The organism is Delftia deserti, assembly GCF_042653485.1.
GTDB classification, from domain to species: Bacteria; Pseudomonadota; Gammaproteobacteria; order Burkholderiales; family Burkholderiaceae_C; genus Comamonas; species Comamonas acidovorans.
In genome coordinates this window covers 6,750,801-6,866,143 of sequence record NZ_JBHSIH010000001.1, presented here as the reverse complement: position 1 = coordinate 6,866,143, position 115,343 = coordinate 6,750,801, and the positions used below count along the sequence as shown (strand labels likewise).

The 115,343-nt window shown below is 61.5% G+C and carries 103 protein-coding genes, 1 tRNA gene and 5 pseudogenes (2 of these 109 cut by a window edge); 75 read left to right on the top strand and 34 right to left on the bottom strand.

What is annotated here, in order from left to right; genetic code table 11:
* Nucleotides 1-219: the start of an ABC transporter substrate-binding protein gene (locus ACFPFG_RS32320; protein WP_183021925.1), read on the bottom strand. It extends 864 nt beyond the left edge of the window; 219 of the gene's 1,083 nt are visible here — the first part of the coding sequence; it begins with the start codon at nt 217-219; its stop codon lies beyond the left edge, outside the window.
* A gap of 98 nt (nt 220-317) precedes the next feature.
* Complete coding sequence (gene alaS / locus ACFPFG_RS32315) at nt 318-2,942, bottom strand: alanine--tRNA ligase (RefSeq protein ID WP_197956078.1); 2,625 nt, start codon at nt 2,940-2,942, stop codon at nt 318-320.
* Nucleotides 2,943-3,110: 168 nt separating this feature from the next.
* Between alaS and ACFPFG_RS32310 the strand changes: the two genes are divergently transcribed.
* Both ACFPFG_RS32310 and ACFPFG_RS32305 read left to right on the top strand, forming a co-directional pair.
* Nucleotides 3,111-3,260, top strand: a complete 150-nt coding sequence (locus ACFPFG_RS32310) for a hypothetical protein (protein WP_197956077.1) — start codon at nt 3,111-3,113, stop codon at nt 3,258-3,260.
* 174 nt (nt 3,261-3,434) lie between these two features.
* Nucleotides 3,435-3,668, top strand: coding sequence for a hypothetical protein (locus ACFPFG_RS32305; RefSeq protein ID WP_017403895.1), 234 nt, complete (start codon nt 3,435-3,437; stop codon nt 3,666-3,668).
* 57 nt (nt 3,669-3,725) lie between these two features.
* Here ACFPFG_RS32305 and ACFPFG_RS32300 read toward each other — a convergent pair whose 3' ends face one another.
* Nucleotides 3,726-5,063 carry an MFS transporter gene (locus tag ACFPFG_RS32300; RefSeq protein WP_380109982.1) on the bottom strand — a complete coding sequence of 446 codons (1,338 nt, stop codon included), beginning with the start codon at nt 5,061-5,063 and terminating at the stop codon, nt 3,726-3,728.
* Between the two features lie 298 nt (nt 5,064-5,361).
* Between ACFPFG_RS32300 and cyoA the strand changes: the two genes are divergently transcribed.
* From cyoA to ACFPFG_RS32265, 7 genes are all read left to right on the top strand, one after another.
* The gene (cyoA, locus tag ACFPFG_RS32295) at nt 5,362-6,408 is read left to right on the top strand and encodes a ubiquinol oxidase subunit II (protein WP_183021920.1); all 1,047 of its coding nucleotides are present in this window, start codon (nt 5,362-5,364) and stop codon (nt 6,406-6,408) included.
* Nucleotides 6,409-6,474: 66 nt separating this feature from the next.
* Complete coding sequence (gene cyoB / locus ACFPFG_RS32290) at nt 6,475-8,481, top strand: cytochrome o ubiquinol oxidase subunit I (RefSeq protein WP_013802159.1); 2,007 nt, start codon at nt 6,475-6,477, stop codon at nt 8,479-8,481.
* Complete coding sequence (cyoC, locus tag ACFPFG_RS32285; protein ID WP_012205884.1) at nt 8,474-9,106, top strand: cytochrome o ubiquinol oxidase subunit III; 633 nt, start codon at nt 8,474-8,476, stop codon at nt 9,104-9,106. Before cyoB ends, cyoC begins: the two co-directional genes overlap by 8 nt.
* On the top strand, nt 9,107-9,547 hold the full coding sequence (gene cyoD, locus ACFPFG_RS32280) for a cytochrome o ubiquinol oxidase subunit IV (protein WP_012205885.1): 441 nt from the start codon (nt 9,107-9,109) through the stop codon (nt 9,545-9,547). It begins immediately after the preceding gene.
* Between the two features lie 71 nt (nt 9,548-9,618).
* Nucleotides 9,619-10,332, top strand: a complete 714-nt coding sequence (locus tag ACFPFG_RS32275; RefSeq protein ID WP_380109979.1) for an SURF1 family protein — start codon at nt 9,619-9,621, stop codon at nt 10,330-10,332.
* Nucleotides 10,333-10,462: 130 nt separating this feature from the next.
* On the top strand, nt 10,463-11,764 hold the full coding sequence (locus tag ACFPFG_RS32270) for an ATP-binding protein (protein WP_183021918.1): 1,302 nt from the start codon (nt 10,463-10,465) through the stop codon (nt 11,762-11,764).
* A 29-nt stretch (nt 11,765-11,793) separates the two neighbouring features.
* Nucleotides 11,794-12,330 carry a response regulator transcription factor gene (locus tag ACFPFG_RS32265; protein ID WP_183021917.1) on the top strand — a complete coding sequence of 179 codons (537 nt, stop codon included), beginning with the start codon at nt 11,794-11,796 and terminating at the stop codon, nt 12,328-12,330.
* Between the two features lie 81 nt (nt 12,331-12,411).
* On the opposite strand, the gene cyoE is transcribed toward ACFPFG_RS32265, so the two are convergent.
* Together cyoE and ACFPFG_RS32255 are read right to left on the bottom strand one after the other, a co-directional pair.
* On the bottom strand, nt 12,412-13,317 hold the full coding sequence (gene cyoE / locus ACFPFG_RS32260; protein ID WP_183021916.1) for a heme o synthase: 906 nt from the start codon (nt 13,315-13,317) through the stop codon (nt 12,412-12,414).
* A complete protein-coding gene (locus ACFPFG_RS32255) occupies nt 13,314-14,513 on the bottom strand; it encodes a COX15/CtaA family protein (protein WP_183021915.1) in 1,200 nt (399 codons plus the stop codon). Before ACFPFG_RS32255 ends, cyoE begins: the two co-directional genes overlap by 4 nt.
* An 820-nt stretch (nt 14,514-15,333) precedes the next feature.
* On the opposite strand from ACFPFG_RS32255, the gene ACFPFG_RS32250 reads away from it, so the two are divergent.
* The 4 genes from ACFPFG_RS32250 (at nt 15,334) to ACFPFG_RS32235 (ending at nt 16,785) form a co-directional block, all read left to right on the top strand.
* The gene (locus ACFPFG_RS32250; protein ID WP_380109977.1) at nt 15,334-15,744 is read left to right on the top strand and encodes a hypothetical protein; all 411 of its coding nucleotides are present in this window, start codon (nt 15,334-15,336) and stop codon (nt 15,742-15,744) included.
* A 161-nt stretch (nt 15,745-15,905) separates the two neighbouring features.
* Nucleotides 15,906-16,088, top strand: a complete 183-nt coding sequence (locus ACFPFG_RS32245; RefSeq protein ID WP_183021914.1) for a hypothetical protein — start codon at nt 15,906-15,908, stop codon at nt 16,086-16,088.
* Nucleotides 16,085-16,351, top strand: a complete 267-nt coding sequence (locus ACFPFG_RS32240; protein WP_380109974.1) for a hypothetical protein — start codon at nt 16,085-16,087, stop codon at nt 16,349-16,351. The genes ACFPFG_RS32245 and ACFPFG_RS32240 overlap by 4 nt, the downstream gene beginning before the upstream one ends.
* Nucleotides 16,352-16,503: 152 nt before the next feature.
* Entirely contained in the window at nt 16,504-16,785 is a 282-nt protein-coding gene (locus ACFPFG_RS32235) for a hypothetical protein (RefSeq protein WP_183021912.1), read from the top strand.
* 38 nt (nt 16,786-16,823) lie between these two features.
* On the opposite strand, the gene ACFPFG_RS32230 is transcribed toward ACFPFG_RS32235, so the two are convergent.
* The 3 genes from ACFPFG_RS32230 to ACFPFG_RS32220 form a co-directional block, all read right to left on the bottom strand.
* Nucleotides 16,824-17,612 (bottom strand): class I SAM-dependent methyltransferase, encoded by a 789-nt coding sequence (locus ACFPFG_RS32230; RefSeq protein WP_380109972.1) that lies wholly within the window; start codon nt 17,610-17,612, stop codon nt 16,824-16,826.
* Nucleotides 17,613-18,314: 702 nt separating this feature from the next.
* Nucleotides 18,315-18,452, bottom strand: a complete 138-nt coding sequence (locus ACFPFG_RS32225) for a hypothetical protein (RefSeq protein WP_183022068.1) — start codon at nt 18,450-18,452, stop codon at nt 18,315-18,317.
* Nucleotides 18,453-18,629: 177 nt separating this feature from the next.
* A complete protein-coding gene (locus ACFPFG_RS32220; RefSeq protein ID WP_013802147.1) occupies nt 18,630-18,917 on the bottom strand; it encodes an H-NS histone family protein in 288 nt (95 codons plus the stop codon).
* A gap of 136 nt (nt 18,918-19,053) precedes the next feature.
* Here ACFPFG_RS32220 and ACFPFG_RS32215 point away from each other — a divergent pair, with 136 nt between their 5' ends.
* The 54 genes and pseudogenes from ACFPFG_RS32215 (at nt 19,054) to ACFPFG_RS31950 (ending at nt 67,870) form a co-directional block, all read left to right on the top strand.
* Nucleotides 19,054-19,296, top strand: a complete 243-nt coding sequence (locus tag ACFPFG_RS32215; RefSeq protein WP_183021910.1) for a putative hemolysin — start codon at nt 19,054-19,056, stop codon at nt 19,294-19,296.
* 1,275 nt (nt 19,297-20,571) lie between these two features.
* Nucleotides 20,572-20,829 carry an IPTL-CTERM sorting domain-containing protein gene (locus ACFPFG_RS32210; RefSeq protein WP_380110376.1) on the top strand — a complete coding sequence of 86 codons (258 nt, stop codon included), beginning with the start codon at nt 20,572-20,574 and terminating at the stop codon, nt 20,827-20,829.
* Nucleotides 20,830-20,930: 101 nt separating this feature from the next.
* Nucleotides 20,931-21,494: pseudogene (locus ACFPFG_RS32205) on the top strand (ISL3 family transposase); the annotation flags it as partial.
* A 37-nt stretch (nt 21,495-21,531) separates the two neighbouring features.
* Nucleotides 21,532-21,605 (top strand) — tRNA-Gly (locus ACFPFG_RS32200).
* 241 nt (nt 21,606-21,846) lie between these two features.
* On the top strand, nt 21,847-23,775 hold the full coding sequence (locus ACFPFG_RS32195) for a tyrosine-type recombinase/integrase (protein ID WP_380109970.1): 1,929 nt from the start codon (nt 21,847-21,849) through the stop codon (nt 23,773-23,775).
* Nucleotides 23,776-24,344: 569 nt separating this feature from the next.
* Complete coding sequence (locus ACFPFG_RS32190) at nt 24,345-25,100, top strand: hypothetical protein (protein WP_034027966.1); 756 nt, start codon at nt 24,345-24,347, stop codon at nt 25,098-25,100.
* A 118-nt stretch (nt 25,101-25,218) separates the two neighbouring features.
* A complete protein-coding gene (locus tag ACFPFG_RS32185) occupies nt 25,219-25,431 on the top strand; it encodes an AlpA family transcriptional regulator (protein ID WP_014603611.1) in 213 nt (70 codons plus the stop codon).
* A 42-nt stretch (nt 25,432-25,473) separates the two neighbouring features.
* Nucleotides 25,474-26,349 carry a ParA family protein gene (locus tag ACFPFG_RS32180; protein ID WP_022579827.1) on the top strand — a complete coding sequence of 292 codons (876 nt, stop codon included), beginning with the start codon at nt 25,474-25,476 and terminating at the stop codon, nt 26,347-26,349.
* A complete protein-coding gene (locus ACFPFG_RS32175; protein ID WP_022579828.1) occupies nt 26,333-26,581 on the top strand; it encodes a hypothetical protein in 249 nt (82 codons plus the stop codon). Before ACFPFG_RS32180 ends, ACFPFG_RS32175 begins: the two co-directional genes overlap by 17 nt.
* Nucleotides 26,574-28,202, top strand: coding sequence for a ParB family protein (locus tag ACFPFG_RS32170; protein WP_380109966.1), 1,629 nt, complete (start codon nt 26,574-26,576; stop codon nt 28,200-28,202). Before ACFPFG_RS32175 ends, ACFPFG_RS32170 begins: the two co-directional genes overlap by 8 nt.
* 15 nt (nt 28,203-28,217) lie before the next feature.
* A complete protein-coding gene (locus ACFPFG_RS32165) occupies nt 28,218-28,778 on the top strand; it encodes a DUF2857 domain-containing protein (protein ID WP_008267477.1) in 561 nt (186 codons plus the stop codon).
* A gap of 3 nt (nt 28,779-28,781) precedes the next feature.
* Complete coding sequence (locus tag ACFPFG_RS32160) at nt 28,782-30,026, top strand: STY4528 family pathogenicity island replication protein (RefSeq protein ID WP_380109964.1); 1,245 nt, start codon at nt 28,782-28,784, stop codon at nt 30,024-30,026.
* Between the two features lie 317 nt (nt 30,027-30,343).
* Nucleotides 30,344-31,144: a PFL_4669 family integrating conjugative element protein gene (locus tag ACFPFG_RS32155; protein ID WP_012205957.1), complete on the top strand. Its 801-nt coding sequence runs from the start codon at nt 30,344-30,346 to the stop codon at nt 31,142-31,144.
* Nucleotides 31,141-31,668, top strand: coding sequence for a DUF3158 family protein (locus tag ACFPFG_RS32150; protein ID WP_012205958.1), 528 nt, complete (start codon nt 31,141-31,143; stop codon nt 31,666-31,668). The genes ACFPFG_RS32155 and ACFPFG_RS32150 overlap by 4 nt, the downstream gene beginning before the upstream one ends.
* 73 nt (nt 31,669-31,741) lie before the next feature.
* Nucleotides 31,742-32,182 (top strand): single-stranded DNA-binding protein, encoded by a 441-nt coding sequence (locus tag ACFPFG_RS32145; RefSeq protein WP_380109960.1) that lies wholly within the window; start codon nt 31,742-31,744, stop codon nt 32,180-32,182.
* Between the two features lie 269 nt (nt 32,183-32,451).
* The gene (locus tag ACFPFG_RS32140) at nt 32,452-34,464 is read left to right on the top strand and encodes a DNA topoisomerase III (RefSeq protein WP_012205960.1); all 2,013 of its coding nucleotides are present in this window, start codon (nt 32,452-32,454) and stop codon (nt 34,462-34,464) included.
* 538 nt (nt 34,465-35,002) lie between these two features.
* Nucleotides 35,003-35,233: pseudogene (locus ACFPFG_RS32135) on the top strand (hypothetical protein); the annotation flags it as partial.
* Nucleotides 35,234-35,562: 329 nt separating this feature from the next.
* Entirely contained in the window at nt 35,563-35,775 is a 213-nt protein-coding gene (locus ACFPFG_RS32130; protein WP_003158617.1) for a hypothetical protein, read from the top strand.
* A 21-nt stretch (nt 35,776-35,796) separates the two neighbouring features.
* Nucleotides 35,797-36,189, top strand: coding sequence for a hypothetical protein (locus ACFPFG_RS32125; protein WP_012205962.1), 393 nt, complete (start codon nt 35,797-35,799; stop codon nt 36,187-36,189).
* A gap of 212 nt (nt 36,190-36,401) precedes the next feature.
* A complete protein-coding gene (locus ACFPFG_RS32120) occupies nt 36,402-37,139 on the top strand; it encodes a DUF5983 family protein (protein ID WP_012205963.1) in 738 nt (245 codons plus the stop codon).
* Between the two features lie 94 nt (nt 37,140-37,233).
* Entirely contained in the window at nt 37,234-37,512 is a 279-nt protein-coding gene (locus ACFPFG_RS32115; protein ID WP_012205964.1) for a hypothetical protein, read from the top strand.
* A gap of 280 nt (nt 37,513-37,792) precedes the next feature.
* Nucleotides 37,793-38,605, top strand: coding sequence for a hypothetical protein (locus ACFPFG_RS32110; RefSeq protein WP_012205965.1), 813 nt, complete (start codon nt 37,793-37,795; stop codon nt 38,603-38,605).
* Between the two features lie 378 nt (nt 38,606-38,983).
* Nucleotides 38,984-39,898 carry a DUF3577 domain-containing protein gene (locus ACFPFG_RS32105; protein ID WP_026383897.1) on the top strand — a complete coding sequence of 305 codons (915 nt, stop codon included), beginning with the start codon at nt 38,984-38,986 and terminating at the stop codon, nt 39,896-39,898.
* A 150-nt stretch (nt 39,899-40,048) separates the two neighbouring features.
* Entirely contained in the window at nt 40,049-40,876 is an 828-nt protein-coding gene (locus ACFPFG_RS32100; RefSeq protein WP_012205967.1) for a DUF932 domain-containing protein, read from the top strand.
* Nucleotides 40,877-40,971: 95 nt separating this feature from the next.
* Nucleotides 40,972-41,670, top strand: a complete 699-nt coding sequence (locus tag ACFPFG_RS32095; protein WP_012205968.1) for a DUF3275 family protein — start codon at nt 40,972-40,974, stop codon at nt 41,668-41,670.
* A 142-nt stretch (nt 41,671-41,812) separates the two neighbouring features.
* Complete coding sequence (locus ACFPFG_RS32090) at nt 41,813-42,172, top strand: hypothetical protein (RefSeq protein ID WP_449757697.1); 360 nt, start codon at nt 41,813-41,815, stop codon at nt 42,170-42,172.
* Between the two features lie 84 nt (nt 42,173-42,256).
* Nucleotides 42,257-42,868: pseudogene (locus ACFPFG_RS32085) on the top strand (hypothetical protein); the annotation flags it as partial.
* Between the two features lie 103 nt (nt 42,869-42,971).
* Entirely contained in the window at nt 42,972-44,093 is a 1,122-nt protein-coding gene (locus ACFPFG_RS32080) for a DUF6094 domain-containing protein (RefSeq protein WP_014596104.1), read from the top strand.
* 102 nt (nt 44,094-44,195) lie between these two features.
* Nucleotides 44,196-44,507 (top strand): hypothetical protein, encoded by a 312-nt coding sequence (locus ACFPFG_RS32075; RefSeq protein WP_012251142.1) that lies wholly within the window; start codon nt 44,196-44,198, stop codon nt 44,505-44,507.
* A gap of 69 nt (nt 44,508-44,576) precedes the next feature.
* On the top strand, nt 44,577-44,882 hold the full coding sequence (locus ACFPFG_RS32070) for a hypothetical protein (protein WP_380109955.1): 306 nt from the start codon (nt 44,577-44,579) through the stop codon (nt 44,880-44,882).
* 135 nt (nt 44,883-45,017) lie between these two features.
* Entirely contained in the window at nt 45,018-47,297 is a 2,280-nt protein-coding gene (locus ACFPFG_RS32065; RefSeq protein ID WP_380109953.1) for a helicase-related protein, read from the top strand.
* Between the two features lie 359 nt (nt 47,298-47,656).
* Nucleotides 47,657-48,235: a PFGI-1 class ICE element type IV pilus protein PilL2 gene (gene pilL2, locus ACFPFG_RS32060; RefSeq protein ID WP_380109951.1), complete on the top strand. Its 579-nt coding sequence runs from the start codon at nt 47,657-47,659 to the stop codon at nt 48,233-48,235.
* The gene (locus ACFPFG_RS32055) at nt 48,232-48,873 is read left to right on the top strand and encodes a hypothetical protein (RefSeq protein WP_012205974.1); all 642 of its coding nucleotides are present in this window, start codon (nt 48,232-48,234) and stop codon (nt 48,871-48,873) included. The genes pilL2 and ACFPFG_RS32055 overlap by 4 nt, the downstream gene beginning before the upstream one ends.
* 14 nt (nt 48,874-48,887) lie before the next feature.
* The gene (locus tag ACFPFG_RS32050; RefSeq protein ID WP_012205975.1) at nt 48,888-49,625 is read left to right on the top strand and encodes a TIGR03759 family integrating conjugative element protein; all 738 of its coding nucleotides are present in this window, start codon (nt 48,888-48,890) and stop codon (nt 49,623-49,625) included.
* Nucleotides 49,607-50,212 carry a transglycosylase SLT domain-containing protein gene (locus ACFPFG_RS32045; RefSeq protein WP_380109949.1) on the top strand — a complete coding sequence of 202 codons (606 nt, stop codon included), beginning with the start codon at nt 49,607-49,609 and terminating at the stop codon, nt 50,210-50,212. The genes ACFPFG_RS32050 and ACFPFG_RS32045 overlap by 19 nt, the downstream gene beginning before the upstream one ends.
* Nucleotides 50,209-50,757: an integrating conjugative element protein gene (locus ACFPFG_RS32040; RefSeq protein WP_014596100.1), complete on the top strand. Its 549-nt coding sequence runs from the start codon at nt 50,209-50,211 to the stop codon at nt 50,755-50,757. The genes ACFPFG_RS32045 and ACFPFG_RS32040 overlap by 4 nt, the downstream gene beginning before the upstream one ends.
* Before the next feature lie 4 nt (nt 50,758-50,761).
* Nucleotides 50,762-52,945 (top strand): type IV conjugative transfer system coupling protein TraD, encoded by a 2,184-nt coding sequence (gene traD, locus ACFPFG_RS32035; RefSeq protein WP_380109947.1) that lies wholly within the window; start codon nt 50,762-50,764, stop codon nt 52,943-52,945.
* Nucleotides 52,942-53,703 (top strand): TIGR03747 family integrating conjugative element membrane protein, encoded by a 762-nt coding sequence (locus ACFPFG_RS32030; protein ID WP_012205979.1) that lies wholly within the window; start codon nt 52,942-52,944, stop codon nt 53,701-53,703. Before traD ends, ACFPFG_RS32030 begins: the two co-directional genes overlap by 4 nt.
* Before the next feature lie 98 nt (nt 53,704-53,801).
* On the top strand, nt 53,802-54,185 hold the full coding sequence (locus ACFPFG_RS32025) for an integrative conjugative element protein, RAQPRD family (RefSeq protein ID WP_012251136.1): 384 nt from the start codon (nt 53,802-53,804) through the stop codon (nt 54,183-54,185).
* Nucleotides 54,182-54,415 (top strand): TIGR03758 family integrating conjugative element protein, encoded by a 234-nt coding sequence (locus ACFPFG_RS32020; protein WP_012205981.1) that lies wholly within the window; start codon nt 54,182-54,184, stop codon nt 54,413-54,415. Before ACFPFG_RS32025 ends, ACFPFG_RS32020 begins: the two co-directional genes overlap by 4 nt.
* Before the next feature lie 16 nt (nt 54,416-54,431).
* Nucleotides 54,432-54,791 (top strand): TIGR03745 family integrating conjugative element membrane protein, encoded by a 360-nt coding sequence (locus ACFPFG_RS32015; RefSeq protein WP_012205982.1) that lies wholly within the window; start codon nt 54,432-54,434, stop codon nt 54,789-54,791.
* A 13-nt stretch (nt 54,792-54,804) separates the two neighbouring features.
* Nucleotides 54,805-55,215, top strand: a complete 411-nt coding sequence (locus ACFPFG_RS32010) for a TIGR03750 family conjugal transfer protein (protein ID WP_023124764.1) — start codon at nt 54,805-54,807, stop codon at nt 55,213-55,215.
* Nucleotides 55,212-55,904: a PFL_4703 family integrating conjugative element protein gene (locus ACFPFG_RS32005; RefSeq protein ID WP_012205984.1), complete on the top strand. Its 693-nt coding sequence runs from the start codon at nt 55,212-55,214 to the stop codon at nt 55,902-55,904. Before ACFPFG_RS32010 ends, ACFPFG_RS32005 begins: the two co-directional genes overlap by 4 nt.
* Nucleotides 55,901-56,845, top strand: a complete 945-nt coding sequence (locus tag ACFPFG_RS32000) for a TIGR03749 family integrating conjugative element protein (RefSeq protein WP_465251926.1) — start codon at nt 55,901-55,903, stop codon at nt 56,843-56,845. Before ACFPFG_RS32005 ends, ACFPFG_RS32000 begins: the two co-directional genes overlap by 4 nt.
* On the top strand, nt 56,835-58,244 hold the full coding sequence (locus ACFPFG_RS31995; RefSeq protein ID WP_223919873.1) for a TIGR03752 family integrating conjugative element protein: 1,410 nt from the start codon (nt 56,835-56,837) through the stop codon (nt 58,242-58,244). The genes ACFPFG_RS32000 and ACFPFG_RS31995 overlap by 11 nt, the downstream gene beginning before the upstream one ends.
* Nucleotides 58,225-58,674: a TIGR03751 family conjugal transfer lipoprotein gene (locus tag ACFPFG_RS31990; RefSeq protein WP_223919874.1), complete on the top strand. Its 450-nt coding sequence runs from the start codon at nt 58,225-58,227 to the stop codon at nt 58,672-58,674. Before ACFPFG_RS31995 ends, ACFPFG_RS31990 begins: the two co-directional genes overlap by 20 nt.
* Nucleotides 58,674-61,568, top strand: coding sequence for a conjugative transfer ATPase (locus ACFPFG_RS31985; protein ID WP_223919875.1), 2,895 nt, complete (start codon nt 58,674-58,676; stop codon nt 61,566-61,568). Before ACFPFG_RS31990 ends, ACFPFG_RS31985 begins: the two co-directional genes overlap by 1 nt.
* A 15-nt stretch (nt 61,569-61,583) precedes the next feature.
* A complete protein-coding gene (locus ACFPFG_RS31980) occupies nt 61,584-62,348 on the top strand; it encodes a DsbA family protein (protein WP_034027938.1) in 765 nt (254 codons plus the stop codon).
* A gap of 186 nt (nt 62,349-62,534) precedes the next feature.
* Nucleotides 62,535-63,029 carry a RadC family protein gene (radC, locus tag ACFPFG_RS31975; protein ID WP_380109943.1) on the top strand — a complete coding sequence of 165 codons (495 nt, stop codon included), beginning with the start codon at nt 62,535-62,537 and terminating at the stop codon, nt 63,027-63,029.
* Nucleotides 63,030-63,173: 144 nt separating this feature from the next.
* Nucleotides 63,174-63,620 (top strand): TIGR03757 family integrating conjugative element protein, encoded by a 447-nt coding sequence (locus ACFPFG_RS31970; protein WP_034027937.1) that lies wholly within the window; start codon nt 63,174-63,176, stop codon nt 63,618-63,620.
* Nucleotides 63,617-64,564, top strand: coding sequence for a TIGR03756 family integrating conjugative element protein (locus ACFPFG_RS31965; protein WP_034027936.1), 948 nt, complete (start codon nt 63,617-63,619; stop codon nt 64,562-64,564). The genes ACFPFG_RS31970 and ACFPFG_RS31965 overlap by 4 nt, the downstream gene beginning before the upstream one ends.
* A 10-nt stretch (nt 64,565-64,574) precedes the next feature.
* A complete protein-coding gene (locus ACFPFG_RS31960; RefSeq protein ID WP_121738012.1) occupies nt 64,575-65,981 on the top strand; it encodes an integrating conjugative element protein in 1,407 nt (468 codons plus the stop codon).
* Nucleotides 65,978-66,349: a hypothetical protein gene (locus tag ACFPFG_RS31955; protein ID WP_034027934.1), complete on the top strand. Its 372-nt coding sequence runs from the start codon at nt 65,978-65,980 to the stop codon at nt 66,347-66,349. Before ACFPFG_RS31960 ends, ACFPFG_RS31955 begins: the two co-directional genes overlap by 4 nt.
* Nucleotides 66,350-66,361: 12 nt before the next feature.
* Nucleotides 66,362-67,870, top strand: a complete 1,509-nt coding sequence (locus ACFPFG_RS31950; RefSeq protein ID WP_121738013.1) for a conjugal transfer protein TraG N-terminal domain-containing protein — start codon at nt 66,362-66,364, stop codon at nt 67,868-67,870.
* A gap of 128 nt (nt 67,871-67,998) precedes the next feature.
* Here the strand turns inward: ACFPFG_RS31950 and ACFPFG_RS31945 are convergent, their stop codons facing one another.
* From ACFPFG_RS31945 to ACFPFG_RS31890, 12 genes are all read right to left on the bottom strand, one after another.
* Nucleotides 67,999-70,086, bottom strand: coding sequence for a capsular polysaccharide synthesis protein (locus ACFPFG_RS31945; protein WP_380109940.1), 2,088 nt, complete (start codon nt 70,084-70,086; stop codon nt 67,999-68,001).
* A gap of 770 nt (nt 70,087-70,856) precedes the next feature.
* Nucleotides 70,857-71,987, bottom strand: a complete 1,131-nt coding sequence (locus tag ACFPFG_RS31940) for a hypothetical protein (RefSeq protein ID WP_380109938.1) — start codon at nt 71,985-71,987, stop codon at nt 70,857-70,859.
* Nucleotides 71,984-72,850, bottom strand: coding sequence for a histidinol-phosphatase (locus tag ACFPFG_RS31935; RefSeq protein WP_380109936.1), 867 nt, complete (start codon nt 72,848-72,850; stop codon nt 71,984-71,986). Before ACFPFG_RS31935 ends, ACFPFG_RS31940 begins: the two co-directional genes overlap by 4 nt.
* The gene (locus ACFPFG_RS31930; protein ID WP_380109934.1) at nt 72,847-73,992 is read right to left on the bottom strand and encodes a hypothetical protein; all 1,146 of its coding nucleotides are present in this window, start codon (nt 73,990-73,992) and stop codon (nt 72,847-72,849) included. The genes ACFPFG_RS31935 and ACFPFG_RS31930 overlap by 4 nt, the downstream gene beginning before the upstream one ends.
* Nucleotides 73,993-74,562, bottom strand: coding sequence for a 4Fe-4S single cluster domain-containing protein (locus ACFPFG_RS31925; protein ID WP_380110374.1), 570 nt, complete (start codon nt 74,560-74,562; stop codon nt 73,993-73,995). It abuts the gene before it with no gap.
* Nucleotides 74,563-74,582: 20 nt separating this feature from the next.
* On the bottom strand, nt 74,583-76,445 hold the full coding sequence (locus ACFPFG_RS31920) for an AAA family ATPase (RefSeq protein ID WP_121738018.1): 1,863 nt from the start codon (nt 76,443-76,445) through the stop codon (nt 74,583-74,585).
* Nucleotides 76,442-77,683, bottom strand: coding sequence for a GumC domain-containing protein (locus tag ACFPFG_RS31915; RefSeq protein WP_380109932.1), 1,242 nt, complete (start codon nt 77,681-77,683; stop codon nt 76,442-76,444). The genes ACFPFG_RS31920 and ACFPFG_RS31915 overlap by 4 nt, the downstream gene beginning before the upstream one ends.
* The gene (locus ACFPFG_RS31910) at nt 77,592-80,000 is read right to left on the bottom strand and encodes a PIN domain-containing protein (RefSeq protein WP_380109930.1); all 2,409 of its coding nucleotides are present in this window, start codon (nt 79,998-80,000) and stop codon (nt 77,592-77,594) included. Before ACFPFG_RS31910 ends, ACFPFG_RS31915 begins: the two co-directional genes overlap by 92 nt.
* Nucleotides 79,997-83,959 (bottom strand): DEAD/DEAH box helicase, encoded by a 3,963-nt coding sequence (locus ACFPFG_RS31905; RefSeq protein WP_380109928.1) that lies wholly within the window; start codon nt 83,957-83,959, stop codon nt 79,997-79,999. Before ACFPFG_RS31905 ends, ACFPFG_RS31910 begins: the two co-directional genes overlap by 4 nt.
* A gap of 17 nt (nt 83,960-83,976) precedes the next feature.
* Nucleotides 83,977-84,348 (bottom strand): DUF3742 family protein, encoded by a 372-nt coding sequence (locus tag ACFPFG_RS31900; RefSeq protein ID WP_380109926.1) that lies wholly within the window; start codon nt 84,346-84,348, stop codon nt 83,977-83,979.
* Nucleotides 84,349-84,365: 17 nt separating this feature from the next.
* A complete protein-coding gene (locus ACFPFG_RS31895; RefSeq protein WP_058195259.1) occupies nt 84,366-84,998 on the bottom strand; it encodes an RES family NAD+ phosphorylase in 633 nt (210 codons plus the stop codon).
* A 12-nt stretch (nt 84,999-85,010) separates the two neighbouring features.
* Complete coding sequence (locus ACFPFG_RS31890; protein ID WP_380109923.1) at nt 85,011-85,637, bottom strand: integrase; 627 nt, start codon at nt 85,635-85,637, stop codon at nt 85,011-85,013.
* Between the two features lie 319 nt (nt 85,638-85,956).
* Here ACFPFG_RS31890 and mobH point away from each other — a divergent pair, with 319 nt between their 5' ends.
* Nucleotides 85,957-87,813 carry a MobH family relaxase gene (gene mobH / locus ACFPFG_RS31885; protein ID WP_203328788.1) on the top strand — a complete coding sequence of 619 codons (1,857 nt, stop codon included), beginning with the start codon at nt 85,957-85,959 and terminating at the stop codon, nt 87,811-87,813.
* A 27-nt stretch (nt 87,814-87,840) separates the two neighbouring features.
* On the opposite strand, the gene brxL is transcribed toward mobH, so the two are convergent.
* The 11 genes from brxL to ACFPFG_RS31830 all read right to left on the bottom strand — a co-directional run bounded on the left by brxL (nt 87,841) and on the right by ACFPFG_RS31830 (nt 106,451).
* Nucleotides 87,841-89,934: a BREX system Lon protease-like protein BrxL gene (gene brxL, locus ACFPFG_RS31880; RefSeq protein WP_077575554.1), complete on the bottom strand. Its 2,094-nt coding sequence runs from the start codon at nt 89,932-89,934 to the stop codon at nt 87,841-87,843.
* A gap of 4 nt (nt 89,935-89,938) precedes the next feature.
* A complete protein-coding gene (locus ACFPFG_RS31875; RefSeq protein ID WP_380109920.1) occupies nt 89,939-92,467 on the bottom strand; it encodes a PglZ domain-containing protein in 2,529 nt (842 codons plus the stop codon).
* Entirely contained in the window at nt 92,464-94,272 is a 1,809-nt protein-coding gene (locus ACFPFG_RS31870) for a DUF262 domain-containing protein (protein WP_380109918.1), read from the bottom strand. The genes ACFPFG_RS31875 and ACFPFG_RS31870 overlap by 4 nt, the downstream gene beginning before the upstream one ends.
* The gene (pglX, locus tag ACFPFG_RS31865; RefSeq protein ID WP_380109916.1) at nt 94,269-98,159 is read right to left on the bottom strand and encodes a BREX-1 system adenine-specific DNA-methyltransferase PglX; all 3,891 of its coding nucleotides are present in this window, start codon (nt 98,157-98,159) and stop codon (nt 94,269-94,271) included. The genes ACFPFG_RS31870 and pglX overlap by 4 nt, the downstream gene beginning before the upstream one ends.
* 3 nt (nt 98,160-98,162) lie before the next feature.
* A complete protein-coding gene (locus tag ACFPFG_RS31860) occupies nt 98,163-98,648 on the bottom strand; it encodes a hypothetical protein (protein WP_380109914.1) in 486 nt (161 codons plus the stop codon).
* The gene (locus tag ACFPFG_RS31855; RefSeq protein WP_380109912.1) at nt 98,641-99,972 is read right to left on the bottom strand and encodes an AAA family ATPase; all 1,332 of its coding nucleotides are present in this window, start codon (nt 99,970-99,972) and stop codon (nt 98,641-98,643) included. The genes ACFPFG_RS31860 and ACFPFG_RS31855 overlap by 8 nt, the downstream gene beginning before the upstream one ends.
* 2 nt (nt 99,973-99,974) lie before the next feature.
* Complete coding sequence (gene brxC / locus ACFPFG_RS31850) at nt 99,975-103,598, bottom strand: BREX system P-loop protein BrxC (RefSeq protein ID WP_380109910.1); 3,624 nt, start codon at nt 103,596-103,598, stop codon at nt 99,975-99,977.
* Nucleotides 103,599-103,626: 28 nt separating this feature from the next.
* Nucleotides 103,627-104,202 carry a BREX protein BrxB domain-containing protein gene (locus ACFPFG_RS31845; RefSeq protein ID WP_380109908.1) on the bottom strand — a complete coding sequence of 192 codons (576 nt, stop codon included), beginning with the start codon at nt 104,200-104,202 and terminating at the stop codon, nt 103,627-103,629.
* Entirely contained in the window at nt 104,183-104,971 is a 789-nt protein-coding gene (locus ACFPFG_RS31840; RefSeq protein ID WP_077575501.1) for a DUF1819 family protein, read from the bottom strand. Before ACFPFG_RS31840 ends, ACFPFG_RS31845 begins: the two co-directional genes overlap by 20 nt.
* Before the next feature lie 2 nt (nt 104,972-104,973).
* Nucleotides 104,974-105,474: a BrxE family protein gene (locus ACFPFG_RS31835; protein WP_201789296.1), complete on the bottom strand. Its 501-nt coding sequence runs from the start codon at nt 105,472-105,474 to the stop codon at nt 104,974-104,976.
* A gap of 62 nt (nt 105,475-105,536) precedes the next feature.
* A complete protein-coding gene (locus ACFPFG_RS31830) occupies nt 105,537-106,451 on the bottom strand; it encodes a WYL domain-containing transcriptional regulator (protein WP_380109905.1) in 915 nt (304 codons plus the stop codon).
* 401 nt (nt 106,452-106,852) lie between these two features.
* On the opposite strand from ACFPFG_RS31830, the gene ACFPFG_RS31825 reads away from it, so the two are divergent.
* Nucleotides 106,853-107,755, top strand: coding sequence for a LysR family transcriptional regulator (locus ACFPFG_RS31825; RefSeq protein WP_380109903.1), 903 nt, complete (start codon nt 106,853-106,855; stop codon nt 107,753-107,755).
* 520 nt (nt 107,756-108,275) lie between these two features.
* On the opposite strand, the pseudogene ACFPFG_RS31820 reads toward ACFPFG_RS31825, so the two are convergent.
* Nucleotides 108,276-109,190 (bottom strand): annotated as a pseudogene (locus ACFPFG_RS31820) (IS3 family transposase); the annotation flags it as partial.
* 98 nt (nt 109,191-109,288) lie between these two features.
* Here ACFPFG_RS31820 and ACFPFG_RS31815 point away from each other — a divergent pair.
* A complete protein-coding gene (locus ACFPFG_RS31815; RefSeq protein ID WP_197956682.1) occupies nt 109,289-110,338 on the top strand; it encodes an IS110 family RNA-guided transposase in 1,050 nt (349 codons plus the stop codon).
* A 203-nt stretch (nt 110,339-110,541) separates the two neighbouring features.
* Here the strand turns inward: ACFPFG_RS31815 and ACFPFG_RS31810 are convergent.
* A pseudogene (locus ACFPFG_RS31810) lies at nt 110,542-110,964 on the bottom strand (transposase); the annotation flags it as partial.
* Nucleotides 110,965-111,200: 236 nt separating this feature from the next.
* Nucleotides 111,201-112,055 carry a hypothetical protein gene (locus ACFPFG_RS31805; protein ID WP_380109900.1) on the bottom strand — a complete coding sequence of 285 codons (855 nt, stop codon included), beginning with the start codon at nt 112,053-112,055 and terminating at the stop codon, nt 111,201-111,203.
* Between the two features lie 468 nt (nt 112,056-112,523).
* Between ACFPFG_RS31805 and ACFPFG_RS31800 the strand changes: the two genes are divergently transcribed.
* The 5 genes in view from ACFPFG_RS31800 to ACFPFG_RS31780 are tightly spaced (at most 48 nt apart) and all read left to right on the top strand, a layout consistent with a single transcriptional unit that may run on beyond the window.
* The gene (locus tag ACFPFG_RS31800; RefSeq protein WP_312372099.1) at nt 112,524-112,787 is read left to right on the top strand and encodes a hypothetical protein; all 264 of its coding nucleotides are present in this window, start codon (nt 112,524-112,526) and stop codon (nt 112,785-112,787) included.
* Nucleotides 112,788-112,829: 42 nt separating this feature from the next.
* A complete protein-coding gene (locus ACFPFG_RS31795) occupies nt 112,830-113,444 on the top strand; it encodes an RNA polymerase sigma factor (protein WP_380109897.1) in 615 nt (204 codons plus the stop codon).
* Nucleotides 113,441-113,968 (top strand): hypothetical protein, encoded by a 528-nt coding sequence (locus ACFPFG_RS31790; RefSeq protein ID WP_183018179.1) that lies wholly within the window; start codon nt 113,441-113,443, stop codon nt 113,966-113,968. Before ACFPFG_RS31795 ends, ACFPFG_RS31790 begins: the two co-directional genes overlap by 4 nt.
* Before the next feature lie 2 nt (nt 113,969-113,970).
* Nucleotides 113,971-114,531, top strand: coding sequence for a periplasmic heavy metal sensor (locus tag ACFPFG_RS31785; protein ID WP_380109894.1), 561 nt, complete (start codon nt 113,971-113,973; stop codon nt 114,529-114,531).
* 48 nt (nt 114,532-114,579) lie between these two features.
* Nucleotides 114,580-115,343, top strand: the 5' portion of a protein-coding gene (locus ACFPFG_RS31780; protein ID WP_380109891.1) for a DUF1800 domain-containing protein. 607 nt of this gene lie beyond the right edge of the window; the window shows 764 of its 1,371 coding nt (coding positions 1-764); it begins with the start codon at nt 114,580-114,582; its stop codon lies beyond the right edge, outside the window.

The window sequence follows — 115,343 nt, the reverse complement described above, 5'->3', positions numbered from 1 at the left end:
GGGCAGGGCGGCAATCTGGCGCGCAATCTCGATGGGACGCAGGTGGTCGCGCTGGGCGTAGCGGACCTGCAGCTGCATGCCCAGGCTGCTGGCCGCATCCTGCATGACCTCGCTGACCGTGGTCCAGTAGCGCTCGTCGGAGCGGCCCGGGTTGATGAAGACCACGCTTTGCGCGGCGGCAGCGGTCGATTGCGCCAGCACGCCCATCACCCAGGCCATGCAGGTCAAGCGCCAGGCCCACGGCAAGACGCCCCGGTGGATTCCACCGGGGCGTCCCGAAGAAGGGGCAGCAGGAATCATCTGCCGCGCTTGCAGGATCAGGCGCGCTCTGCCACCCAGGCCTGCACACCGGCCAGCGCCGCGGGCAGGCCCGAAGCGTCCGTGCCGCCGGCCATGGCCATGTCGGGCTTGCCGCCGCCCTTGCCACCGACCTGGCTGGCAACGAAGTTCACCAGATCGCCGGCCTTGATGCGTGAGGTCTCGGCCTTGGTCACGCCTGCGGCCAGCTGCACCTTGTCGCCATCGACGGCGGCCAGCACGATGGCTGCGGCGCCCAGCTTGTCCTTGAGCTTGTCCATGGTCTCGCGCAGGGTCTTGGCGTCGGCGCCTTCGAGCCTGGCGGCCAGCACCTTGATGCCCTTGACGTCCACGGCCTGGCCGGCCAGTTCGTCGCCCTGGCTGGAAGCCAGCTTGCCCTTGAGGGCAGCCACTTCCTTCTCCAGCGCGCGGATCTGCTCCAGCGCACCACCGATGCGGGTGTTCAGCTCGGCCGTCGGCGCCTTCAGCGCGGCGGCGGCCTGGTCCACCGTGGATTCCAGCGATTGCAGGTAGGCCAGCGCGTTCTCGCCGGTCACCGCCTCGATGCGGCGCACACCAGCGGCCACGCCGCCTTCGCCCACCACCTTGAACAGGCCGATATCGCCCGTGCGCTGCACGTGGGTGCCGCCGCACAGCTCGCGGCTGCTGCCGATGTCCAGCACGCGCACGGAGTCGCCGTACTTCTCGCCGAACAGCATCATGGCGCCCGTGGCCTTGGCCGACTCGATGTCCATCACGCGCGCATCGGTGGGCGTGTTGGCCAGGATCTCGGCGTTCACGCGGCGTTCGATCTCGCGGATCTCTTCAGCGCTCACGGGCTGGTTGTGGGCAAAGTCGAAGCGCGTGCGCTCGGCGTTGACCAGCGAGCCCTTTTGCTGCACGTGGTCGCCCAGCACTTCGCGCAGGGCCTTGTGCATGATGTGCGTGACCGAGTGGTTGCGCATGGTGGCGGCACGCAATTGCGTGTCCACCTCGGCCTGCACGGCATCGCCCACCTTGAGGCTGCCGGACTCCAGCACGCCGTGGTGGCCGAACACATCGGCCTTGATCTTGAGCGTGTCCTCGACCGCGAAGCGTGCGCCCGTGGTGCTGATCACACCCTGGTCGCCCACCTGGCCGCCGGACTCGGCATAGAAAGGCGTGGTGTCGAGCACGACCACGCCGCTCTGGCCGGCCTTGAGTTCCTGCACGGCGCTGCCTTCGGCATACAGCGCCACCACCTTGGCGGCCTCGGCCAGCTTCTGGTAGCCCGTGAAGGCATTGGCATCGCCCGTGTACTCCAGGGCGCGGTCCATCTTGAACTTGCCTGCTGCGCGGGCCTTGTTCTTCTGCTCTTCCATGGCGGTCTGAAAGCCCGCCTCGTCCACGCTCAGGCCGCGCTCGCGGCAGACGTCGTTGGTCAGGTCCAGGGGGAAGCCGTAGGTGTCGTGCAGCTTGAAAGCCACGTCGCCGGGCAGCACCTTGGCGCCACCGGCCAGCGCCGCGTCCAGGATTTCCATGCCGTTGGCCAGGGTCTCGAAGAAGCGCTCTTCCTCGACCCGCAGCACTTCGGTGATGCGCGCTTCCTGCTCGCGGATCTTGGGATAGGCATCGCCCATCACGGCCACCAGGTCCTTGACCAGCTTGTGGAAGAACGGGGTCTTCTGGCCCAGCTTGTAGCCGTGGCGGATGGCGCGGCGCACGATGCGGCGCTGCACGTAGCCGCGGCCTTCGTTGGAGGGAATCACGCCGTCGGCCACCAGGAAGGCGGTGGCGCGGATGTGGTCGGCGATCACCTTCAGCGACGGGGTCTCGATGTCGGCGATGTGCGTCTCGCGCGCAGCGGCCTTGATCAGCGCCTGGAACAGGTCGATCTCGTAGTTGCTGTGCACATGTTGCAAGATGGCGGCCAGGCGCTCCAGGCCCATGCCGGTGTCCACGCAGGGCGCCGGCAGTGGCTTGACGTTGCCCTGCTCGTCCATGTCGAACTGCATGAACACGTTGTTCCAGATCTCGATGAAGCGGTCGCCGTCTTCGTCAGGGCTGCCGGGGGGGCCGCCGGCCACGTGCGCGCCGTGGTCGTAGAAGATTTCCGAGCAGGGGCCGCAGGGGCCGGTGTCGGCCATCATCCAGAAGTTGTCGCTCTTGTAGCGGCCGCCCTTGTTGTCGCCGATGCGGATCACGCGCTCGGGCGGCAGGCCGATTTCCTTGGTCCAGATGTCGTAGGCCTCGTCGTCCTCGGCATAGACCGTGGCCAGCAGGCGTTCCTTGGGCAGCTTGTAGACCTCGGTCAGCAGCTCCCAGGCCCACTTGAGCGACTCGCGCTTGAAGTAGTCGCCGAAGGACCAGTTGCCCAGCATCTCGAAGAAGGTGTGGTGGCGGGCCGTGTAGCCCACGTTTTCCAGATCGTTGTGCTTGCCGCCTGCGCGCAGGCAGGTCTGCACCGAGGTGGCGCGCTTGTAGGGGCGCTTGTCGGTGCCCAGGAACACGTCCTTGAACTGGACCATGCCCGAGTTGGTGAACATCAGCGTCGGATCGTTGCCGGGCACCAGGGGGCTCGACTCCACGATGGTATGGCCCTTGGATGCGAAAAAGTCCAGAAAGCTCTTGCGAATGTCGGCAACGGTGAAAGTGGGTGTGCTCATGGTGTCTAGGAGTTCGGAGCGCGCACGCGGGGCGCTGTCCCTGGCGGGAGGGTGTCCCGTCGGGACCAACGCGCATTATAGGTTTGCCCCATGGTTGCGGCAGCGAGCCCTGCCCAGCCTCCATCACGCACCTGGCCGAAGAAGGCCTATCCTCCCATCTGCCCGCCCTTGAGCACGATCTCCAAGCAGTCGCTGGCCGGATCGCCGCCATGCGCGGGCCTGCGCCTGGCCGAAGGGCTGGGCGCGGCCAAGGTGCCGCGGATGCGCGAGCAGGAGATGGGCGAGATGGATAGCACAGGCGATCTCGCCGTTCACTGATCCAGCTCAGGCTGCGCGCGATTTGCGCCCTTGATAATCGCCAGCCGGAACCACAGCAAGCACACCATGGCGCAACCACAGACACCCGAGCCTCATTCCAGCGAACCGCCCCCCGCTTCCAGCGCCAACGGATCCGATCCGGCCAAACCGCTCCAGCCGCCAAAAAGCCGCATCGTGCCCTGGCTCATCGGCCTGCCCGTGGCCTTCTTCGCTGTGCTCATGCTGGCTGGCCAGTTGCTGTCAACGCCCGAAGGCGAGGCGCGCTGGGTGGAGCGCGAAACCATCAAGATCTGCCGCAAGGAAACCGCGCGGCCAGAGGCCGAGCGCAAGACGCAGCAGTTTGAATCGGTGCAGGACTGCGACAGGCTCGAATTCGACTTCAAGCAGCGCTACGGTGAAAACCCCTGAGGCGAAGTCACAACGAAAAAGGCCGGCAGAGCCGGCCTTTGGCTTGCTGGAGCCTGTTCAGTCACGCGTCTCGATGGCGCGGTTGATACCCAGCGCCGCCAGCGTGCACAGCGCACCCGACAGCAGATAGATGCCCAGCGCCACCAGTCCGAAGCGCGAGGACACGCCCAGGGCCACCAAGGGAGCGAATGCCGCGCCCACCAGCCAGGCCATGTCCGAGGACAACGCGGCCCCCGTGTAGCGATAGCGTGAGGGGAAGTTGGACGTCACCGTGCCTGCGGCCTGGCCATAGGACAGGCCCAGCAGGATGAAGCCGACGATGATGAACACGTTGTTGCCCGTGGTTCCGCTGCCCAGCAGCCAGGGCGCCAGGAAGCTGAAGATGCCGATCAGGCAGGCCATGGTGCCCAGCGTGTTGCGCCGCCCCACACGGTCGGCCAGCCAGCCCGAGACCATGATGGCGGCAGCCGCACAGAAGGCGCCCACGATCTGCACCCCGAGCACATGGGTGACCGACTGGTCCGAGTACAGCGAGATCCAGGACAGAGGGAAGATGGTCACCAGGTGGAACAGCGCAAAGCTGGCCAGGGCGGCAAACGCGCCGATCACCACGTTGCGGCCTTCGTCGCGCATCAGCGGCAGCACGCCCATGGGCTCCAGCTCACGCTGCTGCAGCAGTTCGGTGTAGGACTGGCCCACGACCAGGCGCAGCCGGGCGAACAGTGCCACGACGTTGATGGCAAAGGCCACGCAGAAGGGATAGCGCCAGCCCCAGCTGAGGAACTCGTCGGCTCCCACATGGGCGTAGATGAAGGCAAACAGCCCTGCCGCGAGCACGAAGCCCAGGGGCGCGCCCAACTGGCCCATCATCGAATACCAGCCCCGCCGGTTCTTGGGGGCCGACATGGCCAGCAGCGAAGGCAGCCCGTCCCACGAGCCGCCCAGCGCAATGCCCTGCCCTATGCGCAGCAGCGCCAGCACGATGATGGCGTTCACCCCCGCCTGCTGGTAGCCGGGCAGGAAGGCCATGCCCACGGTGCACACGCCCAGCAGGAACAGCGCCAGCGTCAGCTTGGTCGCCCGCCCCCAGCGCCGCTGCACGGCCATGGACAGCGCCGTGCCCAGCGGCCGTGCCACGAAGGCCAGCGAGAAGATGGCGAACGACATCAGCGTGCCGTCGAGCTTGGAAAGGTAGGGGAACAACAGTGCCGGGAAGACCAGCACGCAGGCGATGCCGAACACGAAGAAGTCGAAGTACTCCGAGGATCGCCCGATGATCACGCCGACGGCGATTTCGTTGGGCGTGACATCTTCGTGGGTGTCGGCGCGGGACAGAGATTCTTTGCTCTCATAGCTTCCGTGGGGGAAGCTTGCAGTTGTGTCGAGGCCGCTCATAGATGGATGCTCCTTGTCTCGTCTCACTGACAGCTCTGTTCTACGCCCTCGCTTGATCTGGCGCAAGGCGGTTTCCACCTCAACCGGCCTCGGTGTTTGTCCTGCTGCGCGCGACGCGAAATTGCGGCCTCCGGACCACCAGGCACCTGCCGCGCACCCGCCCAGGTAGCAGAAAGTTCCCGGCTTCTCCTTGACGTTGGACAAAATGTCCAATGGACAAATTTATACTTCGTAATACATTTGCCCGGATCTTGTAATCCGCGTTTCTATGTAAACGCGCTCTTGTTGCGCCCCTAGCATGCTAAAAATCAAGGAACTCCGTGGGCCTGCGTGGCTCACCGCGGCCGCTTTGACAGCCAGTCTCACTGGCTGCAGCAAAGCCGTCGTGCTCAACCCCGCCGGCGACATCGCCGCGCAGCAAGGCAACCTGGTGGTCACGGCCACCTTGCTGATGCTGATCATCATCATCCCGGTGATCATCCTCACGCTGCTTTTCGCCTGGAAATACCGCCAGTCGAACACCGAGGCCCACTACGACCCCGAATGGCACCACTCCACCACGCTGGAGCTGGTGATCTGGTCCGTGCCGCTGATGATCATCATCGCGCTGGGCGCCATCACCTGGATCAGCACCCACAAGCTGGACCCCTACCGTCCGCTGGACCGCGTCTCGGCCACCAAGCCGCTGAGCACCGATGTCAAGCCGCTGGAGGTGCAGGTCGTGGCCATGGACTGGAAGTGGCTGTTCTTCATCCCCGAAAAAGGCATCGCCACCGTCAACGAGCTGGCCGCTCCCGTGGATCGTCCCATCCACTTCAAGCTGACCGCCACCTCGACGATGAACTCCTTCTACGTGCCTGACCTGGCCGGCATGATCTATGCCATGCCAGGCATGCAGACCGAGCTGAACGCCGTGATCAACAAGCCCGGCGTGTTCCACGGCCTGGCATCGCACTACAGCGGCGCCGGCTTCTCGGGCATGACGTTCAAGTTCCATGGCCTGAGCAACGAAGAGTTCGAGCAGTGGGTTGCCAAGGCCAAGTCCGAAGGCAAGGCCCTGACGCGCGATACCTACCTGAACCTGGTCAAGCCCAGCGAGCGCAACCCGGTCGAGCGCTTCGCCACGGTGGACGAAGGCCTGTACGACAAGGTGCTCAACCGCTGTGTCGAAGAAGGCAAGATGTGCATGCATCACATGATGGCCATCGACGCTGCCGGCGGCGAAGCCTATCTCAAGGCCGTGGGCATGAACCTGCCCCAGGATGTGTGCACGGTGCAAAACGCCGACCGCGTCGTGGCCTTCCTGGACCAGCGCGACGGCTCCGCAGCCGCTGCGCAGCAATAAGCAGTTAGCGGACGCGGACGACGGCCAGACCGCCGCCCGCTCCCATCACGACCTAAGAGACTCGATATGTCTGAACATACCTCCCCGGCACAGGCCCACTGGCTGCTGGGACGCATCACTTGGGACTCCATCCCGATGGCGCATGAGCCCATCGTGCTGGCGACCTTCATCGCCGTGGTGCTCGGCGGCCTTGCCGTGCTGGGCCTGCTCACCAAGTTCCGCCTGTGGGGCCCGCTGTGGCGCGACTGGCTGTGCAGCATCGACCACAAGAAGATCGGCATCATGTACATGATCCTCGGTCTGGTCATGCTGCTGCGCGGCTTTGCCGACGCGCTGATGATGCGCCTGCAGCAGGCCATGGCCTTCGGCGACAACCTGGGCTATCTGCCTCCGCACCACTACGACCAGATCTTCACGGCCCACGGCGTGATCATGATCTTCTTCGTGGCCATGCCTTTCGTGACCGGCCTGATGAACTATCTGGTGCCGCTGCAGATCGGCGCCCGCGACGTGTCCTTCCCGTTCCTGAACAACTTCAGCTTCTGGATGACCACGGGCGGCGCCGTGCTGGTGATGATCTCGCTGTTCCTGGGCGAGTTCTCCACCTCCGGCTGGCTGGCACTGTCCAACCTGGGGGCGCAGAACCCCGGGGTCGGGCTTGACTACTACATCTGGGGATTGCAGGTGGCCGGCGTCGGCACCACGCTGTCAGGCATCAACCTGATCGTGACCATCATCAAGATGCGCGCACCCGGCATGAACCTGATGAAGATGCCCGTCTTCACCTGGACCGCCCTGTGCACCAACGCGCTGATCGTGGCCTCGTTCCCCATCCTGACCGCAGCCCTGGTGCTGATGTCGCTGGACCGCTACGTCGGCACGAACTTCTTCACGAACGAGCTGGGCGGAAACCCCATGCTGTACGTGAACCTGATCTGGATCTGGGGCCACCCCGAGGTCTACATCCTGATCCTGCCCTGCTTCGGCATCTTCTCGGAGATCGTCTCGACCTTCAGCCGCAAGCGCCTGTTCGGCTACACCTCCATGGTGTACGCGACGGTGTGTATCACCATCCTGTCCTACCTGGTCTGGCTGCACCACTTCTTCACCATGGGCTCCGGCGCCAGCGTGAACACCTTCTTCGGCATCACGACGATGATCATCTCGATCCCGACGGGCGCCAAGATCTTCAACTGGCTGTTCACCATGTACCGCGGCCGCATCCGCTTCACGGTGCCGATGCTGTGGACCGTGGGCTTCATGTGCACCTTCGCCATCGGCGGCATGACCGGCGTGCTGCTGGCCGTTCCCCCGGCCGACTTCGTGCTGCACAACAGCCTGTTCCTGATCGCCCACTTCCACAACGTGATCATCGGCGGCGTGGTGTTCGGCGTGTTCGCCGGCATCAACTTCTGGTTCCCCAAGGCCTTCGGCTACAAGCTCGACGAGTTCTGGGGCAAGTGCTCGTTCTGGTTCTGGCTGGTCGGCTTCTGGGTCGCCTTCACACCGCTGTACGTGCTGGGCCTTATGGGCGTGACACGCCGTGCCAACCACTTCGAGGACCCCTCGCTGCAGATCTGGTTCGTGATCGCCGCCCTGGGCGCCGGCCTGGTGGCACTGGGCATCGGCAGCTTCCTGATCCAGCTGGTGGTCAGCTACTTCAAGCGCGACCAGCTGCGCGACGTGACCGGCGACCCATGGGAAGGCCGCACGCTGGAGTGGGCCACCTCCTCGCCCCCTCCCCAGTACAACTTCGCCTTCACGCCCGTGGTGCATGAGATCGATGCCTGGTGGGACATGAAGAAGCATGGCTACCAGCGTCCGCTGACCGGCTTCAAGCCCGTCCACATGCCGTCCAACACCGGCGCCGGCGTCGTGATCGCAGCGCTGTCCACGGTCTTCGGCTTCGCGATGATCTGGCACATGTGGCCCCTGGCCATCGCGTCGTTCGCCGCCACCGTGCTGGCATCGATCATCCACACGTTCAACTACAAGCGCGACTACTACATCCCCGCCGCAGAAGTCGCGGCCACGGAAGAACTGCGCACACAACAGCTGGCACGTCATGTCTGATACCCGTTACACCGCAGGCGGCGCTGCCGCCCTGGCCCCGCGCGAGTACCACCTCGCCGAGGAGCCCCATCCCGAAAACGGCACCGCTCTGGGCTTCTGGCTCTACCTGATGAGCGACTGCCTGATCTTTGCAGCGCTGTTCGCCACCTATGGCGTGCTGGGCCGCAACTACGCTGCGGGCCCCACGGGCGCCCAGCTGTTCGACCTGCCCCTGGTGGCGATGAACACGGCCTTCCTGCTGCTGTCGTCCATCACCTTCGGCTTCGCCATGCTGCAAAAGCAGCAGGGCAAGCTGGGCGGCACCCAGCTGTGGCTGGCCATCACCGGCCTGTTCGGCCTGTGCTTCCTGGGCCTGGAACTCTATGAGTTCTCCCACTTGCTGCACGAGGGCGCGGGCCCGCAGCGCAGCGCCTTCCTGTCCTCGTTCTTCACGCTGGTGGGCACCCACGGCCTGCACGTGAGCTTCGGCCTGATCTGGCTGGTCACGCTGATGATCCAGATCAACAAGCACGGCCTGACGCACGAGAACAACCGCCGCCTGATGTGCCTGTCGATGTTCTGGCACTTCTTGGACGTGGTCTGGATCGGCGTCTTCACTTTTGTTTACCTGATGGGGGTGCTGTAAATGGCTGCACACGACATCCACGCCGGCCATGGCCACGGTCACCACGACCATCACGGCCATGACGATCACCACCACGACGCAGGCCCGCACAGCACGTTCTCGGGCTATATGTGGGGCTTCGTGCTCTCGATCATCCTGACGGCCATCCCGTTCTGGCTGGTGATGAGCAATGTCATCTCGGACCGTGCAACGGCCGTGATGGTGCTCGGCGGCTTCGCCGTGGTGCAGATCCTGGTCCACATGGTCTTCTTCCTGCACATGAACGGCAAGATCGAAGGCGGCTGGACCCTGCTGTCCACCATCTTCACCGTGGTCTTCGTGGCCATCGGCATTGCGGGCACCCTGTGGGTCATGTTCCACATGAACACCAACATGATGCCCCAGCACACCATGCCGGCCGACCCTGCCGCGCAGACGGCTCCGGCCTCGGTCACGCCTTGACCGCATCCGGAAACTCCGGGCCCTCCAGCCACGCCGGCGCATCGCGCCGGCGTGGCCCACTCGCTCAGGCGATGCTCATCTCGGTGGGCATCGCCTTGTTTTTGGGCTTCATCTTCCTGGGCAGCTGGCAGGTCCAGCGCCGTGCCTGGAAGCTGGACTTGATAGAGCGCGTGGACCAGCGCGTGCACGCCGCGCCTGCCGCCCTGCCCCCGCCCGCCGAATGGCCGCAGATCACGGCCGCCGAGCACGAGTACCGCGCCGTGCAGGCCAGCGGCCACTGGCTGGCCGGCAAGACCGTGCTGACCCAGGCCGTGACCGAATTGGGCGCCGGCTTCTGGGTGCTGACGCCGCTGCAGATGGACGACGGCAACCAGGTGCTGGTGAACCGGGGCTTCATTCCCACAGCGCAGCGCGCGCGCTGGCAGGATGAGCCCGCACAGGCGCCCCAGGACCAGGTGACGGTGGCCGGCTTGCTGCGCATCAGCGAGCCGCGCGGCGGCTTCCTGCGCGAGAACGATCCCGCGCAGCAGCGCTGGTTCTCGCGCGATGTGGCGGCCATTGCGCAGGCCCAGGGCCTGGACCATGCAGCCCCCTACTTCATCGACGCAGGCCTGCCGGGACAGCCCGTGGCAGACGGCACCTGGCCGCGCCCGGGCATGACCGTGATCCGCTTCCCCAACAGCCACCTGGTCTATGCGCTGACCTGGTACGGGCTGGCGCTGATGGTGGTCGGTGCGGCCTGGCTGGTCAGGCGCAATGACCGGCAGGCAAGCAGCAAGCCGTAAAGCCGTAAGGCCGCAAAGCTGTCGCTGCAGGCAACAGGGCCACCGATGACATCGGTGGCCCTTTTTCCGCCAGTCTTCTGCAAGACCCTGCCGCACCACGGCCACCGCCCGGTAGCGCACAATCGCCCGCGTGAATTCGCCTTCAGAGTCCCTGTTCCGCGTCGAGCGCACCACCGAACGCCAGAACATGCAGCTGCTGATACAGCTGCGCTGGTTTGCCGTGGTCGGGCAGGTGATCACCATCTCCCTGGTGCACTACGGCTTCGGCATCACCCTGCCGCTGCCGGCCATGGCCCTGGTGCTGCTGGCCAGCGTCTTCACCAATCTCGGCTACATCTACTGGTACCGCAGCCACCGCCGCCAGATCTCGGCACGCAACCTGTTCCTGGCCCTGCTGGCCGACGTGCTCGCCCTGGCCATACAGCTGTATCTGAGCGGCGGCGCCAGCAATCCCTTCATCTATCTGTTTTTGCTGCAGGGCATTCTGGGCGCCGTGCTGCTCAGGCCCGTGCACGCCTGGATCATCGTTGCCAGCACCTCGCTGTGCACCCTGGTGCTGGCCATCGTGCACTGGCCCCTGCCCATTGGCGCTGCAGGCCCTGACGGGCTGCCCGGCCTGTACGTGAGCGGCATCCTGATCAGCTTCGGGCTGACCACGGTGCTGCTGGTGGTTTTCCTGCGCCGCATCGTCTCCAACCTGCGCCGGCGTGACGCACGGCTGGCCAACATGCGCCAGCGTGCCAGCGAAGAGGAGCACATCGTGCGCATGGGCCTGCTGGCCACGGGCGCGGCGCATGAGCTGGGCACGCCACTGTCCACCATGTCCGTCATCCTGGGCGACTGGCAGCGCATGCCGGCCATCACGCAAGACCCCGACCTGCTGGCCGACCTGCAGGAAATGCAGCAGCAGCTGCTGCGCTGCAAGTCCATCGTCTCCAGCGTGCTCATGTCGGCCGGCGAGACCCGCGCCGATGCGCCCCAGGCCACCACGCTGCGCGCCTTCATGGACGGCGTGGTCGCGCACTGGCAGTCACGCCACGCCGTGGAGCGTTTCGACTACGTCCAGGCCGACGAGGACTTCCCCATTCTTTCCGATACCGCGTTGCAGCAAATGGTTTGCAATGTGCTCGACAATGCGGCCGAAGCCTCCCCCCGCCATGTGGCGCTGCACCTGGCCGTGCGCACCGGCATGCTGTGCATCACCGTGCGCGACAAGGGACCGGGCTTTGCTCCCGCCGTGCTGGAACAGCTGGGCCAGCGCCATATCTCCACCAAGACGGAGCGCCCGGGCCGGGGGCTGGGCCTGTTCCTGGTGCTCAACGTGGCGCGCTCGCTGGGCGGACGCGTTCAGGTGAGGAACACCCCGCCGCGGGGCAGTGAGGTGGAGATCCGCCTGCCCCTGTCATCGATTGCCATTGAACCCGGCGCCTGAAGCGGCGCCCACAGGAACCCGAATCGCCCATGGACAGCTCCCGCCTCCTGCTGCTGGTTGAAGACGATGCGACCTTTGCGCGCACGCTGACGCGCTCGTTCGAGCGGCGCGGCTACCGCGTGCTGCAGGCCGCCAGTGCCGAGGAAGTGCGCGAGCTGCTGCAGACGCACACGCCGCAGTACGCCGTCATGGACCTCAAGCTGGCGGGCAACGCGTCGGGCCTGAGCTGCGTGCAGATGCTGCACCAGCACAGCCCCGAGGCCGTGATCGTCGTGCTCACCGGCTATGCCAGCATTGCCACCGCCGTGGAGGCCGTCAAGCTCGGCGCATGCCACTACCTGGCCAAGCCCTCCAACACCGACGATATCGAGGCCGCCTTCGGCCGCCTCGAAGGCCGCACCGACGTGGAGCTGTCACGCAACCCCACCTCCATCAAGACGCTGGAGTGGGAACACATCCACGAAACCCTGGCCGAGAGCGATTTCAACATCTCCGAAGCCGCCCGCCGCCTGGGCATGCACCGGCGCACGCTGGCGCGCAAGCTGGAAAAGCGGCAGATCAAGTAAGGCGGCAGGCACCAAGGCAAACCGGGCCTCAAGGGCCCGGTTTGTCATTGCGCGGCCATGGCCCTCAGGCCATCAGCCCCATCAGCCCAGCCAGAGGTAGTGATCGATCAGCAGCGCCAGGAACAGCACGCTCAGGTGGATCAGAGAGAAGCGGAAGGTCTTGCGCGACAGCTGGTCCGAGTAATTGCGCCACAGCGCAAAGGCATAGCCGCAGAAGCCCACGCTCAGCACCACGGCCACCACCAGGTACAGCCAGGAACTCATGCCGTACATGAAGGGCAGCATGCAGGCCGCAAACAGGATCACCGTGTACAGCAGGATCTGCAGCCGCGTGTACTCGCTGCCATGCGTCACGGGCAGCATGGGCAGGCCGGACTGGCGGTAATCTTCCACGCGGTACAGCGCCAGCGCCCAGAAATGGGGCGGCGTCCACAGGAAGATGATGAGGAACAGGATCAGCGCCTCGGGACCGACCTGGCCCGTCATCGCGGCCCAGCCCAGTACGGGCGGCATGGCACCGGAGGCGCCGCCGATCACGATGTTCTGCGGCGTGGCGGGCTTGAGGATCACCGTGTAGATCACGGCATAGCCCACGAAGGTGGCCAGCGTCAGCCACATGGTCAGCGGGTTGGTGCACAGCAGCAGCACCAGTGCGCCCAGCGTGCACAGGATGGCCGAGAAGGCCAGCGCCTGCTGGCTGCTCAACTCGCCCCGCGCCGTGGGCCGCCAGGAGGTGCGCTTCATGCGCGCATCGATGTGGCGCTCCACCAGGCAGTTGAAGGCGGCCGCCGCGCCCGCCACCAGCCAGATGCCCAGGCAGGCCAGCGCCATGTGCAGCCACTGGTCGGCATTGGGCCAGCCGGGTACGGCCAGCACCATGCCGATCAGTGCGCAGAACACGATCAGCTGCACCACACGCGGCTTGGTCAGGGCATAGAACTGTGTCCAGCGCGAGGGCTCGACACTCAGGGAAGCTTGTTTACTCATGCAATCTCTCCACGGGCAACGGGCAGACCGTCCCGCAGTGCGCCCGGGCGGCTGGCCGCCAGGCACCAAACAATCACGGTCACCAGCGCAGCTGCGCCGCCCGTATGCAGCACCGCGGCCACCAGCGGCCAATCGAGCACCACGTTCGACAGGCCTGTCAGCACCTGCAGCACCAAAAACGCACCCAGCACGCGGCGCTGCGACGCCAGTGCGGGCACTTCACCCAAACGCCACCACAGCCCGGCCAGCGCAGCCACCACCACATAGGCCGCCAGGCGGTGCAGATAGTGGATGGCCGTGAGGCCCGCAAAGCTGATGTTGCTGCCGTCCTGCAGCAGGCCCAGCGGCCGCCAGATCTGCAGCGCCTGCGAAAAATCCATGGCTGGCCACCAGCTGCCCTGGCAGGTCGGGAAACTGCTGCAGGCCAGCACCGCATAGTTGGTGCTGACCCAGCCGCCCAGCGCCACCTGCAGCACCAGCAGCGCAAGGCCCAGCCACAGCCCCGCGCGCAGCGCGGGTGCAATCACGGTCGCCCTTTGCTGGCGCGCAGCACGGCTCAAGCCCACGGCGGGCACGCACAGCAAGGCCAGCAGCCCCGTGCCGCCCAGCAGGTGCAGGGTCACGATGGCCGGGAAAAGCTTCATGGTCACGGTCCAGGCGCCAAAGGCGCCCTGCAGGCAGACCCAGAACAGCGCCAGCGTGGGCCACCACGGACTCAGGGCACCGCCTGTGCCCTCCGCCCCTGTACGCTCGGCCCCTGCGCCACCCGCCCTGCCCAGGCGCCGCGCGCGCCGCCAGGCCATGATGGTCATGGCGATGATGAGCACGCCCACGGTGGTTGCCAGATAGCGGTGGACCATCTCTATCCATGCCTTGCCATGCGTCACCGGCCCGGTGGGCATGGCGGCCTGGGCCTCGGCAATCTGCGCGCGGGCACCCATGGGGCTGGCGCTGCCATAGCAGCCCGGCCAATCGGGGCAGCCCAGGCCGGAATCGGTCAGGCGGGTGAAGGCGCCGAACAGCACCAGATCGAAGGTCAGGAACAGCGTGAGCACCGACAGCGCCTGCAGCCGCTTGAGCGAGCCGCCGCTGCGATTGCGCAGCCACACCCAGGCCAGGGGACCCAGCGCCAGCAACAGGCCCAGCAGCATCAGCTCCAGAACGGGGGCCAGATCGTACAGCGCCTGTTCGCTCACGCCCGCCCTCCGCAGCGCGGCATGCACCACACGGCATGGCCCACGGGCAAGCCGAAAGGCAATGCCGCAGGCGCATCCGGTTGGCGACAGCAGATCTTCATAAATGAGAGCAATTTGACGAGAAGGCTCAGCCCCATGCGCGAGATTGGATCGCAGGCCGGGCCTACAGAGAATCAGGACATGCACCCAGATACAGGCAGCGGGAGGCGCACCTCATGCACAAGGCCCGCAAGCGGGCCTGGTCGCTGCAACTTTCAGAGCAGCATGTCTTTGATATGAAACAATTCTACTTGGCTGCGAACCGCTCAATCGCCCACGCATGCAGTGCCCCTAGATCGCAGCCAGCTTCTTTTGGCCGGTGCGATGCGGGTTGGGCCTGGCGCACACGAATTTCCACAGGACCCTGCCCAAGGCGTCGGCGGCCCAGCTTTACACGACTGCTCAGATTCGCTCAGATTCAGACACCTCGCGTTCCTTAGATTGGTGGTTTCACTTGGGAACCGGCAACTGCCGGGTGAGGCCATGATTGCAGGAGGCTCGTGGACTGTGCTTGATGGGCACGGAAACGAAATCGGGCGTGTCGAAGGCGATGAATTCGTCCGGTGCGGGACCAGGCCCATCTACCGCATCGATGGACCGGCGCTGTACTCCATGGACGGTCCGGCCAGACTGATGGGCTTTATCGAAGGGACCGAGGTCAGAACGCGGCAAGGCCGGATCTTCCTCAAATTTCTCGCACATTGAGCGGCACTGCTCAGATTTGCTCATCTTCGGCCAGTCGAAGCCAGGGAGACTCCAGTTCCAAGAAAACCTCCAGGCAATGGACCTCTTTTTCGTGCGCTTGCTCTCCAACAACGATTTCAATGCCTTCTGGGACGGCATCGCCCAGGACAAGCCCCTGAAGACGCCCGACAAGGGACGCACCGCGTCCTTCACTGTCATCCGCCGCAGCGACAGCGGCCTGGAAGTCAGAACGCACAAGGGCAACACGGTGCGCATAAGGCGGGAAGCCTTCGGCGCCGTGCTGCGCCATCTGGCCCAGGAGCATCACGGCGCCGAGCGGCCCTGCATCGTGGCCTCCAGCCAGCACCGGCCCGGCTTTCTGGGCTTTGCGGCCAAACAGGCCAACGACAACGCAGCCGTGGTGATCACCTACATCCTGCCCATACTGCAGGACGCAGGACTTGTGGAAATCGACGGCAACCGGCCCAACAGGACCTGGCTGCTTTGAACAACTGCACAGTCTTCGGCCTTCTGCGTCGGCCGATGACAATCTATGTCAATTCATTCATAGCCAATCACTAAGGCGCACAGATAATTCCTGGCATTCGTGTGAATTGTGAAAGGGGAGCCGGCCGCGCGCCGCCCCTTCGTGTGCTGGAGGATTGGCAGATGAGCGCCCCTGAAATCGAGGCCATGCAGGAGCGACTGAAGAAGCTGCGGGCCGACGAGGTGCTGGTCGCCGAGCAGTTGGACAGGCTGCAGGCCCAGAAAGCTGCGCTGGAGCACAGACAGGCCATGATCCAGGGGGCCATCCAGGTGCTCGAGGAAATGTGGCAGGAGCTGGAGCCATGAAACGTGGCAAGCCCGTGCCACCGCCCGCAACGCCCACGCCCACGCCCACGCCCACGCCCACTTCCACCATGCCCACGGCCGAAGACTGGCTGGCAAGAATTGCGGCCCTGGATGCCACGCAGCCCCCTGCCGCCCCGCCCTGTCTGCGCAACACCCGCAAGGCAAAGCGCCGCAAGGCGTTCACCGTCATGGCAATGCTCGTGCTGCTGGCGCTGCTGGCCATCGCCCTGGCCGTGGCGGTACAGTTGATGTGGGTCAGGTAGCAGTCACACGGCAACACCGGAAAGAGCCCTTCAAGCGTGAAGCCAACCGAGCCGGTGCTGCTGTATACCCTCACATCCTGGCGAAGTCCCCATATTGTTTGCATGCTCACTTACGCCTAGCATGTGCCCACACTCAACGCAGTGGAGGTGCCATGACCGATCCCGAAGAACCACTGGAAGTACGCTCAGAACGCTGGCAGTCGCTGAAGGGGCTGGACATCGCCTCCGTGGATCTGGGCCCCATCTGCGTGGTGCTCATGGTGACGCTGATCTGCATGGCCGTGATGATGCTGCTGGCCAAATCCGGCGCAGAGCAAGTGCGGCAGGCCCAGCCATCGTCCCAGGCCAAAGGCCCGGCTCCCCGACCGAAGCCGGCGCAGCCCGTGACCGAACCCGCCCAGCAACAGACCTGGACGCCGGCCTTGCGCACCTGAGGGCGTCCTGAGGGCGGCAAGGCCAGACCGCAGCACCTTCAGACCTTCACCGAACGTGTCGCGATGAAGGTCGGAACGAACTTCTCGATCACAAAACGGGCATGAGGCTGCCAGTCTTCATGAAAGCCCGTCAGCACCAGCCCCGCATCCAGCTGGCCGCCGATCTGATCGGCCAGCGTATGACCGAACACCAGCGCCTCATTGCGCTCCCGCTTGGCATCGATCGCTGCGGGCGGCAAATCCACCACATCGGAATACGGCAGGCGCCACGCAGGCCGCACAAGCCCTTGCTTGCGCAATGCGGGATCGCGATCCTCCACGAAGACCACCGGATTCCAGAAGCTGGACAGAAGGCGCCCACCCTTTGCGAGCACCCGCGCGCATTCACGCCATACGGGCCGCACATCAGGCACGTAGAGGTTGGAGATGGGGTGAAAAATCACATCGAAGCTGGCATCTGCAAAAGCGCCCAGATCGCGCATGTCGCCCTGCACGCAGGTCAGCGCAAGGCCTTCGCGCTGCGCTACATGTCGGTCCTGTGCAAGCTGGCCGGCAGAGGCGTCGAACACGGTGACCTGGGCACCCGCCGCCGCAAGAATGGGTCCCTGCTGGCCGCCGCCGCCGGCAAGGCAGAGGATGCGCAGGCCGCGCGCATCATCCAGCCAGCCCGCCGGCAAGGGGCCGGGCGTGAGCCGCGCCTGCCAGCTTCCGGCACGGGCCCGGGCTATTTCAGCGCTGTCGACCGGACGCGACCAGTCGCAGTCTTTCGCTGCCTGCAGATTCCAGGCGGCGCAGTTGTGGGCAAGGATGTCGATGGGTTCTGTCATGGGCACTCTTTCAAAAAGAGGCCGCACGGCGACGCGAGGTTGCGTTCAAAAAACGCGGAGCAGTCAACGGGCATGCAGATGGTGACGCGGGCGTCCGCCGTGGGCCGTGAACGGGCTTAAGGGGATCGGGCGGACAAGGGTCCGAAGGCGTCACAGGTTCATGTCAGGCTCGCAACGGTCGCAGGATGGAAAGGGCAAATTCTAGGACTGCGCAAATTGCACTGTCAAATCACTGCGGCGCGTTCCCAACACGGTCACGCGGAAGTCACAACGGTGAGACGGCCAGGCTGTAAGTTGAACACGCACCCTCGATGGCGCTGGCTTCTGCTGCGCCATGGCGCGCCCGCTGACGACCGGCCTTCCCCAACCCGGCGCCCAATGGATACCGAGGAGCAACACTTTGAAGGAGAGCTATGCGTAGTCCCAAGAAAGGCCGAGAGCCGATCCGGCTCATGGACCTGGCCCCCGCCGTCTTCTGCATCCAGTGCGAACAGGAAAAACCCGCCACAGGAGCCCGCCAATTCCACGCGTGGCATGTGTGCAGCGACTGCTCGCAGAAGCTGGCCCAACTCCCCCCGGCGCAAGCACCCACGGCGCATCACACGCACTGAGGCAAGCGATTCCCCAAAACGACAGCCCGCCAGATGGCGGGCTTTCTCATGCCCTCGCGGACATGATCGGGAGCGCGACGGCGAGGAGCGCCTACCAGGGCGCAAACATGATCACCAGCACCACAGCCACAATAGCTGCGGCGATGTACATGGTTCGCTTGGTGGCGAACCGGTTGCGGGACGACGAGGTGGGCACTTGGCCAGGGGTGTTGGGCGGAGGTGTGTTCATGGCCTCAAGCATGGTCGCCGCCCAGGACCGGCTCTGTCGGACAAGCACAGCTGAGGCAATCAGCGCAAAGCAGGACAAGGGCGTCGGCCTTGGCGCATGGTGCCGTTTCCAGACTGCCGCGGGTCCACTGAGCGCGCATGGCCAAAAAAGACAAAGCCCGCGACTGCGGGCTGTTGATCAGATCTCGAAGGCAGTCCGGTCCACTGCATCCTTGATCCATGCAGGAGGCTTGCCCCGGCCGGTCCACGTTGCGCCGGTGGACGGATCACGGTACTTGGCCACGCCTGCACCGACGGGCGACTTGCGCTTGCCCGTGCTGAACACATCTTCCTGGGTCAATTGGAATTGCTGGACGAGCTCGCGAACCTTGGCGATGGCCCCGCCTTTTTCGGCTTTCAGGACTTCGGCAATGCGTGCCTCGATCTCTGCCTTTTGCTGCAGGAGCGTCTTGTAATCAGGTGTCATGGACTTTTCTTGGGTTGTATGCTAGCGAGTCTACATTCTATGCACAAAATGCTGCTCTGACATGCCTTTGCATCGCAAACCGAAGGTTGCGGACCCAACAACACTCCCCACCCCCCCAGAGGTATAGAGTGACGCAATGAACAAAGCACTGGAACTTTCAGGAATCGCGCTGGTGGCCCTGGCGGTCAGCGCATGCGCCCAGCAGAAGCTGGCACCGTCCGTGGGCATGGCCAATCCCGCGTCGGTCTATTGCGGAGAGATCGGCGGACAAGTTCGGATGGAGAGGACGCCCCAGGGCCAGGAAGGCATCTGCGTACTGCCGAACGGTACGGAAATGGAAGAGTGGACGCTGTACCGCAAGGACCATCCGGCCAAGTAGTGAGACAGCGCCCTGCACGCAACAGAAGCAAGCCGTTAACGCCTCGCCGTCACTGCGCAGAGCACAGCCATACGCTCGGCTCACTGCCGTGCAGGCAACGGTGCCCGCCAGCAAGCCTTTTTCTTGCGCGGACTCAGAAGGCGGGCGCCATCTCGCAATGCTCGTCATGAGCTGAGGCGGCAACCCATCGCCAGCCGTCGTACCCTGCACAAGCAGGAGCGAACCTGGCTGAAGCTGCTTTGCAGACCGCGAACCGAATGGCAATAGCAAGCGCTTGGCAAAGAGATTCGCGATTTGACAATGACTTAGCCAAAGCGGGCGCCGTTCAATGGCAGGACCTGAGCTTCCCAGGCCGATATGAGAATCCAGGATTCATGCGGGTTTGAGCAGGATTTCCGCTCCGCAGCACTGAGTATTTAAACAGCATCCAAAGCCGCTTGTCTTCGTGCGCGCCCGCAGACTGCGCAGCGCCCACCAGGTGTTTTCCCCAGCTGAAACGCAAAAAGCCCCCTCGGCGCCCTCGCGGCAGCCGAGGGGGCTTTTTGCGTTCTGGGGCACCTACATCCGCCCTTGACCAAGCAAGCACGCGGCCTGTTCGTGCAGGCTTTGCCCAGGAAAAGTTCGATGTTCCAGCAGTCGTCCGCCGCTCAGATTTGCTCAGATTCAATATGTTTCAAGACGTTAGGATTTATCAATAGATTTATCTAGGAGGATTGATCAATGAAATGCAAGATTGCTGCGGCACTGATCGCCTGTTCAGCTGTCTCGGCCCACGCAGCAAACGTGGCTTTCTTCAACAACCCAGCGTTTGTGGATGTGGCACAAGAGGGACTGAACCTGCGCACCACGCTGGTATCGGGAGGCCATACGGTAAGCGACATCACCGGGTCAACACTCGCAGATTTCAACACCGGCTTGGCGGGCAAAACAATTTTAGTGATTCCCGAGCTTCAGAATGGAGACTTGGCTGCAGCAATTGATGCTCCCACGCGCGCAGCCATCGCTAACTTTGTCAGCGCTGGCGGCACCGTGCAAGTACATGGCGGAACCACACCAAACGATGTGAATTTCCTGAATGGAGTTTTCGGATACACCATCACTACCAACAGCAACGCATCTAGCTCATCTACCAAAACTGCGGCTGCCGCAGGTACTCCGTTCGCAAGCGGACCCGCTTTACTAACGAGCAATAGCGCAACAACACAGGTTGCAGCAGCGGCACTCCCCGCTGGAGCGAAAAGCATATACAGCCCGGACGGTGGTACCAACAGCGTGATGTTCACGGTCGCAAATGGCACCGGCCAAGTGATCTTCATGGGTTGGGATTGGTTCAACGCGCCTCCTCAAGGGGCCGCCGACGGTGGGTGGTTGACTTTGGCTAGCTTGGTTAGCACAGCGTCTGCCACGCCTGGCGGAGTAACCCCCGTCGCCTCAGCAGCCAGCATCCCCACGCTGAACGAGTGGGGCCTGATCTTCACGTCTTCGATCCTGGCCATGCTTGGCATCTCGAGAATGCGCCGCCGCCAGCGCTGAAGCACAAGCCACCGTCGAGTGGCTTTTTCAGGCTCTTCGTGGAATGCAGGCAAGCGCTTGAGTACCCTGATGCCTGAGGCAACGGCAATCAGGGGGCTCCACTGCTAGACCACGAGACACCTCAGGCACTGGGCTGCTGGTCAGACTATCGGCTTGAGTCAGTGCAATGGCCGCAAGGCGGCAGACGCACGCTGTCACTTCATCTCAAAGCTGTTGGCAGTGTCATGCACTGCCAGCACATCCATGAGACAACGGTCCGCCGATGTTCGAGTACCGGGTGGTTTTAGATGCGCCTGCAGGCCAGCCTGCCAGAGCCCGGCTGGCCATGGACGAGTTCGCGTTGCACAAGGGCCGCCGCTATGCCAACCATGGTGGTCGATCCGCTTGGTCGCCAAGTGCCGTGGATTGGCCAGGGGCACCCACGGGAGACGGCGCGCGCCTTCCTCCAGCAGCTTTCTGCTGGCGTGGCCGAGCGTATCAAGGCCGTGGCAATTGACATGACCACCGCCTATGGGCTGGAGATCAAGACCCATTGCCCGCAGGCTGAGATCGTCTACGACCTGTTGCACGTGGTGGCCAAGTACGGGCGCGAGGTGATCGACCGGGTGCGCGTCGGCATGAAGAACAGGAAACTGAAGATGCGGAGCGCTACGCATTTGGTCAAATGCCGGCATCGCGTAAGATGCTGATCCATCAGTAGAAGCGGGCGTCGTTCAATGGCAGGACCTGAGCTTCCCAAGCTCATGATGAGGGTTCGATTCCCTTCGCCCGCTCCACTTCGACTTTCCAGGGACTTCCACCGGAGTCCATAGAACGTCGTAAGTCATTGTCAGGATTGATGATTTTCACCCAACCTCGATCCACTGACATCCAGCGAAATCCACTCCCAGCCGCATCGAAACGGTACGTTGAGTGGTACATTGGCAATGCGGAGGTTCCCAAAACCGTATTGTTGCTGGAGGAGCAGACGTTCCGTCGGGAACATGGCATCCAACTCGCTTCGCAGGAGTTGGGCTCATGCTTTCAGACCTCCAGGTTCGACAGGCCAAGGTGACCGGCAAGGCGTATTCGCTTGTCGATTTCGACGGTCTCTACTTCCACATCTCCGCCACCGGCTTCAAGGCGTGGCACTTCCGCTTCACTTGGGGCGGCAAGCGCGAGCGCATGTCCTTCGGCGGCTATCCCGCGCTTTCCCTGAAAGACGCCCGTCATCTGCGCGACGAGGCCCGGGCAATGCTGGCCAAGGGCATCAACCCGCATTCGGAGCGCAAGCGCAAGCGCCACGCCATCGTCCTGGCTGGCGAGCACACCTTCCAGGCCATCTACGACCAATGGCTGGCCCACCGCAGCCTCTCTCTGGAAAATGAGGGCCGCCAGAGCACGCCCAAGCAGATCGGGCGCATCTTCGCGAAGGATGTGTTTCCCGTATTGCGCCACCTGACCATCTATGACGTCACCCGCGCCCATCTGCTGGACATCATCGGCAGAGTCGAAAAGCGTGGCTCGCTGTCGGTCGCCGAGAAGCTGCGCACCTGGTTCAGCCAGCTATTCACCTACGCCTCGGTGGTGGTGCCCAACATGGGCGACAACCCGGCCAAGGATTTGGATGTGGTGGCGATGCCGCTGCCGCCGGTGGAGAACAATCCCTTTTTGCGCATGCCCGAGCTGCCGGCAATGCTGCAGACGTTGCGCAAGTACAGAGGTCGCCTGAATACGCAACTGGGTCTACGTCTGCTGCTGCTCACGGGCGTGCGCACCGGTGAATTGCGCTACGCCACGCCCGATCAGTTCGATTTAGAGCGCGGTCTGTGGATCATCCCGGTTGTCAGGCTCAAGCAACGCAAGCAGCTCACCAAGAAGAAGCGTCCGCGTTTCGCCGATATTCCGCCATACATCGTGCCACTGTCGTTGCAGGCACAAGAAGTCGTTCGTCATCTGCTGGGAAATCTGAAGCCAGCGCAGGTCTATCTCATTCCCGGTGATTGGTGCCTGAAAAACCCTCTCAGCGAGAACACGCTCAATGGCGCGCTCAAGCGTATGGGATATGAAGACCAGCTCACTGGGCATGGCGTTCGCGCCACCATCTCGACTGCGCTCAATGAATTGGGGTATCCACCCAAATGGGTAGACGCTCAACTTTCGCATGCCGATCCGGATCGGATCAGCGCGACCTACAACCACGCCGAGTACGTCGAGCAACGCCGCGTCATGATGCAGGACTGGGCCGACCGCCTGGACTTGTTCGAGCAGAATCAGGTCGAAGTTGCCAGCACGCACCTGACCATCACGCTGCAGGGCCTGCCCACGATTGCCGGGCAGGCGGTCGCGCACCCGCCAGCCCTGAATCCAAATGCCCCTCAGTTGATCGTTGCGCCTGCACCGGATGCGCCAGCGGTTCCAGCTTCCGTATATCGACTTTCGGCGGTGCATCTGCCCGAGTACGCGCGCCCCACGCTGTCAGAGGTGCAGCGCGAGCGTTTGCAATTGCTGGAGATGTTCGAGGCGCCTCACAACCTATCGGTCGCCGATTACGCCAAACTGGTTGGCAAGTCCCGCCGCTGGATCACTTACGAGATTCAGGCCGGCAATCTCCTGTCGATCCATATGGGTCACCGTGGGCAGCGCGTCCCGGACTGGCAACTCGACCCCATCAAACGCAAGCTGATTCAGGCTGTCCTGAAGCTGGTGCCGCGCGGCATCGACACTTGGCACATCTATCACGCACTGCTGCGGCCATACGATGCCCTGGGCAAGTGTCCAGTCATCGAGGCAGTCGATCCGACCAACCTGCATCTTGCAGCTCGACTGGTCGCCGCACATGCCATAGAAACCGATGAGCTTGCAGAGCAATCGGAGGCGTCTCCGGTGCTGGCCAGGCAGACTGTAGAGCGCCTGGTAAAAACGGCAATGTTGGTTGATACGCCCGAAGATCTAGTCGCCCGTTGAGCTGAGGCCGGACGGCAGCACCGTCCGGTCAAGGTCAAAGCAGGGCACAAATAGGTCGATCGCTTCGCATGACCACCCATCCGTCTTCTGCGCGGCCAACTCGCAATTTCCAAGTGTCGGCAGGCAGCGTCTAGCGTCGAATCTGCGCCTGGCAGTCACCACGGGCGATTTCTCTGTGATGCTATCTCGCTATATCAGTATCCCGATCGGATATGACGCCAGCGGATTTCCGTTGCCAATCCCAAGCCCCGAGCAATAGATTCCGACGCTCCCAGATTTTTGAAACCGCTGGCGTATCAGACCATACCGATACGGTTTTGCGGGAGCCGCAACTTCTCACGATCCTGATAGTGCAAGCGTCACTGTCGAGCCGCGACGGACGCTCGATTTTCTTGTGCTCGATGGATTTTTGCACATCGAGCACACAACGCCTACTCGTTGCGCGAACTGATCAGAAGTAATCAAAAGCGGGCGTCATCACTCGCGTCTTGCGCGGACAACAGGCCGACCATGAGGACGGCTGCAAAAGCAGTCGGCCCTGTAGTTCTTCTCCTGGAAGGAGACGGAGCATGCACGAGAACAAAAATGATGCACCAACATCAAAGGTGTTCTACCGCCCGCTCGAAGCGTCCATCCGCTGGGCCGGACTGCTGCGATACGAGCAGGTGATCCTGGCTTCGGTCTCGTCGCCTATGAATCTGCCGCAGTCGCTGGACTGCCCACGTTTGGGCGAACTGCGGCTGTACACCGACCGCATCTATGACGGCATCCTCAACGGGGAACTGCCCTTCGGGCAGCACGGCATCACGACGCGCGACACCGCGTTGATCGAATCGCCTGATCTGACGGTACGCCATGTCGATCTGAAGTGCTGGATGCGCCAGCACTACCCCGAGCAGCGGCCCGGCTTTCTCTTCTCCCGCGGCGAGCGCATCACCCATCCCTTCATCTCTCTGGAAACAGGGCAAGCCATGCTGGTCGAACGCCAGGCTTTGAAATCCGCCCTGGAACAGACCAAACGTCAGCTCCGCGATTTGCAGGACAAGCATGACGCGCTGCTCAAGCAGCCCACGGTGATTCCGGCATGCGCGCAGTGTCCGATCAGTGATCGGGCCGAGGCCACCTACCTGAACATCGTTGGCGGTCTGTTGGAGCTGATGCTCGGCCAGTCGCCATCGGGCACGCCGTACTCCAGCTTCAAGACGCAGGAGGCCGTGGTCAGCGCGCTGGTTGCCCATCACAGCGGCGCCATGGGCATCGCGGAGCGGACATTGAACGGCAAGTTCGCCACCGCCAGGCGCCGACTGCGTAGCGCCTCCCTCTGAGATTTGCCAGCTTGTATGTGCAGTCGCGGGGATTGCATTTGCAATGTCTTTTCGCAGCCGTGTCTATTGAATAGAGGTCACGCCAACAAACGCCACTGAGCGTTCAGGAGTGACCGCCATGTCGCAAACACCTGTACTGCAGCCAAACGAACGCCGCATCCTGCGCCTGGAAGAAGTCGAAGCGAAATCCGGTTTCAAGCGCGCCCACATCTACAACCTGATGAAGAAACGCCAGTTCCCGCAGGCGCTGCGTCTGGGCGTGCGCGCCGTGGGCTGGGATTCCATCGAAATCGATCAGTGGATCGACGAGCGCGTCAACAACCGGGCCTGACCCGTTCTCTCGCGGACTTTCCATCCTGACCCGGAGAACGCCATGCAGGTCGTATCCATCATTTCAACCAAAGGTGGGGTCGGCAAGACCACCACGGCCGCAAACCTTGGCGGTCTCGCTGCGGACGCCGGGCTGCGCGTGCTGCTGCTCGATCTCGATGTGCAGCCCACCTTGTCCTCCTACTACGAGCTGGCCCATCGTGCGCCGGGCGGTATCTATGAATTGCTGGCCTTCAACGAGCGCGACCTCGGCCAGCTTGTGTCCCGCACGATCATCGCGGGCCTGGACTTGGTGCTCTCCAACGACCACCGAGGCGAACTGAACACCTTGCTGCTGCACGCGCCAGACGGGCGACTGCGGCTGCGACACCTACTGCCGATACTGAACCCCCTCTACGACCTGGTGCTGATCGACACCCAGGGCGCGCGCTCGGTGCTGCTGGAGATGGCGGTGCTGGCCTCCGACCTCGCGCTGTCGCCCGTGACCCCGGAAATCCTCGCCGCCCGCGAACTGCGGCGCGGCACCATGCAGTTGCTGGCGGACATTGCGCCGTACCGGCACCTGGGCATCGAGCCGCCGCCGTTGCACCTGCTCATCAACCGCGTCCATCCGGTGTCCGCCAACGCACGGCTGATCCAGCAGGCGCTGCGCGATCTGTTCCAGGGCCACACCGGCATTCGGGTTCTGGCTACCGACGTGCCGGCCATTGAGGCTTATCCGCGGGCCGCGACGCGCGGCCTGCCGGTGCATCGGGTCGAGTACCGCCAGCCAGTGGGCAGAGTCGCTCCCGCCGCGCTCACCACCATGCGCGATCTTGCCGACGAGTTGTTCCCGCAGTGGCAGGATCGATTGGCCGCAGTGTCCGGCCGTCCGCCACAGCCTCTTGATATCAGGAGGCCCCATGGCGAACGCACATGAACTGGCCCGAGGCCACAATCGGCTGCGCGCCCTGATCGAGTTCGCCGTCGGCGAAGGCTGGCACGTCAAGCGCACGGCGGGCGGTCACCTCAAGTTCACCAAGGCAGGCTGCGCCGCGATCTACACCAGTTCGACGGCCAGCGATCACCGGGCAGCCCTCAACGCCCGTGCGCAGATCCGTCGTGCCGAGCGCGAGACCCGATCCCAAGCGCAGGGGGGCGGCCATGACTGAGATCACCTCCCAGCAGATGGCCGGCAAACTGCTTGCGTCCGGGTTCGAGCGCAGCGGCCCGTCAGCAACGACCTTGAGCGACCCGATCGCCGACACGCCCATGGTCGTGACGCTCGACCAGTTGCGCCCCTACGACCACGACCCGCGCAAGAAGCGCAATCCGGTGTACGAGGAAATCAAGGCATCCATCCGCGAGCGTGGCCTGGACGCGGCTCCGGCCATCACCCGGCGGCCCGGCGACGATCACTACATCATCCGCAATGGCGGCAACACGCGACTGGCAATCCTGCGCGAACTCTGGTCGGAGACCCGGGACGAACGTTTTTTTCGGGTCTCATGCCTGTTCCGCCCATGGCCCGAGCGTGGCGAGATCGTCGCGCTCACCGGACATCTTGCGGAAAACGAACTGCGCGGTGGCCTCACCTTCATCGAGCGCGCTTTGGGCGTCGAGAAAGCGCGCGAGTTCTACGAACTGGAAATCCGCTCCACCCTGAGCCAGTCCGAGCTGGCCCGCCGCCTGGCCGCGGACGGATACCCCGTGCAGCAGTCGCACATCAGCCGGATGGCCGACGCCGTACGCTACCTGCTGCCCGCAATCCCGACCGTGCTCTACGCCGGCCTGGGGCGTCACCAGGTCGAGCGGTTGTCGGTCATGCGCAAGGCCTGCGAGCGCACCTGGGAGCACTACGCCAAAGGCCGCTCACTGGTTCAGGACTTCGACGAGTTCTTTCAGGATGTGCTGTCGCAATTCGATGTCCAGGCCGACGAGTTCTCTGCGCAGCGCGTACAGGACGAGCTGATCGGCCAGATGACCGAATTGCTGGACGTCGATTACGACGTGCTCGCTTTGGACATGACCGAATCCGAGAGCCGCCAGCAGGCCTTGGTCAGCGAGCCGACGCCGCCCTCGACGCCGCCTGCCTTGCCAGAGCCAGAAGCCATCGCGCGCCCACCGGCCGATACTGCGCCACCTGCTGCGAGGCCGACGGCAACGCCCTCGACGGGCGAGAGCGACGCGGACGCCAGTCATTCTGGCGCAGCCAGTCCGGCGGTAGATGACGACGTGCTTCGGGAGCACATCGTCTCGCCAGCGCCGACGACCGAACGGCTTGAGTCCATCCAGCGCATGGTCGCCGACCAGTTGGGCGATCCACTGCCGCACGACTTCTCGGCGAATGTCTTGCAGTCCATCCCGGTGCAGGCCGGCGGGCTCTATCCGATCTCGGATGTCTGGTACATCGCCCCCGGCCTGGACACACCCGAGCACCTGCGCATCCACGTCGCGCAGTTTGCCCGCGAGATTGCGGTCGAGGCAGACCTGGGCGAGTGCATCGATGACCGCCCAGACGGCATCGGCTTCGCCTGCCGTGCTCGCACCACAAACCCAGCGCCGCTGGGCCGTGCCGTCCATACGCTGTTGGCTTGCCTGGCCGGTCAGCAGCCCGCCGATGTCGGTCTGGACAACGGGCAACTCGTCATCGACCTGCCGGCGCTGCTGCACGGCCAGGGCGACGTAACCCGACGATTGAGCGACACCGCGCTGGTCAAGCTGTTCCGCCTGCTGCGACTGGCCCGCCGCCTGCTCGATCTCGAAGCCGGCGCTGCGGACTCTGGAACCTAAGCGAGGGAGGCCAGCATGTCCACAGCACACCCACTCAACCAGGCTGTCATCGCCCAGGCCCTCTATGACCTGCGCAATGGGCAACTGCGCCGCTGCAAGCTGATGGGGTTTGGCGAGGCAGAGCTGGACGCCCTCAAGCATCCCGCGCTGATCAGCGTGCTGGCCAACGCCAACGTCTCCTGGTGCTCAGTGACGGTCAACCGCGAAGTGCTGCGGCGGCTGCTCCAGCAGGCGCAGGACGTGGAGAAGGAAATCGCCACAGTCGATCGCATGCTCAGGCTGGGCGCGAGCACGGAGATGGTCAGCAAGTTCTATGGCTTGACGCATCAGGAAGTGGCTCTTCGCCGTGAAATCCTTGGTCTGCCCAAACGGAAGGGTCGGCACCCCGTGCTGGACGAGGAGCAGGACACGGAGCTGTGGCGGCAATGGAAGGCCGTGACCAACAGCAGGACCGTCGATCTCGAAGACGAAACTTCCATCCTCGATGCCGCCATGGACTTGGCCGAAGGCATGTCGCTGCCTCTGTCGGTGGTCTGGGCCTCGATCAAGAGCTGGGTCGATCAGGGACTGGCTTGAGTCATGGCCGTGGACGACACCGCACCACGAGCCCTACGCCAAGGCCCCATCGCACTCGCAGAGCTGTTCGATGCTGCGCTAAAAGGCCTTGTGCCCAAGCCCGCCCCCAGCGCACCTGCGTCTACACCGGCACAGTCGCCCACGCCCACCTCCGGCGATGCTTTCCTGTTCAGTGGCAACCGGCACGAGACGGTGCCACGCAAGTTGTTCCTCGACCGTCGCTTGACGCCGCTGGAACGAAACGCCTGGCAAGTGTTCCGGCTGATGCTCAACGACGATGGCGTAACCGCATTTCCCACCTACGAGCAGTTGCGGCCCTGGCTGGCGTCCATGCCCTGCGCAGGCCAGGCCTCGCATGAAACCGTGGCACGGGCGCTGACACTGATGCGCCTGACTCGCTGGCTGAGCCTGGTTCGGCGACGGCGTGACCCCAAAACCGGCCGCATCCTCGGCAATCTGTACGTGCTGCACGACGAACCCTTGACACCGTTCGAGGCCATGCAGCTCGACCCGGACTACCTGCAACTCGTCAGCCAGGCGCTCGGCCATTCTGCCAAGGCCGTGCAGATCGTGGGCCTGCACACGCTCAAGGAAATCGGTGAAGACCCATTACTGGCCGGACGCACCCTCCCGTCACGGTTGCAGGTGATGGCCGAACGTCTCGCCAAGCAGGACCTCACGGCCAGCGATAGTTATCCACAGGAAGACGCCATTCACGACTCCGAAGAAGGGGCTCCGAGCCTTCTTCGGAATGGCGAACGCCCCTCTACGGATTCCGAAGCAGGGTCGAAACCCGCGCCAGACGTCTCTCTTCGGAATCCGAAGCAGGCCCGTACAGTACGTAGTAGTTGTATTAATGAAATACGTACTACTGCGCAGGCGCGCGCGCTGGGCGATCTGCAATGGCCCAAGCGCTTTGCGCAACTGAAGGCGGAACAGCAGGCGGGTGCCAAGGTGGCATTGCAGCAGGTTGATGCCTCGCTGAGGCAGGACGTGCTGGACGAATGGGCCGCGCGTTGTAGCAACCACGGCATCCGCAATCCCGCAGGGTATCTGTTCGGCATCATCCAGCGGGCCATCCACGGTGAGTTCAATGCCTGGGCAAAGAAAGACCCGCCACCGGCACCCACTCAACCAAACGAACGGCCACCACCTGCACCGCCGGCCCAAACGCAGGGTAAGCCGGTGCCACCAGAAGTCGCCAGGCAGCACATCGAGCGGCTTCGAGATCTGCTCGCCAGCAAGTGAGCAGGCTGGCAAGGCGGTGAAGTGGACACCCATGGATGCCAATAGAGCTATCCCCTGGGGATAGTTCCACCGTTGGGGCGGATGCTGTGCAGTCGCAGACCTGACATCGAACATCTGCCGCAGCAGCGGCGTTGCCCGTCCTGATCCCGACGTGCAGCGTTCGTTGGCGCTCCATGGAGCTATCCCCTGGGGATAGCTCGCGCCGCATGCGGCCACCACGCGCTGAACCGGGGTCTGGCTGGTTTCGGTTTGTTGACTGACTGCCTTCCGCTTCCTGCCGAAGCTGACCGCTCCTTTTCCCACAACGAGCGGACACCATGGCAACCAATGAACCTCTGCAACTGAATCTCGGCTCCCTGCGCAGCGCGATGTCGCTGACGCTTCACACGCACCACGCCTCGCGCATCTGGCATGGCCGTGCCGCCGCCGAGGGGCGACCGGGCATCGTCGGCCTGAACGGCTACATCGCCCAAATGAACAAGATGCGGCGCGGTTCGGAGCAGGACGACCCGTACTCGGATTGGTGGATGCTGCGCATCGAGGCCAAGCTCGACCAGACCAAGACCACGCTGCAATCGCTGCGCGAGCAGGTGGATCAGGCACTGGCGAGCGTGCCGCCGGCACTCAGCCTGGGCGAGAACCTTAACGTGCAGCCCGTCAAGTTGCCGCTGTTCGTCAATGCGCAGCTCGGCTTTGCCGCCGTCTATCTGCTGGCCGACTACGACGACATCGCCCGCAAACTGATCCTCGCCCACCACACAGCGCTCATCGACCGCAGCACCTTGGAGCGCTGGCTTAACGAGGGCGCCCATGCACTGCGCAGCCTGTTTTCGCTGGCCCAGCAATACCGCTATTCGGGCTGCACGCGCGACGATTTCGTGTCAAAGAACGCCGCAGCACGGGCGGCGTTGGAGAAGTTCGGCGAACTGCCCCAGGACGTGCTGGAAGGCACGCGCCGCTCGAAGTTCGCGCCGCCCATCGTGCGCCGTGGCCTGCAACAGCGTGCTCAGAGTCCTGCTGCAGCGCCTGCCCCCAACGACGCGGCCACCACCGACGAGCCCGCCACTGACGCAGCACCCGAAGTCAGCGCCGGCGAGGTCGAGGACGAGCAGGCATGAGCGATCCGAACCGCGAACCCCGCTACTTCCAGGGCCTGCAACAGGCTGCCTTCATGAAGCTGGAACACGCTGCCTCTCTAAAAGGCCTTTTAAAGCCTTTTAAGGGTAAGGGGGATCTTGAGACCTGGGCCAGTCAGTGTTTCGCCATGCGCGACGAGTTGATTGACATGGCGCAGCGGCAGGTGCTGCAACAGGCAGTCGGGCATCCCTTCCACCTACTGCCCGTGGAGTTGGCCCAGCAGACCACGGGCGCAGGCACGGCGTTTTTGCGCTGGCGCAAGCACGACCGCTCAGCCATGGGCGTAGCCCTGTGGCAGGAATTGATGGCGAGCACCGGCACGCCGGTCAACCTGCTGGCCGAGCTGCACGCGATCGAGCTTCAACGCATCACGCTGAACATGCAGATCAGCCTGTTGCACACCTTGGGCAGGCAGGCCCAGGAGTGCGCCAGCAAGGCCGCCAAGGCGGAGGACGCCTACCTGCGACGGCTCAAGTCCATCCCACCTGGAGTGCGTGATCGGTGATGGCATCGGACACCCCAGTACGCGCCCGACGCCGACGCGGCACGGGTATTTCAACCACCATGGAGATTGCAACATGAGCACGCATTTTTGGGGTGAAGGCAACATTGGCTCACCGCCCGAGTACCGGGAGTTCCCCAACGGCAACGACGAGCCGCGGCGCTTGCTGCGGCTGAACGTGTACTTCGACAACCCCGTTCCCACCAAAGGCGGCGACTTCGAGGATCGCGGCGGTTTCTGGGCACCGGTGGAAATCTGGCACCGTGACGTCGCACACTGGAAGGATCTGTACCAGAAAGGCATGCGCGTGCTGGTCGTCGGATGCATGGAGCGCGAACCCTGGACGGACAACGAGGATCAGCCGCGCGAAACCTGGCAGATCAACGCGCGCAGCGTCGGCATCCTGCCGTTTCGCATCGAGTCCGTGACCCTCAGCCCGAAGCCGCAGGATGCGGAGGCAAAGTCCCAGGCCGCCCAGGAACCAGCTGCGCCAAAAGAGCCGCGGCGTAGGAAGTGACCCGGTATGAGCCGGCCACTGTTCGCCGCTCCATGCACCCGCGAGCTATCCCCAGGGGATAGCTCCATCAACGTCCACCGGCTTCCACGCGCTCCCGAAAATCGCGGCTCCCGGCCCGCCCCCCCCGGCTGCACGCCATCTCCACCCCAGCCATTCCATCCCGTGAAAGAGGTCGCCACCGCTCGCGACTTGTTTGCTGCTGCCCTTGGCGGTGCTCGGCATCCTCGATTCCAGCAACTCAATGAACCACGGAAATCGGATGGACGGACATGCGGCTGTTCTTGTGCGAGAAGCCCTCCCAGGGCAAGGATATTGGCCGGATTCTCGGCGCGACGCAGCGCGGTGAAGGCTGCCTCAGCGGCTCCGGCGTCACGATTACCTGGTGCATCGGCCATCTCGTAGAAGCGGCAGCACCCGAAGTCTATGACGCGGCGCTCAAGCGCTGGTCACTGGAGCAGTTGCCCATCATTCCCCAGCAGTGGCGGGTCGAGGTCAAACCCAAGACCGCCACACAATTCAAGGTCGTCAAGGCGCTTCTAGCGAAGGCGACCCATCTCGTCATCGCCACCGATGCCGACCGCGAGGGCGAGCTGATCGCCCGCGAGATCATCGACCTGTGCGGCTACCGTGGTCCCATCGAGCGCTTGTGGCTGTCGGCGCTCAACGATGCGTCGATCCGCACCGCGCTCGGCAAGCTGCGACCGTCGTCCGATACGCTGCCGATGTATTACTCGGCGCTGGCGCGTTCGCGGGCAGACTGGCTCGTGGGCATGAACCTCAGCCGTCTTTTCACGCTGCTCGGGCGGCAGGCGGGCTACGACGGCGTGCTGTCGGTCGGACGTGTCCAGACCCCGACCCTGAAGCTGGTCGTTGATCGCGACCGCGAAATCGCGGCTTTCAAGTCGGCGCCGTTCTGGGCCATCGACGTGTCTCTGTCCACAGAGGGTCAGGCTTTCTCCGCGCAGTGGGTTGCGCCCGACGGCTGCACCGACGACGCCGGTCGTTGCCTGCAACAGCCGGTCGCCCAGCAGGCGGCGCTGCAGATTCGCGTCGCGGACAACACCCAGGTGGTGTCGGTCGAGACCGAGCGCGTGCGCGAAGGCCCGCCACTGTTGTTCGACCTGAGCACCTTGCAGGAGGTCTGTTCCAAGCAGCTCGGGCTGGACGTGCAGGAGACATTGCAGATCGCCCAGGCCCTGTACGAGACGCACAAGGCCACGACCTACCCGCGCTCGGACTCCGGCTATCTGCCCGAAAGCATGTTCGCCGAGGTGCCCGCCGTCCTGGACAGCCTGCTCAAGACCGATCCGTCGCTGCGCCCGATCATGAGCCAGCTCGACCGCTCCCAGCGTTCGCGTGCATGGAACGACGGCAAGGTCACCGCGCACCACGGCATCATTCCGACGCTCGAACCCGCGAACCTCTCTCCTCTGAGCGAGAAGGAACTGGCGGTGTACCGGCTGATCCGGGCGCATTACCTGGCGCAGTTCCTCCCGCACCACGAGTTCGACCGTACCGTGGCTGAGTTTTCCTGCGGCCAGCAGATGCTGGTGGCCACCGGTAAACAGGTGGTCGTCAAAGGCTGGCGTCTGGTGCTGGCCGAACCGCAAGCGGATGAGGACGGCGACGACGCGGCGCGCAGCCAGGTGCTGCCCCCGCTGCGTGGGGGCCTGGCGTGCCAGGTGGCTGAGGTCGAGATCAAGGCGCTCAAGACGATGCCGCCCAAGCCCTACACCCAGGGCGAACTGGTCAAGTCGATGAAGGGCATTGCGCGCTTCGTGACCGACCCGCGCCTGAAGCAGAAGCTCAAAGACACGACGGGCATCGGCACCGAGGCGACGCGGGCCAACATCATCAGCGTGCTGATCGCCCGTGGCTACATCGTGAAGAAGGGGCGCTCCATTCGCGCATCGGATGCGGCGTTCACGCTGATCGACGCCGTGCCCGCAGCGATTGCAGACCCCGGCACGACGGCAGTGTGGGAGCAGGCGCTCGACATGATCGAGGCGGGACAGCTCACCCTGGACGTATTCCTCAGCAAGCAGGCCGCCTGGATTTCGCAGTTGATCGCGCAGTACGGCAGCATGTCCCTGTCCATCAAGCTTCCCCATGGGCCAGCATGTCCGCAGTGCGGCGCAGCGACGCGCCAGCGCACCGGCAAGAGCGGCCCATTCTGGTCGTGCAGTCGCTACCCCGACTGCAAAGGCACGCTGCCGGTCGAATCCGGTACGCCCAAGCGTGGCGCTTCGCGCTCGCGTAGCAGCGGCCGCAAAGGCGCCTGACTGACTCCGTTTCCCGTGGGCCGCGCCCTGTTTCAAAGGCGTGGCCCGTGTCCCGCACGCCCCTGCGGGTCGCCCAGCGCGCAACACCTTCTTGTCCGTGTGCGCGTCCCGCCCAGCCGTCCCCGGCTGCGGGACCTGAAGGTAGCTTTTCCGCGAACCGTCTCCCGCGTGTTCTGCTGGTCTGTGTTTCTCCCGCCCACTGCGAAGGGTCCCCCGATGGCTTACCAGGCAGCGCGAGCCACCCGGAGACCCTTTGTGGTCAGCGGTATTCGGTGCCGGTGCCCACCGGCGCAAAAACGGGCTCCCTTTGTGCGCGGATGTGCGCCAGACGATGCCGGCCCCAGCCACGACATGGGCCGGGTGTGATTGCTGATGAGCAGACGGTTCTAGCGACGACCGCGCCTGCAACAGCCCACGGGTGGTTATTTCCTCCCGAGCCGAAGGTCAGCGAGCCTTCGGCATCTTCATCTCGCCGATCAACGTTCCGAGCCAACGGCCGGCCACAGCAACAGGAAACCGACGCATGCAACAACCGGAGAAAGTACGAGCCGCGTTCGAGCGCGACCTTGGCAACAAGGTGCTGTTCATCAAGGGCGGCAAACTGCTGTTCATCGATGGCATCAATCTCAAGGCCATCGCCGACCGTAAGGCGTATTTCGCTTCGCTGCGTGCGCGGCAGGCGCAACCCATTGTGGTCCTGGCCGAACTGGGACAGGACGAGGCATTCGCCCTGTGGAAGCAGCATGTCCTGGGCGACACGACCGAGTGAGCCAACGCACCCACGCCCCCCCTGACAGCCCGCACTCGATGCGGGTTTTCTGTCTCTGCGCCCATCAATCCGGGCTGGGCCGAATGTCATTTTCCAACTGACGCAGCGCGGCCCCCGGACGAAGCTGCCCGCATGTTCGCTGATTCGTCAGCACATGCCAGCAGCCATGGGTTCCAGGCTGCCGTGGGTTCTTCCCGCGTAACCCGCCAGTCCGTATCGCATCAAGTCTGCGGACACGCGTCCCCGTGACGCCGATGCTTTTTATCCACCGCGTGCGGGAGCTGCCATCCCGTGAGGGACAAGGCCCCGCTTTTCCAAGGAGCCTACCCATGTCCCACAAAGCCTCTTTCGGCCAGTTGGCCTTGACCTATTGCGGCAAGTTCCTGCCGCTCGAAGTCCTGCAAAGCGCCGCCGGCCACTACATCGGCACGCGCGATACCGAAGGTCCCGTTTCGCGGGAATCGCACGAGTACTTCCGCAGCCATGCGGCGGCTCAACGTGCCCTCGAAAGAGGCGGCTGGTCCCAGCTCGCCATTCCCTGATCCAACTGGAGGAATCACGCCATGAATCAACTGCTGCCGCAGGAAGTCGTCGATCAGATCATGCGGGAAGAGCAGCATTTCGCTGCCGCGCCCCAAGCCTTCTTCGAGGCATGGAAGCGTGGTGCCGAGATCGCTGGCCCCGAATGGTTCGGCGACGGCACCCGTGACGGCCTGAACCAGGCCAAAAGCAAGTGGGATCTGCGTCCCAACATGCTGCGGCTCAACGATGCCCTCGGTGTCCTGAGCAGCGGGCAACGCATGTTTCTGTCCGCCATGGTCAGCTTCTACAACGCGCACGAGGGCGGTGCCATGCTCAAACGCTGCCATTTCCACGGGCTGTCGGACTTCGACGGTCTCGACTTGGAACGCCGCAAGGTCATTGCCGACTTGATGCTGAACTACAGCGGCTGGTGAGCCCGTTTCCGGCACACCCCCGTCTTTTCGTTCCCCACGAGGGACATGCGCCCACACAGCCATGTCCCTCGATTTCCTTTCCGTTGCCCAGCGTAAAGCGGCTGAATCAAAGCCAACGATCAGCGCCGACTGACGCATTTTCCCCTTTCAACCCACCGGGTCCAATTCCCGGTGGCGGGAATTGGCTCCATTATTCAATCTGGAGAGTTCCCATGTCCCAGAATCCCAATCCCTTTCTCCGTGGCTACTGGAATTTGAAGATCGTCCGCACGCTGTCCATCAGCTACGAGGACGGAATTCCGCATGTCTGGCGAAACATCCACCCGAGCCAACAACATCTTTCCGACGAGGAATTGATTTCATCGTCCTGCATCGTCACCAGCGATTTTGCGGTGGTCACGAACGGCTCTGAACCTGTGAGTGCCGAAGCACTGGCCGAATGCGATGCCGATGAAGGCGTTAACGGCGAAGGCGTGATCGGTGCCGTGGTCTATGCCATTCATGGCGAGGACTTCGACGGCCGCCTGATCCACGTCGGTGACAGCTATTCGGTCGAAGCCGCGCGGGAAGTTGTGCAGCGCCTGAGTTTCGAGACCGGCTACTACAGCCGATGCTGGGAGATCAGCAGCGCGCACATCAGCCAGGAAACCGGCCAGTACCTCGCCAACCTGGCGGACCTTGCCACGCCGGAGGCCTTTTTGTTCATCGCCTTTCGGGTTCCGTACAGCCCGGCGATCGGCGTCAAGCTGATCTCCACGCCCTGGACGGACAAGAACCTGGAGCACGCCGAGGGCATCACCGCCGAGCAGCTTCGGCAGGAGCACCGCAGCAAGGGCATGCCCGCCGACCTGGCGAACATCCTGGAGCTGGCTGGCCAGGCCGATGTGCGCATCCTCATCCTCGACGCTGACGCGCCCGTGTTGCTGGGCCTGCCGCTGGCCGAGCCCTAGCAAACACACCACGCGCCCACCTTCCTCTTTGCCCTCCATGCCAGCCCGTCTCCTTTCTGGGAGCCGGGCTGGTCCAATTCCATAGGAGCACTTTATGTTCCCCGACCTCATCTCGCCCGCACGCGACTTCGAGCATCAGCTTGGAGCCTGCGTCAACGCCATGGGCCAGGACGACGCCATCGGCCAGATCCTGGTATTCGAGCGCTTGAGCGGCATGCTGCACATGCGCCATATCGCCAGCGCCGATCTGGCAGACACCGACATTGATGCCTACGAAATGGTCGTCTTCGACGGCGGCAATACCGGCGGCGACTCGTGGAAGCACGTGTTCTTTCCACGTCAGCGCGAACACTACTTCGTGTACCAAGTCTGACCACCCAGCCGCTTTCGAGGGGCCTTTTCTTGTCGCGGCGCAGGAAAGCGGGTGCGGCGCGGTGCGGTTTCCTGAGCGCAGGCCGCTCACTCAAGGGCCATCTTTACCCCATGTTCGTCGGCGTTGCCGACACATGCCCAGGCAGCCAAGACCTTCAAGGCTGCAAGCGCGGGAAACCGTGCTGGTTGTTTCTTTCTACGGACGCATCGCGCCCATCCACCCACAAGGGACCTCTCCCTTGCGGGCGGGGAATCCCTTGTTCTTCCTCAAGGAGATTCACATGGATCGCTCTCTTATCAAGACCCTGATGCCTTCGCTGGTCGCAGGCCATGTGCCCCGCAACGTGCGGTCGTTCAAGTACCGCGTGTTCGATGATCAGCCACAGTCCTCGACACTGGGCTTTGTCATTGATCCCCAGCCCTTCGACGGCAAGGTGGTCGCAGCCAGTGAAGACGCCATCGTCGTCAAGCTCAAGCCCAGCGAGTTCGCGGTACTCGATCCCAACCTGGTGACCACCGTTCCCAGCGAGGGCACCAAGGTGCATGTCCAACCCTATGCCCGTCGTCGTTTCGACGGTCTGCGTGCGGACACGCCAGAAGAGCGCACCGAGATGATGTCCGACGGCACGCCCTACACCGTCAAGACACACATCCTCGGCTCCGCGCCGGCCAAGTTGCCCATTCCCGAGCCGCAGTGCATGGAACTGGGTCAGCTCATCGAGCAGTTGGAGGAAATGCCGGCGCCCGACGGGTTCCGGCGCATCACCCACATGCTGGTCGATGCGGGCGCCCACGACTTCACCTGGGTCGATCCGACGCCGTCCAGGATCATCGAAACGCCTCCGGCGATCAGTTTCACGGTTTCGACCGCGAAGTTCGCCGGCCAGGTGACGATCCTCTACCAGCCCGGCAGCGATACCTATGCGGTGGAGCTGCGCCGCGACGGCGAGTTGGTCGATCGGCACGACGAGGTGTATTTCGACATGCTCGGCGAAGTGCTGGAGCGACTCATAGACGACGGGCGCTGGCGCCTGATCGACGTGAGCGTGATCGGCGCGGAGACGTCCCGACGGCGCCGCGCTGTACCGGCGTGACACCACGAAAAGTACCAGGCGACATGCCCCCACAGGCTCTCCCTCCATTCGGAAGGAGGGCCTTTTTTCTGCCGTGGGAGATTTCATCAAAGGGAATCGATCGGATACCGATTGATGGCTGCCTCGCGCGCGAGGCCTGGCCATGCTGAGCCCATGCCTGCTGACGTTGTCAGCGACATGCCAGGCAACCATCGGTCTTCGAGGTTGCGGCGCAGTTCCCACTGCGTGACCGAGCCAGCTCGCACCGCATCCATCCGCGAGCGGCCACCAGTCTCTGGTGGTGGATGCTTTCGCCTTATCAACCCATCGCGGGGTTACGCACCTTTCCCCGCTGCGTGGGGCCGGTGTGTCTCCGCTTCATCCCTATGGAGATTCACCATGAGCACCACGTCCAACGAGAAATCGTATTTCGACCTCCACACCTCGGGCATCGGTTACATCCAGCGTGCCCGTGAAGTGCCTGTTCGGGGCGGCCGCCGTGCGCAGCCTTTCCTGGCATGCACCATCGCCGCGCTGGTCGGTTCCGCAAAGGATCCCAGCTATCGCTATTTCGACGTCAAGGTCTCGGGTGCCGAGGCCAAGAAGCTGGTCGAGCGCTACATCGGCGTTGACGATCCCAAGCAGCGCCCACTGGTGCGCTTTCGCCTCGGCGACCTGTGGGGCGATGCGTATATCCGCGACAAGGGTGAGCAGAAAGGCCAAGCCGCCGCGTCCCTCAAGGCGCGACTGCTCAAGGCCGAGCCGCTTGACCGGGCCGAACTGGCTTCGATCAGGCAGCACGAGCTGGTCACCCGCGGCATCGGCTACCTCAGCCGTCCGAAGGACGTCACACCCAAAGATGGCGACCCGTTCCTCTCTTGCACCGTCGCCGCTCTGGCCGGGCCTGTCGATGAACCGGAGTATCGGTACTTCGACACCATCGTCACCACCCCTGAAGCCGAGCATCTGGTTCGCCGGTGCGTGCAGGCCATCGAAGGGGACTGCAAGGTGCTGATCGCTTTCCGTCTCAACGACATGAAGATCGATCCGTACATCCGCACCAAGGGTGAGCGCGCTGGGGAACCGGCCGCAAGCCTGGATTCGACACTGATCCACATCGGCCTGATCAAGATCGACGGCACCAAGGTCTATCCGACGAGCCCCGCGCAAGCAGATTCGCCGCCGGCCCAGGACGCTCCCGCGCCCGAAGCCGAGGACGCCGCCCCCGCTGCAGATCAGCCTGCCGAGCCCGCCGAGTGCGAGCCCGAAGGTGAAGTCGAGGAGCAGGAGCCGGCATTGGCTGCTTCGTTCTGATCCGGCATGGCCCCTCATGGGGCCTTGCCGCTTCTCCTTGCTGCATCTGCAGCGTCCTCCATCCGCATAGCGCGCTCGCGCATTTCTTCCCCCGAGTTCCGCGTGGTCAGACGGCCGCGCGGTTGTCGCATTTTTAACAGGAGAACAGCCATGTCTCTGGCATCCCGTTTTGCTCCGCAGTCCCCGATCCTGCGCTCAGATCGCCCGCTCTCGGACGACCGCATTCGCGCCATTGCTCCATCAATCTTCGCCGACGCTCCGCATGGGAGCCGATCCGAGCGGTATGCCTACATACCGACCTCGACCGTGCTCGCCAAGCTGCGCCAGGAGGGTTTCGAGCCCTTCATGGTGTGCCAGACGCGCGTGCGCAACGAGGATCGGCGCGAGCACACCAAGCATCTCATCCGACTTCGCCATGCCAGCCAGATCAACGGCGACGAGGCGAACGAGATCATCCTGCTCAACAGCCACGACGGCACGAGCAGTTACCAGATGCTGGCAGGCATGTTCAGATTCGTCTGCCACAACGGCCTGGTCTGCGGCGATACCACCGCCGACATCCGTGTCCCGCACAAGGGGGATGTGGCCAGCCAGGTGATCGAAGGCGCCTACGAAGTCCTTGAAGGCTTCGAGCGCGTGAAGGACTCGCGCGATGCGATGCGCACCATCACCCTCGATGAGGGCGAAGCAGAAATCTTCGCGCACTCAGCGCTGGCACTCAAGTACGACGATCCTGCCAAGCCGACGCCTGTCACGGAGCGTCAACTGCTCGCGCCCAGGCGCTGGGACGACCGCAGGGATGACCTGTGGGCCGTCTTCAACCGTGTCCAAGAGAACCTCGTCAAGGGGGGCCTGAATGGACGCTCGGCCAATGGCCGCAATCAGCGCACCCGCCCGGTGCAAGGCATCGACCAGAACCTGCGCCTGAACCGGGCGTTGTGGCTCCTGGCCGAAGGCATGCGCCAGCTCAAGGCGTGATGCCAAGTGGACCTTGCCCACCTCGGGCGAGGTTCATCTCCTCTCATCCACCGGCTGCCACCAGCCGTCTGTCATTCATCATCAGGAGTACCACCATGACAGCCAAATCGGCACCCGAGCAATCGGTTTCGCCCATCATCGTCCCCGGCCAGCTCACGCTGCGTACCATCCGCGGCAAGAACGGCCCCTTCACGGTCGGACGCCTCGCCACGCACCTTGGTACGTTCGAGGTCAAGGACCCGGAGCTGGAGCAATACCCCGAAGGCAAGTACGACGGGGAGTTCATCATCAGGTACATCTTCCCGAAGTCCTACCCGGTCGGTGGCGGCATGCGCTTCGAGATCCGCGCCAGCCTGGACGGAATGACGCTCTACGACATCGACAAACTGAGCCGTGACGAAGCACGCAGCTTCGCCACCCAGGACCTCGATCCACTTGATGAAGAGCTGGGCGCACAGCCTGCAACAACACCGGCAACACCGGCCAAGCCCAGCAAAACCTCCAGGCCCGCCAAGCCCGCACCCGTACAGGCATCCACAGACCCGCTGGTCGATACCACGCCCTTCGGCGTGGATGCGCCGACGCCCGCTGCGGCAACTGCTCCCTGCAGTACCGAAGATGGCGACGCCGCGCTGTTCAGCTTGCTCTGGCCGCTGGGCGAGTCCGTGAAACTGGATTCGACCATCGACCGCCGCACCCTGCGCGCGCAGATCGTCCGCCTGGGCGAACTGGGCTACGCGCTGGACTTCAAGACGCAGGAGTGGAGCCGCCAGGCCGAACTGCAACCTGCGTAGTACTGGGCACCGCATCTGCAGTGTGCTTCATCCACCCGCCGGGGGTCTTCCCCACCGGGGAGGCTTCTGGCTCAATTTTTCCAGGAGGCCTCTCATGGGCTGGTATTTCTCACCCCAATCGCGGTCTGAACTGATCGCGGAGTTGATCGCACCGCAAGAGACCGAACGCGCCAGCGTGAAGGTCATCGCCCACGCGCTGCGTGGCAACGTCCTCTGGTCTGTTGTGCAAGTGACGGCCAAGGCCGAAGGCGTACACCGTGATCTCGCACCGGGCCAGTCCCTGTGCACCATCCGCTGCGATCTGCTGGAACGCAGCGGCGGCCAGTGGGGCTATAAGCCACTGGACGAATCCATGCACCCGTACTACTACTCGTGCCCGCTGTCCTATCTGAACCTCGCACCGGAGCAATCCGCCGACTGGCGTGCAGGCGTTCGCGCCTACCACGCGCGGCGGCGCACATCCAAGGAAGCCACAGCTCCAGCTACGGCGCTGACGGTCTGAGTCAGGGACGCCTTTTTTCCACCCCAAGGGGCAGTGCTTGCCCCCTGCGGGCGGTGCTGTTCCCGTTCATCCGAGGACACCACCATGCCCGCAAACACTTCTTCCACCACGCTGTACCGCATCGACGAATGCCCGGACGTGATGGCCGACGCTTGCGTCGGCGATGACCAGGGCAACCTGATCTTCCTGTCGATCTGGGCACGGGACACCGCCGTCCAGCAGTTCCTGGCTCGCCTGACCCTCGGGCGCGACGAGCAGGGCCTGGAGCAGTTCCACCTCATCACCGACCAGGGCAGCAGCGTCCCGGTGTTCGTCAGCAACGTCGATCGCCTGGAAAAGCGCATGACCCGCGCCTACCGGCGAACGCTGTTCGGTTCGCTGTCCAACGTGTGGCTGTTCGATCGGCGCTGCGTCAAGCCCGACAAGGCCAACGCCAGCGCACTGGCATTGCTGCCCCGCGATAGCGACCACCGGCTTGACCGCCTGTGGACGTTGGTGCAGGACACCTGCCCACTGCCGTTGCTCGACCACTGGCGCGAAACCGTGCTGGAACTGCTGCAAAGCCGCGAGATGCTGACCCGTCTGCCATTCGCCCTCGGGCCTTTGGTGGGCCATCGGCTCGCCATCGACGTGCCGGCGCTGACCCTGGCGCTCGGCTCGCTGATCCGCAGTGACGTGCTCACCGCCTATCCCTATCCGGCCAAGATTTGGACGCCGGAAACGGTAGCGGCTTGGCCCACCTGCGCAGGCACGCCAAGGCGCGCCTTCGCCAATCATCCCCGCCAACCAGGAGACTTCCATGGCGCTCATGTTCCCGCGGCTCGCCCGCAATTTCGTGAAGAACGGGTACTTCCCGACCGACGAACCAACGCTCGAAAGAGCCCTCAATGCACTGATGCCCAGTGCGCCTGAATCCAATGGGCCGATGTGCATCCTCGATCCCTGCGCCGGCGAAGGCGTGGCGATTGCCGAAGCGGCTCATGCCCTCGGGCGCGAGCATGCCAAGGCGTTCGCCGTCGAGTTCGACGCAGAGCGGGCGCGCCATGCCCGCGGCCTGGTCGATCACTGCCTGCACGCGGACCTGATGGACACGATGATCTCCAAACAGTCCTTTGGGCTGCTCTGGCTCAATCCGCCGTATGGCGACCTGTCCAAGGACGTCAACGGCAACATTGGCTATCAGGGTCAGGGCCGTGCCCGCCTCGAAAAACTGTTCTACCAGCGCACGCTGCCCCTGTTGCAGTACGGCGGCGTGCTGGTCTTCATCGTTCCCGGCTACGTGCTCGACGCCGAGCTGGTCGGCTGGCTGACACGCCACTACACCGATCTGCGGATCTACCGAGCGGTGGAAACGCAGTTCAAGCAGGTGGTGATCTTCGGTCGCCGGGTGCGCCAGCGCGAGCAGACGCCCGATGGCGTCAAGGCCGTGCGCAATCTGCTGCTGCAGGTTGGGCTTGGCGAAGTCGAAGCCGAGGAGCTGCCGAGCGAATGGCCGTTCCTGCCGTACATCGTCCCCACCAGCCCGGCAGAGCCGGGGCATTTCTTCCGCGTGACGATGGAGCCGGAGCAGTTCGCCGATGAGGTTGGCAGGCTGCAAGGCCTCTGGCCGTCGCGGGATACGCAGTTGGGGGCCGCGCAGCAGACGCTGCGTCCACCGGCGCGGGCCTTGTCCCACTGGCATCTCGCCCTGGCTTTGGCCGCAGGCGCGATCTCGGGAGTCGTGCAATCCAAGGCGGGGCGCGTGCTCGTCGTCAAAGGTGACACCCACAAGGACAAGACGCTCCAGCGGGAATTCACCGAACGCGACGACGGCTCCATCGCCGAAACCCGCATCCTCACCGACAAGTTCGTTCCTGTCATCCGTGCATGGGACATGACGCCTGGCTCCGCCACGCGGGGCGAGGTGTTGACCATTCGCTGATCGTTTCTCCACCGCCGGCGGTTCGCCGTCGATTTTTTCCACCCACCGGGGTCCAGTCGCCCCGATGGGGTGCCGTGGCCCCTCCATCTCCAGGAGCCTTCCATGGCAGCCCAAGCACTTTCCATCAGCCAGACCCCGAGCCTGCGCTTCTCGCCCGGCCAGGTGGTCATGACCTGCGGCGTCGATGACCTGATCCAACAGGGCCAATTCAACCCGATTCCGTATCTGCGCCGCCACCTCGGTGGCGACTGGGGCGACCTCGACGACAGCGACAGGCGGCAGAACGATGCCGCGCTGAAGTCCGGTGAGGATCGCCTGTTCTCTTCCTACCAGGTCACACCCGGCCTGAAGCTCTGGATCATCACCGAATGGGATCGCAGCGTCACCACGCTGCTGTTGCCCAGCGAGTACTGATCTTCTCCAACGCGGGGCCACCGACACCCCTCAAGGGTGCTGTAGCCCCTCTACTCAGAAGAAAGCCACATGACATCCAACCAACATGACAAGCATCGCCGCAAACGGCTGTTCGAGATCGGTGCACTGGAGTTCAGCGAAAGCGTCGAACGCCTGATGAACGAAGGCTGGCTCGATCCCATGCCGTTTTTCGAACGCCACATGCGTGGCGACTGGGGCGACGTCGCCGACTACCAATGGCAACAGAACAACGCTGCGTTGGAGTCTGGTGAACGCCTCGATTCGTTTTACGTCGTCACCCGTGACCTGAGCATCCGCATCTTCACCGAAGCAGATCGCAGCGCGACCCGCATCGTGCTGCCGTCCGAGTACTGACCGCGAGTTGTCACCGCAGGCCACGAGCGCCTGCACTGTCCAACCACTGACGGTTCGCCGTCTCTCTACCCACCACGGGGCATGCCATCGCCCCGCTGGGGTGGTGCATGTCCCATTTTTCTTTGGAGCATCACCATGTCCGTTGATCTCGACACCACCGCTAACGATGCAGAGCCCGTACAGGGCGAACTGCTCGAAGCGGAATCCAACCCTCTCACCCTGAGCCTTCAGGATTTTGTCGGCGAGTTCGGCGACGAACTGCTCGACTCTCTCAACCGCGCCAACCCGCCGGTCTATACCGGCCAAGCGCAAGCACAGCGGCAACTCGTCGTCGCCAGCCTCAAGCGCAAGTTGTTCCAGGCCCAGGCCGAAGTTGTCCATGCCGCCGCCGAGCTGTTGGTCGATCAAGGCGAGCGCGCTGCGATCGTCAATGGCGAAATGGGTTGCGGCAAGACGACCGTCGGCATCGCCACGGCCGCCGTGCTCAACGCCGAAGGCTACCGCCGCACCCTGGTGCTTTCGCCTCCCCACTTGGTCTACAAGTGGCGGCGCGAGATCCAGGAGACGGTGGCTGGTGCCAAGGTCTGGGTGCTCAATGGCCCGGACACGCTAGTCAAGCTCATCAAGCTGCGCGAGCAGTTGGGTGTGCAGCCCACGGGCCAGGAGTTTTTCATCCTGGGCCGCGTCAGGATGCGGATGGGGTTCCATTGGAAGCCGGTCTTCACCCAGCGGCGCACCCGCCACGGCGACGTGGCGGCCTGCCCGGACTGCGGCACGCTCATCACCGACCTCGACGGCGAGCCGGTCAACCCGATCGGGCTCGAAGCCGAGGAGTCCCGCAGGAAGTGCAGCCACTGCGCCGCGCCCCTGTGGACGCTGATCCGCCCGCGCAGCCTGTCCGGCAGCGACCAGTCCTCGGTCGTCCTCAAAGCCTTGAAGCGCATCCCGACCATCGGGGAAGTCACCGCGCAGAAGTTGATGCAGAAGTTCGGTGACGGCTTCCTGGCCTCGATGCTGGGTGACAACATCCATGAGTTCATCAACCTCATGGATGGCAACGGCGAGCTGGTGTTTTCCGACCGTCAGGCCACGCGCATGGAACGTGCGATGGCCAACATGGAGTTTGGCTTTGGCGAGGGCGGCTACCAACCGTCCGAATTCATCAAACGCTACCTGCCGCAAGGCACGTTCGACCTGCTCATCGCCGACGAGGCGCACGAGTACAAGAACGGTGGCAGTGCCCAGGGCCAGGCCATGGGCGTGCTGGCGGCGAAGGCTCGCAAGACCTTGCTGCTGACCGGCACGCTAATGGGCGGCTACGGCGATGATCTGTTCTACCTGCTGTTCCGGGCACTGCCAGGACGGATGATCGAAGACGGCTACCGCCCGACCACGAGCGGCAGCATGACCTCGGCTGCGATGGCGTTCATGCGCGATCACGGCGTCCTCAAGGACATCTACTCCGAGAGCGCCGGCACGGCGCACAAGACGGCCAAGGGCACCAAGGTATCGGTGCGCACCGTCAAGGCTCCCGGCTTCGGCCCGAAAGGCGTCATGCGCTGCATCCTGCCGTTCACGATCTTTCTCAAGCTCAAGGACATCGGTGGCAACGTCCTGCCGCCGTATGACGAGGAGTTTCGTGAAGTCCAGATGGACGTGGCGCAAGCTGCGGCCTACCGCGATTTGGCGGGTCGGCTGACCGCAGAGCTGAAACAGGCTCTGGCGCGACGCGATACGACCTTGCTGGGGGTGGTGCTCAACGTGCTGCTGGCCTGGCCGGATTGCTGCTTCCGGTCGGAGACCGTGGTGCATCCGCGCACGCGCAACACCTTGGCGTTTGTCCCGGCTCAGTTCAATGAGTTCGAGATCAGCCCCAAGGAGCGTGAGCTGATCGATATCTGCAAAGCGGAGAAGGAACAGGGCCGCAACGTTCTGGCCTACACGGTCTATACCGGCACGCGCGACACCACGTCGCGCCTGAAGGGGCTGCTGGAGCAGGAAGGCTTCAAGGTGGCGGTACTGCGCGCAAGCGTGGATGCCAGCCGCCGAGAAGACTGGATCGCCGAGCAACTGGACCGTGGCATCGACGTGCTCGTCACCAATCCCGAGCTGGTCAAGACGGGACTGGATTTGTTGGAGTTCCCGACGATTGTGTTCATGCAAAGTGGCTACAACGTGTACTCGCTCCAACAGGCAGCACGCCGCTCCTGGCGCATCGGGCAGAAACAGCCCGTGCGCGTGATCTACCTCGGCTATGCCGGTTCCTCGCAGATGACCTGCCTGGAACTGATGGCCAAGAAGATCATGGTCTCGCAGTCCACCTCGGGCGACGTGCCCGAATCGGGGCTGGATGTTCTGAATCAGGACGGTGATTCCGTCGAGGTCGCACTGGCCCGGCAATTGGTCACCGCCTGATTTCCACGCCATCGCCGGCCTAGCGCCGCCGGCTTTCTATTGTTCACAACTTGCAGCCCCACTCGCGTTCTTCGTGGGCGGGGCTGCGTTTTTTCTTTGGCGTGCTACGGCAGCCACCCTGCAATTGATTCGCGAAGTACACCGTTTTTCGTCCCATATTGCGGCTTAACTGCAAATCCGCCTATTGATCCATGAGCTACTGGTTGTGCGCAACAACGGGTGCGTCTGTACCGCCTGGACGATACGCAGTAGGCATCCGGGTCGCCCCTGAAACCGGGCACTACCCAGTTCGCATTCCTGGCTGACCGCACGGCACCGTGCCGCCAAGGTATCGGCATCGCAACAGAAGAGCCGATGCCATGCCCGCAACCCATGTATCCCGGCGTCTGGTCGGCGCTGGTCTCCTGGCCGCAGCGCTGGCCAGCGGCTGCGCCACCACGACCGCGCCGCTGGTGCCAGACGCCATAGAAGGCGTCTCCTCCGCTCCCGAACCCGAGGCCCCCGAGTTCATTCCCGTCGTGCGCTATGGCCGCTACACGCTGGTCGAGCTGACACCCACGGCGGCGCAGCGTGACTTGCTGTTGCAGACCATCGACGTGTCCATGCCCGAGGATGCCCGCGCCACGGTGGGCGATGGGCTGCGGCATGTGCTCAAACGCAGTGGCTACCAGCTTTGCGAGACGCCCAGCGCCGTGACCGAGTTGTATGCGCTGTCGCTGCCGGCGGCGCACCGGCATCTTGGCCCCATGACCTTGCGCGATGCGCTGCTCACCCTGGCCGGCCCGGCCTGGGAACTGCATGCGGATGAACGGGCACGGCAGATTTGCTTTGAGCAGCCTGGAGGCAGTGCGACCGCCGAGCACGCACACGAGCCGCCTGTTGCCGAGGCGGTGCAGACGTTTCCGCTGATGCCTTCGGTTTCGGGAGGCCAGCCATGAATACCGCGCAGGCTCCCCGGCGCCCGATCTCCGCCGTGGTGTTGCAGAGCCTAATGTGGCTCTGGCTGATCAGCCTCAGCGTTTTCGCTGCCCTGAGCTACCAGACCATGAACGACCAGGCCGACCAGACGCTGCTTGATTCCCGCCTGCAACGTCTCGAAGCGCAGGCGGTGGGCCTGGCCGAGACCATTGAGGCCATCCAGCAGCGTCCAGTCGTCGCAACAGCGGCAGACCTCAAAGATACCCGCGAACGCCTGGAAGCACGCGCCGCCCAGGTCGAGACAACGCTGAGCGGCTATGCCGCTGCCGAAGACCTTCAGGCGCTTCGTGCGGAAGTCGAGCAGATCAAGGCACGCCCAAGCGCCCTGCGTGCCGCAGCGCCCGCCCAGCCGCGCTCACCGAGCAGGCCCACCGCCAAACCAGAACCGCCGCCACTGCCGTTCCGCATCGTCGGCGCCGAACTTCGCGCCGGCCAGCGCAGCCTGTCCGTCACACCGAATAACGGGAACTTCACGCCCGACCAGCTTCAAGTGCTGCTTCCCGGCGATGCCGTCGGCCCGTGGCGCCTGCAGGCAGTCGAGGGCAACACTGCGGTGTTCCAGGCCGGCGACCAGACCCGTCGCATGGCGATTCCTTGAGCGGAGCGCACGACATGAAACCGTCGATCATCCTTTCCGCGCTCCTGCTCGCGTCTGCCCAGTTGCCCGCCTGGGCGCAGCAGCCGGCCACGGCTCCCGCCGGCAGTGCGCACAGCCAGGAGCGCCCGCTGGTTACTCGCTCCCTGGACGACCGAGTGGCAGGCGACTGGGGCCTGCAACCGCAGGAGTGGGCTCGCTATCGCGAGCTGATGGACGGGCCGTTGGGCATCTACTCGCCCAACCTGGACCCACTGTCCGCCCTGGGCATCGAGGCGCGCACCGACGAGGAACGGCGCCGCTACGCAGAGCTGCAGGTGCAGGTCGAGGCGCGCCGTATCGAGAAGCTGCTCGCCTACCAGCGTGCCTACGACCAGGCCTGGCAGCGCCTGAGTCCCGGCATGCAGCGGGTGAACCTGCCTGACGAAAAACCCGGCGCCGGCACAAGCGCCAATCCCTTGCGCGGTTCAGGCCGCACGGCCGTGTTCGTCAAGGACGGCTGCGCGGCCTGCGGGCAACTCGTGCAGCGCCTGCAATCCTCCGGCACCGAGTTCGACCTGTACATGGTCGGCAGCCGCCAAGACGACACGCGCATCCGCGACTGGGCCAAGCGTGCGAACGTCGATCCGGCGCGCGTGCGCAGCGGTGGCATCACGCTCAACCATGATGGCGGGCGGTGGCTGTCGCTGAGCTTGCCCGGAGACCTTCCTGCGGTCGTGCGCGAGGTGAACGGTCAATGGCAGCGCCAGCCATAGCGGCCACCACCGTTTCGCAGTGCTTGCGCGCACTGGTGATCGCGGCGGGCCTGTGCGCCTGCGCCGCCCATGCCCAGGAGCTTCCGCCACCGGCTTACCAGCTTGCCGCACAGCGCGCGGGCATCCCCTCGACGGTGCTCTACGCCGTGGCTTTGCAGGAAAGCGGCATCCGCCGCAACGGGCGCATCGTCCCGTGGCCGTGGTCCCTCAACGTCGCCGGTCAGTCGCGCCGCTTCACCACCCGTGCCGACGCCTGCGCTGGTTTGCAGCAGGCAATGCGCGCCACGCCGCACACACGCATCGACGCGGGCCTGGGCCAGATCAACCTCGGCTACCACCAGCAGCGCTACGCCAGCCCGTGCGACCTGCTCGACCCATACAGCAACCTCGCCATCGCCGCTGAAATCCTGAAAGAGCAGCACACCTCGGGCGAGGACTGGTTGCCGGCGATCGGTCGCTACCACCGTCCTGCGGGCGGAGAACCTGCGGCTCGTTACCGGCGCAGCGTGTCGCGCCACCTTGCCCGTGTGCAGGGCACACACCCAACCGCCGCGGCCATCGCCGTGCACCAGGAGAGCACCCCATGAAAACATCCCATTTGACCCATCTCACACTGAAGGGCCTGCTCGTGCTGCTGGCGGCTCTGCCACTGGCCTCGCGCGCCGGAGAGCCCCTGATCGTCGTCGAAGACCGTGGCGGCACGTCGGCGCTGCCGTACTACGAGGCTCTGAACCTTCAGCCGCGCGCCAATGCTCCGGCCGGGCCGCCCATCCCGATGCTCCCGGTGCCCGCCACGCCCATGGATGAGGCCGCGATGTTGCCGGTGCGCAGTGCCAAGCTCACGCCTGGCACCGTCGCGCGGCGCGTGATCGAGGCACCGGGCCTGCGGCCTTTCGTAGTCGTCGGCGACGACGAAGCTTCCCACGCCTGGCTGCTTCGCCAGGCGGGCTCGCTGCGCGAGCGCGGCGCGGTGGGCCTGGTGGTTAACGTCGAGACCATGCAGGGCCTGGCACGGCTGCGCGCCCTGGTGCCCGGCGTGCCCCTTGCGCCTGTGGCCGGTGACGACCTGGCCGAGCGCCTGGGTCTGCGGCATTACCCGGTGCTGATCACAGCCACCGGCATCGAGCAATGAAGCCATGTCGGGGAAACAGCCGGTCGAGGTTCTGCTGCGCCCAGCGGTGGAGTTCTATACCGTCGCGGCGTGTGCAGGCGCCGCGTTTCTGTCCCTGGTGGCCCCGTGGTCGCTCGCGCTGAGCCCCGCCATGGGCGTCGGCAGTGCGCTGGCGTTCTGCATCTACGGTGCCATCCGCTACCGCGATGCCCGCGTCATCCTGCGCTACCGACGCAACATTCGCCGCTTGCCGCGCTATGTGATGACCAGCAAGGACGTGCCGGTCAGCCAGCAGCGTCTGTTCGTGGGACGCGGATTTCTGTGGGAGCAGAAACATACCCATCGGCTGATGCAGACATACAGACCGGAATTTCGCCGCTACGTCGAGCTGACGCCGGCCTACCGGCTGGCGCGCAGGCTGGAGGAACGGCTGGAGTTCGCGCCATTCCCGCTGTCCCGGCTACCTGCGCTCACGGGCTGGGATGTGCCTTTCAACCCGGTGCGCCCGCTGCCGCCTGTGGGCGGCCTGCCGCGCCTGCACGGCATCGAACCCGATGACGTGGACGTCAGCCTACCGCTGGGTGAGCGCGTCGGGCATTCGCTGGTGCTGGGCACCACGCGCGTGGGCAAGACGCGGTTGGCCGAGTTGTTCGTGACTCAGGACATCCGGCGCAAGAACGCCGACGGCGAGCACGAGGTCGTCATCGTCATCGACCCCAAGGGCGACGCCGATCTTTTGAAGCGAGTGTACGTCGAGGCCAAGCGCGCGGGGCGCGAGGGCGAGTTCTATGTCTTCCACTTGGGCTGGCCCGACATTTCCGCGCGCTACAACGCTGTGGGCCGCTTTGGGCGCATCAGCGAGGTGGCCACCCGTGTTGCAGGGCAGCTCTCCGGGGAAGGCAACAGCGCGGCATTTCGCGAGTTTGCGTGGCGCTTCGTCAACATCATCGCCCGCGCCCTGGTGGAACTGGGGCAGCGCCCGGACTACATGCTGATCCAGCGCCATGTGATCAACATCGACGCGCTGTTCATCGAGTACGCCCAACACTACTTCGCCAAGACCGAGCCCAAGGCCTGGGAGGTCATCGTCCAGATCGAGGCCAAGCTCAACGAGAAGAACATCCCGCGCAACATGATCGGGCGCGAAAAGCGCGTGGTGGCGCTGGAGCAGTACCTCTCGCAGGCGCGCAACTACGACCCGGTGCTCGACGGCCTGCGCTCGGCAGTGCGCTACGACAAGACCTACTTCGACAAGATCGTCGCATCGCTGCTGCCGCTGCTGGAGAAGCTCACCAGCGGCAAGATCGCCCAGCTTCTGGCCCCGAACTACTCCGACCTGGCCGACCCACGCCCGATCTTCGATTGGATGCAGGTCATCCGAAAGCGCGCCGTGGTCTATGTCGGCCTCGATGCGCTGTCCGACGCCGAGGTCGCCGCCGCAGTCGGCAATTCCATGTTCTCCGACCTGGTTTCGGTCGCCGGCCACATCTACAAGCACGGGATCGACGACGGCCTGCCGGGCGCATCGGCTGGCTCGCGCGTGCCGATCAACGTCCATGCCGATGAGTTCAACGAGTTGATGGGCGACGAGTTCATCCCGCTGATCAACAAGGGCGGCGGCGCTGGCCTGCAAGTCACCGCGTACACACAGACGCTCTCGGACATCGAAGCACGCATTGGCAACCGCGCGAAGGCCGGTCAGGTGATCGGCAACTTCAACAACCTGTTCATGCTGCGCGTGCGCGAGACGGCTACCGCTGAATTGCTGACCCGGCAATTGCCGAAGGTCGAGGTCTATACGACCACCATCGTCAGCGGCGCGACCGACAGCTCCGATATTCGTGGAGCGACAGACTTTACGTCAAACACCCAGGACCGCATCAGCATGTCCAGCGTGCCGATGATCGAGCCATCGCACATCGTCGGCCTGCCCAAAGGCCAGTGCTTCGCGCTGCTGCAGGGCGGTCAGCTTTGGAAGGTGCGTATGCCGTTGCCGGCGCCAGACCCGGATGAAGTGATGCCGGCGGACTTGCAGCAACTGGCCGGGCACATGCGCCAGAGCTACAGCGAGGCCACGCAGTGGTGGGAGTTCACCAGCTCCCCGGTCTTGCAGGACGCGGCCTTGCCGGACGATCTGCTCGATGAGACGGCCATCGCCACACCCATCACCGGCACGGGCGACACGGCCAGCGAAGAGGCCGCGCCATGAGCGATGCCGCCTCGACTGCGCAGCGCGAGCAGAACCGCCGCCAGGGCTTGATCGTCGGCACCATCACCTTGCCGCTCCGGCTGCTCGGGGTGCTGGTCGGCTCGCTGCTGTTCTCGATCCTGATGGAGTGCATCGGCATGCACCTGTTCTGGAAAGACCAGGGCTGGCAGCACTCCCAGCAAATGTTGCAGTACGAGCTGGGGCACCTGTCCAAGCATTTCACGCGCAGCGTGGTCGTGCAGGAGCCGGGGCGAACGGCGCACGAGCTGGTGGACACGGGTTATGAATGGGTGTTCGTGCGATCAGGGCTCCTGGAGCGCATGAGCCAGACCGCCGAGCGCGCCCGCGCGCCCAGCCAGGGGAAAAACCAGGACGGAGGGCGCAACTTCCGCTACTTCATCAGCCAGGTCTATGTCTGGACGGAGAGCTACCTGATCGCCGCAGCCTTCACGACGCTTACTTTCCTCGTGCGCCTGCTGGTCCTGGCGCTCACGCTGCCGCTGATCTTCACGGCCGCTTTCGTAGGCCTGATCGACGGTTTGGTACGGCGGGATGTGCGCCGGTTCGGCGCAGGCCGGGAATCCGGCTTTATCTATCACCGAGCGAAAGCGAGCCTGATGCCGCTGGCCGTGCTGCCCTGGGTCACGTACCTGGCGCTGCCGATCTCGGTGCATCCGCTGCTGATCCTGCTGCCCAGCGCCGGCTTGCTGGGGCTGGCCGTGAGCCTGACTGCAGGGAGCTTCAAGAAGTACCTCTAGGCCATCAATCCGGTCATCCGCAGGTTCTTATTGTTTGCGGCCTGATACGCCTTTGATCGCCACGATCAAGCCATTGCTTATCACACAGGAATGGCGCGATGTTGGCTCCGATCTGGCTGCGCGCCGCGCATCGCGGCGTGCCCACTTTTCTCGTGACGGCCCTGCTGATGGGTCAGTTCCCGGTTGCCTTGGCCGAATCCCCGGCACAGCGCCAGGAACTGGTTGCCGCGCTACGCCAGCTCGACGCGCTGGAGCGCACCATCGCGGATGGCGCTGCACACGCACCCATCCAGCCGGGCGAGCGCTACCACTTCGATTACCCACGACTGCTGGCTGATCTGGCGCGTGTGCGCGCCGGCATCCAGGCCCATCTCACACCGTCGCGCGCCCAGCCACGCGACCTCTCCGAACTGGCTGGTGAGTACCGCACCGAGCGGACCGCCCCGCCATCGCTGCCGACGACTGCGCAGGGCAGACCATGAACGGCGCCCAGGTCTCGGCATTTCAAGCCAACAGCGGTATCGCGCCGTCCGCGATGGCGACCGTTCTGGTCGGCATCGTGTTTGCGGTTCTGCTCGTCTGGGGCGTCTGGGCCATCCGAACGGCCTACGTGGGGTGGGCCGAGAACCGCCTCAACCAACGCCAGTTCCTCGGCGTCTGCATCCGCTTCGTCGCGATGTACCTCGTCATGACGTTCTTCCTCCTCTCCTGACCTGAAGGGATTGACCATGCCAAACCGCATCCTCACTACTCGTTTTGTCCAACGCGCCGCCGTCGCCCTGGGTGCCGCCGCGCTGCCCGCGCTGTCGTTTGCGCAAGGTCTGCCGCAGCTGGAAAACCCGACCCGCGGCGCCGGCAGCGGCATCATGGAAACAATCAGGAACTACGGCTACGACATCATCATGCTCGTGGCCCTCCTGGTGGTGGCGTCGATGTTCATTGGCGTGTGCTACCACGCCTACGGCACCTACGCGGAAATCCACACCGGTCGCAAGACTTGGGGGCAGTTCGGTCTCACGGTCGCCATCGGCGCCGTCCTGCTCGTGATCGGCATCTGGCTGCTCACCGAAGCCACCGGCATCCTGTAAGCGAGGACGGGCTATGTCCGAGCAACAGCATGTCCGTGCCGATGGGACAGTCACGTTCCTTCCACACCGGCTCAACAGGCACCCGGTGGTCGTGCGCGGCCTCACTGCCGATGAGTTGTGGATTTGCTGCGGCCTGTCCGGCGCTGCCGGCCTGGTGGTTGGCGCGCCGCTGTCCTGGGTGTTACGCACCATTGCCATCGCGCCGACCTTCGTTGTCCTGGGCGTGGCGCTGGGCGTTTTCATCGGCGGCGGCATCCTGCGCCGTCTCAAGCGTGGGCGTCCCGACACCTGGCTGTACCGGCAGTTGCAGTGGCGCATTGCCACGCGCCATCCGCTGATGGCCGGTTGGGTGGGCGGCCATGTGCTGATCTCGCGCTCCGGCTTCTGGACCATCCGCAGGGGCATGCACGGGGGCGCGCGATGAGCCGTTTCAAGAACGAGATCACCCACCTGCAGGCGCACATCAAGACGCTGCGCCTCGGCGCGGGTGCGCTGGTCATCGTCGCCCTGGTCATGGGCGGCGGCTGGTGGAGCGCACCGCGCGATCTGACCATCCACGTCCCGCCTGACCTGCGCTCCGGCAGTACCCGCAAGTGGTGGGAAGTGCCGCCCGAGTCGGTCTATGCGTTCACGTTCTACGTGTTCCAGACCCTCAACCGCTGGCCGACGAATGGCGAAGAAGATTACCCGCGCAACCTCCATACGCTCTCGCCGTACCTCACCCCGTCCTGCCAGGCATTCCTCAAGGCGGACTACGACTACCGCCGCAGCACCGGCGAACTGCGCCAGCGGGTGCGCGGCATCTACGAAATCCCCGGTCGCAGCTATGGCGACAACCCCACGGCGCGCGTGCGTGTGATCTCCGACCGCGACTGGGTGGTGACGTTGGACATCAGCGCCGACGAGTACTACGGCGCCGAGCAGGTCAAACGCGCCCTGGTGCGCTACCCCGTAAAGGTCGCGCGGGTGGACGTCGATCCCGCACGCAACCCGTTCGGCCTGGTGATCGACTGCTACGAGGGCACGCCCCAGCGCATCAGCGCACCGGAGCCGACGCGCCCGGTGCCTGGTGGCCTGACGCCGCAAGCGCCTCAAGGAGGTAATTCCCCATGAAGCCCATGAAGCATCCTGTACTCGCGCTGCTGGGGCTGCTGGCCGTGGCCGCCGCAGTGGTCGTGTCCCCCGCTGTCCAGGCGGTGGAGATCCTGCGTTGGGAGCGCATGCCGCTGGCGGTGCCGTTGAAGGTCGGCCAGGAGCGCATCGTGTTCATCGACCGAAACGTCCGCGTGGGCGTTCCCGCAGGCGTCGGTGAGCGCTTGCGCGTGCAGAGCGCGGGCGGCGCGGTGTACCTGCGCGCCAGCGAGCCGATCGAGCCCACTCGGCTGCAATTGCAGGACGCCGACACCGGCGCGCTGATCCTGCTCGACATTGCGGCGGAGCCGCCCAAGGACGGCGAAGCCGAGCTGGAACCGGTGCGAATCGTCGAGGGCAACAACTCAACAGCGCGCTATGGCGATCAGCCTGACGGTGCCGATGCGCCCCATGCACGCGCTCAGGAGCAGGCGGGCACCCGGACGGCGCGGCGCGAAACGCCAATCCCCGTCGTGCTGACACGTTTTGCTGCGCAGAACCTCTACGCACCGCTGCGCACCGTGGAAGCCTTGCCAGGCGTCATGCGGGTCAACCTGCGCCGCGACCTCGACCTCGACCTCGGCACGCTGATGCCGACCTTGCCGGCACGCGCGGTCGCGCTCGCCTCGTGGCGCCTGGAAGACCAGTGGGTCACTGCCGTGCGCCTGACCAACAGTAGCAGCGACTGGATCAGCCTCGACCCGCGCGTGCTGCAAGGGGATTTCCTCACCGCCACCTTCCAGCACGAGGCGCTTGGCCCGCGCGGAACCCCCGAGGACACCACCGTCCTGTACCTGGTGACGCGCGGGCACGGCCTCGCGCAATCGCTGCTGCCGGCGATCCATCGCTTCGACCCCGCTGTGCATCTCCCGCAGCCCAAAGCAGCAGCCAGCGACGACAGGGAGGCCCGCCATGCGCAGTAACGGACTCCTGAAGTGGCTGCTGATCCCCGTGGCCCTGCTGGTGCTGTTTGTCGCCATCCGGCTGTTTTCCGGTGGCGGTGCGTCGGCACCGCCTGTCGCGGATGGCGGCGGCAGGCTTACGCCGGAAGAAATGAAGGCGCTGGGCATCGAGGGTGACACCCCGCGCGACACCGTGGCGACGCTGGTTGCCCAGGTGAAGCAGTTGCGCACCGAGCTTCAGACCGCGCTGTCCGACAACAGGTCGCAGCGTGAGGAGAACCAGCGACTGCGCCAGCGCGAGAACGCCATCGACCAACGCATCAGTTCCGCCCTCGAATCCGAGCGCTCCAACCTGCGCCGCGACCAACAGCAGGCGGCCAGCGCGCGCCAGCAGACCGAGGGGCTGCTCGCTGACCTGCAGCAGCGCCTGGACAGCATCGGCGGGCGTGGCGGCGGCCATGCCGATTTGCCGGTGGGGCTGGGCCTGCGTGACGGCGACGAGGCCGGCATGGAAGGCGGTATGCGCTGGGTGGAGCCGGATGACGCGAAACAAAGCGACGGGCGTGGCAGGTCGAATGGCGGCATAAGCTTCCCCACCAGCTTCGGTTCCGCACAGAGCACGCTGGAAACCACAGCGCAAACCGTGGCGAACGCGGGCGCACGCGCGGCAGGCGTCAAGAGCCCGACGCCCGTCTATACCGTGCCGACCAACTCGACACTGATGGGGTCGGTGGCGATGACGGCGCTGATTGGCCGCGTGCCGATCGACGGCACGGTGAACGATCCATACCCCTTCAAGGTCTTGGTCGGGCCTGACAATTTGACCGCGAACGGCATCGACATTCCCGATGTGGCCGGGGCCGTGTTCTCCGGCACCGCATCGGGCGACTGGACGCTCTCCTGCGTGCGCGGCCAGGTGCGCAGCATCACCTTCGTGTTCCATGACGGGACCATCCGCACCATCCCCGAGGATCGTGAGGGCAACCAGCAGAACAACCAACAACGCGACGGCCTGGGCTGGATCAGCGACTCGCACGGCATTCCCTGTGTCAGCGGCGAGCGGCGCAGCAATGCGCAGCAGTACCTCGGCACCCAGGCGCTGATCACGGCGGCTGGGGCTGGCGTGGCCTCGCTGATCGAATCCGACAGTGGCAGGGCGTCCTATGTCGGCGCCGACGGCTCCATCGGCAGCGTGGGCATCAGCGGCCAGGAAGCCGTGGGCCGGATTCTCGCCAGCGGCGTCCAGGACATGTCGAGCTGGGTCAACAAGCTCTACGGCCAGGCCTTCGCTGCCGTTTATGTGCAGCCCGGCGCCAAGGTCGCCGTCCACCTCGAAAAGCCGCTCGCCATCGACTTCGATCCCGAAGGCCGCAAGGTCGATCACCGCGCAGGAGAAAGCCATGCCCTCGAACTTGAATAGCTGGGCTCAGGGCCTGGCGCTGGCCTTGGCCGTCGCGCTGCTCGGTGGCTGCGCCACCAGCAAGGAAAAGCTGCTGACCCACGGCGACAGCACGATGATGAACATCTGGCAGCAGAACGCCGGCGACGGCGGCGGTGGTGCCGGCAAGGTAGCGCGCAGGCAGTTGCTCGATGCGCGCCAGAGCCTGCGCAGGCCGCTGACCGAGATGGACGTGCAGGCCGCGCCTGCCGAGCAGATGCGCTACACGCGCACGGCGCGCAACGAGGTCTACCGCCAGTTCCAGCGCCTGCCCAACCCCGATCTCGTGATGTACGTGTATCCGCATTTGGCGGGCACCGACCCAGTGCCGATTCCGGGCTATACGACCGTGTTCCCGCTGTACCAGCGCGTGCATTACGCCATGCCAGGCGAGCGCGTGGAGGATTACTGATGCGCTGGAAACTCTCCTGGCCGAAGCTGGCCGCGTCCGGCGCTGCCGATGACGAGCAGCCGGACGGCTGGCAGCGCCACGTCGAGGCACTGCACCAGGCCGGCCTCCCCGAACCCGGCGCGGTGGTGCAAGGTCGCAGGCCGGCGACCATGGCAGACGAGCAGGCGCTGTACGAGGTCGCGACGTCGTTCGTGGAACTGTTGCCCTGGGTGGAGTTCCTGCCGCAGTCGAAAGCCATGTTGCTGGAGGACGGGCAATCGGTGGCGGCCTTCTACGAGCTGGTGCCGCTGGGCACCGAAGGCCGGGAACCCGGCTGGCTCGCACAGGCCCGCGATGCCTTGGAGAACGCGCTGCAGGACAGTTTCGATGAACTGGACGAGAACCCCTGGGTGCTGCAGCTCTACGCTCAGGACGAGCCCAGTTTCGACCAGTACATGCAGACCCTGCGCGACTATGTGCAGCCGCGCGCCCGTGATACGGCGTTCAGCGAGTTCTACCTGCGCTTCTTCGGCCACCACCTGCGCGCGGTGGCCAAGCCGGGCGGCGTGTTCGAGGACACGGTGGTCACACGGCTGCGCTGGCGCGGCCAGACCCGGCGCGTGCGCATGGTGGTCTATCGCCGCGTGACCGGCCAAGGGCAAAACAGCCGCCGCAGCCAGACACCCGAGCAGATGCTCAATATCGTCTGCGACCGCCTGTGTGGCGGACTGGCGAACGCCGGCATTCAGGCCCGGCGCATGGTGGCTGCGGATGTTCACGACTGGCTGCTGCGCTGGTTCAACCCGCGTCCCACGTTGCTTGGGCCTGGGGCCGAAGACAGGGAGCGCTTCTATGCGCTGGCGCGCTACCCCGAAAGTACGGAGGCCGACGAAGACGGCGAGATCGAATTGGCGAGCGGGCGGGATTTCAGCCAACGGCTGTTCTTTGGCCAGCCGCGTTCCGACGTGGCGCACGGCACCTGGCATTTCGACGGCATGCCGCACCGCGTGCTGATCACCGACCGCCTGCGCATGCCGCCGGGCACGGGGCACCTGACCGGCGAAACCCGCAAAGGGGACGCCATCAACACGCTGTTCGACCAGATGCCCGAGGACACCACCCTTTGCCTGACGCTGGTCGCCACGCCGCAGGATGTCCTTGAAGCGGATCTCAATCATCTGGCGAAGAAGGCCGTGGGCGAAACCCTGGCGTCGGAACAGACGCTCAAGGACGTGCATGAGGCCCGCTCCCTGATCGGCAGCGCGCACAAGCTCTATCGCGGCACGCTGGCGTTCTACCTGCGCGGGCGCGACGAGGCGGAACTGGACCGGCGCGGCCTCGACCTGGCGAACGTCATGCTCAACGCCGGCCTGCAGCCGGTGCGTGAGGACGACGAGGTGGCGCCGCTGAACAGCTATTTGCGCTGGCTGCCGTGCTGCTACAACCCCGGCCAGGATCGGCGCAAGTGGTACACCCAACTGATGTTCGCCCAGCACGCGGCGAACCTCTCGCCCGTGTGGGGCCGCGCCCAGGGTACGGGGCACCCCGGCATCACGATGTTCAACCGCGGCGGCGGGCCGATCACCTTTGATCCGCTCAACCGCCTGGATCGGCAGATGAATGCCCATCTGTTCCTGTTCGGCCCGACAGGTTCGGGCAAGTCGGCGACCCTCAATAACCTCTTGAATCAGGTCACGGCGATCTACCGTCCCCGCCTGTTCATTGTCGAGGCCGGCAACAGCTTTGGCTTGTTCAGCGACTTTGCCCGGCGCCTGGGCCTGACCGTGAACCGGGTCAAGCTCGCGCCGGGCTCGGGCGTTACCCTGGCGCCGTTCGCGGATGCGCGCCGGCTGATCGAGACGCCCAGCGACGTGCAGACGCTCGACGCCGATGCGCTGGACGAAGACCTTCCACCCGATGCTGTGGCCATGGAGGCGGATGAGCAGCGCGACGTGCTGGGCGAATTGGAGATCACCGCGAGGCTGATGATCACCGGTGGCGAAGACAAGGAAGAAGCCCGGATGACGCGGGCCGACCGCTCGCTGATCCGTCAGTGCATCCTTGATGCCGCTGAGCACTGCCACAGCAAGGATGGCGAGAAGCGCACCGTGCTCACGCGCGATGTGCGCAATGCGCTGCGCACGCGCAGCCAGGACCCGACGCTGCCGGAAATGCGGCGTGTTCGACTGCTGGAGATGGCCGACGCCATGGACATGTTCTGCCAAGGCACGGACGGTGAAATGTTCGATCGCGACGGTTCGCCGTGGCCCGAAGCCGACATCACCCTGGTCGATCTGGCGACCTATGCTCGCGAGGGCTACAACGCGCAGCTCTCCATTGCCTACATCAGCCTGATCAGCACGGTGAACAACACCGCCGAGCGCGATCAGTACCTGGGCCGCCCGATCATCAACGTCACCGACGAAGGGCACATCATCACCAAGAACCCGCTGCTCGCCCCCTACGTGGTGAAGATCACCAAGATGTGGCGCAAGTTGGGAGCCTGGTTCTGGCTCGCCACACAAAACATCGACGATCTGCCGCGCGCCGCAGAGCCCATGCTCAACATGATCGAGTGGTGGATCTGCCTGTCGATGCCACCCGATGAGGTGGAGAAGATCGCCCGGTTTCGCGAACTGTCACCCGCTCAGAAAGCATTGATGCTTTCGGCGCGCAAGGAAGCCGGGAAGTTCACCGAGGGTGTCATCCTCTCCAAGAGCCTGGAAGTGCTGTTCCGGGCCGTGCCACCGAGCCTGTATCTCGCGCTCGCGCAGACCGAACCCGAGGAGAAAGCCGAGCGTTACCAACTCATGCAGCAGCACGGCATCAGTGAACTCGACGCGGCCTTCAAGGTGGCCGAGAAGATCGACCAGGCGCGCGGCATCGAGTCGCCAGCCTTGGGCCTGCCGCAATAGCCGCCGGAGACTGCCGTGAAACCGAAACGTCCTTTCGTTCCTATGCCGGTGCAGGCGTCCCTCCGTCGGCGCTCGCGCAAGCGCTGGCCCTGGGTCGTGGCCGCTGGATTGATCACGCTGCTGCTGATCTGGCTCGTGTCCCGCGCACCCGGCGAACCCGCGTCGTTGGCTCCCGCGCCGGTCAGTACCGCGCAGGTGGCCGGGCCGCCCTGGCAGATGGGCAACGCGCAGGGCCGATTCACGCTGACGCTCTATGCCGACCTCGAATGTCCGTTCTGCCGAGCGTACTTCCCGAAGCTCAAACGCTGGGTGGGCGCCAACGCGGACGTAGCCCTGCAATGGCACCACCAGCCGCTGGCCGCGCACGAACCGGCCGCCTCCGCCGAAGCACGCCTGGCCGAGTGCGCCGCCGAAAGTGGCGGGCATGCGGCCTTCTGGCAGGCCATCGAATGGGTCTATGCGCACACGCGTAGTGACGGCCTGGGCTTGCCCGAGGGCCTGCGCTATCCCGGCCTCAACCCAGCCGTCGAGCAGTGTTTGGCCAGCGAGCGGCCCGAAAGGGTGATTCGCGCTCAGGCCGAGGAAGCCACCAAGGGCGGCGTGACCGCGACGCCATCGCTTCGGCTGCATGATCGTCAGACCGGCCAGGCGATCCTGCTGCAGGGGCCGATCGAAGGCGATGCACTGCTGTCGGCCATGGACATGCTGGCGGTTGAGGATGCCGCCGCTGCACCTGTCACCGAAATGCCTGCCGACGTCGTCGGCGACATGCCCAGGTAGCCCGCGGTCATTGAGGCTACGGCGCAGCACGCTGCGCTGACCGCTACCCGTTCGCCTCGCATCCTGGCCGCGAACGATCACCGCTGCTGTGGTGATGGATGCACCTTGTTCCCTTGTTCCATTCCCAGGAGGGCCTGCCCTCCTGGGGCATGTGTGCCCTCCGATTTCCCTGCCTGGAGGTTCGCCATGTCTGTCGTCATCAATGACTCCTGCCTGGAGTCGCTTTCCGATATTTCTGTTCGGAACGAGGACTGGATCGTTCAGCAAGCCATCGTGTTGCTGGAGCGACGGGTTTTCAAAGCAGGGCCACGTCTTGAACGGCCCGCTGCGGTCAGGGACTACCTTCGCTTGAAGCTGGTCGCCGAGCCCAATGAGATATTCGTCGTCGTGTTCATGAACAGCATGCACGACGTGCTGGCCGTGGAGCCGATGTTCCATGGAACGATCAATGCGACCTCGGTTTATCCGCGTGTCGTGCTGCAGCGAGCGTTGCAACTGAACGCCGCTGCGGTCATCTTCGCCCATCAGCACCCCTCGGGCACCACCGAGCCATCCAATGCGGATCGCTTGCTGACAGAGCAGTTGAAGACGGCCTTGGCGCTTATCGACGTGCGGGTACTCGACCATTTTGTGATTGGTCAGGGCGCACCGTACTCATTCGCCGAGTCTGGTCTTTTGTAATCACAGCGGGGGCTTCGGCCTCCGCTTTTTTCCATGCGGCAGCACCGAACAGGTATGCGGGGTGCCCGCGATGCGCATTGTTTGTTGGGGCGGCAGCGGGTTCGCGTTCGACTATGGCTCTGATCAACTTCCAGGGCACGCGACATGCCAGCATCTTTATTCCGCTTCGCATCCGGCTGGCGAACCCTTGGCCTGGCCGTTGCACTGCCGGCATCCTTGGCCGTTTTCAGCCCCGCCGCCTTCGCCGCCGATGTGGTGGTCGTCACCGACAGCCGTCACCCGGTCAAGGCCATGGGTGGAGAGCGGTTGATCGAGCTGGATGAAGGCGCGCGCATCGAAGCCGAGCTTTCCGCACAGCTGCCCGCCGATCCTGAGCAGGCCACGGCCATCGTCAAGCGCCGCCTGAACAACGGTGGTGCCGACCTCCAGCGCCGCATCGCTGCCGCATACCAGGGCGTCGCCGACGCATGGAGCCTGGGCGTCACCAGCATCCCGGCGGTCGTGGTGGATCAGCGTTACGTGGTCTATGGCGAGCCGGACGTGGCCCGTGCCGTCGCGCGCATTGCGCAACACCGGAGGCCGCAGCCATGACCCGACCCTTCGAGCGGATGCGTCGCCTGCGTGCTGGCGTGGCCTCAGTGCTGCTGCTCAGCGCCACGGGCAGCTACGCCCTCAACACCGCAACCATCGTTGGTTCAGTGGCCTCGCCAGACTGCCTCGAATACCGCGTCGTCGGCATCTGCTACTGGCTCTACTGCACCTGGACAGGCTGCACGGTGCGCACGTCGATCAAGGTGCGCCACTACATCCCCGATGCGGTCGTCTCCAGCTACAGCAACACCGGCGAGAACCCCTGGGTCGAAGTCCGGGCGATGAGCGCGCCCAACCCGTCCGCCCAAGCGGGCGGAGATGGCACCACCAACGAGGATCACGAGAACAATCTCGCCAAGTTCAAGAATGCAGACGTGATCGGCCATCCCGGCGTCGAGGTGTTCAACCAGTTCGTCTCGTCCTCGGGCTATTTCTGCGAGGGCGCAGGCACAGCGTTCATGCCGTATCTGCTCAGCACCCTGGACACGCTGGCCTGGCGCTACAACGTGCCCGAGATGGCCTACCCGGAGGCGCTGATTCCGGGCAGGCGCGAGGTCGGCGCGCGCACCACGCTGAACCTCTGGGGCAACGTGTATCCGCGCGGCGGCTTCCTGCACCAGGCCGACGACCACAAGGCCGGCGCCGTAGTGGCCCAGCGCGCCGGCGATGTCGTCACGCGCCGTGGGCAAATCCACGTCTATCAGCCGCTGCTCGCCAACTCGCGGCCCGGCTACTGGCCTGCCGGCGCGCTGATGGAAGGCGATGCCTCGACGGGCAAATGGCAGGAACTCACGCCCGTCCTGTCCTCGTCCTGCACGGTTTTCCCGCGCAGCGGCTTTCTGACCCAGGCGCAGCAAGGCGACTACGCCTGGGCGCTGTGGCGGCCCTATGCGTGCTGCGAACGCCGGGGGCAAGTGTTCCTCGGCAGCGTCGATTTCCAATGAGGGTACGGCGATGAAGCGTCCTGAACTGATGAACCTCTCCCCAAAGGCACGCCGCCTGCTGCGCCCAACGGTATTGGCTGGGGTGCTGGCTGGCGCGCTCGTTCTTGGCGGCGGCCTGGCGTGGGCGCAGACCGGTTTTCAAACCGGCGGCTCCGTCATCGGCGACGAGGTGATGTATTCGATTGGCGGCGGCAGCGCAGTGTCCATGGGCCGCGCTGCCGGCATGCGCTCGATCGGCGTCGGCGTGGGCTGGAACAGCAACCTGATCTGCGGCGACATGAGCATCCAGACCACGCTGCGCAACCAGCTCAACGGCGTCACCAACGGCTTTCAGCAGATCATGAGCAACGTGATCCAGAGCGCCACCAGCGCGGTGGCATCGCTGCCGGCGCTGATCATCCAGCGCGCCGATCCCGGCCTGTACAACCTGCTGACCAACGGCGTGCTGCAGGCGCGGCTGGATTTCGACCGCTCCAAGCTGACGTGCCGCGCCATGGCCGAGAAGATGGCCGACACGGCGGGCGGACAGCTCGGCTGGAGCCAGATGGCCGAAGGCATGGCACTGCGCGATGCGGTGTCGAGCACGGATGCCGTGTCGGCGATCGAACAGGCGGAGACGCGCCGGGGCAACGACGGCGTGCCTTGGGTGGGCGGCAGCAATGCGGGGGGAGCAGGTCAGTCCGCGATCCGCGTGGTCGGCGACGTCACCCGCGCGGGCTACAACCTAGTCAACGGTCGCAGCGTGACCGACACGTCGTCCATTGCCCCCGCCAGTTGCGCGAGCCTGTCCTGCCAGACCTGGACGTCGCCACAGCAGGCGACCGAATGGGCCACACGGGTTCTTGGGGAACAGGTGCAGCGTACCTGCGATGCCTGCACCAAGACCGAAACGGTGCCCGGCGTCGGGCTGACGCCGCTGATCCAGGAGGAGTACGAGGCAAAGCTGGAAGCCTTGCAGGAACTGGTCTCGGGAACTCGCAACACCACCTTCGAGAACCTGCGCGCGGCTGGCAGCAACTCGCTGCCCATCACGCGTGGCGTCATCGAGGCGCTGCGCGACGAGCCGGATCAGGACCTGCTGGCGCGGCGCCTGGCCTCGGAGGTCGCGCTGGCGTCGGTGCTGGAGAAGGCATTGCTGCTCCAGCGCACCCTGCTGACCGGCAAGAAGGAGCCCAACGTGGCGGCGAACCAGTTGGCGGTCGAGGCCGTGAACCACGAGAGCGACACGCTCGACCAGGAAATCCGCAACCTCAAGACCGAGCTGGAGCTGCGCCGCGAGCTGGCGAACAACTCGCCCATGGCCATCATCCAACGCCACGGCACGCGCGCGGCTGGCTCACGTGGCATCTACGAAGGCGATCCCATTCCCGACCGCCTCGACCGGCTTCAGAAGGGCAATCCGGGAGGCAACCCATGAACCCGCCGCGTGCCAGTTGGCTGCGCCCGCGCTGGCTGCTGAATCGGCGCGCGGCGAAGGCGTTGCTGTGGACGGTGGTGCTCGTTGCTGCCGCCGTGGGTGCCAACGTCGTCGGCATTTACCTCGTCGGCAGCGTCGCCAGCTGGGAACTGTGGCTGACGGCCACGGCGGGTTACTTCCTTGTGTGGCGTCTGTGCCTGTACGGCGCAACAGCCTATGGCTGGGTCTGGATGCGTCGCCGACTGCTGGCGCGCGAGGCCCAGCGCGGAGCGGATAGGCAGGCGCGACGGCGCCTGCTGCGCAGCGAGATCGCCGGCGTCGCCGCCATTGTGGCGCTGGAAGCCAGCCTGTTGATGCAGGCCGCTTGAGGGGGCGAGGACATGACGCTTTTCACCACCGACTACTTGGAGTACTACCTGACGCTGGTGTCGTGGGTCGTCCACAACGGCATATGGGCCGTGCTGGTGGCGAGCGGTGTATTCGCGCTGCCTTTCGTCGCCATCATCGTGCAGGAATGGCTGAAGGCCCGTGCGGAGGGTGCCGACGAAGGCAACAAGGGCGTGCTTTCGGCTGCGCGCATCGAGAACCGGGTGTTCGTCGCCATCGTGGTGGTGATGTTCGCCGGCATCCCCTTCATCGACGTGGATCTCAACACCATCCGCTACGACAGCGCACGCTCGGCCCAATGCCAGGTCAGCGTGCCGCAACCCACCGATACCGGCTGGTCACAGTCCTTCAGCACCATCAACAACCAATCGGCGAAGGTGCCCGTCTGGTGGGCCTTTATGCACACACTCTCGCGAGCAGTGACCGGTGCCTCGGTGGCGGCGATCCCTTGCGGGACCGATCTGCGGCAGATGCGCATGGAGATCGACGCGACGCGCATCGACGACCCGGTGCTGGCTCAGGAAGTGGCGGATTTCTCGCGCGACTGCTACGGACCGGCGCGCGCCAAGCTCTTCATGCAGCGCCCGAACCTCGATGAGGCGCAGATGCACGACGTGACCTGGATCGGCTCGCGCTTCTTCACGGACACGGGCGGCTACTACGACACCTACCGCTCCAGCACACCACGCGATGACTGGCCTTACGACAGCAACCGTGATGCCGGGCTTGCGCAGGTGGCCAGCGGTGGCGGCTATCCGTCCTGCAGGCAGTGGTGGGCCGATGGCAGCAATGGCCTGCGCGCACGCCTGCTGGGGCAGGTAGACCCAAGCCTGCTGAATCGATTGGCGGGCTGGGCCGGCTTTTTGAGCCGAGCCGATGTGGACGACTCGGTGATCCGCACCATCGCCTCGCCGAGGCAGCAGAAACTGAACCAGGGCAGCGTCTATACGGACTACGGCGGCCAGATCGACAAGACCCTGCCGAACATCGTGACGCGGGCCACGGGCGACGTCGGCATGGCTGTCGGCGCGATTGCCGCGTTTCCCGCCATGGACGTGGTGCGCCAGGCGCTGCCTATGGTGCTCGCCTTGCTCAAGATGGCGCTGGTCATCTGCATCCCGCTGGTGCTGGTCGTGGGCACCTACGACCTGAAGACCGTCGTTACCGTGAGCGTCGTGCAGTTCGCGCTGTTCTTCGTCGATTTCTGGTTCCAGCTCGCGCGCTGGATCGACAGCACCATCCTCGATGCGCTCTACGGCTGGGGCTTCGGCTGGAACCGGCCACACAGCAACTTCGACCCGCTGGTGGGGCTGAACAACGCCTTTGGCGACATGCTTCTGATGTTCGTCATGGGGACGATGTTCCTGGTTTTGCCGACCTTTTGGGTCGCAGCCCTGGGATGGGCAGGCGTTAGAGCCGGTGCGCTTGCACAGAATCTGGCGACGGGATCAAAAGAAGCGAAGGACGGTACCTCATCGGGAGTCAACAAGGTAACGCGGTGACAGCCGAGGATAGAAGCATCTATGCAATGCTCCAGGCTGTCCGGGGTTAGCAGGGTGAAATAGTCCCCCAGCGCCTGCTGCATCGAGACCAGCCCCGGATCAATCGGGTTTGCCCATGTTGTCATAATTCATCGGCCTGTCAATAAACAGGCCTGCTCGGCCTCAGCAGCTAAAAAGCCATAGAATTCGTGGTACAGACTTTTCTTGTTTAAATAGTCGCCTAGACAAGTAAACTCTTGCTCCAATTCCTTTCTCAAATATCCTGGGATTGTCAAAAGCTCTACTTCTTGACAGATTTCAATACGCACATCTAGTGAGGTTGACATACCATCCCATGTATCCATATCCCCCTCAACAAAACATTGCAACATCTTTTTAGATGAAGCCGACTCATAAGAAGTTTTTCCACGGCAGAATATATCGGATATGGCATAAGGGCCATGCGCAAGCGCGGTTTCCTTACCACTTCTATGTATGCTCTGCACTACAACCTCTCCAAGCAATTCTGGTTGCCTGGTAATGATAAGATGGTAGATAGAGTAATGGACATGATACTCATTCAGGAAACTTATTTTACCTAAGCCATGCTCTATAAATGGCGGATAATCCTTGTAGTCTTTATCGGATGTTTTCCACTTCCAGTACTTGTCGATTTCACAGTTAAAAATCCGCAGGATATTAGACTTTTGTTTTGCGTACAAAACGCCTAATTCAATACCATCTTTTGCCTCTTTAAAGTAATTACGCCCTTTTTCATCCTTGCGAGTAAATGTCACGTTTGCATAGCCAGCCAGCGAAGCACTCGTTGAATAAATAAGATTCTTGTACAAGGACACTTCGTCAAAGTTATTCCTGAGAAAAATAGTGCTCGTATCTAGATAAACACCACCATATCTTTCCAAAAGCCTAAGCCTGATAATGTCATTATGATTTCCATGCTGAACGCTAGGATCGCCAGCCTTCTCTATCAGTTGATGAAAGTACGGCGGGAGGGGTATGTAGTTTTCAATGTAATCAGGCGCGCGCTTGTCTAACGTAGTAACGATAACAATCCAATCACTGTTACTTAGCCTAGTCTCTAAATTTCTTATGTTTAAGGCATGGCCGATAGGCATGTCCTCTTTAGAAGAGTGCCAGTACAAGAAAACCACTTTTTTATTTTCCAATCTATCACTGTTCTTAATTCGGTTTAACGCATAATCGACGTCTGCGTTTTCGAATTGATTCATATCCTTAATGCCTCCAAAGTCAACCAGACCTTTGCTCTGAACAACTTCAAAGTTTCGACTTGTTGTCGGTTGCCAAATATTAAAATACCTAGTCTCAGGGTAGATAGCGACAACACCTTTATTTAGTACCTTAGAAACATGGACAAGAGATGTGTCTACTGAGATCAATAGTCCTGATTTGCGAATGATCGGAATAACACTTTCAAAATTTGTTATTCCTTTTACCAGCTCAACATTAGGCAAGCTCAAGTCGTCAACCAACTGTGAGGCTGACAGTAAAGAATTAGGAGAGTGCATAACGCCAAAGCTACTATCACGATGATACGTAGCTAGGTGTCTTATAAGAGACTTAGTTTTTTCGATAGAAAGCGACTTGTCATTCCGACTCCCGTAAGGGTTGATCAGAAAATCATAACTTTTTGAAAAACAGTCGTTCTCTACACAAAATGAAGCTCCAGCCAAAGTATTGTTCCCGCTAATTGCCATATCGACAATCGACTGGTAGATTCCGTAGATATCATTGTTTTTCGACTTATCTATGAATTCCTTACTTGACATCTTTAAGGCGCTATCTGTGCTAAAAATGACTCGAGGGTTCAAGAGAAGAACACACAGAACATCCTTAACTCCAAGCTTGCCAAAGAGTGGGACGATTGCATCACACCTTTTTACATTGAATGCGATATTAACTAGATCAAACCATCCAAAATTCTTCTCAAGTACGTGAACTGAATCTACTTGTATCACCGAGCAATAGAGCGCACGCAGTGGTTCGTTGGTAATTACACTAACTCTTACACCGCAGTGAGAAGTTAGGAATTCGATGATGGGGGCCGAAGCGATAGCGTCACCGTACTTACCATTCCAGTTAACGAAAACAATATGCCTGACGTTGCTATTTTTTTTCGTAAACCGCTTGATGAGTACAAATGACCAATCAAGAAGCCGTATCAGGAGCTCACTAAGCACAGGAAATAGAGTCTTCATTTAGAGCTGGCTCCGGTTGTTTGGACAGTTTTTCCTGACCGATAATTGGACGCCTGCGGGTGGCTGTCCAATCCCGGACGACTCCTTGACCTTGAGGTTTGCCAGAAGATTACCTTTAACAAAATCTCGCGTGCCGTTGCAAGTTTCAGGATGCGGTGATAAATGTGATCATACGGAACTAGACCCCGCCTTTGGCCAGGATCGTCTATCGTCGGCAAGACGCTGGTCAAATTCGGCGTACCGGCAGAAGGATATGAATGCGTTATCGACAGAGGTTCTATTGGACAATCTTCATGAGTTGTTAGCCACAATGCCCGATGCTGAGCGAATCCATTCGCTTAAAGCACGGATAGTGCCCGGCCTAGGCGTGGCGCAGGGAACTCTCGCTCGCCAGTTGCCACTGATCAGCCAAGGCTTCCCCGAGGTCGTAGACTGTTACCCTGGGACCATAAATATGGAGCTCGAATGTCCTCTCGAAGTGACGCAGCCCGATCATCGCACTCCTCCGCTCGCCTGGACTCCGAGCGGACGAACGACTGAAGTATTCGACCTAGTACGTATTGAGCTCGAGTTCGGCCCACTACCGACGCGTGTGCCCGCTTGGTTGTACGTTGCCCACGCATCCCCTCACCGTGGCACCCCGACCGTTCATGAGGTGATAACTCAGCAGTTAAACCTGAGTGAGGTCAGTGAGTGCCAAATTCATCTGCGCGCAAGCGCAGTAACACTGACACCCACACATTCACAAACGAAGCCTCAAGGCTGGCTGCTCACGGGTAAATAGCCCTGCCATTGGTACTTAACAACCCGGCATTTGTCAGGTACTCCCTCAGCAGCACCAAGGAAGGAGCACATTGCGGCTGGCCTAGAAACTCGTTGCCCAAGGCAGACTTGTACAGGCGCAGCCAGGTCGACGCAGGCACCTTCGGCAGGAAGGCGGCGAGCGACTCTCGGTTTCCCTCCCCGAACAACAAGCGCAGGGTGCGCAGGATTGGCTGGTAGTCCCGCGCAGACAACAGCTCCGCAACGGTATCGTCCAGCCGTTGCTCGACCACCACACTATTCAGCCGATCCTCAACCGAGGCGTCACCCAGTGCCACTCGGGGATCAATCGCCACCGGATAGATTGCGTGGAACGACTTTGCACCGTTACGCATGGATTCATAAAACACTTTGTCAGCAGTAGCTCCGGTAACCAACACATCGTCGCCAAAGATCACATGCACACCGCTCCAGCGATAGAAATTTTCAGCCGGAATGATGTGGTCTTGAACCAGATTGACGCGCTCCCGCTCCTCGGTGCTGAGGCTGGCGTAGTCCTCACAGGGCGGCGCAATCCTGGGTAGCTTGACGTTGATGATGGTCGGCAACGCCATATGCGCCAGTTTGACGTTGACCTCCTCGACCACGAACTCATAGAGTACGTTCGCCGTGGACGGCACGTTGCGCCAACCAGTGGTCATCATCACCACGTTGTCACCACAGACCTTGGCGTTCTGGAACAGGTATGACCATTGCGAGTCTGGCCTATCCAGCTCGCCACAGAGGTAGTCGATCAGTTGTCTTGCGAGATACCGGATGTCATGCACACCGCCGTATTTTGCACGGCTGTAGATCCCAGCCAGTGCTGCGGCATCGCTGCCCGTGGCCATGTCGCGGAACAACCCCGACTCGGCAGGTGTAAGGCAGTGCAGGGCAGTACCGCCAAAAATCGAAACATACTCGGTCATGCTGATCAGGTCACGTGCAAACAGCTCAGCAGCGAACGCGCGGAATCCAGTTTTCACATCATTCGCACGGGGCTGAGCGGAAGCCTGACGAAACATCGCCAACTGGACATCAACCGGACTCTTAAGTACCTCGAACCATAGTGGAGAATTTCCGGGGTAAATCATGTTCAAGGCCGTTCCAGTCCTGCTGTCAAAGTTGCTGGTGTGCCCGGTAACGTCAGGCTGTCGAGGGAGACATCGATTCGTCGGCGCATCTTGTAGTAACTAATGCTCTTTAGCCCCATAGGCCTCAGGGCCTCAAGCAGTTCAGCAATGCCCGCACCAGCGTCGCTCGGGTCATGGGTATCAGACCCAACCGTGAAAGGTACCCCGTGTGCGATAAGGTGTGCCACCAATTCCCGAGACGGATAAGACCAAAAGCCCTGGGCCTCTCTACCCGTTGTAGGGTCCAGGCTCGACTTTCGCAGACCTGAGGCATTGAGCTCGAATGCGATACCACTTCTGACGAGCTGCGCTAGCAAAGGTTCGAAACGGCGCAGGAAGATGTCTTCCGGCACACCACGCAGCAAGGTGTCAGCGTGCCCTACAGCATCGAACAATCCACTCTCTAGCAGACCTTCGAGATTGGCGAAGTAGCGATCTAGAAACGCCTCCCCGGCAATGCGTGGCAGCTCCCAGACCTTCACCATCGCCTCATCTGGAACTTCCACGTAATGAATTGAGCCGATTACAAAGTCCATCGGGTAACGAGCAAGCAGCTCGCGATTGAAGGCGTCGGTGCCTGGCATGTAGTCGAGCTCCAGGCCACACAGGATGGTGATCTGCCCCTGGTAGACCTGCCGCGCTCGCTCGATGTCGGCGAAATATCGATCAAGCTCGGAGGCGAGCAGACGATTGTCCGTATCTATGGGAAACGGCGCGTGGTCGGTGATTGTTAGGACGGACACGCCGGCGGTGATCGAGGCGCGAACCAACTCATCAACGGTGCCGGTTGCATGCTTCGAATAAAAGGTGTGGCTGTGTGAGTCGATCATGCAGCTTCCCATTGCCCGAGCAGCCCGGTATGACTTGCCAGTTCCTTCACAAGCCAGTAGGGGTTGTTCGCCTTGGCGATGATCGAACGAAGCAGGTCGGTGTTATCAAGGCGCGCTAGCAGCTCTGTCAAGGGTTGCGTATAAAGTGCTCGGGTTAACGGTGTTTCCCTCACGTGCTCAACCAGCCGTTGCCAGTCGACCTGGTCAAAGTGAATGTTGCCCAGACGCTGATTCTCGATGCCATACAGGTATATATCGCCGCTAGGCTTTACCGTGACATCCAAACCATTGGCCTGCGGCGGTTTGTTCAGGCTGCCGAAGGTAAAGGGCTTGCCGACCTTGGACTCGATCGCCTCAATGTAGCCGAGCATATCCAAATAACCGGGGGCGGTTCCTGGAGCTGGGTGAACGAGGTTCTTGTAGTCGATGCCGAAGCACTCGCCACCCGCAACCAGCACATCTTCCAGCACGCTCTGTGGTTCGATGGTTGCCTCAAGCCCCCAGCAAGCCAGTTCGGACTTTAGGTACTCACGAGTGAAATCGCGGTCGGTATCGATTGAGCGGAACGAGAAACTCAGCCCAGACGGTCGCCGACGTCGAAGGAAGTCCAAGCTGAAACCATGGGCTCGCCATTTGACTTTCTCGATATGATGGCTATCTGCACTGAGGCGGATGTTGCAGGTGTCGCCATTGGTCAAGACAATCCGGTTTGTCGTGTCGTAGAACTCCTCCATCTTGTCATGTGGATAGAACCCACTGGTGATGAATTCGAAGCACTTACCACCTTCTGACAACCCAAGAATCTCGTGGAACACTTTGGCGTTGTTGAGTGGTTCGCCTTCACCACTGATGGAGATGCGCTTGACCTCCGAAGCATTGATCAACCTAGCAAGGTTTTCCCGCGCTAACGTTGATAGCTCCATGCTAATGCCCGCTTTGTGCTTGTCGGCGTACATACAGAAGGCACAGCCGATGCCGCATATTTGTGTAATGTCGATGTATAGGAGGTGTCCCTGAAGATGCATTAAAAGCCTCAATCCAACCTTGCGCCAATGCACAGGTTTTTTTGTAAATAATTTGAGATGATTGCGATGACGGATGAAATCTATGCGAACCAATACCGCCTGTCCGCGCCAAATCATTCAGCGCAATACTTTTTCTGGCCATCCGTTTATAAACATTGAGCCATCAGTTCTCAGGCGAACTTCAAGCACACGCTCGACTTCACCATCACTTTCAATCCGTGCGTCGTAACGCGTTGTCAGGTAATGAAATTGTTGATTTGTGGAGCCTGCCCAACGGCGATTTTGCTCCGGCAAATTCACCTCATACGGGCCATCTACCAACACATCCGTGTAGCGAATCAGTTGGTCAACCCCAGGCAGCTGCAGCACATCAAGCTCGTTTTTTGTATATCCACTAAATACCATCACTGACAGCCCCAGCGACTGCGCTCCTTGCGCAACAACAGTCAAGCCTTGTGCTTGCAACATGGGCTCGCCACCGAGAAAGGTCACCCCTTCAAGATCATACGCATGGTGCGCGTCTTCAAGCCAGTCGAGAACCGATGAGGCCGAAACAAACTCACGCTCAACCAGCTGCAAATACGCGGGGTTGCAGCAGCCACGGCAACGCTTATTGCAACCTTGCACCCACAATGCTGCTCTTCGCCCCGGCCCTTCTGCTTCGGTGCAAGGTAGGCGAGATGCCATATTCAGCCAATGCACAAATTTCACTCCAGTTCGAATAACAATTTTCCACCGGCAATATGAACTTCAATTGCCTTTCCCCGGATCTGATCAGGGGCGGCCATTTGTGCAAATAGAAAATCGGCCAATGGATCAATCAGCTTATTGGTCAGTGCGTTAGGGACGCCGCGACCACCCGTTCCGCGATCCACTTCCCTGACCAGCAAGGCCAGTATCTCGGCCTCCTTAACTAGCCTCAAATCCGAAACACCCCATTTATCCTTCAGCCCTTTACGCAGTGGCTCCAGCTTGGCTCGAGCGATATCAATCAAAAATCCATCATCACGCATGAAGTTGAAAGGAATGATGTTGGCTTCGCCAATGCGCCCTAGCAATTCAGGGCGCTTTAATTCATGCACGAAATGCTGTCGCACCTTTTGGATGAATGCATTGCGCACATCCTGGCTTTCATGGCTCACTTCGGCTGCGCCGATGTTTGAAGTGAATACGATGACGGTGTCCGAAAAAAGCACCGTTTCGCCCTTTCCATCCGTCAAGCGGCCGTCTTCCAGAATTTGCAAAAACTTATCAAGGATGCGCGGGTGCGCCTTCTCGATTTCATCAAACAGCAGCAGGGAAAATGGCTTTTGCTTGACCGCATTGGTCAGCTGCCCTCCAGCTTCGTAGCCCACGTAACCTGGCGGTGCACCCACCAATCGCTGGTCAGCGTGCTCGTGATTGAACTCGGACATATCGAAGCGAAGGCAGGCTTCTTCGTCGCCGAAGAGAAATTCCGCAATGGACTTCGCCAGTTCAGTTTTGCCTACGCCCGTAGGGCCGACAAAAAACAGCACGCCCTTGGGAGTACGTTGCCTGTATGAGTGTTGAAGTCCCGAAAGTCCCGTGAAGGCGCGCACGAGGATGCGCCGCACCGATTCAATGGCTTCCCCTTGACCTTTGACGCGCCGCCCCAGGGTTTCGACAATGGTCTGAAGTTTTTTGTGATCCAGTTGCTCCCAGGGGCTGTGTCGGCGGCCGTGGCGATATAGGTTGAGCAGAGACAAGGCACTTGAGACTTCAGTCTCCTGTCGTGAAAGTCGTGCGAGATTGTGAATGTCGCGGATACTCTGGCCTTCTAATCCATCCACAAAGTCAGCTAACTCTCGTCCGCCTTGCTGCAAAGGGGGCTGCAGCCGAAACACTTCTTTCAAACCCAGTACGGCAGACTCGCGAATCTGCCTTGGCGGCAAGGGAATTGCTATTTCACTGAACAAGGGATTGTTCAGGTAGATGGATGGTGGCAACACATTCAAGCCCCCGCACAGCAACACCAGCAGCGATTGCGGTTGACCAATGCTTTCAGCATTACGAACCACGGCGGCATCACGGGTGGCCTGTCCCAGACGTAGCAGCCATCCGCGCTCGTTCTCACTCAACGAATTGACGCTGCCAAACAAATATTGTGTCCAGTCCAGCACAAAAGCGACAGGTTTTTCGGTGCGCGGTTGCCGCAGCCATTGTGCAGCAACAGTCAGTAAGTCATCCGCGCTGGCCGTGATGCCGTTGGATGCGGGGCTCGCCACTGGTGTAGGCGGCAAATCACCCATGTCATAGGCATTCCCCTCAGATGTGCTTTCTCTTGCGGCAGGTGGGGTAACTGAGCTTTGCAATTCCCCCCAAGTCCTCGCATCAACGCCGCTGACACCATTGACGCGGTTCCAGAAAACTACATGCTGATACCCACGCTGACGCAGCAGGTTCATCAACGCGGTAGGCAACGCTGTCCATTGCCCTGGTGCTTCGGGATCGGATGTCAAATCACCCGTATTACCGTGCAAGATAACACCGCGCCGTATGCCGCATTCGCGGCGAAAGTCTTCCTGCCACGGCAACAAAGCTGAACTCATTTGCTTCTCTCCTGTGTCGCATCAGGGTAAGGGCGAGCATCCTGATCCTGGTCGTCGGGATTGACCCAAATCACGCGTTTGTCACTCAGGCTGATGCCGTAAGCATCTTGTAGCGTTGCCATGACGGGGGCGACATCTTTCTCGCACGTTTTGCCTTTGTATTGATGAAACTTGTAGCTGAGATGACCGCTCAAGTTGACGCGGAAATCTGCTTGCGCACCAGCAGGGCGACGGGCGCGAATCAGCACTTGGTCTTCCCCTTCCGATACAAGATGCTCTGGTCCATCCACAACAAAGCCAGCTTGTTGCAGTGACTGATAAACCGCCCGCACGACTTCACGACGCTGGCTTTCGTCTACGGCAGCTTCATCTTGTTCTTGCACCAGTTGGTTCAAGGCTTCAGCCTGCTCTGCAGGAGCCAGTCCTATTGCATGAGCCAATGCCTCGCGCAACTTGGCAGCGCGTTCGCCACCGTCCTTATTCGCTTCCTGCTCCAACTGCTCTCTTTGCAGCGTCAGTACGTCGGTCACGGCCTCGCGCTGCACACGATTTTTCATTTCTTGCAATTGGCGCTCAGCGTCCACTTCATATCGCTGCCGAACTTCGCGTAAGGCGGCTGAAATTTGCGCCGAGGTCATGTTGTTGGCAGCATTGCCAAGTAGCCGCTCCCGTAGTTTCTGCAACTCGGCAAACGCTGCGTTGAGTGCGACAGGTGTGCTCCAGCCACTCAAACCCTCGCGCCATGCTGCTTCAAGTTCTGCCTTCACCTGCAACTGTCGTTCGACCTCAGCTTGCTGCGCGTTGCGGAATGCCTCAGCTGCGGCTAGCTCCGCCTCTTGACGGGAACGGCGTTGCTCACGCGCAAAGCGTGGTAATCCGTGGAATCGACCACCCAGGGAACGGCTCATATCTCTGGCAGCAAACGGGTCAGACTCCAGCAGAGCCTCCATGCGCTGAAGATCAGAACTCAGCTCACGAAACTCCGCTGGAATCACATCGCCCAGCCCTTGGCTGGCGACATCATTCAATACGCTGCGGTAGCGCTCAAGGAACGGACGCGTTGTCTCGCGCACACGCTGTCGATCAAGCTCTTGTTTGCGTTGCCGTTGAATTTGATAGCGATATTCGTCTGCCCGACTCATGGTTTCATTTCCTTTGATTTTTTCTTTTATCTTGCTTCCGTGAATGTATGCTTGGTGCACCAGCAGCAGCAGCGGGCACAAGGTGCGAAGGCGCATATGACTTGGAATCTTGCGTGTTCAGGCCAAGAGACTGCGCCTTGGTGCGTAGGTTGATGTCATTGCTCACAAACAAAACATCATTCAGCCGAAAGAATAACGCCGTTGAAAGAATGGCATGGTCGGGCTGCCTGGCATCCCATTCAGCAGGCAGTAAGGCTGCGTAGTCTGTTTCATGGCGGATACGGGACGCGCTTGCATCCAACTGGCGAATGGCCGCGCGCGCCTTGACCGCGCGAGCCTCATCTTCACTGCTCTTCAAACCATCCAACTCGCTCAGCACACGAAGCGGCACCACCAAAATATCGCTGGAGCTCAGCCCTTGCAAAAGCCCAGGATGTTCCATCAGAGCGCTGGTATCCAGCACGGCGATGCGATGCCCAATCTCGACTGGGGCCAGCTTCTCCTGCGCCAGAAGGCTCCAGCTCTCCACCGCTTCATTCAACGCATCCCAGAGGGGCAACGATATCTTTAGACCGTGGAAACTTTCCGCAGCTTTGCGCCAAGTGCGCACGGCATCCAAGGCACGAGGGGTCAAGGTACGCACATCCATTTGGCTATTACCCGCCGCTTTCAACGCCTGCTCGCCAATACTCCGGTAAACATCCTGAACGGCTTTCTCAATAACTTGCACTGGCTGCTGTATCGCGTGTGGGCCATACATCTTCAACTCTTTGCGCTCCAATGCGTGTTCCAGCCACACTTGCCGCAATTCGACGGTGAGCAATTCTTCTGGAATTTCAGTGGTGGAAGGCAAGGCAGATCGCAGCTTTGCCAATGATTCCAAGACCCGAATGGGAGCCGCATGACGCAGCAGCGCGGCTTGCAGCGGCACAGCCTTGTCTGCAGACAACATCTGAGCCACCTGGGTCAAAAGAGAAACGACTTCTTCAGGTTCAAGCTGATTGGGCGTATGCCTCAACGACTCATCAATAGCTTTTGCCAGAGATCCTTCCCACGCTGGTTTCCAGTCTTTCCTACCGGGCCGCCACAAACCAATTGCTTGTGTAGCGGGTTCGACCAATGCCATCAGATCGTTCAGTGGCTGTTCAGCACGCGTGGCAAGCCACGGCCACACCGTTTCGCTGAGTGCATCGACATCCCGCCATGCCACGGGCATGAAGGCAATGCGTGGGTCATCAGAGTGCTCGCAAGCCCCTTCTAAATCTCTGCGCAGCTTGGCCCAAAGCTCGGTTGCAGCCTGGTCGTTCAAAGTTACCGCCAGGCCACACAGGCGCGGCTGCCCGGCCCAATAGAGGCGGAGGTTACCGGCTACTTCTACTTGAACGCTCGCCCCATCGATCTGAGGCAGAGACAAGCTACGAAATCCCGTCGTAATTCCTGCGGGGGTAGGCACAAGCAGTGTGTACACGGTCGGTTGTTTGCCATTGGCAACCAGTTCTGGTGCATTCACTTCAGACGATAAAACGATAATGGGTGTTGTTGCATCCGCTGCTGCAACCCCTTGCGCAACGATGCAGAACCGCGCCCTGGCTGTGCTCCCTTTAGCGGCAATGGGGCGGGCAGTGCGGGCCTCTCGTAAAACAGAAGAGTGAACGATGGGCAGCAAGGAATCTGGCTCGCTTGTCAGAGCATCAGCAAGCAGAACCTCCCATGCCAGTTCGAGTTGCGCTTGCTCCAGCCAACGCTGCAACGCTGCATCACGCGGAGCGCTCGCAGACAGTGCACCATCCTCGCTGCACGAGACTTCAAGTCGGCGCTCTATCCGTCCCGCTGGCTGAACAATGGGCGCGATGCGGTCTATAACTGTCGCAGGGGCTTTCCAGTCATACGTTTCCTGCGCTATGGCGCGCTCAACCTGCGGCAGCGGATTTTGCGGCCTTAAAGCTTGATCAGCGACACTAACGCGACTGAAATCACTTTGGCTGAGACGCGCTCCATCATTCTGTGTGGACTTAATCTCGTCGCTGATGGGATCATAGCGGTGCCAGACCTTAACCGTGCGCGAGCGCACCGGCAGGCTGTCGCTACGCAAAAATTGCAAGCCATCGGCAGTCAATTCAAGCTCAGTTAAAGGGGCCTCAAGCCTATCTTGAGCGTAACGCTTGGGCAGCGCTCCCAAAGCGGAAAGTTCAGATACGCAGCCTTCCAGCAGTTCACGCACATCACCTGCACCCAATTGATCGCGGAAAACGGCCAGCAAAGACAAGTTCTGTTTGTCGGGCAAATGGAGTCCGGGATCACACAGTCGCAACACCATCCGTTCAAATACTGTGGGCTTGCGCTCGGTGTGATAGGTCACATCGGATTCAATGCGATACAAGGGCAAGGGGACGGAAATTTCTGCTAGCTTCATGCGCGGCCTCCCCGGCTACCGTACTTGTCGTTTTTGGGCGCAGCCGTCCGATGAGTCGGAGCATTGGACCTGCCACGCTGTTGTTGTTGCTGTTGGGGTAGCATGTCAGGCGACATCAATTGCCTTGCCGGAACCAGCCGTGCATCGCGCTCCAGTTGATCCAGAATGTCCTTGTAAACGGCTCGCTTCACGCTACCTGCGCTGTCCATGCGCGGCAAATCCACCTCGTAGGACGCATACATGCTTTTCGCGCCGAAGACGACCAGCAGCGCCTGCGCGCGAGAAAATGCCACGTTGATAAACTCAAACCGAGCGACATTGGCCTTGCTGGAACGACGCCGAGGCTGATTGCCCGAGCGCAAAGGGTCGTATCCATCGTGGCGCACCATGCTGACTAGCACGATCGACTTTTCCTTGCCCTGATAGCGAATCACCGTGTTGACTTCAACATCCAGACAATCAAATCGCCCATTGGACTCCCTGGGCCTGCGGCGGCGGATGGCTGCGCGAATTTCTCGGCATTGGTTAGCGTAGAAAGACACCACGCCGACTTTGCGCTTGTTTGACCGGGAGTAGCCCTGTGCAGCAGATTGCCGCTCAATTTGCTCTAGCGTCTCTGCAATCAACTCCGCTTCCAGCTTATTGGTGCGCCGTGGCTGGTTGCCGTCCATGTCTTCACGGTGAATCTGGTTGTGCAGGTTGTAGGTTGTGTCCACCCACAACGCATGGTCATCCGGAGTGAGTAACGGTGAGCCACCGTTCACATTCTTCAACGTCAGTCCGTGAACACGGCGAAGCTTCGGGTCTGGATCGTCGTCAGGCCGAAGGAGGCCGCATTCCAACTGACCTTCGTAAAAGTGGTTCACCATCGCCATGATTTGCGGGTGCATTCGGAACTGCACACTGAGTCGTGCGCGGATCGCATCGTCCGCCATCTCGAAATGCGACTTGAACAACGAGGCTGTGACCATTCTCTCGAAGCGGCGTAGGTTGTCGCGGGTCAGCAAGGTCTGCGCTTCGGCAGGGTGACCTGTGCTGTTTTCCTCAGTGTTGGCCGCTTCGTTTTCTTCAACTTCATCCATGAAGCTGCGGGCTTCGTCGCCTTCCTGAAATAGCGGTGGCAGTTGGCGGTGGTCGCCCACCAGAACGGCGCGGCGCGCGCGCATCAAGGGCATCAACAATTCCAGCGGGGTAGCCTTGCTCACTTCGTCAATGATGGCGACATCAAAACTCGTCTGCCCGGCATCGCCCAACGTGCGTTCGTTTTCATTGCAGCTAATGGCCACCACATTACAGCTCGCCAGAAAATCCGCGCCCAGATGCTGCCAATCTTCTTCTGCGGCGTTGTTGCGGCTCAAATCGCGTTTCCAATCATCCAGCAACGGCCCCCATGTCTGGCGTTGATGTTGCTGGCTGGCCTGACGTTGCTCCAAGACCTTGATGACTTGGGCAACAGTTTCGACGCGCTGCGACAAGGTCGCAGCAGGTTCCAGCGGCAAGCGGTTGCCTTGCGTGATTGAATCATCCTGCAACAGAGCCTGAACCTTCTGCTCATGCTGTCTGCGCTGCTCGACCCAGTCATCGATCTTGCTTTGGGCGTTGCGCTCCTGGTTCCGCGCGGCTCGCACAAGGCCATCGTTCGGGGCTTCAGGTGCGGGTTGCGACAATTGAGCCTGCGTGGATTGCTTCACGATTTCGATGGCCTGCTCGATGACCGGCCGCGTCCTCTCCAATGCAGTTAGGCTGGCATCCATTTCGTCTGCCAGTTGAGTAGCGTTCTTAATCGGAGCGCACCATTCGGACGCTTGGCGAAACAGACCGTCATAACGGCTGCGCTCCAAGCCCACACCAGCCTGCTCCAACTCTTTGAGCTCCTTGCGCGCGGCTCTCCAATCATCTACGTAAGCAGCGTCCTTCTCCATCTGCTCCTCCAAGGCTTTGACCTCGCTTCGGAGCGATTCAATACGTAACCGGGTGCTGGCATCCTGAATCGGGGCGCCCGCTGCTTCGCGAAGACGACGGATGTCCGCAGCAATAGCTTCTCGCGCATTCGTGAAACGCCGCCACGCGGCCAACATATGCGCCAGCATTGCGCCCCGACTGCTTGCATCGGCCAGCCAATCGTCCATCGAAAATTTCACGAGCAATCCTGCAGCCTCGCAGGAAGCAAGGCCTTGCACCAGATTTCTGGCAGGCGCTTCCACATCCCGCAAGTCGCCATGCAACGTTTCGGCCTCGCCATGCAGCAAGGCCTGAATGCTGTGCAGGCGCTGACGTTTGGCCTTTTCTTCATCTAGCAGCGCGCAGGCAGCGTCATACGCCTGCTGTGTCTGCGTTGTCTGGCTGCGGGCCGATGCAAAGTCCGCTTCAAGCTGCCCGCGCCTACTGGTCAGCTCCTTCTCGTCGTGCAACACAAAAGCCGCGCGGTCATGCCATTCCAGCAAGAGACGCAAGTCTTCGTCAGCACGCTTCCACACCACAAGACGGTCTTCGGTTTGCCCGGCCAAGGCCTTGTAGTAACGCTGCAAGGATGCTTGCCCCGCGAAGGCTGCTCCATCTTCTGTCACCTTGCGTTCATTTCGTGCCAACCGCACTACGCGCAAGGAACCGTCATGCCCCAACCTATCCAGCGCATTGTCCACTGCGGTATGCGCCTGAGATGCCAGCAGTACCCGCTGCCCGCGCCGCGCCAGTTGGACGATGGCTTCTGCGATCACCGTAGTCTTACCCGTGCCAGGCGGCCCTTGAACCAAGCACAAATCCGGTGCAGAAAGAATCTTGACCACGGCTTCTTTCTGGGCCGGGTTGAGCTTGTCATTGGCCCACTGCGTAACCGGCTCCAGACGCTGCGGTACGGAAACCTGTGCAGCTTCGAACAGATAATCAGTCAGATACGGCGCATAGCCGCCTTGCTCCTGCAGCTGCCGCAACGCCTGTTGATGGCGCTTGATCAGGCTCATGTCGCCTGCCGTTGAAATGGACAGAAAACCGGACTCCGGAATTTGACTCAGGATGCGCTGGCGCAGGGCATCCGGCTCCTCGGCATTGGCGAGATCATTCGCGTCGTCTTCGGTCAGTGAGACGGTCAGCTCGGCAAATACGGGCGTAGGCCAAGGACATTCCGGCAAGTTGTCGTCCTTGGGTAATTGCTTATCTTTCGGCACCGATGCAGGCTCCGAGAGTTTGCCAGCTTGCCCTAGCCGAGGAAGGCGGCGCTCCTCCCTTTCAGGCAATCCGAACACCCACGGTTCTTTGGATTGACCAACCTGAAACGCCACCAGATCATCCCGCCCCAAAGCCTTACGGTCTTTTTGCAAAGCCTGTGCGCTCTGCGCGACCAAGGAAAAAACCAACTGCTCGTCACGCCATTCACGGCTGATGTAGCGCAAGCCGCGCGCCTTGTGGCGGATGAGACTTTCTTTCCATCGAAGAAATTCAGTCCACTCGGTCAACTGCTTTTCGGTTTGCTGCGTAATTGGCGGCAAGTCGGCCAACAGTTGCGGCGTGAGCAGGTTATTGACGCGCTGAATGCGCGGCTGACCCGGCGTGGATTGCAGACTGTCATGCACGGCAAATGCAGTGACTTCGCGCTCGAAAGATCGCGCAGGCAGGTCGGCGGTCTCGATGAAGCCGTTGATGATAAAAATCGGCGAAGAGTGTTCAGTGAGCCAGCTTCCCGTGGCGATGAAGGCGCATCCTTTTGGAAAAAGCCAATCCCGCCCAGCAGCGTTAACTCGAATCGCCATCTGTGCGTATCGTGGGTTCTGCCTATCCCGCTGTCGATTGGAAACATAGCCTGCGATCGGCATGTTGTTTGGAAAAAGCAGTTCAAACAGCACTTCCGCTCCATCACGGCCGTTACACCAGTTTTTGAATGACTGATGACGACGCTGAATATCGGCGATAGCCCGATCTATCCAGCTTCGGTTATTCAGGTCAAGAGCAATATACAAATTCATCAAAAAACATAGCCTTGTTAGTCGTCATACGGATTGTTGGGGTCATGCGGGTCGAGGCGATACCCGTCCGGCGAGTACAAGCCGAATCCTGCTTCACCATGACGCAGTTCGTCGCGTGGTTGCGAAAAATCATCACTGCTTCTGCGAAAACCGCGAGAAACAACTAGCAAGCCCACCAGCAGCAGCGTCATCCAGAAAGCCACATAAAACAGCAATCCCAGCACCACCAGCTTAATCGCCCACACGAACACGGGGGCCCCCGCTTGCGGCACTCCCTTCGATACCAACCAGTTTGACGCCCGCCGTTCGCCACGCACATAGGCGCGCCATCCACGGCCAAGGGTGCGTCCGAGGCGTTCTGCGGTGCTGGTGCGGGTCGTGGTGTTCATGGTCGTCTCCGGCTGCTTCAGGACGCTTCGTCATCCGGTTCCATCGGGCCGGGGTCGGGTTCCACACCGATGCGATAGCGGGCAACGAAACGTGGCCAATCCACATGGTCAACCAGGTCGATGTCCTCGATGACGCTGACTTTCGCTCCCGCACGCTCGAACAGGGCGATGCTCTTGGCGGGATAGTTGTTGCGCGACGGATAGAGCACGCCGTCGAACAGCGGCTGGCCGTCATCTCCGAGCATCGCATGCACCTGTGCGGACACCTGCTGCGTATGCCTGTAGTCGCGGCTGGCCAACTGCTCCAGATTCAGGCCAAAGTAGCCCGCCATGACGCCCGGTGCTGTGAGATCCGCCAGAAGCACGTCAGCCACCACGCCTACGGCGCGCACCATCCGGCTCTGGACTTCTTTCAGCGCGATCGAGCGTTTCTTGTCCGCAAGCCACTGATGTTTGTGGAACACCGACTCCATCAGCGCCGTGGGCAAGTCGCGCCCCAAGTAAAGCACGCCGTAGGCCCGCGTCGGGTCATCGTAGCGATTGGTGCGGCTGCGGCCATAGTACAGCGGGCTGCCCCGATAGACGACGCGGCTCACATGCTGGAGCAGTTCACCGGCATCGATCAGGAAGGATGGCAACTCGCGGTTCATGACGGTTTCACTTCAATGCACCTGGACGCCCAGCACGTTGAACACCGCCTCGGCCACGTCGTCGATCGTGCCATGCGTCACCGCATCCAGCGGCGAGCGACCGCCCAAGCCTTCGAGCGGTTCGGACAGTGCGCGGTAGATCGTCCAGTGGTCGATGCCCTCGACCTCCTGAAGTACGGTTTGGGTCAACTGCTGCTTCACCGGGTCGAGTTGCCAGTCGGGCAGCTTCTGACCGCGCGGCCCCACGTTCAGTGCCAGCAGCCGACGGGCAACGATGTCCTTGTAGATCTGCTGGCGGGATTTGTCCGCCAGCTTGGCGAACTCGGGGATCGGCAGATTGTGTGGCTGGTTGAAGGTTTCCAGCAACACGGCGCGGCCACGCTGGACGTCGGTTTTACTCGGGTCCCAGCGCGTGTCGGCACGCAGCGCGGCCGCCTTGCGTGCAAGGGCCTGCTCCACCGCCTCACCCTCCAGGTTGGCGGGCAGTTTTACCGCTTCCACACGCTCGTGGACGAACGCCTGCAACTCGGCCGCAAAAGCCTTGGCGTCCCGGATTTCGACGGTATCCGCGAAGCGACGCGCATCCTTCACCGTGACGCGCGGCAGACGGTCGGCAATGAATTCAATGGCAGTGGGCATAGTCATCTCCCAAGTAGGTTTGAGACAGGATTCATTCTAGTCGCCCTTGTCGCATTTGTCAACTTAGACGCCCGGAGTGAAAGCAACCTACCTGGCGGAAGCAGCGTTCCCGCAGCATAGGCCGAAGCCAGCGCCGGGTCGCCGTTCAATCCATTCGAGCGGGTTCCACATTGATGCTGGAGCCGCAATCCGCGCCCCGCTATACCGAAACGGTTGAAGGCCAAAGGGCCGAAATGGCAAGGGAATGGGGTGCAAGGGGAAAGGCCCTACCCGAAAAGGCGAAAAGGCCTCCCGCTTGGCCCGCCACCAGGACACCCACATGCTCTCTCTGTTCCAGCGAAAACGGGCCTCGGGCGCTGCCGCTCCGTCGCCAGCACCCGTCACCGATCTTCCGAAAGGGCTGCTGCAACCGGAATCGGCCGCATCGCTGCTGGCGACACCGCGCCGACAGAAGCTGCTGGAACACATCTGGCAGCGCACCTCGCTCTCGCGCAAGCAGTTCGCCGCGCTGTACCGCGCGCCGCTGGAACGTTATGCCGAGCTGGTTCAGGCTTTCCCTGCCTCCGAAGCGCATCACCACGCTTACCCAGGCGGCATGCTCGACCACGGCCTGGAAATCGTCGCCTACAGCCTGAAGCTGCGCCAGTCTCATCTGCTGCCCATCGGCGCCAACCCCGAGGATCAGGCCGCGCAAGCCGAAGCCTGGACCGCTGCCGTCGCCTACGCCGCACTGCTGCACGACATCGGCAAGATCGCCGTCGATCTGCACGTCGAACAAGCCGACGGCAGCACTTGGCACCCGTGGCACGGCCCGCTGCACCAGCCATACCGCTTCCGCTACCGTGACGATCGCGAGTACCGGCTCCACAGCGCCGCGACAGGCTTGCTCTACCGGCAACTGCTTGACCGTGAAGTCCTGGACTGGCTCAGCGACTATCCGTCGCTGTGGGCACCGCTGCTCTACGTTCTGGCCGGGCAGTACGAGCACGCCGGGGTGCTGGGCGAATTGGTGGTGCAGGCCGACCGGGCTTCCGTGGCCCAGGAGCTGGGCGGCGACCCCACACGCGCCATGGCCGCGCCCAAGCACGCGCTGCAACGCAAGCTGCTGGAAGGGCTGCGTTACCTGCTCAAGGAGGAGCTGAAGCTGAACCAGCCCGAAGCCTCCGATGGCTGGCTCACCGAGGATGGTTTGTGGCTGGTGAGCAAGACGGTCTCGGACAAGCTGCGGGCACATCTGCTGTCCCAAGGCATCGACGGCATCCCAGCGAACAACACCGCCGTGTTCAACGTGCTGCAGGATCACGGCATGTTGCAGCCCACGCAGGACGGCAAAGCGATCTGGCGCGCGACCGTGACCAGTTCCACCGGCTGGAGCCACTCATTCACCTTGTTGCGCCTCGCGCCCGCGCTGATCTGGGAATCTGGTGAGCGACCAGCACCCTTTGCCGGTACGGTGGCGATCGACACGCCCACCGCAGGTGAAGATGTCGAAGCAGGGGGCACCCTTTCTGCGGACGGCGTGACGTCCGCTTTGGAGAACCCAAACGCTCCGCCAGCGGAAGGTAGTGACATCGCATCGTCCCCTCCATCCAAGGCACCGGCCATACCCGACGCCATCGCGGACATGCTGGCAATGGTGGGAACAGGAAACTCGCCAACCACCGATCAAGATGTGGAAACCGCCCCGGATGAAACACCCATCGTTCTTTCCGATACGACCCAGCCGCCCTTGGCCGCCGCTGCGCCCTCGCTACCGGCCTCCCCATCCTCGACGACACAGCCATCCGGCGAGCACTTCATGGCGTGGCTGAAACAGGGCATCGCCACGCGGCGGCTCATCATCAACGACGCGAAAGCGCTGGTGCATACCGTGAGCGACACCGCCTACCTGGTCAGCCCTGGCGTGTTCCAGCGCTATGCGCAGGAACACCCGCAGGTAGGCAAACTGGCCAAACAGGAGAACCTGCAGGATTGGCAGTGGGTGCAGAAACGCTTCGAGCGACTGCAATTGCATCGCAAACAGCCGAGTGGACTGAACATCTGGACCTGCGAAGTCACAGGCCCCCGAAAATCACGGAAGCTGCATGGTTATCTGCTTGTCCAGCCACAACTAATCTTCGGTGAGGTGCCGCCAAACAACCCATACCTGAAGGCTATTGCGCTTCCAGTCGGCTAATGCCCGGTGAAAAAAGCCGGGCTGGTTCTAGACCCGAAAAATATCGACCTTGGTCTCCAAGCACTTTCGCAAGCTGATATCGTTCGCCCCCACCTCGAACCAGCCTCCAGGCTTCTGGTAAAAATCCAGTCCTCGCCCGATCTTGATGACCCAGCCATTGTCCAGACGGATCTCGCGGTCATGGATATTCGGATTGAGCTTCACCTCCAGTTCGACATCCAACTCCAGCAGGCTCTGCTTCAGCTCATCGAGTTTTTCGGCGATGTCGGTCAACTGAGTCTTGTCGTCGTAGCCGGTGATCAGGCTGATCTTCTTCACCGTACCAGCCTTTAGCACTGTCTCGCAGAAGCGCACGAAGTTCTGAATCTGATGCTGCAGCCGGATGTACGGGTCTTCGATGACGACGGCCTTCGCACCCTGCAAGTAGGGGCCAAGGATCGATTCATAGCTGTAACCCGTGTCGCCATAGAGGATGGTGAAGTGCTGCTCTTTGAGCTCCGCTGCGGGTGGCGTAAGCACCGCAGGTGTTGGCGCAATCGGCGACGGGGCGGCTGAAGGCTCTGTCGCAACGATAGGCGCGGGCTGCACGGCTGGCTGCACTTCCACTGTTTCACTGAGCTGTCCACCTGCCTGATTCAAACGACGGCGCGCCGGCTCTTGCGTTGCCGACGCATCCTTCGACTCAGGGCAGAAGACCACCACCTCCTCACCGCTGGCCTTGAAGTAAGACAGATTGATCCGGGCAAACTCGTCATCCGGTTTGCGCTTGTTCATCTGCTCCTTGACGCGGCGGCGGCACTCGGTGGCATAGGCCACGTATTCCTCAAACTCCTCGTCCGTGGGTGGCCCATTTGGATGCAGGACCTTCAAGAAAGCACAGACGGTCTTCTTGATACCTTTTTCGTCGCGCCCCTCGATTGATTTGCCGAGCCGAATGCGCTTGCTCACTTCCTCATACCGATTCGTGTGCTTGAACTGGTAGTGGAAGGCTTCTGCCAAGTAATCGGTGATGAATCCGTAGTTGCTCGTCAGAAACTCGCTACTGTTCTTCGGCATCTCCCAGCCCGGGATATAGGCAGCGAAACGGTCCATCACAGCCAAGTCGAGCTCTGGCGGCAACGGCTGGAAAAGATCGTGCTCGTTGGAGTTCACCACCTGCTGCACGGACACGTCGATGTTGCCAACGAAGCTCAAACTGGCATCAGCAATAACCTCAGCCCCGCGCGAAAAGCGCCCATTGGCCATGAAGTCCTTCATGATCTGGATGGTGTCCGGGTCGCGCACCTTGATCCCACCAACTTCGTCGAACGCAACAGTGTCCCAAAAGCCAACCAGTCCCACCTTGCGACGTGCGTTGTTGTAGAACAGCGTGGCTTTGGTGGCCTGGCCACCCGAGATCAAGGTGGCGTAAGGCGAAAACTCGCTGAAGAAGTAGGACTTGCCCGTGCCGCGTGGCCCCAACTCGATGTAGTTGTAGTTGGGCTCCACCAAAGCGGCCAATCTAGCGATGAAGTGCATCTGCACGCGCTTCGAGAGCTTGCTTGGCTCCAGGCCTACTGAGCGCAATACCGCAGCGATCCACTCATCACGCGTGAAGGCTGATCGGCCTTCTGCGTAGCGTTCAAAATCGAATCGCGTCAGTTGGATCGGTCGCAAGTCTTCAATGGAGAACGCATAGTCGTCTTCATCAATGTCGTTGTGCGCCAGGGTGACTTCGGCCCAAATTCCGCCTTCCAGCAGACGATCGTTATCCCGGTAGAACTTCTCGGCAATGGCGATGCGTTGCGAGTTGAAGTTCTCCAGCGATGCCCAGTGGCGCTTTTCCTTTTCGACATAGCGAACATGCACTTTGTCGATGAAGCGGTGCTTGCCTTTTGTGGCCACCTTGGACTGCGCGGCATTGGCCTCATCTGGCCGCACATAGTTCTCCTGCAGCGACGAGAGCACTGCTTCCATGCCGGCGTCCATCTCAGCCTGGTCATTGCTGGCGCAGTACTTGGCAAGCAGGAACTCCAGGACGAACGTCGGGACGTTGGTGCCTTTCTTGATCCGGTGCAGCAAGTCCTTGCGCAGCACCTTGCCATCGAAAGTGGCGTTCAGTTTTTGGTCGAGTTCGTCCATGGGCTTACTCCGTATAGTCCGTTTCAAGCGCCAGATTGCTGTAGGCCGCCAGGGTCGTCGGGTTCAACGCCACAACCTTGAACTTGCCCCTGAACTCCTCATCCATTCGCAATGCAATCTGTTTGCGCTGGTTCGGCATCAGGGTCACCGTTCTCGTCGCAGGGTTCACATCACCACCGGGGCGCGGCTCTCCCACCACATTGCCTTTGCTGTCCTGGGCCTCAAGCAAGATTTCCACGCTCATGTCCTGCGTGAACATGTCATCGGATATCAAGGCCACTTCAATCACGGGCAGCAGGGTGGTGATGCGCTTGGCGCCGTTCTTGTAGCTCAGCTCCACCAGCACCTTGCGTGGTTCCGCATTGGCACCATGGTCAAGACGAGCAACCAGAACGGGAACGACCGCCTCCGCCAAAGAGGCACCACCATGAAAATAAAGATGGCCAGCGCGGTACGGAGCCATGCTGCGTGGCAACGCCACCTTGGTGAAATCGCCGCGAATACCAACCTTATCTACGCTGACGACCAGGCTGTGGCTGTCCGCTGTACCGTTGCCCAGCATCATGCGGTCATGGGCATTCAGCCATTTACCCTGCGGTTTCACGCACACATCGCCAGCCTCTGCCTGCGAGTTCAGGAAGAAACCGTGATCGGTCACGATGACCGCCTCTTTAAAACCCATGCCACGCAGCTTGTGCAGTGCCACGCGGATCAGCTTGAGCGTGCCGGGGATCAGCCCCAAGGTTGTCTCGGGATTGTTTTCGAGTTGACTGTCTATTTCCGTAGAGCGCAGCACCAGCAGATCGACGGTCTCGGCGATCTTCGGTTTGCCACGCACAAAGTCGCCCAGCGGCATTTCCTCGAAGCGATCGCCATACCGCTTGGCCAGCACACCCATGCGCTGCGCCACGCTTCCCACAGGTTCACCATCTAACCTGGGCACCAGCGAATCGTTCTCCAGCGCCAGGGCCAGCCCGGTGCGGGCATTGGGCAACAGGCTGGCCATGCCGACCAAGGTGATGGAGGGCAACTGCGCATACGCCACCTGTAACTCAACAGGGCCATCCTCGGTCAGCAGCTTTTCAAGCGCCACGCCCAATTCGTAGCGCAAGGCATCTACCATCAAATACGCCACCTTGCGGCCACGCTCCTTGAGGCGGTCAGCCACAAGGCGATCGAAAACATCGGCGTTGGCCAGTCGACCAGCAGGCGGCCAGCCTGCCGTCTCGATGTGCTTGACGAAGATGCCTTGCACCTTTTCCGCCAGGCGGCGATAGCGCGCACGTGCCTGGTTGATGACCTCGTGCATCAGCCCATGCTGATCGAGAAAATCGCCCGCGGCTTGCTCAAACTCACGCTGCAGACGATCTGCCTCGCGCAAACTGTTCAGATAGAAGTCGATCAACTCTGCCTGCGATCGCGCATGACCAGGCAACTGGCGTTCGAAGTCGTCGCAGGCTTCCACCAAGCTCAGGCCCGAGCGCACCAGTTCCCACTGTGCCTGGCTTTCTCCTTTACCCAGCCAGACAGAGCCCTTGTGCCTGGCCAGCACTCGGCGTGTGGCATCCGTGTCGTCCGTGACGATGCCCTTGATGGCGGCGCGCAGGAACGTCCGCTCCTCAAAGGGAAAGGTATCCCGCTCGCCCAGGTCTTCCAGAGAACCGCATAGCTCAACGAGATTGAGTTCCTTCTCTATGGTCTCTGCCCGGTCGATGTAGGCCGCACGTGCTTTGGGATCATTGCGCAATTGATCGCACACACCTTCGACGATAGGCCTGGCCTCCGGCGGCGCGTGCGGCACGCCATTCAGGGCATCGGGCAAGGCCAGGGGCAAATCAAAAACGAACTCGCTGAACAGCACATAGCGCCACAGTTCATCCGCCAGGGCAGACCAGGTCTTGCCGCGCGTTTTCACGCTCAATCCCAGGGTCGCTCGCAGGAAGTCGCGTGCCTCCTGCACCCAATCTTCCTGGACCTTCAATGCGTCGATCTGCTTGGCGCTGGGCACCAGAAGTGCGGCCAAAATCTCGCGGCCCGATTCCACCTGCAATGTTGCTCGCAACTGGGGCCAGCTTACGCCGCCGCCAATCGCGTCGATGACTGCAAAAGTCGGCCCGGCAGGCGAACCGGCAAATACTTGGCGGATTTCGGTGCCGTAATCTGGCTTGGCCTTCAAGCAGATACTTAAATAGTCGTCGCCATCATCCTCTTTGGGAAATACGGCGCCACATACGGCATAAAGCGCGAACGGATCGACCTGCTTTTCCTCTTCGGTCACTGGTCGCTTCGCAGGCACATAAATCAACACACCTTCCAGCGACGCCTTGGGCTGGCCCACATCGCGCAGTGCCAGCAAAGCAGCTTCTCGACTCTCGATGCTGCTCTCGGACGCATCCACCACCCGCACCTTGTCGGCCGCCAAGTCGAAACACAGCTCGCGGTAGCGCTTGTCGGCGTCATACACCACCAAGGCGCCAGCTTGCTTCAGACGCGGCCGCAGTACGCTTTCTCGAATGAATTCTGCAATCGTCATCTGTCACCCCGCAGGCTCAGGATGGACATCACCTCCTTGAGCATCTTGTCTGTTCGCGCCGTAATGGCGACCTCGTTCCAATCATCTCGGCTGGCCAAGTCGGCATTCAGATACAAGCCGTTGCGGTAACCGATGAAATCACCCTGGTCGTTCTTGCGATCCCGCTTCTTCAAGAATTCCATCGTGCCGAGCTTGGAGTTGTAGCCACTCAGGGTCAGGTTGCCGAGCTGGTGTGCACAGCGCTCGCGAATGGCAGACGCAGTACCTTTCTGATCCCCTTCGAGCATCGTCACCCAGCCCGGCCCCAAGTTCTCGGTCTTCGGCAGGATGTGTTCGACGGTGAATACGGGGCGATCATTGGCGTCATGCGCCCACAGGTCGCGTTTGTTTTCCCGGGTTTGGTGCACTTCTTCCAGCTTGCACAGCATGAACCGCGTGGCCTCGTAGTTCTCAAGGTACACATCGCCCTTGAGGCGCGACTCGCAAACCTCCTGCGGGGCGGCCCGTGCCAGCAGCCAATCACTGGTCTGCTGAATGAAGCCGTCCAGCGTCTTGGTTTTGCCTTCTCGAATCTGCGTCAGCAAGTGGCCGACTAGTTCCATGAACATCGGGTCGAGTTCGCGGGTGGGTGGCATATCGGTGAGGTTGCGCCAAAAGAACCACTTGGTGAGCAAAGTGGCCAGACGGCTCACTGCATCACCCTCAGTCCATTTCTGGCTCTGCGCTACCTGGCTGGCCCACAGCAAAAATGCGTAAGCCGGCGCGGCCCCCAGGCGCTGCAGATCCTGCAAGGCAGATGCGGTGGCATCTCCCCATTCCCCTCGTGCAACGATGGGATTGAGCAACGCCGAGTAGGTTTTGCCCTTGGATTGCAGCGCACCGAACAACCAGACCGGACGCTTGCGCAACAGAGTGTCGTAGATGGTGATCAAGTTCGAGCGCGTGGCGCGTGTGCAGCCTTTGACTTCCACCCGCTTGAGGTACTTGAACATGTTGTACAGCTGGCGCAGGAAGCGCTCCTGAACCGCCGGGTCGGGCAACAGGTCGATCAGGTCTTTCCACTCGTCAAACGCCCGGTCGATGCCATAGTCCGGGCGCTTGTCCAACTCGGCCAACAGGTTGTTCTTGATGATGTCGATGGCCGAGAGCGGGATGCCCCGGTTATTGATCGACTCGAACAACATGAAGGCATCGGAATGGCTGCGCACCTCGATCTTGACCAGCATGGCCGCTTTGAGCTTTTCCAGCAGGGCCAATACGCTGTCCTGACTCAGCCCTTCAAGTCGCTCGCAGAAGTAGCGGAAAGCGCGCGCAATGCGGCGGTTGCCGAAATTGCTCAAGCCCTTCGGCGCTTTCACCTGTTTGGGGAACAGATCGCTCAGCACCTTTTGGAAATCGGTCTTGTTCTGCGCCTGCTCGCTGGGTTCCAGGCGCCACTGGCCAGAGGTGCGGACGAAGATGCGGCTTTCCAGGTTGTCCAGCTCCACCAGCAGACGGCGATCTGGGCTCGGAATGGCATTCAGCTTGTCGTAGAACGCACAGAACAACAGGCTGATGGTGGTGAACCGCTGCTGGCCGTCGATCAGCTCAAGTCGGCCACCGGCCATGCCATCTTGCTGAGTGTTCACGCAGATGATGGAGCCCAGAAAGTGCCCACTGGGCGACTCCTCCAGGTCATTGAATAGCGCATCCCAGTTCTTGCCGCCCCACACATACTCGCGTTGGTACTTCGGAATGAAGAACGACGTCGTCCCATCGGGGCTGAAGTAGAAGCTGACCGGCAGCGCTTTGACGTCCTGAATCATTCATCGCCTCCGGTCTTCTTTCTGCCGCGCGTCGTCTTCGGCGCTACCTCGGGCTCGATGTACAAATCCTCCAGGCCATGCGCGATGGCGAGCGACTTGTCGGTCTTGCACTTCTCGCGAACGCGCTCGGGCCAGTAGTTCATGGCGAGCATCGCCCAGTCGTAATCGCCTTTTTCCAGCTTGGCCCAGGTGTCTTTGAGCACCTTCTGCCAGGGCTTGTGGCGGAACAACTGCCACAATGGCGCGGCACTGATCTGCACGCCGTCGTCGTGGTTTGGCTTGTAGGTGGGCGCGAGCTTGAGCAGGGTGTCTCGCAGCTCGATCAACTCCAGCTCGAAGGCTTGCAGGGATTCGAATTGCTTTTCGTCGTCGCGGGTGCGGGCCGCGCCCTTGTTACGCAGCGCCGTCACATCGGCGCCGACTTGTTTGAGTTTGGGCTCGACGAAGTCGTTGATCGCCGTGTACAAGGTCTGGCTGGTGAGGCTTGGATAATAGACCCACACCGTGTAATCACCTGAAGCAGATGACAGTGGCCAATAGATCGGAGCCTGTCTCCCGCTAAGTGAGTACTGAGCCAAGTGTTTAGAAAAGAATCCGTTTGGCCTTTGTATGTAATCGGCGAGTTTTTGAACTCGAAGTGAAGCGCAAAGATCATTCTCCCATGCACCAGATTCCCCATGGAAAAACTCATCAAAAAGGTGTCTCACCCTCTCAACAAGGCGATTGTTCGCATCAGAACTTGACTCGCAAATACCGCCGAGCTCCACGACACCAGGATGTTCATTGGCGATGTTTGAAAGTCCTTTGACCTCAGTACAGACATCTACTTGGCCGGGGGCGAATTTAGGGATTGGTGCAAATGCATCCGGTATCGACAGACCTTCCACGCTTGCGGCTCTAGGAATGTGCTCAGAGAAGTCCCATCGGCCAAACACGCAACCAATTGCGTACGAAACAATAGTCGAAGCGACTACTTCAATAGAGACATCATGCTGATCTGTTGATTCTCCGCCGGCGTCATCATCGCCCGCCTCATCTTCATCAGCAGGTTCGCCAAGAAGCTCATCGGCCCAACTTAAATCGTCTATCGAATATTCGTTCGACAAAAGTTCGCTTGCGATGGAAATTGCGCGATCGTGAGCTCTACTCTCTTCGGCCGCCATATTTTGTAGAGCAGTTGTTGTTGTCGCCAATGACTCGCAAAGATGTGGCCCGAGAAATCGTGGGGATATTTCACGGGCACTAATTCTAAAAATGAGCGAGGTGTCTACAGCGACCTTCGAGGCACCCTCGATTTGAGAAACCACTTCATCACCTGGCACAACCCATGGCAGCCGCTTTAGCGAGCCGGTCGAATAGTCGCCGAAATTTGATTGGAGATGAATAAACCCTCGAACCAGGCGACTATTGATCCAACCCAGCAAGTACAGTGAAGAAATTTCGCTTGTGCTAAGTACGGCTGGGCCATTGCTAGTAAAAATGGTATCCGCAGGCAAAACCCTAGCGCTGAAACCTTTTGCGCTACGCTTTGAATAAGTCACCCCAGGTATGTACCAGTAGTCAGATGCTTGCCGGACTTGGGCGGTAGATCCGTTGAGGCTACGGTTGATTTCCTTGAGTTCAGCGCCATCATTCGCCCAATTGAGAAGCAAATGCGTATCAAGGTAGAAGTATGAGAAATCTCCGCCTTTACTAAACCGCTCCCACGATTTTCCTCGCCCAATACGCTCTGGCTCGACCTCCCACCAGAGGCGAATGAATCGGAAGTTATCGAATGACTTCATGCCTTCTCTCGCTGTTCCAATAGCTGGCTCAAAATACGTACCGGACGATAGAAGCTCTCTTACACGCGCAGGCGCGGCATACAGAATCTTCGATTGAGGTAAGGCAAGAAACCATTCCCTTCTGAAAAATGATGCGCCCTCGGATGCAATAGCTGCATTCAACGCAGATTCACGGTTTGCAGCAACCTTTCTTAGGTCGATGACTGAAAAATCACTATCGCCTACTGGACCGAGAACATATGCGGCAGCTTCAACGTGAGCGTCATCCATTACTCCAAGGCCAAAATCTGCCAGGCAAATAAGCCTTGGGAGGATTACTTTGCTACGGAATTGCTCAAGGCGCGGGGACATCAAAAAGGAGCGAGAAGATATGCACCCCACAAACCCTGAGCTCGACAACTCGTTCGCTCTTGCTACAAAGCTTGCATAGATGTCGTTATGAAAGCCCGGGTAGTTCTTTCTAATGTATTCGTACGTGTTTTCGGTTGGTGCCCCAAAAGGAGGATTCATTACCGTTACGTCGAATTTCTCCCGAATCAAATCGATTAATCGAAGTCCTTCGAGCGCATCCAATGCAAACAGGCGCCCCTGATACGTCGACTTGGCTGCCTGAGCGAACTCAGTGAGTGCCGTGCGCAGGCGCGCCTCCGCTTGCTGCCAGTTCTCTTGCTCCTGTTGAGCAAACAAGCCAGTACCCTTGCCGACATAAACCTGGCGGATCAAGCTCGGCAACTCGCGTTCGACCTGGAGCAGCACTCCGAGCTCCGGCAGACCTTTGAGCAGTTGCAGGGTCTTCTCAAACAGCTCGGCATCGCGTTTGTCGAGGTTGGCCGCAAACTGCTGGCGCAGCTCGCGATCTGCTGGCGGCGCAATGGCTGCGACCACTTGGCCCCGCCCAATCAGCGGGCGGTCTTTGGCCTTCACTCCCGCATCGTGCCAGGCACGCTGCGCCCGCAGCCACAGCGCCAGCGAGGCGATCTGCGCGGCACGCGGGTCGATGTCCACGCCATAGATGTTGTGCTCGAGGATCAAACGAGGCACGTCGCGCAAGAATGCTGCCTCGTCCTCGTAGGTCTGGCTCAATGGTTTGAACGCAGCAGCCTGGGGCTGAGTTGAGACATCCAACGAGCCGGGGCCGTGCTGTTGTTCCCAGGCCCAGGCTTCGCGGTAGATCTCGGCGAACAGATCGAAGGCATACAGACCAAAGTGCATGGAGCCGCAGGCCGGGTCCAGCAGTTTGAGGGTGCGCGGGTCGCGCAGCTTGGTGGCGGCTTGGGGCGTTTCGTCCGGTTTCACCAGCAGATATTGGCAGCGATCGCGCAGGCCGGAGGCCGCGCCCGTGGCGTTGAACCAGAGTCGCCCGAGGGTGTTGTCCACCAGAAACTCGACCACGTAGCGCGGTGTGAAGAACTGGTTACGAACGGCCAGCTCGCGGCTGTTGCGCGGCGCTTGGCTGGCATCGCGCATGGCTTTGCGCTCTTCCTTGGAGTTGAAGTACTGGTAGATCCAGCCGATGGTTTCGTCTTCGCTCCACAGCGGGGCGATGTCGGCATCGTTGATCAGGTTCAGCACCTGTAGCAGCGCGGCCTCGCGCGGGAACAGGCGCCCCTGCGGTGAGTAGCGGTCGAACAGGCCCGGCAGGTCTTGCGCGAGTTCATCGAACACGCTGAACAAATACACGCGGTAGGCATCGCCGGTTTCGCCCAGGCCGGTGCCGGCCAGGCGCGCATAGAGCTGAAAGCCCTTGGCCTGGAAGCCGTTGCCCACTGATTCGACCAACAGGCCACGCGCTTCCGCCATACGCAGCGCCGCCAAGCGGTTGAGCACGGTGAAGGCCTGCTCCCGCACGATGCGATCAAGGCCCTGCGTGGCGTTCATGTCGCCACTGGCGGTGTAGTGCGCCAGGGTGTCGCGCAGGATGCGGGCAGTTTCGCGCTGGGCGTCGTTGATATGGCGCAGGCTGGCAAGCTCCGCCACGGTGCCCGCGTTCGGGTCCATGCCGTAGTCGTTCTGCAGCTGGCGGGTGAATTCCTCTTCCAGCACGCGGCGCGCATCGTTGACGAAGCGCTGCAGGCGGTTGCGGGTGGTTTGATCGAAAGCCATGAATTAACGGGCTCCTGTATCGTAGGCAGCCAGATCAATATCGAGCGACCAGATCAATACCCGCGACATGGCGTGCCGATCGCGTGTTTGCTCCCATTCCTTGATGATGGAATGGTCGCTCAGACTGATGCCTTCGTTCGTTTTGGCTGGTGATTTGTTACGCTGGGCTGCGGTAGGAAAATCATTCAGCCAAGCGGCAAAGACCGCACTGTCGGGAAAATACGTAGTGCGATAGGGAGCTTCTCCGCCGATCGCCGCTTGTACATTGGTAACCAGAGTGCGTGCAAATTGGTAGCGCAAGGCGCCATTGGCCAGGCGAGATATGTGGTTGCCAGCTTCCCAGATAGCAGCCATGGGCAGCAGAAAGTGGTCACCGTTTAATACACGATCCTGGAAAGCATCCAGAATTTCTCCACGCTCTTGATTGCGGCCAGGCACATCCAGCACGTTCAAGTAAACCGTAGTATCCAGCAATACGATGTCACTCATTGCTGGCTCCCGAACGCATCTTGGCCAACCAATCCAGTGCACGTTGTTTGCGCGCTTCGCCCGTTGGGTGATGCTTGACGAAGCGCTCCAGGGTGCCGGAGGTCATCAGATGGCCCAAGCTACCTTGGGCGATCAGCTCCGGGTAGTCCGGGACATCGGCTAAGCGCACTAGGCGGCTGGCGCCATCTTCCGGGTGGCGGTAACAGAAAACCACTTCGGGCACGGCGCTATCGGGCAGCGCATCGAGCATCGCGGGGTTGTGGGTGGAGAGCAGTACACGCAGGTTACGCTGACTGGCGATGTCTTGAATCTGCTGGAGCAAATGGTGAGCACGACTGGGATGCACGCCATTATCGATTTCCTCGATGACCACCAAGCTACCTTCTGGCGCTGACAGCATGGCGGCTGCGATAGCCAGAACACGCAAGGTGCCATCGGAGAGCAAGGATGCGTCGCGTTCATCCATCCTGCCGCCAAATGTCTCGGTAAGCTGAACCATGACGCCACCGCGAGGCTCTTCCAGGAACGACAGCCCAGCGATGTCCTGTTCAGGCAAGCTCTGAATGAAATTCAGGATGGCCGCACGGTTGCTGGAAAAAGGCTCGTCGCCCGCCTTTTCATCAGGCCCCCAGCAGTTGAACAGCACTGCCGATACGTTGCGACCACTGCCTTGCAGTTCTTTGTCTGACGGAAACGCATAGTCGCGCATTTGCGCCGGAACCGGATCGAGAAAGAGAACAGCAGAAAGCCACTGCTCCAAGTCTTTCGTCACAGGCGGGATGCGATCCCGAGAAGCTTTATGCTTCGCGTCAAAAGTGGCTGGGCTGGTGAGCTGAGTGAAGATTGCCGTTTGATCCGTACAAGCCACATGCGGTTTATTGCCGCCATTAGCAAAGTTGTTATAGGCCACACCGGCATCCGTACCTTGTCCACTGGAGGGCTGATCCAGTGTGTAAAGCGGCACTTTTGCGCCGTCGTGGGTCAGGCTCTCAGCAGTGATGTGCAACCCATCAGCGCGGCGACTTAGACGCATGCTGAGATGATTCCACTCAGTCGCGTTGGTGTGTACACCGAGTCCAAAGGACTCACCACGTTGATAGGCCAGATCCTCCAGCTTGCCGCGCACCACTTGATCACCACTTTGCACAGCAAATCGGATAGCCGATAGCTTTTGCCCTTGCGCCAACCAGGACAGCAAGCGCATGCCTTCGATTACATTACTTTTACCTGACGCGTTAGCCCCAATCAGCACAGTCAGCGCAGACAGGGGCAACGTTGCTTGCCTGTAACTTTTGAAGTCTTCCAGAGTAATGGCGGTCAGCATGATTACTCTCCTTTAATTTCGATAGACACCTCGATCTCGGAGTAGAGGCCAAGCTGTACCTTGATTTCATTGAGCTGTTGGATCAACGCGTCGATGTCTGCGGCAGAGGTCATCTTCACTGGCACCGCGATTGACTTGCTGAGTTTGGCCGGACCTTTCTCGCCAGTTTTGGCCCTCTCTTCCTCCATGCGCTGGCGCAGGCGTTCCTGGCCTTGACGCTGGATCGACCGCTTCAGATCGTCGAGAGTGCTGTTGATGTCGTAGTCGCGCGCCAACAGTTTTTTGAGTCCGGCCAGATCCTGCGGCGCTGCGAGCGTGAGCCCGTCCAGACGATTCACGGCATTGCCACGTTCCTCCTGGGTGAGTTCTTCCCACTCGGGGATACGTTGCAGGTCTTCAACGCCTTCCTTCAAACGCAGCTTTTGCTGGTCTGAGAGCGTGATGACCGCATCGCGCACGCGGCCCTTCAAATGAGTGAGCTGTGAGTTGAAGTCTGCGGTGTGTTTGTAGAAATCTTCTTTGCCCAGGCGCTCCGACAGAGTTCCCAGGTCTTCGGCAAGTTCGCGGCGCAGCTCGCCTGGCACGCCGGTGTCCGGCAAGGCTTCGATGTCGCGGCGGTGGGCTTGCAAGTCGCGCAGGGTGGCGTCAAGGCCGTTGTCCAGCACCCGTTTCACTTCCAGCGACCACTTGAGGTTGTCGTAAATGGCGGAGGTCTCGGCGCCCAGGCGCTGCGGAGCATCAGAGGCATCGGTGAACAGGACGTCGGCGATGTCCTGGTTCAAGGTGCGAATACGGTCACTGCCTGCCAACCCAAGGCCAACAAGCTTCTCAGCCAAGGATCCGTAGTCGTGCTGAAAGCGTGGGAAGTGCTTCGTCGCCGCCTTGCTGATCTCTTGTTCCAGCGGGATCACCATGTCACCGACCAGTTCAGAGAGGCGCTCAGCCGCCCGGCCGAGGGTTTCGATGGATGGACGTTCGTCGCGAAGTGAAACGCCGATTTGCTTGAACGAGTTGTTGGTTTTCAGAGCGTCGATCGCCTGCTGCCCAGCCGCCGTGACTTCACGCCCAGACACTTTCAACTTGATTTCGCCAGCCATGAGCATGGCGGCCACGATGTAGCGCGTTGTATCCGGCGACCAACCAAACGGGTCGCTGCCAAAGTCGTCAAGCAGACGCTTTCCATCGACCGTACCGCGCTTGTCGATGTAGTCGCGGATGCTGATCATCGCCTTGTGATCGGTCTTGAACGAGGCGCGCCCCGCTACGGTTTGCACCAGTCCGAGCGGGTCCAGCGCGCTGCTGATGGCTGCGGGGTTGGCAACTTTCAGGAATTTCTCGGCGGTGTCGGTTCCGGCACGCACCGGCGCTTCGACATAACGGTCGAAGACCTGGTCTGCGACGTCTGCAAGCAGCTTCTTGGCGGCTTCCAGCAGGTCGGCGTTCAACGCCGATACGGCAGTGGCTTGGCCTCGAAAAACGAACGAGCCAGCCTGCAGGGTTTGTTTGATCTTGCTCTGTAGTTGAGTCGCAAGCTTGGCGGCGCGATCAAGCTGGCCTGAGCAGTAGTCCTTGACCTCTTGGTCGGGCTCGTTGCGATGCAGCTCGGCGATGCGCTGGCAGCGGTAGATTTCATTTGCCAGGTCGTCGAGGTCGGCATTGGAGCGGGCCAGCAGACCAATGACATTGCGACCGGCGCGACTACGGGAGTCGTCCAGCATCCGATGCTTGGATGTCTCGTAATCACTGGCAGGAACCAGTTCTACAACAGTCTGGATGGCATTGTTGTCACCAGCCAGGCTGGTGGTGGCGCTGCCAGCCTGGACTTTCAGGCCCGTTGCGACGGCCATAGTCCCGTGAAGGCTGACTCGGGGAAGCGGGTCGAAGGATTCGCGCAGCGCATCGTTGAAAATACGCTTCACATCGACGGTACGCAGCGCAATGGCACCGCGCTCTTGTTCGATGTCACGCAATTTTTCACTGAGAAAGACCAAGCTGCCATCTTTCTCGCCCAGCGGCACGTGCACGTCGCCCAGCATTTCCTCGACGGCCTTTTTGACCGTGTCGAGTTGCGAAGACGCGGTAACAGATGGGTGCATCAGGCTGGCGACGTTCTGCACCGACACAGGCAGATTGCCCAGGATCTGCAGCACAGCGACGGACTTGGCGATGTCTTGATGAAGTTGCGAATCCGGGAAGCGAATCTGTACTTTGCCGACCGCCTGGTGGATGGACGTGAAGGCGCGGCGGATATCCTTTTCCAATTCGTCGTACAGGGTGACAGTGGTCGCCAGCCAGCCTACGGGTTGATCGGCCATTGCCTTGGAGCCACCTTCGCCCTTCAAAACGTCCTGGATCACCTTGATCGCCGAGCGCAGACCGATGCCACCGGTCGATTTAGCCAGCGCACCCAGCAGGTGCAGCAAGATGTCAAAGTGCGCCGGCAAGAACGGGTACAGATTGGTGAAACTTTCTTTGCTGAAGTCCGCGTCGTAATACTTGGCGTCTTGCAGTTTGGTGTTGTGTCGCAGCGCTTGGCCGTGGGCATCGAACAGCTTGCCCAGTTCAGTCTCCCCCGTTGGCGATTTGCCGAGCAGGCGGCGGTAGCAAATCTCCTTGATGTCACTCGATTCAAGGTCAATCTGGATCGGGAAACGGTCCTTGAGTTTGTAGAGCTTGTCGGAGTTCAGTGCGGCGCGCGGGTCGTCCTCCGTCAGCGTCTGCTGCGCAGTAGAGATGATCCATGCCTTCCCGTCCCCCAGCCGCTTGAGATTCTTCGCCAAGCCATCGAGGTTGAGAATCAGGTTGTCGCGTGAGGCGACGTACTGGCCGACTTCGTCGACGATGAAGATGATGTTCTGCTTGCCGCTTTTTTCGCGAACGATGTCGATCATCTCCTGCACGCGCTGGTCTTCGAACTGGAAGAACCCCTCGGTGCTGGATGAGAAGGACTTTGCTTCCGGGAAGAGTGCGGGATACATCTCATGGGCGATTTTTGGGATCAGCCCGTCGATAGCCAATGGGTTGTTCTGCACGCGCGTCCAAGTTGCGCCTGGCAGCGCTTGGCCGATGCGATCGTGCAACTCGGGCGTTCGACCATCTTTCTCGACCATCCGCTCGAATGCGGCGACCTTGAGGTTGCGCGAGTAGCCAGCCCACTGCAGTACCTTGAAATAAAGAACGGTGGAGACATCCTCCATCGTGGCGCCGGCGAGCATTTCGCTGGCAAGGTCAAGCATGACCACCGCGGCCGGGAAGCGCTTCGCGACAGTGGAGAGGAGCGCTCTTGTCTGCGGCTTGTGAAGACGGTCTTGCAGGTGGTTGATGAACGGCGTGCCGTCGATGGTGCGCTGATCATCGAACGCCAGGCCGAGGTACTTGGTGAACGAACTCTTGCCCGAACCATAGAAGCCCGAGACCCAAACACCCACTTCGTTTTCGCCACCGGATTCCATCGCGAGTTGCATGCGATCGAGGAGCTTGCGGAACTGCTCCTCGATGCTTTCGGTGACCACGTACTCGGAGATCTCGGCCTTGAGGCGACCTTCTTGCGAGGCACCATAGGTGATGACCTTCTCGATGGTCCGGTAAATGTCCTTGCTTGGATCGAAGAGTGAGCGAATCGTCATAGATTTGTCCCAGGATTCTTTTGTCTGTTCAGCCGCCAACGTGTACGGAGCGGTAATTTCCATCTTCCGGGTAGAAGCCGAGAAACTTCAGGCGCGTTTTGCCGGTTCGCTCGCCGGGGTAAAGAAAAATCGTCGGTACGTGAAACTTGCCTTGAAGCTGGCTTTCGATAGCACCAATCCGCATGAATGGATGCAGTGCTTCCAGATCAGTGACCAGCAAGAGCGCGCTCTGCTGTCCCTCCAGAGGCTGCAAGGCGGCCTCAAGCCGATTGAGCAAGCCGTTCTCTGTTGTCAGGATGTCCGCCAGGGCCTTGTTGGTACGCGGCCAGTCCAGTGGTGCAGACTTGTCTTCCATCACGCAAAGTGTCCAGAATGGATCTTCTTTGAGCAAAGCCCAGATTTGCTCGACGATGGAGAAGGTATGCACATCCCAGCCTTCCTGGTGAAGCTTGGCCACCCAGGCAGGCGTTTGTCGTTTCACTTCGAGAATTTGCTCTGGCGGGAAGACCAGGTAGTAGATCGGCTCGAAGCTCGCATGGCCGAGTTCCCGCCCATGCCGAATGCGCTCGCGCAATTCGTCAAAATCAGCTTTGATTGAGGACATCGCAGAGCGCCTCCATATCTATTTTTTTCCAGCTGATGCGGATCACATCGCCAGCGGCCTGGACGATGAGCAACCCTTTCAGCGAGAGTCGTTTGATTTCCTCCAGCACGTCTTCGCGCGCCAGACCAAATAGTTTCCAGTCGTCGTGGATCAGCAGCGCGTTGTCGCTGATGCCGGAAAAATGCAGTTCGTAAGCCAAGAAGGCGGCCACAGCTGGAGAAATACGAAACGGCAGGATGCGACGGCTCGAACGCAGCCCGCGCTCGAGCATTCCGTAGTCGGCACAGCAACCCGTTAGATAGCCAGAGACCCGTCGCACGGTAGTTTCCGACCAGCGCTTGATGGTCTTTCCGTCATCGATGCCGCGCTCGACAAAAGTCCGTGCATCGTCGTTGGTGATCTCGGTGTATCCACCAGCATATCGAGCCCAGTAGACGTGGCGCACGAAGTCGCCAAGGATCGGGTTTGCCCGACTCGTAAATACGAGCATGAGTTGCGTCAGATCAGCCGTGGATAAGGTTGCAGATAGACGTTTTAGATGAGCTGCCGGTGCGCCATTTGCTACGAGATAGCGTGGCGCGAAACATTCGACGACGATGTTGCGGAGCCGGCGTGCGGTGACGGTGGGGAACCGACCTGAATCCAACGCGACCAGATGCAACTGATTGGCCGACATGCCTGGCGACCACAGGTCGAGCAACGTCTTGGTTTCGTTGACGAGACCAAGACCTGCTTGCAACTGAGTCGTGTAGGGGGTGTTGTCGGCCACGATTACCCCGCCAAATACGGATAGGTTTTGGCGTTTTGGGTGAAAGCCGATAAGTAGGCGGCAGCGATGGCCTTCAGCGTGTCGGTGGAATCGAGATCCTTGATGTTCCCGACCACCGTTGGACCGACGCTTGACGTGCCGCCAGTTGCCGCCAATTGCTTCAACGCATCCAGCGCCGCTTCTTTGCTCTGTAGCGCCTGGTTGGCAAGTTCTTCTCCTACGCTGCTTTGCACGGTCGCGTGTAGGTCTTGCTCGACCTCTTCGGGCAACCGGAACAGGTGGTAGCTGCCCACGCTCAAATGATCGTCGTGCAATCGTCGTGCTGCTTCCAGCACGCCGTGATACTGAGCGAGACGACTCGTCTTTGAAAAAACAGGCTCAAGGAAAAGCTTGCTTGATGCCTCATAGAATGCCGTCGGCCACCAGGCACACTGAGCACGCTCGCCAAGGAAGCCGACAAGCATCCTCATCTGTAGCAATGTCGTTAGGTAGGATTCTTTCATCTCATTTCTCATCATTCGTTTGCTCTGCTGAGGCTGCGCCGTAGAGGCAGAGTATTTCTTGATCAGTCAAAAGCGACTCCCGCTTCAGCACCTTCTGCGGATGCATACCCCGGCGCCAGCACTGCATTGCGCACGCCATAAATGGCGAGATGGTCTTTCAACCAGAGCCGATACTCAGGGCCGCGCAGGCTGTGGTCAGGGGAACAGTCCACACTCCACTTGCGCAGGATGTAGCCGGCCGTGGCGGCCCGCAGCTTCATGTGCAGCGCGCCACCCTGCATGCCGTAGTCCATCTCGGTGATTTCGGGCCGGGGCTGATCTGGATGGGGCACCAGTTCCAGTTCGACGATCCGGGTCCACTGAATGTCTTGATCGCTCATCTCATGGGGAGCCACCGACTGGTCCTTGAGGATGACGGGACGTTTGATCCGGGTGATGACGAAGTCCCGAAAATCCTGGGACTTGCGATCGAAAGCGCGAACGTGCCAGCGCAGACCGTTGTCGATCAACGCAAACGGGACGATCTCCCGCTCTGTGCGATCACTTGAGATCGAGTGGTATTCGATGCTCAGCGGGCCTTCCTGGTGGATTGCCCGGGTCACATGCGCCAGGATGTCCAAGTCAGGATGAGTGAGCCGGGACGGGCTTTCACTGGCGACCCATGCCTTGAGCCGCATTGGCTCGCCATCCCCGAAGCCCTGAGTCAGCCATGAGAGCACCCGCTCTGGCGGGAAGTCGAAGATGGGCTGAAAGCTAGGCCCCAGTACGTAGGACTTGCCTTTGGCGTCGTATTCGATGTTGCCGGGAGCCAGCTCTTTGTACAGAGCCAAGTCCCTGGATGCTGCGGCGGACTGAATGCCAAACCGCGTGACCAAGTCCTGGCGACGCATCTCCCCAATGAAGCGCACGCGCAGTTCCACGAACGCGAGCCGGTCGCGCTGTGGCTGGGTTAGATCTGCAAGCTTTTCGTGGGACATCCTGGTTGGCTCGTTTGGGTTAGCGAATGCTTGTATAGATTGTTGCAGAAAGTATATAGTCTGCGTTGGAAGTCGTCTATCAATCTATGTTGTTTTGTTTATATGCTGCATTATGATGACCATTTTGATGTGAAATGAGTGATCTGACATGGCTGAAGTCGCTGAGGAGCCCGATCAAGCATGCTCGTGAGGGGGCTTGTCTCTTTGTGCTGCACTGCCTTGACGTGAGCTGCCGGTGCGCCTGCCATCGAAGCGAAGCGTGCATCGCTCGGCATTTTTGAGTGGCAACCCAGACGACCAATGGCTGTTGGGGGGGGGCTGATGAAGGTGGCCAAGCAGGATGGCGAGATGGTCACTTCATTTTCAGGACTTCACTACACGATCCGGGAGGCATGCCCTGCATGGAGTTGCGACATCTTCGTTGTTTTACGGCACTGGCCGAAGAGCTGCATTTCACCCGAGCCGCCGAGCGGCTGCATATCGAGCAGCCGCCTCTGTCCCGAGCCATCAAGGAGCTGGAAGACGAACTGGGGGTCAGCCTTTTCGACAGGGATCGACGCGGAACTCGGCTGACTCCGGCAGGCGCTGCCTTTTTGCTGGATATCCGCAGACTTTTCACTGTTCTGGACCAGGCCAGAGAAAACGTCCGGGCCATCGCGGCCGGTCAACAAGGCAGCCTACGCATCGCCATATCCGATGGCGCAGCCGATCAGCGGCTGTCTGCGTTCCTCGCACATTGCCGTGAGGATGAGCCCGAGATTGAGGTGCGGCTGTCCGAAGTCCCGCTGGCTGAGCAGTTGCGTGGGCTGCGGTCCGGCGATTTCACGATAGGGTTCGCTCACACGGCCGAAGTTGGCGATGGCATATGTGCCGAACCGATCTGGCAAGACCCATTGGTGATCGCCATGCCGATCCGCCACGAATTGCTTGCCCATAAAGAGATACCGCTTCACAAGCTCGGAGAGCACCCGTTGATCCTGTGTGATCCGCAGGTGTGCGAGGGCTACTGCCGCGAGCTGACACGTCTTCTGCGACCTTTGGAGCGGGAGCCAAAGATTGTCGAGCACGCGTCGTCCTTGGACATGATGCTTACGCTGGTCGGAGCAGGCTACGGCATTGGGTTTACCACGGCGGCAAGGATGGCAACCAGTCAGCGCACTGATGTGGTTGCTCGGCCATTGGCGGTGGATTCGGCTGTGATCAATACCTACCTGCTGCGCCCGAGCAATGACACGTTGTCCCCGTCCTTGGAGCGGTTCATTGCCCGCCTGCGCTCGCAAGGCGGCAGCGCAGCAAGTAAGTGAGTGAGGCCAATGTGCCCGATGGACCAGCCATGGCTTCCAGTAGCTGTAGGTAGACTGCGGTGGACACACGTCTGTTGCCAGATGGCTGGAACTGGTACACTGACTGGCCGGTTGCAGAGTGCCAAACCGGTAAAATCCATTTTTAATCAATGGGTTGGATGCGCGGATTTGTTCCCTTCGCCCGCTCCAAGACTCATAAGTCTTTGATTTTTAAGAATTTTTAGCAAAAAAATTGATCGGTGTCACTACTTGGTGTCACTAGTGATAAAAGTTCCACGGCTCACAACAAACCGTTTCGGTGTCTTCTGTCTCCGTATCTACTACAGAGACCATCTAGGACGGCTCAAGTCCACAAGGCAAAGCCTCAACACCAAGAACCCCGAGTTGGCTAGGGTTCTGGCTTTACAGTTCAATCTCTCTCATGAGTTGCAACGAGTAACAGCTATGCCACCAACTAAGTCAACCCTTGGGCAATTTGCCCATCTTCTGGTGATGTTGCCCCCGTATTCCCGACCCCACCCTATTCGCAATAAAGCAGCTGGTCAGCCTCTGCAGCCTGTTGCCGCCTGAACTCCCGAGGTGAACGCATTTTCAGCGAAGAATGCGGATGCACCTCGTTGAAGTGCTCGAAGGCCGCTGGCAGTTGTGCCAGTACCGTCTGCGCGTCACTCAGGTCCATGCGCGCCACATAGTCGCGCTTGAAGGTGTTGACGAAGCTCTCGGCCATGCCGTTGCTCTGCGGGCTGCAGACGGGCGTGTTGATGGGCTTCAGGCCCAGAGCGCGCGCCAGCGCCCTCGTTTCGGCGGCGATGTAGGCACCGCCGTTGTCACTGAGGAACTCCAACTCCTGTCCCTGCGGGACCGCTTCGACCGAGCCGAATCGGCGTTCGACGGCCTCGACGAGCATCTCGCGAACCGGCTCGCCTGGCAGCCCCTTGCCCTCCCATGCACGCCAGGCCAGCACCTCACGGTCGCAGCAGTCCTTGGCGAAGGCGGCCGTCACGGTTTGACCCGAATCGCACTTGATTTCCAGACCATCGGAGCACCGTCGAAGGTCGCTGCGCGAGACCGCAACACGGCCCTCATGCGTGCGTGCGGACTGGCGCCGGCGAGGCGCCTTGGGCAGCAGCAGAGCGGCTTGTGCCATGACGCGATAGACGCGTTTGGCATTGACCCTCGGGGCGCCCCGTGCCGCACGCTGGCGGTTCACCAAGGCACAGGCACGTCGGTAGCCATAGCTGGGCAAGTCGGCAATTTGCTGGCGCAGTTCGGCGAGCAGCCCGGCGTCGTCGCTGGGTGTGCGATGGCTGCGGCCATCGGCCCAGCCTTCACCGCGCCCAAGCAGGTCGCGCACATGCGAGCGCGCCAGCCCCATCGTCCGGCAGACCGTCTTCACTGGTCGTCCCCGGGCAACAAGGGCGAGCGCGCAATCCACTAATGAGATGGTCCGCCTCGCTCCTCCCCACAGCTCGCCATCGTGCTTGTGCGGGAGTACAAAGCGCGAACCGCCACCATCCACTGCAGGAGACCGTCATGAGCAACCAGCAATGCACCGCCGTCACCTATGGAATCGATCTCGGCAAGACTTGGTTCCACGTGGTTGGGCTTGACCACACCGGCAATCCGATCAAGCGTGCCAAGCTCAACCGTGCCAGCATCATCCGGTTCTTCATCAATATACCCGCCGCACTCGTCGGCATGGAGGCATGTCCAGGCTCTCAGTGGCTTGCTCGTAAGCTTCAGGCCCTCGGCCATCAAGTGCGTATCGTGCCGGCGCAATTCGTCAAGCCCTATGTGAAGTCGAACAAGAACGACACCATCGATGCCGCAGTCATCGCGGAAGCTATTACCCGGCCTACCATGCGCTTCGTGCAGATCAAACAATGCGATCAGGTTGACCTGCAGGCACTGCACCACAGCCGCGATCTCCTGGTGAGCACGCGCACACGACTCATCAACCAGATGCGAGCCTTTTGCTTAGAGTACGGCGTCGCCATGCGCAATGGGGTTGGGGCATTCAAGGTTGCCTTGCCGCCCGTGCTGAGCGACGAGAGCAATGACCTGACGCCCGGCATGCGCGAATTGCTGGTCGATCTCGCACAGGAACTCTCCACGCTTGAAGATCGGATCGCGCAATTCACACGCAAAATCAATGCACAGGCCGATGCGTCCGACATCGCACGGCGCTTGGCGACGATTCCTGGCGTGGGGCAACTGACTGCCACCGCACTCGTCGCTGCCGTTGGCGACGCGCGCCACTTCAAGACAGCACGCGACTTGAGCGCCTGGCTTGGGCTGACTCCGGCGCAGTACTCGACCGGCGGTAAGACGCACCTGACAGGTATCAGCAAGCGCGGAAACTCCTACGTACGCAAGCTCCTTATCCACGGTGCACGATCCTGCAGCATGCACCTTGACCGAACGAAGGACCGGCTGGGACTGTGGATCGAGGCGCTTGAAGGACGACTGCATCACAACAAGATGGTGGTCGCACTGGCCAACAAGCTGGCGCGCATTGCGTGGGTGGTCCTGACCAAACCGGGTGCGCTCTACGAGCGCCGAGTCCCTCAGTTGGTTACCTGACCGATGAAGCCCGCATCTGACCCTTTCACCAAACGATTAATCTCACTTCTGCTTTCCGAAGTTTGCTGAGCTCTGGATTGATGACGAAACAGTCGATCGACGCAGCGTAAGCCCGACAAAAAAAACGGGTGTTCCAACCCGGTCCACTTATTGGGAACGATGCGTGCGGATCTCATCATGGCCTGGCTGCAACCGCAGCCCACTCGCGAGAGGCCGGATACATTTGTGCAAACTGCCTTCGTCCGAGAGAAAGTGCTTGGCAAATGCGAGGCGGACCATACATTTCTTTCTGCGGCGTACTCCACAGCTTCCTTGAGGATTTCGTTCTCCAAGGTTTTCTTGCCGAGCACGCGCTGCAGCTTGGCGATTTCCGCGCGGGCAGCCGCCAGTTCGGATGCGGGCACGACGGCCTCGCCAGCGGAGACGGCGGTCAAAGCACCTTGCCGTTCGAGCTTGCGCCACTGAAACAACAGTCCAGCCGAGACCCCCTCCTGGCGAGCGACGAGCGATACGCTCATGCTTGGTTCGTAGGTTCGGCGCACCAGCGCCGCCTTCTCTGCGAGGGACCAGCGCCTGCGGCGCTGGTCCTTCACGACTACCTCGATTGACTCCGTATGCCTAGTCATATGCACAGTCCTGTTCCTATCTTCAAAGATAAGCGATAGGACGGGGTCGGGGAATCAGGGGGCTATCTCACTGGAACCAGAGGCAAAGCTCCAGAAGTACCGTATTGATATCAAAAACGGTATCTACGAGGCAACAGACGAGGCTGACCACCTTCGCATGGTTCAGGCTCTGGGGGTCATACATCGCACCCCTGCACCTTCACAAACAACCCCAAGTATTCCATTGATTCAGACATCTAAAAAGATTTCTGCTCTTCATGTAAAATTGAGGAGAAATCTAAATCAACCTTATCGTTGTGGCAATATGAGCAGCGATTTAAACCCAAGACATCCAAAAAATTCCCATCCAGATTTATATCTGGGTTATTTTTTATCATGCTAAAGGTAATGTATTTTCTTTTTATTTCTTTTTTCAAACCACTCCATTTGATTAAAATGTTTTTTTGTTCTTCATCATTAATCTCTGGGTTGAATAGATTTCCATACATATTTATTGTCAGACGATGTATGTTACTTGTGTTTTTATAGACTTCAGCCTTTGCTATCTCTTCGTCTAAATCATGCTCCAAATGCGAAATATTGAAATCTTGAATAGCACCTCTACCGCTGTTTGGCGTTTTGATTTCTACCATGTCGCGGTTTGTTAGCACTTTCTTTAAATGAAACTCTTGTTTCGCTTTAACGTAAAAATCGGTTCTATTTTCTTGAAATAATTGAATGTTTTCATGAAAAAATTTTCTAAACTTCTTGACTGACGCTGCCCCTTGCTCTCTAACCTCGACTGGAATCTCATAATTCTCATATTCTCGTGTGAGTGCAGAACACATTCTATCCGAATGATATGAAGGGACTCTTTCAGGGTGAATGTGGCTATAACTATCTTCTGGTCTCTTTAATTTTAGAAAAAATCTATCAACCGGGATATATTCTGAGCCAAGAATTTCAGTAATTAAAGCAAGTCGTTGAAGCTCTCTTTTGCTAAGTAGAGTTAGATTTTTACCTTCTAATCTCGACTTAGTTGGACTGGGTTCTTTTTTTAAATCTATTTCTGAAACAATTTTATATAAGGTGTTTTTTGTAATATATGGCATATAATCAATATTTTTAAAAGCTCGCTATAGTAAATAAACGTAATTTAATATTACTCTTCGAGAGGTCATTCATTCGGTAAGCCCGAATAAACGACCTTGGAAATATTCGTTTCAAACATTGCCACATTTTTTGTGATATAATTTAAAGCTTGTCGTAAGTGTCACCACTTTGTTAACAAAACCCATCAAGTTTTCGTTAAATATTCTTTTGAAATCAATGGGTTACGGGTGTTTTGGGATTTCTTCCCTTCGCCCGCTCCAGATTTCCTGGAGCGAATTCCATCAGTCCCGGATGTACATCCGCCACTGATATCCCACGGACCGCCTTCCGCGCGGGCCCGACCTCTTTCCCGCCGAGCCCTCCCCCGCTGTTTCTCCGCGACATTTTTGCTCCCCCGCGACGGATCTGCGCTGCCCGCGCGTTGAACGCAATAAGGCCGCCTGATGTGGCCGATGCAGGAGTCTTTCATGTCCTCATCCCGTTTGACTGTTCGCCGCGCTTTGCGTCCGCTTGCGCTGGCGCTTGCCGCCGGCAGCCTGGCCGCACTGGCCGGCTGCGTGGTAGCGCCTGTTGCGCCCGTTGCGCCCGGCCCCTATGTGGTGCCGCCGGGCGTCGCCTACGTGGCGCCGGCCTATCCGATGCCCAGCGTCGGCTTCGTGTGGCAGTACCACCCGCGCTACGGCTGGGGCTGGCACCATCCGGTCTACGGCTGGCATCGCGGCTGGCGTTGAGCCGCACGACACCGGCTGACCCCGCCACTACACCGATGCCCTTTGGCTGAAATCGATGACCCGGATGCCGACCTGCTGGCGAGACTGGCCCGCGGTGAGCCGCAGGCCGCCCGCGAACTGGTGGCGCGCAAGCTGCCACGCATGCTCGGTCTGGCCCAGCGCCTGCTGGGCAGCCGGGCCGAGGCCGAAGAGGTGGCGCAGGAAGGCCTGGTGCGCGCCTGGCAGCAGGTTGGCCACTGGCGGCCGGGCCAGGCCCGCTTCGACACCTGGCTGCATGAGGTGCTGCTCAACCTGTGCCGCGACCGGCTCCGCCGGCGCGCGGTGCGGCGCGAAGAAGCGCTGGACGAGCACGCCGAAGCCGCCACCTTCGCCGACCCCGGCCCCACACCGGAGCAGCAGCTGGACCACGCGCAGCACAGCGCCCGGGTCGCCGTCGCCCTGGATGCACTGCCGCCGCGCCAGCGCGAGGCGCTGGTGCTGCACTACTACCAGGCGCTGCCCCAGGCCGAGGCGGCAGCACTCATGGGCGTCTCCGTGGACGCCCTGGAAAGCCTGCTGGCCCGCGCGCGGCGCAGCTTGCGCGCCCGCCTGCAGGACGCAAGCACGAGCACAAGCGCAATCGCCGCACCCGCAGACCCTGGAGGATCACCGCCATGACGCCAGAACGCTTTGAACAATTGGCCGACGCCTGGGGCGCCGACCTGCGGCACTGGCCCGCACAAGAGCAGGCTGCGGCACGCGCGCTGATGGAACAGCCGGCCTTTGCGCCTGCGGCCCGGTCCTTGCTCGCCCGTGCGAATGAACTCGACAGGCTGCTCGACAGCCATGCCGTCGCTCCCCCCAGCGCAGCGCTGGCAAGCGCGGTGCTGGCCGGTTTGCAAGCTCGCCCAGGCATGGCGACTGCGCCAGGCCAACCATCGCCGCATGCATGGCCGCAGCCCCGTGGTACTGCGCCCGCACGGCCGGTGCGCGCCAGCGGTCGCAAGCCCTGGCATGGCTGGTGGTCCGGCGCCAGCATCGCCGGTGCGGGCCTGGCCGGTGTGGCCGCAGGTGCCGTGGCCGTGGCCTTGCTGATAGGCACGGCCTTGCCCACGGCGCGGCCGGCACAGTCCGAGGGCGGCTGGTGGCCAGGTACCGCCTTCGACACGGGCGGCGCCTTGGTGGAAGGAAGCGAGGAATGACGATGAACGAATCCCCCATCGGCGATGCCCCCCGCACGACGCACCTGCGCCGCTGGCTGTGGGCCTCTGCCCTGCTGAATCTGTTTCTGGTGGGCGGCATTGCCGGTGGCACCTGGCGCTGGTGGACACACCAGGCCGAGGCCAGATCGGTAGCAGCCACGACCACGCAGACAGGAACACCCACCGGAGCACAGGCAGGCCCCCCCCCGGCCACTGCGCGCGGACTGCGCTTTGCCGCAGACGGCCTGCCGCCCGAGCGGCGCCAGGCCTTCCGCACAGGACTGCGTGAAGTGCGGCGCGAGGCTGCTGCGCTGACCCAAGGCAGCCGCGAAGGCCGCGCCGAAGTGGTTCGCCTGCTGGCTGCGCCTCAGTTCGATCGCGCTGCCGTCGAGGCTGCATTGGCACGCACCCGGGCCGCCGACACGGCGGTGCGCGAGCGCGTGGAGGCGCACGTGGTCGACTTCGCGGCCCAGCTCACGCTGGCCGAGCGACAGACACTGGTGCAGGGACTGGCAGCGCAGCAAGGCCCCTTCCATGTGCCCGCATCCCCGGCCAAGCGCTGAGGAGCACAGGACACGCCTGCCCCGCCCGCGATTTTTCGAGGTGAAGCAATGAATTCTGCCGCCATCGCCCTGAACCGCTTCGGCCTGGGCGCCCGCCCTGACGAAGCGCTGCCCGCCGACCCTCAGCGCTGGCTGCTGGAGCAGTTCGCGCGCTACCAGCCACAGCCCCCTGCCTGGGCCGGTCACACGGACACGGACGCGCTGCTGTCCGACTACCAGTCCCGGCAGCGCGAGCTGCGCTCCCTGCCTGAAGGCGAGCGCGCCGCCGCCCGCCAGCAGTTGCGCCGTGGCGCACGCAACGGCTACCTGGACGCAGTGAACGCGCGCCTGTCCAGCGCCATCGACACACCCGCGCCGTTTGTGGAACGCCTGGTGCATTTCTGGTCGAACCACTTCGCTGTCTCGGTGGAAAAGCCCGTGGTGCTCGACCTGGCCGGCGCCTACGAGGCCGAGGCCATACGCCCGCACGTGCTGGGCCGCTTCGAGGACCTGTTGCTTGCCGCCGTGCGCCACCCGGCCATGCTGGTCTATCTGGACCAGGCCCAGTCGGTGGGCCCCGCCAGCCCCGCCGCACAGCGCGCTGCCCGGCGCAACCCGGACAAGGCACGCGGCCTGAACGAAAACCTGGCGCGGGAAATCATGGAGCTGCACACCCTGGGCGTGCGCAGCGGCTACACCCAGCAGGACGTGACCGAATTCGCCCGCGCGCTCACCGGCTGGAGTCTGGGCAATGACGCAGGCAGCCCGGCCGCCAGCGCCGGCTTCCAGTACCGCCCGGCATTGCACGAGCCCGGTCCGCGCCGCCTGCTGGG

Coding starts and splice junctions, on each gene's coding strand:
- alaS (WP_197956078.1), bottom strand. CDS start 2,942: ATGAGCACACCCACTTTCACCGTTGCCGACATTCGCAAGAGCTTTCTG.
- ACFPFG_RS32300 (WP_380109982.1), bottom strand. CDS start 5,063: ATGAGCGGCCTCGACACAACTGCAAGCTTCCCCCACGGAAGCTATGAG.
- cyoA (WP_183021920.1), top strand. CDS start 5,362: ATGCTAAAAATCAAGGAACTCCGTGGGCCTGCGTGGCTCACCGCGGCC.
- cyoB (WP_013802159.1), top strand. CDS start 6,475: ATGTCTGAACATACCTCCCCGGCACAGGCCCACTGGCTGCTGGGACGC.
- cyoC (WP_012205884.1), top strand. CDS start 8,474: ATGTCTGATACCCGTTACACCGCAGGCGGCGCTGCCGCCCTGGCCCCG.
- cyoD (WP_012205885.1), top strand. CDS start 9,107: ATGGCTGCACACGACATCCACGCCGGCCATGGCCACGGTCACCACGAC.
- ACFPFG_RS32275 (WP_380109979.1), top strand. CDS start 9,619: ATGCTCATCTCGGTGGGCATCGCCTTGTTTTTGGGCTTCATCTTCCTG.
- ACFPFG_RS32265 (WP_183021917.1), top strand. CDS start 11,794: ATGGACAGCTCCCGCCTCCTGCTGCTGGTTGAAGACGATGCGACCTTT.
- cyoE (WP_183021916.1), bottom strand. CDS start 13,317: ATGAGTAAACAAGCTTCCCTGAGTGTCGAGCCCTCGCGCTGGACACAG.
- ACFPFG_RS32250 (WP_380109977.1), top strand. CDS start 15,334: ATGGACCTCTTTTTCGTGCGCTTGCTCTCCAACAACGATTTCAATGCC.
- ACFPFG_RS32245 (WP_183021914.1), top strand. CDS start 15,906: ATGAGCGCCCCTGAAATCGAGGCCATGCAGGAGCGACTGAAGAAGCTG.
- ACFPFG_RS32240 (WP_380109974.1), top strand. CDS start 16,085: ATGAAACGTGGCAAGCCCGTGCCACCGCCCGCAACGCCCACGCCCACG.
- ACFPFG_RS32235 (WP_183021912.1), top strand. CDS start 16,504: ATGACCGATCCCGAAGAACCACTGGAAGTACGCTCAGAACGCTGGCAG.
- ACFPFG_RS32230 (WP_380109972.1), bottom strand. CDS start 17,612: ATGACAGAACCCATCGACATCCTTGCCCACAACTGCGCCGCCTGGAAT.
- ACFPFG_RS32225 (WP_183022068.1), bottom strand. CDS start 18,452: ATGAACACACCTCCGCCCAACACCCCTGGCCAAGTGCCCACCTCGTCG.
- ACFPFG_RS32220 (WP_013802147.1), bottom strand. CDS start 18,917: ATGACACCTGATTACAAGACGCTCCTGCAGCAAAAGGCAGAGATCGAG.
- ACFPFG_RS32215 (WP_183021910.1), top strand. CDS start 19,054: ATGAACAAAGCACTGGAACTTTCAGGAATCGCGCTGGTGGCCCTGGCG.
- ACFPFG_RS32210 (WP_380110376.1), top strand. CDS start 20,572: ATGTTCACGGTCGCAAATGGCACCGGCCAAGTGATCTTCATGGGTTGG.
- ACFPFG_RS32195 (WP_380109970.1), top strand. CDS start 21,847: ATGCTTTCAGACCTCCAGGTTCGACAGGCCAAGGTGACCGGCAAGGCG.
- ACFPFG_RS32190 (WP_034027966.1), top strand. CDS start 24,345: ATGCACGAGAACAAAAATGATGCACCAACATCAAAGGTGTTCTACCGC.
- ACFPFG_RS32185 (WP_014603611.1), top strand. CDS start 25,219: ATGTCGCAAACACCTGTACTGCAGCCAAACGAACGCCGCATCCTGCGC.
- ACFPFG_RS32180 (WP_022579827.1), top strand. CDS start 25,474: ATGCAGGTCGTATCCATCATTTCAACCAAAGGTGGGGTCGGCAAGACC.
- ACFPFG_RS32175 (WP_022579828.1), top strand. CDS start 26,333: ATGGCGAACGCACATGAACTGGCCCGAGGCCACAATCGGCTGCGCGCC.
- ACFPFG_RS32170 (WP_380109966.1), top strand. CDS start 26,574: ATGACTGAGATCACCTCCCAGCAGATGGCCGGCAAACTGCTTGCGTCC.
- ACFPFG_RS32165 (WP_008267477.1), top strand. CDS start 28,218: ATGTCCACAGCACACCCACTCAACCAGGCTGTCATCGCCCAGGCCCTC.
- ACFPFG_RS32160 (WP_380109964.1), top strand. CDS start 28,782: ATGGCCGTGGACGACACCGCACCACGAGCCCTACGCCAAGGCCCCATC.
- ACFPFG_RS32155 (WP_012205957.1), top strand. CDS start 30,344: ATGGCAACCAATGAACCTCTGCAACTGAATCTCGGCTCCCTGCGCAGC.
- ACFPFG_RS32150 (WP_012205958.1), top strand. CDS start 31,141: ATGAGCGATCCGAACCGCGAACCCCGCTACTTCCAGGGCCTGCAACAG.
- ACFPFG_RS32145 (WP_380109960.1), top strand. CDS start 31,742: ATGAGCACGCATTTTTGGGGTGAAGGCAACATTGGCTCACCGCCCGAG.
- ACFPFG_RS32140 (WP_012205960.1), top strand. CDS start 32,452: ATGCGGCTGTTCTTGTGCGAGAAGCCCTCCCAGGGCAAGGATATTGGC.
- ACFPFG_RS32130 (WP_003158617.1), top strand. CDS start 35,563: ATGTCCCACAAAGCCTCTTTCGGCCAGTTGGCCTTGACCTATTGCGGC.
- ACFPFG_RS32125 (WP_012205962.1), top strand. CDS start 35,797: ATGAATCAACTGCTGCCGCAGGAAGTCGTCGATCAGATCATGCGGGAA.
- ACFPFG_RS32120 (WP_012205963.1), top strand. CDS start 36,402: ATGTCCCAGAATCCCAATCCCTTTCTCCGTGGCTACTGGAATTTGAAG.
- ACFPFG_RS32115 (WP_012205964.1), top strand. CDS start 37,234: ATGTTCCCCGACCTCATCTCGCCCGCACGCGACTTCGAGCATCAGCTT.
- ACFPFG_RS32110 (WP_012205965.1), top strand. CDS start 37,793: ATGGATCGCTCTCTTATCAAGACCCTGATGCCTTCGCTGGTCGCAGGC.
- ACFPFG_RS32105 (WP_026383897.1), top strand. CDS start 38,984: ATGAGCACCACGTCCAACGAGAAATCGTATTTCGACCTCCACACCTCG.
- ACFPFG_RS32100 (WP_012205967.1), top strand. CDS start 40,049: ATGTCTCTGGCATCCCGTTTTGCTCCGCAGTCCCCGATCCTGCGCTCA.
- ACFPFG_RS32095 (WP_012205968.1), top strand. CDS start 40,972: ATGACAGCCAAATCGGCACCCGAGCAATCGGTTTCGCCCATCATCGTC.
- ACFPFG_RS32080 (WP_014596104.1), top strand. CDS start 42,972: ATGGCGCTCATGTTCCCGCGGCTCGCCCGCAATTTCGTGAAGAACGGG.
- ACFPFG_RS32075 (WP_012251142.1), top strand. CDS start 44,196: ATGGCAGCCCAAGCACTTTCCATCAGCCAGACCCCGAGCCTGCGCTTC.
- ACFPFG_RS32070 (WP_380109955.1), top strand. CDS start 44,577: ATGACATCCAACCAACATGACAAGCATCGCCGCAAACGGCTGTTCGAG.
- ACFPFG_RS32065 (WP_380109953.1), top strand. CDS start 45,018: ATGTCCGTTGATCTCGACACCACCGCTAACGATGCAGAGCCCGTACAG.
- pilL2 (WP_380109951.1), top strand. CDS start 47,657: ATGCCCGCAACCCATGTATCCCGGCGTCTGGTCGGCGCTGGTCTCCTG.
- ACFPFG_RS32055 (WP_012205974.1), top strand. CDS start 48,232: ATGAATACCGCGCAGGCTCCCCGGCGCCCGATCTCCGCCGTGGTGTTG.
- ACFPFG_RS32050 (WP_012205975.1), top strand. CDS start 48,888: ATGAAACCGTCGATCATCCTTTCCGCGCTCCTGCTCGCGTCTGCCCAG.
- ACFPFG_RS32045 (WP_380109949.1), top strand. CDS start 49,607: ATGGCAGCGCCAGCCATAGCGGCCACCACCGTTTCGCAGTGCTTGCGC.
- ACFPFG_RS32040 (WP_014596100.1), top strand. CDS start 50,209: ATGAAAACATCCCATTTGACCCATCTCACACTGAAGGGCCTGCTCGTG.
- traD (WP_380109947.1), top strand. CDS start 50,762: ATGTCGGGGAAACAGCCGGTCGAGGTTCTGCTGCGCCCAGCGGTGGAG.
- ACFPFG_RS32030 (WP_012205979.1), top strand. CDS start 52,942: ATGAGCGATGCCGCCTCGACTGCGCAGCGCGAGCAGAACCGCCGCCAG.
- ACFPFG_RS32025 (WP_012251136.1), top strand. CDS start 53,802: ATGTTGGCTCCGATCTGGCTGCGCGCCGCGCATCGCGGCGTGCCCACT.
- ACFPFG_RS32020 (WP_012205981.1), top strand. CDS start 54,182: ATGAACGGCGCCCAGGTCTCGGCATTTCAAGCCAACAGCGGTATCGCG.
- ACFPFG_RS32015 (WP_012205982.1), top strand. CDS start 54,432: ATGCCAAACCGCATCCTCACTACTCGTTTTGTCCAACGCGCCGCCGTC.
- ACFPFG_RS32010 (WP_023124764.1), top strand. CDS start 54,805: ATGTCCGAGCAACAGCATGTCCGTGCCGATGGGACAGTCACGTTCCTT.
- ACFPFG_RS32005 (WP_012205984.1), top strand. CDS start 55,212: ATGAGCCGTTTCAAGAACGAGATCACCCACCTGCAGGCGCACATCAAG.
- ACFPFG_RS32000 (WP_465251926.1), top strand. CDS start 55,901: ATGAAGCCCATGAAGCATCCTGTACTCGCGCTGCTGGGGCTGCTGGCC.
- ACFPFG_RS31995 (WP_223919873.1), top strand. CDS start 56,835: ATGCGCAGTAACGGACTCCTGAAGTGGCTGCTGATCCCCGTGGCCCTG.
- ACFPFG_RS31990 (WP_223919874.1), top strand. CDS start 58,225: ATGCCCTCGAACTTGAATAGCTGGGCTCAGGGCCTGGCGCTGGCCTTG.
- ACFPFG_RS31985 (WP_223919875.1), top strand. CDS start 58,674: ATGCGCTGGAAACTCTCCTGGCCGAAGCTGGCCGCGTCCGGCGCTGCC.
- radC (WP_380109943.1), top strand. CDS start 62,535: ATGTCTGTCGTCATCAATGACTCCTGCCTGGAGTCGCTTTCCGATATT.
- ACFPFG_RS31970 (WP_034027937.1), top strand. CDS start 63,174: ATGCCAGCATCTTTATTCCGCTTCGCATCCGGCTGGCGAACCCTTGGC.
- ACFPFG_RS31965 (WP_034027936.1), top strand. CDS start 63,617: ATGACCCGACCCTTCGAGCGGATGCGTCGCCTGCGTGCTGGCGTGGCC.
- ACFPFG_RS31960 (WP_121738012.1), top strand. CDS start 64,575: ATGAAGCGTCCTGAACTGATGAACCTCTCCCCAAAGGCACGCCGCCTG.
- ACFPFG_RS31955 (WP_034027934.1), top strand. CDS start 65,978: ATGAACCCGCCGCGTGCCAGTTGGCTGCGCCCGCGCTGGCTGCTGAAT.
- ACFPFG_RS31950 (WP_121738013.1), top strand. CDS start 66,362: ATGACGCTTTTCACCACCGACTACTTGGAGTACTACCTGACGCTGGTG.
- ACFPFG_RS31945 (WP_380109940.1), bottom strand. CDS start 70,086: ATGAAGACTCTATTTCCTGTGCTTAGTGAGCTCCTGATACGGCTTCTT.
- ACFPFG_RS31935 (WP_380109936.1), bottom strand. CDS start 72,850: ATGATCGACTCACACAGCCACACCTTTTATTCGAAGCATGCAACCGGC.
- ACFPFG_RS31930 (WP_380109934.1), bottom strand. CDS start 73,992: ATGATTTGGCGCGGACAGGCGGTATTGGTTCGCATAGATTTCATCCGT.
- ACFPFG_RS31925 (WP_380110374.1), bottom strand. CDS start 74,562: ATGGCATCTCGCCTACCTTGCACCGAAGCAGAAGGGCCGGGGCGAAGA.
- ACFPFG_RS31920 (WP_121738018.1), bottom strand. CDS start 76,445: ATGAGTTCAGCTTTGTTGCCGTGGCAGGAAGACTTTCGCCGCGAATGC.
- ACFPFG_RS31915 (WP_380109932.1), bottom strand. CDS start 77,683: ATGCGCCTTCGCACCTTGTGCCCGCTGCTGCTGCTGGTGCACCAAGCA.
- ACFPFG_RS31910 (WP_380109930.1), bottom strand. CDS start 80,000: ATGAAGCTAGCAGAAATTTCCGTCCCCTTGCCCTTGTATCGCATTGAA.
- ACFPFG_RS31905 (WP_380109928.1), bottom strand. CDS start 83,959: ATGAATTTGTATATTGCTCTTGACCTGAATAACCGAAGCTGGATAGAT.
- ACFPFG_RS31900 (WP_380109926.1), bottom strand. CDS start 84,348: ATGAACACCACGACCCGCACCAGCACCGCAGAACGCCTCGGACGCACC.
- ACFPFG_RS31895 (WP_058195259.1), bottom strand. CDS start 84,998: ATGAACCGCGAGTTGCCATCCTTCCTGATCGATGCCGGTGAACTGCTC.
- ACFPFG_RS31890 (WP_380109923.1), bottom strand. CDS start 85,637: ATGCCCACTGCCATTGAATTCATTGCCGACCGTCTGCCGCGCGTCACG.
- mobH (WP_203328788.1), top strand. CDS start 85,957: ATGCTCTCTCTGTTCCAGCGAAAACGGGCCTCGGGCGCTGCCGCTCCG.
- brxL (WP_077575554.1), bottom strand. CDS start 89,934: ATGGACGAACTCGACCAAAAACTGAACGCCACTTTCGATGGCAAGGTG.
- ACFPFG_RS31875 (WP_380109920.1), bottom strand. CDS start 92,467: ATGACGATTGCAGAATTCATTCGAGAAAGCGTACTGCGGCCGCGTCTG.
- ACFPFG_RS31870 (WP_380109918.1), bottom strand. CDS start 94,272: ATGATTCAGGACGTCAAAGCGCTGCCGGTCAGCTTCTACTTCAGCCCC.
- pglX (WP_380109916.1), bottom strand. CDS start 98,159: ATGGCTTTCGATCAAACCACCCGCAACCGCCTGCAGCGCTTCGTCAAC.
- ACFPFG_RS31860 (WP_380109914.1), bottom strand. CDS start 98,648: ATGAGTGACATCGTATTGCTGGATACTACGGTTTACTTGAACGTGCTG.
- ACFPFG_RS31855 (WP_380109912.1), bottom strand. CDS start 99,972: ATGCTGACCGCCATTACTCTGGAAGACTTCAAAAGTTACAGGCAAGCA.
- brxC (WP_380109910.1), bottom strand. CDS start 103,598: ATGACGATTCGCTCACTCTTCGATCCAAGCAAGGACATTTACCGGACC.
- ACFPFG_RS31845 (WP_380109908.1), bottom strand. CDS start 104,202: ATGTCCTCAATCAAAGCTGATTTTGACGAATTGCGCGAGCGCATTCGG.
- ACFPFG_RS31835 (WP_201789296.1), bottom strand. CDS start 105,474: ATGAAAGAATCCTACCTAACGACATTGCTACAGATGAGGATGCTTGTC.
- ACFPFG_RS31830 (WP_380109905.1), bottom strand. CDS start 106,451: ATGTCCCACGAAAAGCTTGCAGATCTAACCCAGCCACAGCGCGACCGG.
- ACFPFG_RS31825 (WP_380109903.1), top strand. CDS start 106,853: ATGGAGTTGCGACATCTTCGTTGTTTTACGGCACTGGCCGAAGAGCTG.
- ACFPFG_RS31815 (WP_197956682.1), top strand. CDS start 109,289: ATGAGCAACCAGCAATGCACCGCCGTCACCTATGGAATCGATCTCGGC.
- ACFPFG_RS31805 (WP_380109900.1), bottom strand. CDS start 112,055: ATGCCATATATTACAAAAAACACCTTATATAAAATTGTTTCAGAAATA.
- ACFPFG_RS31800 (WP_312372099.1), top strand. CDS start 112,524: ATGTCCTCATCCCGTTTGACTGTTCGCCGCGCTTTGCGTCCGCTTGCG.
- ACFPFG_RS31790 (WP_183018179.1), top strand. CDS start 113,441: ATGACGCCAGAACGCTTTGAACAATTGGCCGACGCCTGGGGCGCCGAC.
- ACFPFG_RS31785 (WP_380109894.1), top strand. CDS start 113,971: ATGAACGAATCCCCCATCGGCGATGCCCCCCGCACGACGCACCTGCGC.